This is a genomic window from Bacillus paranthracis, from assembly GCF_001883995.1.
Classification (GTDB): domain Bacteria; phylum Bacillota; class Bacilli; order Bacillales; family Bacillaceae_G; genus Bacillus_A; species Bacillus_A paranthracis.
Genome location: NZ_MACE01000032.1, coordinates 1 through 104,217 on the forward strand (window position 1 = coordinate 1; position 104,217 = coordinate 104,217).

At 35.8% G+C, this 104,217-nt stretch carries 95 protein-coding genes and 1 pseudogene; 32 read left to right on the plus strand and 64 right to left on the minus strand.

From position 1 onward, the window contains the following. Positions 1 to 321: 321 nt before the first annotated feature. A complete protein-coding gene (locus BAQ46_RS31375) occupies positions 322 to 453 on the minus strand; it encodes a hypothetical protein (RefSeq protein ID WP_282957202.1) in 132 nt (43 codons plus the stop codon). A 239-nt stretch (positions 454 to 692) separates the two neighbouring features. Here BAQ46_RS31375 and BAQ46_RS13545 point away from each other — a divergent pair, with 239 nt between their 5' ends. Then, complete coding sequence (locus BAQ46_RS13545; RefSeq protein WP_071742032.1) at positions 693 to 3,737, plus strand: efflux RND transporter permease subunit; 3,045 nt, start codon at positions 693 to 695, stop codon at positions 3,735 to 3,737. Positions 3,738 to 3,780: 43 nt separating this feature from the next. Here the strand turns inward: BAQ46_RS13545 and BAQ46_RS13550 are convergent, their stop codons facing one another. From BAQ46_RS13550 to BAQ46_RS13565, 4 genes are all read right to left on the minus strand, one after another. Continuing rightward, the gene (locus BAQ46_RS13550; RefSeq protein ID WP_000465770.1) at positions 3,781 to 4,305 is read right to left on the minus strand and encodes a P-loop nucleotide/nucleoside kinase family protein; all 525 of its coding nucleotides are present in this window, start codon (positions 4,303 to 4,305) and stop codon (positions 3,781 to 3,783) included. A 185-nt stretch (positions 4,306 to 4,490) separates the two neighbouring features. Continuing rightward, on the minus strand, positions 4,491 to 5,411 hold the full coding sequence (gene pstA, locus BAQ46_RS13555; RefSeq protein WP_000994142.1) for a phosphate ABC transporter permease PstA: 921 nt from the start codon (positions 5,409 to 5,411) through the stop codon (positions 4,491 to 4,493). Between the two features lie 2 nt (positions 5,412 to 5,413). After that, positions 5,414 to 6,304, minus strand: a complete 891-nt coding sequence (pstC, locus tag BAQ46_RS13560) for a phosphate ABC transporter permease subunit PstC (protein WP_000676680.1) — start codon at positions 6,302 to 6,304, stop codon at positions 5,414 to 5,416. A 70-nt stretch (positions 6,305 to 6,374) separates the two neighbouring features. Further along, positions 6,375 to 7,274, minus strand: coding sequence for a phosphate ABC transporter substrate-binding protein PstS (locus BAQ46_RS13565; RefSeq protein ID WP_000245122.1), 900 nt, complete (start codon positions 7,272 to 7,274; stop codon positions 6,375 to 6,377). Positions 7,275 to 7,786: 512 nt separating this feature from the next. Between BAQ46_RS13565 and BAQ46_RS13570 the strand changes: the two genes are divergently transcribed. From BAQ46_RS13570 to BAQ46_RS13580, 3 genes are read left to right on the plus strand one after another with little or no spacing between them, the layout of a single operon-like run. Then, a complete protein-coding gene (locus BAQ46_RS13570) occupies positions 7,787 to 8,044 on the plus strand; it encodes a FeoA family protein (protein ID WP_000252986.1) in 258 nt (85 codons plus the stop codon). After that, a complete protein-coding gene (locus BAQ46_RS13575; RefSeq protein ID WP_071742033.1) occupies positions 8,041 to 8,763 on the plus strand; it encodes a FeoB small GTPase domain-containing protein in 723 nt (240 codons plus the stop codon). Before BAQ46_RS13570 ends, BAQ46_RS13575 begins: the two co-directional genes overlap by 4 nt. Beyond that, positions 8,741 to 10,141: a nucleoside recognition domain-containing protein gene (locus BAQ46_RS13580; RefSeq protein ID WP_000443601.1), complete on the plus strand. Its 1,401-nt coding sequence runs from the start codon at positions 8,741 to 8,743 to the stop codon at positions 10,139 to 10,141. The genes BAQ46_RS13575 and BAQ46_RS13580 overlap by 23 nt, the downstream gene beginning before the upstream one ends. Before the next feature lie 61 nt (positions 10,142 to 10,202). Here the strand turns inward: BAQ46_RS13580 and BAQ46_RS30670 are convergent, their stop codons facing one another. From BAQ46_RS30670 to BAQ46_RS13620, 8 genes are all read right to left on the minus strand, one after another. After that, positions 10,203 to 10,340, minus strand: a complete 138-nt coding sequence (locus tag BAQ46_RS30670; protein WP_071742034.1) for a hypothetical protein — start codon at positions 10,338 to 10,340, stop codon at positions 10,203 to 10,205. Between the two features lie 11 nt (positions 10,341 to 10,351). Beyond that, a complete protein-coding gene (locus BAQ46_RS13590; protein ID WP_000681624.1) occupies positions 10,352 to 11,518 on the minus strand; it encodes a Ger(x)C family spore germination protein in 1,167 nt (388 codons plus the stop codon). Next, positions 11,502 to 12,626: a spore germination protein GerLB gene (gene gerLB, locus BAQ46_RS13595; RefSeq protein ID WP_000802025.1), complete on the minus strand. Its 1,125-nt coding sequence runs from the start codon at positions 12,624 to 12,626 to the stop codon at positions 11,502 to 11,504. Before gerLB ends, BAQ46_RS13590 begins: the two co-directional genes overlap by 17 nt. Then, positions 12,627 to 14,105, minus strand: coding sequence for a spore germination protein GerLA (gerLA, locus tag BAQ46_RS13600; RefSeq protein WP_001996708.1), 1,479 nt, complete (start codon positions 14,103 to 14,105; stop codon positions 12,627 to 12,629). A gap of 102 nt (positions 14,106 to 14,207) precedes the next feature. Beyond that, positions 14,208 to 15,680: a sodium:solute symporter family protein gene (locus BAQ46_RS13605; RefSeq protein WP_071742035.1), complete on the minus strand. Its 1,473-nt coding sequence runs from the start codon at positions 15,678 to 15,680 to the stop codon at positions 14,208 to 14,210. Further along, positions 15,677 to 15,874, minus strand: a complete 198-nt coding sequence (locus BAQ46_RS13610; RefSeq protein ID WP_000719858.1) for a DUF3311 domain-containing protein — start codon at positions 15,872 to 15,874, stop codon at positions 15,677 to 15,679. Before BAQ46_RS13610 ends, BAQ46_RS13605 begins: the two co-directional genes overlap by 4 nt. Position 15,875: 1 nt before the next feature. Then, entirely contained in the window at positions 15,876 to 17,051 is a 1,176-nt protein-coding gene (locus tag BAQ46_RS13615; RefSeq protein ID WP_071742036.1) for an amidohydrolase, read from the minus strand. Positions 17,052 to 17,183: 132 nt separating this feature from the next. Next, positions 17,184 to 17,894 carry a C39 family peptidase gene (locus BAQ46_RS13620; protein WP_000734470.1) on the minus strand — a complete coding sequence of 237 codons (711 nt, stop codon included), beginning with the start codon at positions 17,892 to 17,894 and terminating at the stop codon, positions 17,184 to 17,186. Positions 17,895 to 18,274: 380 nt separating this feature from the next. Here BAQ46_RS13620 and BAQ46_RS13625 point away from each other — a divergent pair, with 380 nt between their 5' ends. From BAQ46_RS13625 to BAQ46_RS13660, 8 genes are all read left to right on the plus strand, one after another. Next, entirely contained in the window at positions 18,275 to 19,690 is a 1,416-nt protein-coding gene (locus BAQ46_RS13625) for an amino acid permease (RefSeq protein ID WP_071742037.1), read from the plus strand. A 282-nt stretch (positions 19,691 to 19,972) separates the two neighbouring features. Further along, positions 19,973 to 20,848: a cytochrome aa3 quinol oxidase subunit II gene (locus BAQ46_RS13630; protein WP_001176167.1), complete on the plus strand. Its 876-nt coding sequence runs from the start codon at positions 19,973 to 19,975 to the stop codon at positions 20,846 to 20,848. 33 nt (positions 20,849 to 20,881) lie between these two features. Next, a complete protein-coding gene (gene qoxB, locus BAQ46_RS13635) occupies positions 20,882 to 22,816 on the plus strand; it encodes a cytochrome aa3 quinol oxidase subunit I (RefSeq protein WP_000762372.1) in 1,935 nt (644 codons plus the stop codon). 13 nt (positions 22,817 to 22,829) lie between these two features. Continuing rightward, complete coding sequence (gene qoxC / locus BAQ46_RS13640) at positions 22,830 to 23,432, plus strand: cytochrome aa3 quinol oxidase subunit III (protein ID WP_000729317.1); 603 nt, start codon at positions 22,830 to 22,832, stop codon at positions 23,430 to 23,432. Next, a complete protein-coding gene (gene qoxD, locus BAQ46_RS13645; protein ID WP_000531380.1) occupies positions 23,433 to 23,744 on the plus strand; it encodes a cytochrome aa3 quinol oxidase subunit IV in 312 nt (103 codons plus the stop codon). A 219-nt stretch (positions 23,745 to 23,963) separates the two neighbouring features. Further along, positions 23,964 to 25,793 (plus strand): monovalent cation:proton antiporter family protein, encoded by a 1,830-nt coding sequence (locus BAQ46_RS13650; RefSeq protein WP_000399992.1) that lies wholly within the window; start codon positions 23,964 to 23,966, stop codon positions 25,791 to 25,793. 53 nt (positions 25,794 to 25,846) lie between these two features. Further along, the gene (locus BAQ46_RS13655) at positions 25,847 to 26,104 is read left to right on the plus strand and encodes a DUF4022 family protein (RefSeq protein ID WP_001996702.1); all 258 of its coding nucleotides are present in this window, start codon (positions 25,847 to 25,849) and stop codon (positions 26,102 to 26,104) included. A gap of 14 nt (positions 26,105 to 26,118) precedes the next feature. After that, positions 26,119 to 26,556, plus strand: coding sequence for a GNAT family N-acetyltransferase (locus tag BAQ46_RS13660; RefSeq protein ID WP_071742038.1), 438 nt, complete (start codon positions 26,119 to 26,121; stop codon positions 26,554 to 26,556). 39 nt (positions 26,557 to 26,595) lie between these two features. Here BAQ46_RS13660 and BAQ46_RS13665 read toward each other — a convergent pair whose 3' ends face one another. The 3 genes from BAQ46_RS13665 to BAQ46_RS13675 form a co-directional block, all read right to left on the minus strand. Next, positions 26,596 to 27,024 carry a hypothetical protein gene (locus BAQ46_RS13665; protein ID WP_071742039.1) on the minus strand — a complete coding sequence of 143 codons (429 nt, stop codon included), beginning with the start codon at positions 27,022 to 27,024 and terminating at the stop codon, positions 26,596 to 26,598. A 4-nt stretch (positions 27,025 to 27,028) separates the two neighbouring features. Next, positions 27,029 to 27,229: a helix-turn-helix transcriptional regulator gene (locus tag BAQ46_RS13670; RefSeq protein WP_000301182.1), complete on the minus strand. Its 201-nt coding sequence runs from the start codon at positions 27,227 to 27,229 to the stop codon at positions 27,029 to 27,031. A 131-nt stretch (positions 27,230 to 27,360) separates the two neighbouring features. Next, positions 27,361 to 28,653, minus strand: a complete 1,293-nt coding sequence (locus BAQ46_RS13675; protein WP_071742040.1) for an NCS2 family permease — start codon at positions 28,651 to 28,653, stop codon at positions 27,361 to 27,363. A 280-nt stretch (positions 28,654 to 28,933) separates the two neighbouring features. Here BAQ46_RS13675 and BAQ46_RS13680 point away from each other — a divergent pair, with 280 nt between their 5' ends. Then, a complete protein-coding gene (locus BAQ46_RS13680; protein WP_001164906.1) occupies positions 28,934 to 30,325 on the plus strand; it encodes an amino acid permease in 1,392 nt (463 codons plus the stop codon). Positions 30,326 to 30,506: 181 nt separating this feature from the next. Beyond that, a complete protein-coding gene (locus BAQ46_RS13685; RefSeq protein WP_071742041.1) occupies positions 30,507 to 32,054 on the plus strand; it encodes a DNA-binding protein in 1,548 nt (515 codons plus the stop codon). 35 nt (positions 32,055 to 32,089) lie between these two features. On the opposite strand, the gene BAQ46_RS13690 is transcribed toward BAQ46_RS13685, so the two are convergent. Together BAQ46_RS13690 and brnQ1 are read right to left on the minus strand one after the other, a co-directional pair. After that, complete coding sequence (locus BAQ46_RS13690) at positions 32,090 to 33,811, minus strand: DUF2339 domain-containing protein (RefSeq protein WP_071742042.1); 1,722 nt, start codon at positions 33,809 to 33,811, stop codon at positions 32,090 to 32,092. Between the two features lie 130 nt (positions 33,812 to 33,941). After that, positions 33,942 to 35,231, minus strand: a complete 1,290-nt coding sequence (gene brnQ1 / locus BAQ46_RS13695; RefSeq protein WP_000771680.1) for a branched-chain amino acid transport system II carrier protein BrnQ1 — start codon at positions 35,229 to 35,231, stop codon at positions 33,942 to 33,944. A 252-nt stretch (positions 35,232 to 35,483) separates the two neighbouring features. Here brnQ1 and BAQ46_RS13700 point away from each other — a divergent pair, with 252 nt between their 5' ends. Further along, complete coding sequence (locus tag BAQ46_RS13700) at positions 35,484 to 36,869, plus strand: peptide MFS transporter (RefSeq protein WP_000443153.1); 1,386 nt, start codon at positions 35,484 to 35,486, stop codon at positions 36,867 to 36,869. A 29-nt stretch (positions 36,870 to 36,898) separates the two neighbouring features. Here BAQ46_RS13700 and BAQ46_RS13705 read toward each other — a convergent pair whose 3' ends face one another. The 5 genes from BAQ46_RS13705 to BAQ46_RS13725 form a co-directional block, all read right to left on the minus strand. Beyond that, a complete protein-coding gene (locus BAQ46_RS13705) occupies positions 36,899 to 38,020 on the minus strand; it encodes a YHYH domain-containing protein (RefSeq protein WP_000813415.1) in 1,122 nt (373 codons plus the stop codon). A gap of 139 nt (positions 38,021 to 38,159) precedes the next feature. Continuing rightward, positions 38,160 to 38,792: a class A sortase gene (locus BAQ46_RS13710; protein WP_001041721.1), complete on the minus strand. Its 633-nt coding sequence runs from the start codon at positions 38,790 to 38,792 to the stop codon at positions 38,160 to 38,162. A gap of 116 nt (positions 38,793 to 38,908) precedes the next feature. Then, complete coding sequence (locus BAQ46_RS13715; protein ID WP_001081111.1) at positions 38,909 to 39,382, minus strand: hypothetical protein; 474 nt, start codon at positions 39,380 to 39,382, stop codon at positions 38,909 to 38,911. Further along, positions 39,375 to 39,593: a helix-turn-helix transcriptional regulator gene (locus BAQ46_RS13720; protein ID WP_000154009.1), complete on the minus strand. Its 219-nt coding sequence runs from the start codon at positions 39,591 to 39,593 to the stop codon at positions 39,375 to 39,377. The genes BAQ46_RS13715 and BAQ46_RS13720 overlap by 8 nt, the downstream gene beginning before the upstream one ends. Before the next feature lie 112 nt (positions 39,594 to 39,705). Continuing rightward, a complete protein-coding gene (locus BAQ46_RS13725) occupies positions 39,706 to 40,989 on the minus strand; it encodes a 3D domain-containing protein (protein WP_071742043.1) in 1,284 nt (427 codons plus the stop codon). Positions 40,990 to 41,620: 631 nt separating this feature from the next. On the opposite strand from BAQ46_RS13725, the pseudogene BAQ46_RS31680 reads away from it, so the two are divergent. Both BAQ46_RS31680 and BAQ46_RS13735 read left to right on the plus strand, forming a co-directional pair. After that, a pseudogene (locus tag BAQ46_RS31680) lies at positions 41,621 to 42,154 on the plus strand (methyl-accepting chemotaxis protein); the annotation flags it as partial. A 132-nt stretch (positions 42,155 to 42,286) separates the two neighbouring features. Further along, positions 42,287 to 43,099 carry an undecaprenyl-diphosphate phosphatase gene (locus BAQ46_RS13735; protein WP_000434782.1) on the plus strand — a complete coding sequence of 271 codons (813 nt, stop codon included), beginning with the start codon at positions 42,287 to 42,289 and terminating at the stop codon, positions 43,097 to 43,099. A gap of 58 nt (positions 43,100 to 43,157) precedes the next feature. On the opposite strand, the gene BAQ46_RS13740 is transcribed toward BAQ46_RS13735, so the two are convergent. Beyond that, positions 43,158 to 43,361: a hypothetical protein gene (locus tag BAQ46_RS13740; RefSeq protein ID WP_001268337.1), complete on the minus strand. Its 204-nt coding sequence runs from the start codon at positions 43,359 to 43,361 to the stop codon at positions 43,158 to 43,160. Between the two features lie 172 nt (positions 43,362 to 43,533). Between BAQ46_RS13740 and BAQ46_RS13745 the strand changes: the two genes are divergently transcribed. After that, positions 43,534 to 44,685: a VanZ family protein gene (locus BAQ46_RS13745; protein ID WP_061131323.1), complete on the plus strand. Its 1,152-nt coding sequence runs from the start codon at positions 43,534 to 43,536 to the stop codon at positions 44,683 to 44,685. A 7-nt stretch (positions 44,686 to 44,692) separates the two neighbouring features. Here BAQ46_RS13745 and BAQ46_RS13750 read toward each other — a convergent pair whose 3' ends face one another. From BAQ46_RS13750 to bdhA, 7 genes are all read right to left on the minus strand, one after another. Further along, complete coding sequence (locus BAQ46_RS13750) at positions 44,693 to 46,006, minus strand: D-arabinono-1,4-lactone oxidase (RefSeq protein ID WP_071742044.1); 1,314 nt, start codon at positions 46,004 to 46,006, stop codon at positions 44,693 to 44,695. Continuing rightward, on the minus strand, positions 45,994 to 47,166 hold the full coding sequence (locus BAQ46_RS13755) for an amino acid deaminase/aldolase (protein WP_061131321.1): 1,173 nt from the start codon (positions 47,164 to 47,166) through the stop codon (positions 45,994 to 45,996). Before BAQ46_RS13755 ends, BAQ46_RS13750 begins: the two co-directional genes overlap by 13 nt. A 110-nt stretch (positions 47,167 to 47,276) precedes the next feature. After that, positions 47,277 to 48,293, minus strand: coding sequence for a sphingomyelinase C (gene sph / locus BAQ46_RS13760; RefSeq protein WP_001996694.1), 1,017 nt, complete (start codon positions 48,291 to 48,293; stop codon positions 47,277 to 47,279). 94 nt (positions 48,294 to 48,387) lie between these two features. Then, positions 48,388 to 49,506, minus strand: coding sequence for an IS200/IS605 family element RNA-guided endonuclease TnpB (tnpB, locus tag BAQ46_RS13765; RefSeq protein ID WP_071742045.1), 1,119 nt, complete (start codon positions 49,504 to 49,506; stop codon positions 48,388 to 48,390). Between the two features lie 269 nt (positions 49,507 to 49,775). Then, positions 49,776 to 50,627: a phospholipase CerA gene (gene cerA, locus BAQ46_RS13770; protein WP_000731014.1), complete on the minus strand. Its 852-nt coding sequence runs from the start codon at positions 50,625 to 50,627 to the stop codon at positions 49,776 to 49,778. Between the two features lie 253 nt (positions 50,628 to 50,880). Then, on the minus strand, positions 50,881 to 51,225 hold the full coding sequence (locus tag BAQ46_RS13775; protein ID WP_000948232.1) for a potassium channel family protein: 345 nt from the start codon (positions 51,223 to 51,225) through the stop codon (positions 50,881 to 50,883). Between the two features lie 118 nt (positions 51,226 to 51,343). After that, entirely contained in the window at positions 51,344 to 52,396 is a 1,053-nt protein-coding gene (gene bdhA / locus BAQ46_RS13780; RefSeq protein WP_000645822.1) for a (R,R)-butanediol dehydrogenase, read from the minus strand. A gap of 225 nt (positions 52,397 to 52,621) precedes the next feature. On the opposite strand from bdhA, the gene BAQ46_RS13785 reads away from it, so the two are divergent. Further along, positions 52,622 to 53,794, plus strand: coding sequence for an MFS transporter (locus BAQ46_RS13785; protein WP_000873241.1), 1,173 nt, complete (start codon positions 52,622 to 52,624; stop codon positions 53,792 to 53,794). Between the two features lie 36 nt (positions 53,795 to 53,830). On the opposite strand, the gene BAQ46_RS13790 is transcribed toward BAQ46_RS13785, so the two are convergent. From BAQ46_RS13790 to BAQ46_RS13840, 11 genes are all read right to left on the minus strand, one after another. Beyond that, a complete protein-coding gene (locus BAQ46_RS13790; protein WP_061131319.1) occupies positions 53,831 to 54,172 on the minus strand; it encodes a hypothetical protein in 342 nt (113 codons plus the stop codon). 319 nt (positions 54,173 to 54,491) lie between these two features. After that, positions 54,492 to 56,891, minus strand: coding sequence for a M6 family metalloprotease immune inhibitor InhA2 (gene inhA2, locus BAQ46_RS13795; RefSeq protein WP_071742046.1), 2,400 nt, complete (start codon positions 56,889 to 56,891; stop codon positions 54,492 to 54,494). A gap of 478 nt (positions 56,892 to 57,369) precedes the next feature. Next, positions 57,370 to 58,017, minus strand: coding sequence for a fructose-6-phosphate aldolase (fsa, locus tag BAQ46_RS13800; RefSeq protein WP_000667661.1), 648 nt, complete (start codon positions 58,015 to 58,017; stop codon positions 57,370 to 57,372). Between the two features lie 34 nt (positions 58,018 to 58,051). After that, the gene (rbsB, locus tag BAQ46_RS13805; protein WP_000758976.1) at positions 58,052 to 58,978 is read right to left on the minus strand and encodes a ribose ABC transporter substrate-binding protein RbsB; all 927 of its coding nucleotides are present in this window, start codon (positions 58,976 to 58,978) and stop codon (positions 58,052 to 58,054) included. Positions 58,979 to 58,992: 14 nt separating this feature from the next. Beyond that, complete coding sequence (locus BAQ46_RS13810; protein WP_001074633.1) at positions 58,993 to 59,928, minus strand: ABC transporter permease subunit; 936 nt, start codon at positions 59,926 to 59,928, stop codon at positions 58,993 to 58,995. A gap of 2 nt (positions 59,929 to 59,930) precedes the next feature. Continuing rightward, complete coding sequence (gene rbsA, locus BAQ46_RS13815; protein WP_001217681.1) at positions 59,931 to 61,415, minus strand: ribose ABC transporter ATP-binding protein RbsA; 1,485 nt, start codon at positions 61,413 to 61,415, stop codon at positions 59,931 to 59,933. An 18-nt stretch (positions 61,416 to 61,433) separates the two neighbouring features. Beyond that, complete coding sequence (gene rbsD, locus BAQ46_RS13820; RefSeq protein ID WP_000716155.1) at positions 61,434 to 61,829, minus strand: D-ribose pyranase; 396 nt, start codon at positions 61,827 to 61,829, stop codon at positions 61,434 to 61,436. After that, the gene (gene rbsK, locus BAQ46_RS13825; RefSeq protein WP_071742047.1) at positions 61,826 to 62,722 is read right to left on the minus strand and encodes a ribokinase; all 897 of its coding nucleotides are present in this window, start codon (positions 62,720 to 62,722) and stop codon (positions 61,826 to 61,828) included. The genes rbsD and rbsK overlap by 4 nt, the downstream gene beginning before the upstream one ends. A 13-nt stretch (positions 62,723 to 62,735) precedes the next feature. Then, complete coding sequence (rbsR, locus tag BAQ46_RS13830; RefSeq protein WP_071742048.1) at positions 62,736 to 63,707, minus strand: ribose operon transcriptional repressor RbsR; 972 nt, start codon at positions 63,705 to 63,707, stop codon at positions 62,736 to 62,738. A 137-nt stretch (positions 63,708 to 63,844) separates the two neighbouring features. Continuing rightward, positions 63,845 to 65,458 (minus strand): MDR family MFS transporter, encoded by a 1,614-nt coding sequence (locus BAQ46_RS13835; protein WP_000437635.1) that lies wholly within the window; start codon positions 65,456 to 65,458, stop codon positions 63,845 to 63,847. 19 nt (positions 65,459 to 65,477) lie between these two features. Beyond that, a complete protein-coding gene (locus BAQ46_RS13840; protein WP_001132356.1) occupies positions 65,478 to 65,936 on the minus strand; it encodes a MarR family winged helix-turn-helix transcriptional regulator in 459 nt (152 codons plus the stop codon). 271 nt (positions 65,937 to 66,207) lie between these two features. Here BAQ46_RS13840 and glpT point away from each other — a divergent pair, with 271 nt between their 5' ends. The 6 genes from glpT (at position 66,208) to opp4A (ending at position 73,476) form a co-directional block, all read left to right on the plus strand. Then, positions 66,208 to 67,557: a glycerol-3-phosphate transporter gene (gene glpT / locus BAQ46_RS13845; RefSeq protein WP_000466372.1), complete on the plus strand. Its 1,350-nt coding sequence runs from the start codon at positions 66,208 to 66,210 to the stop codon at positions 67,555 to 67,557. 283 nt (positions 67,558 to 67,840) lie between these two features. Further along, on the plus strand, positions 67,841 to 68,860 hold the full coding sequence (locus tag BAQ46_RS13850; RefSeq protein ID WP_061131316.1) for an ABC transporter ATP-binding protein: 1,020 nt from the start codon (positions 67,841 to 67,843) through the stop codon (positions 68,858 to 68,860). Continuing rightward, on the plus strand, positions 68,847 to 69,773 hold the full coding sequence (locus BAQ46_RS13855; RefSeq protein WP_001196379.1) for an ABC transporter ATP-binding protein: 927 nt from the start codon (positions 68,847 to 68,849) through the stop codon (positions 69,771 to 69,773). Before BAQ46_RS13850 ends, BAQ46_RS13855 begins: the two co-directional genes overlap by 14 nt. Before the next feature lie 14 nt (positions 69,774 to 69,787). Next, entirely contained in the window at positions 69,788 to 70,756 is a 969-nt protein-coding gene (opp4B, locus tag BAQ46_RS13860) for an oligopeptide ABC transporter permease (protein WP_000265445.1), read from the plus strand. An 18-nt stretch (positions 70,757 to 70,774) separates the two neighbouring features. Beyond that, a complete protein-coding gene (locus BAQ46_RS13865; protein ID WP_000880733.1) occupies positions 70,775 to 71,680 on the plus strand; it encodes an ABC transporter permease in 906 nt (301 codons plus the stop codon). 14 nt (positions 71,681 to 71,694) lie between these two features. Then, complete coding sequence (opp4A, locus tag BAQ46_RS13870; RefSeq protein WP_061131315.1) at positions 71,695 to 73,476, plus strand: oligopeptide ABC transporter substrate-binding protein; 1,782 nt, start codon at positions 71,695 to 71,697, stop codon at positions 73,474 to 73,476. A gap of 104 nt (positions 73,477 to 73,580) precedes the next feature. Here opp4A and BAQ46_RS13875 read toward each other — a convergent pair whose 3' ends face one another. The 4 genes from BAQ46_RS13875 to BAQ46_RS13890 all read right to left on the minus strand — a co-directional run bounded on the left by BAQ46_RS13875 (position 73,581) and on the right by BAQ46_RS13890 (position 77,402). After that, a complete protein-coding gene (locus tag BAQ46_RS13875) occupies positions 73,581 to 73,706 on the minus strand; it encodes a DUF4027 family protein (protein ID WP_000738299.1) in 126 nt (41 codons plus the stop codon). Positions 73,707 to 73,914: 208 nt separating this feature from the next. Next, complete coding sequence (locus tag BAQ46_RS13880) at positions 73,915 to 74,337, minus strand: universal stress protein (protein ID WP_048558052.1); 423 nt, start codon at positions 74,335 to 74,337, stop codon at positions 73,915 to 73,917. 65 nt (positions 74,338 to 74,402) lie between these two features. Next, the gene (locus BAQ46_RS13885; RefSeq protein WP_061131314.1) at positions 74,403 to 75,854 is read right to left on the minus strand and encodes a SulP family inorganic anion transporter; all 1,452 of its coding nucleotides are present in this window, start codon (positions 75,852 to 75,854) and stop codon (positions 74,403 to 74,405) included. A 300-nt stretch (positions 75,855 to 76,154) separates the two neighbouring features. Then, positions 76,155 to 77,402 carry a cell wall-binding repeat-containing protein gene (locus BAQ46_RS13890; protein WP_061131313.1) on the minus strand — a complete coding sequence of 416 codons (1,248 nt, stop codon included), beginning with the start codon at positions 77,400 to 77,402 and terminating at the stop codon, positions 76,155 to 76,157. 173 nt (positions 77,403 to 77,575) lie between these two features. Between BAQ46_RS13890 and BAQ46_RS13895 the strand changes: the two genes are divergently transcribed. Together BAQ46_RS13895 and BAQ46_RS13900 are read left to right on the plus strand one after the other, a co-directional pair. Further along, entirely contained in the window at positions 77,576 to 78,253 is a 678-nt protein-coding gene (locus tag BAQ46_RS13895) for a response regulator transcription factor (RefSeq protein ID WP_044791354.1), read from the plus strand. 11 nt (positions 78,254 to 78,264) lie between these two features. Further along, positions 78,265 to 79,656: a sensor histidine kinase gene (locus tag BAQ46_RS13900; protein ID WP_000822577.1), complete on the plus strand. Its 1,392-nt coding sequence runs from the start codon at positions 78,265 to 78,267 to the stop codon at positions 79,654 to 79,656. A 13-nt stretch (positions 79,657 to 79,669) separates the two neighbouring features. Here the strand turns inward: BAQ46_RS13900 and BAQ46_RS13905 are convergent, their stop codons facing one another. Then, entirely contained in the window at positions 79,670 to 80,191 is a 522-nt protein-coding gene (locus BAQ46_RS13905; protein ID WP_000085793.1) for a dihydrofolate reductase family protein, read from the minus strand. Positions 80,192 to 80,267: 76 nt separating this feature from the next. Here BAQ46_RS13905 and BAQ46_RS13910 point away from each other — a divergent pair, with 76 nt between their 5' ends. Continuing rightward, complete coding sequence (locus tag BAQ46_RS13910; protein ID WP_211275843.1) at positions 80,268 to 81,263, plus strand: helix-turn-helix transcriptional regulator; 996 nt, start codon at positions 80,268 to 80,270, stop codon at positions 81,261 to 81,263. A gap of 29 nt (positions 81,264 to 81,292) precedes the next feature. Here the strand turns inward: BAQ46_RS13910 and BAQ46_RS13915 are convergent, their stop codons facing one another. From BAQ46_RS13915 to BAQ46_RS13970, 12 genes are all read right to left on the minus strand, one after another. Continuing rightward, entirely contained in the window at positions 81,293 to 82,717 is a 1,425-nt protein-coding gene (locus BAQ46_RS13915; RefSeq protein WP_061131311.1) for a DUF4367 domain-containing protein, read from the minus strand. Beyond that, a complete protein-coding gene (locus tag BAQ46_RS13920) occupies positions 82,683 to 83,240 on the minus strand; it encodes an RNA polymerase sigma factor (protein ID WP_000869279.1) in 558 nt (185 codons plus the stop codon). The genes BAQ46_RS13915 and BAQ46_RS13920 overlap by 35 nt, the downstream gene beginning before the upstream one ends. 178 nt (positions 83,241 to 83,418) lie before the next feature. Next, a complete protein-coding gene (locus BAQ46_RS13925; RefSeq protein ID WP_000969618.1) occupies positions 83,419 to 83,856 on the minus strand; it encodes an HIT family protein in 438 nt (145 codons plus the stop codon). A gap of 59 nt (positions 83,857 to 83,915) precedes the next feature. Then, the gene (locus BAQ46_RS13930) at positions 83,916 to 84,293 is read right to left on the minus strand and encodes an OsmC family protein (RefSeq protein ID WP_000778858.1); all 378 of its coding nucleotides are present in this window, start codon (positions 84,291 to 84,293) and stop codon (positions 83,916 to 83,918) included. After that, complete coding sequence (locus BAQ46_RS13935; protein ID WP_001187115.1) at positions 84,268 to 85,689, minus strand: amino acid permease; 1,422 nt, start codon at positions 85,687 to 85,689, stop codon at positions 84,268 to 84,270. The genes BAQ46_RS13930 and BAQ46_RS13935 overlap by 26 nt, the downstream gene beginning before the upstream one ends. Before the next feature lie 204 nt (positions 85,690 to 85,893). Next, complete coding sequence (locus tag BAQ46_RS13940) at positions 85,894 to 86,538, minus strand: amino acid ABC transporter permease (protein ID WP_000345989.1); 645 nt, start codon at positions 86,536 to 86,538, stop codon at positions 85,894 to 85,896. Continuing rightward, positions 86,539 to 87,195 carry an amino acid ABC transporter permease gene (locus tag BAQ46_RS13945; protein ID WP_001112694.1) on the minus strand — a complete coding sequence of 219 codons (657 nt, stop codon included), beginning with the start codon at positions 87,193 to 87,195 and terminating at the stop codon, positions 86,539 to 86,541. Between the two features lie 70 nt (positions 87,196 to 87,265). Next, a complete protein-coding gene (glnH, locus tag BAQ46_RS13950) occupies positions 87,266 to 88,096 on the minus strand; it encodes a glutamine ABC transporter substrate-binding protein GlnH (RefSeq protein ID WP_000916479.1) in 831 nt (276 codons plus the stop codon). A gap of 12 nt (positions 88,097 to 88,108) precedes the next feature. Beyond that, on the minus strand, positions 88,109 to 88,837 hold the full coding sequence (locus tag BAQ46_RS13955) for an amino acid ABC transporter ATP-binding protein (RefSeq protein WP_074564835.1): 729 nt from the start codon (positions 88,835 to 88,837) through the stop codon (positions 88,109 to 88,111). A 136-nt stretch (positions 88,838 to 88,973) separates the two neighbouring features. Next, the gene (locus BAQ46_RS13960; protein ID WP_000387151.1) at positions 88,974 to 90,434 is read right to left on the minus strand and encodes an alanine/glycine:cation symporter family protein; all 1,461 of its coding nucleotides are present in this window, start codon (positions 90,432 to 90,434) and stop codon (positions 88,974 to 88,976) included. Between the two features lie 157 nt (positions 90,435 to 90,591). Then, the gene (locus BAQ46_RS13965) at positions 90,592 to 91,563 is read right to left on the minus strand and encodes a phosphotransferase enzyme family protein (protein ID WP_061131309.1); all 972 of its coding nucleotides are present in this window, start codon (positions 91,561 to 91,563) and stop codon (positions 90,592 to 90,594) included. Between the two features lie 23 nt (positions 91,564 to 91,586). After that, the gene (locus BAQ46_RS13970) at positions 91,587 to 92,273 is read right to left on the minus strand and encodes a CPBP family intramembrane glutamic endopeptidase (RefSeq protein ID WP_061131308.1); all 687 of its coding nucleotides are present in this window, start codon (positions 92,271 to 92,273) and stop codon (positions 91,587 to 91,589) included. A 149-nt stretch (positions 92,274 to 92,422) separates the two neighbouring features. Here BAQ46_RS13970 and gerKA point away from each other — a divergent pair, with 149 nt between their 5' ends. From gerKA to gerKC, 3 genes are read left to right on the plus strand one after another with little or no spacing between them, the layout of a single operon-like run. Then, positions 92,423 to 93,925, plus strand: coding sequence for a spore germination protein GerKA (gerKA, locus tag BAQ46_RS13975; RefSeq protein WP_071742049.1), 1,503 nt, complete (start codon positions 92,423 to 92,425; stop codon positions 93,923 to 93,925). Further along, positions 93,906 to 95,012, plus strand: coding sequence for a GerAB/ArcD/ProY family transporter (locus BAQ46_RS13980; protein ID WP_071742050.1), 1,107 nt, complete (start codon positions 93,906 to 93,908; stop codon positions 95,010 to 95,012). The genes gerKA and BAQ46_RS13980 overlap by 20 nt, the downstream gene beginning before the upstream one ends. After that, positions 94,993 to 96,117, plus strand: a complete 1,125-nt coding sequence (gene gerKC / locus BAQ46_RS13985) for a spore germination protein GerKC (RefSeq protein ID WP_000474039.1) — start codon at positions 94,993 to 94,995, stop codon at positions 96,115 to 96,117. Before BAQ46_RS13980 ends, gerKC begins: the two co-directional genes overlap by 20 nt. A gap of 31 nt (positions 96,118 to 96,148) precedes the next feature. On the opposite strand, the gene treC is transcribed toward gerKC, so the two are convergent. The 3 genes from treC to treR all read right to left on the minus strand — a co-directional run bounded on the left by treC (position 96,149) and on the right by treR (position 100,102). Beyond that, positions 96,149 to 97,810 carry an alpha,alpha-phosphotrehalase gene (gene treC / locus BAQ46_RS13990; protein ID WP_000656099.1) on the minus strand — a complete coding sequence of 554 codons (1,662 nt, stop codon included), beginning with the start codon at positions 97,808 to 97,810 and terminating at the stop codon, positions 96,149 to 96,151. Positions 97,811 to 97,823: 13 nt separating this feature from the next. After that, positions 97,824 to 99,251 carry a PTS system trehalose-specific EIIBC component gene (gene treP, locus BAQ46_RS13995; protein ID WP_000513946.1) on the minus strand — a complete coding sequence of 476 codons (1,428 nt, stop codon included), beginning with the start codon at positions 99,249 to 99,251 and terminating at the stop codon, positions 97,824 to 97,826. A gap of 140 nt (positions 99,252 to 99,391) precedes the next feature. Next, positions 99,392 to 100,102: a trehalose operon repressor gene (gene treR / locus BAQ46_RS14000; RefSeq protein ID WP_000987250.1), complete on the minus strand. Its 711-nt coding sequence runs from the start codon at positions 100,100 to 100,102 to the stop codon at positions 99,392 to 99,394. A gap of 450 nt (positions 100,103 to 100,552) precedes the next feature. Between treR and BAQ46_RS14005 the strand changes: the two genes are divergently transcribed. Then, positions 100,553 to 101,950: an amino acid permease gene (locus tag BAQ46_RS14005; RefSeq protein WP_071742051.1), complete on the plus strand. Its 1,398-nt coding sequence runs from the start codon at positions 100,553 to 100,555 to the stop codon at positions 101,948 to 101,950. A gap of 31 nt (positions 101,951 to 101,981) precedes the next feature. Here the strand turns inward: BAQ46_RS14005 and BAQ46_RS14010 are convergent, their stop codons facing one another. Together BAQ46_RS14010 and BAQ46_RS14015 are read right to left on the minus strand one after the other, a co-directional pair. Next, a complete protein-coding gene (locus tag BAQ46_RS14010) occupies positions 101,982 to 103,685 on the minus strand; it encodes a putative bifunctional diguanylate cyclase/phosphodiesterase (RefSeq protein WP_000893367.1) in 1,704 nt (567 codons plus the stop codon). 292 nt (positions 103,686 to 103,977) lie between these two features. Next, a partial coding sequence (locus tag BAQ46_RS14015; RefSeq protein WP_071742052.1) for a cobalt transporter occupies positions 103,978 to 104,217 on the minus strand: 240 nt, incomplete at its 5' end.

The window sequence follows — 104,217 nt, forward strand, 5'->3', positions numbered from 1 at the left end:
GTTTGTCTAGCATCTAAAATAAAAATTGACGTTTCACGTTGTTTGTTTCGTTCAGTTTTCAAAGAACTTGTCCATCGCTTCAGAAGCGACTTCATCATATTAACATCTTCATTTTTCGATGTCAACTAAGTTTTAAAATTTCTTTTTTGTCGTTTTCTACGTTTCCGCATCAGCGACGTTTATTAATATACCATCATGGTTTTTAAATAACAAGTGTTTTTTATAAAAAAACAAAAAAATTATCTATCCTCCTTTCTTCTATAGTAAAACCTTTTATTCTCTCTACTGAAAATAAGTATTTTGATTGTATACCAATACACTCTAATTAACCAAACTGCCTTCCATAATCCCTCCCACCTTTTCATTCTCTTCTACATTAGAGTCCACATTTAAAAAGAAAATAGCTTCGCCACTTCCTAATAATGCGCACATGTTGATTTTTTGTCCCTCCACACAAATCATTACTAATTGAAAGAACCGGTTGTTGGCAGATAGCTCCCCCCAACCGAATTCGAGGTGAGAATTTTATCGTCCGACCAACGGCGGGATAGATAACGAAATTCCAACGAAACATCAACTTAAGATTATTGTTAGAATTTTTTTACATTTAATTAATGAAAAATATCCATTTTTTGTTATATAGTAAGAAAGGACGTACTCAACTATAAATAACCCAATGGAGGAATTACTTTATGGATAGGTTAACAAAGTTTTCATTAAAAAACCGCGCCGCTGTTATCATCATGGTTTTTCTCATTTCCATACTCGGTGTTTATTCCGGCTCTAAATTACCTATGGAATTTTTACCTAGCATCGATAATCCCGCAGTCACCGTCACAACCTTATCTCCAGGACTCGACGCCGAAGCAATGACAAAAGAAGTAACCGATCCCCTTGAAAAACAATTTCGCAACTTAGAACACATCGACAACATCACCTCTTCTACTCACGAAGGATTATCACGCATCGATATCGCGTATGCATCCAAAGCAAATATGAAAGATGCCACACGTGAAGTTGAAAAGGCCATTAATACAATTAAATTACCTAAAGATGCAACGAAACCGATAGTTAGCCAATTAAATACTTCTATGATTCCACTCGCTCAAATTGCAATCCAAAAGCAAAACGGATTTTCAAAAGCAGATGAAAAACAAATCGAAAAGGAAATCGTACCACAACTCGAAAGCATTGATGGCGTTGCCAACGTTATGTTTTTTGGAAAATCAACTTCCGAATTATCTATTATACTAGACCCAAACCAATTAAAAGATAAAAACGTAACAACGGAACAAATATTAAAGGTTTTACAAGGAAAAGAAACTTCCACTCCAGCTGGAGCTGTTACCGTTAATAAAGAAGAATATAACCTTCGTGTCATCGGGGATATAAAAAATGTAGATGACATTAAAAACATCACTGTTGCACCTCAAGTTAAATTACAAGATGTTGCTCAAATTGAACTAAAACAACACTATGACACAATCTCACATATAAATGGCGAAGAAGGCACTGGATTAATCATCATGAAAGAGCCAAGTAAAAACGCAGTTGCAATTGGAAAAGAAATCGATAAAAAAATTAAAGATATAAGTAAACAATATAAAGATCAGTTTTCTATTAAACTTTTAGCATCAACTCATGAACAAGTTGAAAATGCTGTTACTAGCATGGGAAAAGAAGTAATCCTTGGAGCAATTGCTGCAACTCTAATTATCTTAATCTTTTTACGCAATTTCCGAACGACACTCATCGCTGTTGTCAGTATTCCATTATCTATTTTATTAACACTCTTTTTACTACACCAATCTAACATCACACTTAACACTCTAACACTTGGTGGTTTAGCCGTTGCAGTTGGACGTCTCGTCGATGATAGCATCGTTGTCATTGAGAATATTTTCCGCCGGTTACAAAAGGAATCTTTCTCTAAAGATATTATTCTCGATGCAACGAAAGAGGTCGCCGTCGCAATTACTTCTTCCACCTTAACAACGGTTGCTGTTTTTCTACCTATCGGCCTCGTATCAGGAGTAATCGGAAAATTAATGTTACCTATGGTATTAGCGGTCGTATATTCTATACTATCGTCCTTAATCGTTGCACTAACAGTTGTTCCACTTATGGCTTTTTTACTACTCAAAAAAACAAAACACAAAAAGCCAAGTTCTTCACCACGATATACGGCTACATTAAAGTGGGCTCTTTCGCATAAATTCATTATTCTACTTACTTCTTTTTTATTATTCGCAGGATCGATTGCTGCATATGTATTACTACCGAAAGCGAATATAAAATCTGAAGACGACACAATGTTATCTATTAATATGACTTTCCCAGCTGATTACGCTCCTGAAACACAAAAACAAAAAGCCTTTGATTTCGAAAAGAAGCTACTTTCCAATTCAGATGTAACGGATGTTATTTTACGAATGGGATCTAGCGCAGAAGATGCACAATGGGGGCAAACGACGAAAAATAATCTTGCCAGTATATTTGTAGTCTTCAAGAAAGGCTCTGATATTGATCAATATATTAAAGAGTTAAAAAAAGAACATAACGCTTTTGAACCCGCTGAACTTGATTATATAAAAACGAGTTATTCAAGCTCTGGCGGCGGCAATAATTTGCAATTCAACGTAACAGCCACTAACGAAACGAATTTAAAAAAGGCTGCTACTATCGTCGAAACAAAACTAAAAGATATGGATGATCTTTCTAAAGTAAAAACGAATTTAGAAGACTCTAAGAAAGAATGGCAAATCCATGTTGATCAAACAAAGGCCGAACAACTAGGATTAACACCAGAATTAGCAGCTCAACAAGTAGCATTCCTTATGAAGAAATCACCTATTGGTGAAGTTTCAATCAATAACGAAAAAACTACTATTATGATAGAACATAAAAAAGAAAGCATTACGAAACAAGAAGACATTTTAAACACAAACATACTATCACCTATTAATGGACCAATTCCTTTAAAAGACATTGCAACTATTTCAGAAAAGCAACTTCAAACAGAAATCTTCCATAAAGATGGAAAAGAAACCATTCAAATTACCGCAGAAGCTTCAAATGAAGATTTAAGTAAGGTAAGCGCAGAAGTGAACAAAGCGATAGCCGACTTAGATTTACCTAGCGGAGCCAAAGTAAATATCGCAGGCGCCACTGAATCTATGCAAGAGAACTTCACAGATTTATTCAAGATTATGGGGATTGCAATCGGGATTGTATATTTAATTATGGTTATTACCTTTGGACAGGCGCGTGCTCCTTTTGCAATCTTGTTCTCCTTGCCATTAGCTGCTGTCGGCGGTATTTTAGGATTAATCATTTCAGGAACACCAGTTGATGTAAATTCCTTGATCGGCGCATTAATGTTAATCGGGATTGTCGTTACAAACGCTATCGTATTAATAGAAAGAGTACAACAAAACCGAGAACACGGTATGGAAACGAGAGAGGCCTTACTTGAAGCAGGTTCCACTAGATTACGCCCAATTATTATGACAGCTATTACAACAATCGTCGCTATGCTACCACTCCTATTTGGTCAATCACAAGCAGGAAGTATGGTATCGAAAAGTTTGGCAGTCGTTGTCATCGGCGGTTTAGCAGTCTCAACTGTCCTTACATTAGTAGTCGTTCCTGTAATGTATGAACTATTAGATAAAATCGGGAGAAAAAGACGCTCTCGTAGAAAAATAAATACTTCTACAGAAACACCTGATATTTAAACGAAAAAGCGTTATCTTCACGAATGAAGATAACGCTTTTTCTCTACCTACTCATATAATCCATCATTTTTTCTGCATACCGCTCTAGAGGTTCACTAGAATTCACAATAAGATATTCACTATTTAGAGGTCTTTTACTACCATTTAACCACTTTTTAAAAGCTACTTCCGACTCTACCTTTTCAATTTGACTGACCAGACGCTTACGTGTTTGTAGTCTCATATTAATCTCTTCCATATCATTCAGATAACACTCAATATATTTATATTTCACACCATGTTTATTAGACAGCTTAATTCCTTTTTCAACCATCCCTTTATATAGACATGGACTATCCAATATCACACTATGTCCTTGTTCTAAATATGAATCAATCAATGCCCATTCAGCATCATACGCAAGTCCACCAATAATCGTTGATTCAATACCTTTCACTTCTAGCGATCTTAACAATGCTGATTTCAAAACGTCATGATCTACAATTATAGCACCTGTTAACTCCCCTATATACTTAGAAACTGTAGATTTTCCCGATCCTGGAAAACCTGACATTTGCAGAAAAAACAAATTAAACCCACTCCCTCATTTTCATCTTTTTATCCCACTATTTGTGAGCAGTAAAACCCCACTGTTTAAAATTTCACTTTATCTATATAACGAATTACAAATTCAACAATCGCTATACCTTTTCCTTCTATATTAAAACGCAAAAAGAACTCCCTACTTATAAATAGAGAGTTCTTCTTTATAACTTATGCCGCTTTTACCTTCTTCGTCGTTTTACTTTTTCTTTTCGCTCCTGTAAAACGTTTGTGCAATATAGATGCTACTAAGCGTGAAATAACATTGAATAGCAATACCATAATAATTAATACAGCTGCAGACTTTGTCGCAATTAACTTCGCATCCGGAATAATTCCTTCAGAATTTAACTTCCAAATGTGAACCGCTAACGTTTCAGCTGGTCTAAATGGGTTTAAAGGATGAGCAGGACTTGAGAAGTCCGCTGCTGAATTTAAAATTGGAGATGTTAAACCCGCTGTATAAATTAATGCCGCCGCTTCACCAAATATACGACCTGCCGCTAAAATAACACCTGTAATAATTTGTGGTAGTGACGACGGAATAATAATACGAGTGATCGTTTGCCACTTTGTTGCACCTAATCCAAGACTCGCCTCTTTCACATTAGAAGGAACCTCTGAAATCGCATTTTCACAAACACGAGTTAAACCTGGCAAGTTTAAAATTGTTAAAGCAAGGGCACCACCCATTACTGTGTATCCCCATCCTGTCATTGTAACGAACACTAACAAACCGAATAAACCAACAACAATAGAAGGTAAAGATGCCATTGTCTCAATACATAAACGGACAAAGTTTAAAAAACGTCCTTGTTTTGCATACTCTGCTAAATATATTCCAGCGCCTAATCCGAGAGGAATAGATATAATAAGCGTTATAACAAGCATATAGAAAGAATTGAATAACTGCGGACCAATCCCACCACCAGCTCTTGTATTACTTGGTTCTCCAAACAAGAAATTAGGATCCCAAAAACCCCATCCCTTTTGTAAAATCTCAAACACTAAGAACACTAGTAAAGCTACAACTAAAGCCGCAACCGCATAAAAGATACCTGTCCAAACTTTATTTACCGTTCTTGCATTCATTATTATCGCTCACCTCTTTGCCCAATTGCTCGAATTACTAAAATAAACAGGAATGAAATAACAAGTAAAATCATTGCTAAAGTCCATAGCGCATTGTTCCAAGCAGTTCCGTTTAATGTATTTGTCATGTCCATTGTCAAAATACCAGTTAACGTTGCTGTCGGGCTATATATTCCTTCTGGTAATTTAACCGTATTCCCAATTACCATTTGAACCGCTAATGCTTCACCAAAAGCACGCGCTAAACCTAAAACAATACCTGTTAAAATCCCCTTTTTCGCAGCAGGAACAATCACTCGGCTAATCGCTTGCCATTTCGTTGATCCTAAACCATAAGAAGCTTCTAAATAATCAAATGGAACAGAGCGTATTGCATCAGAAGCGATACTAGCAATAGTAGGCAAAATCATTATACTTAATACAACAATACCTGCAATTAAACTAAAGCCCACTCCTCCAAACGAATCACGTAATAGCGGTACTAAGATTGTAACCCCTAATAATCCGTATACAACCGAAGGAATACCAACTAATAATTCTAAAACAGGCTTCAATACTTTATTTCCAAACTTCGGCGAAATTAAATTCATGAATATAGCAAGAGCTATAGCAATTGGCGCACTAATAATAACCGCACCTAACGAAACCACCGTTGAACCTACAATAAAAATTACAGCCCCGAAAGTTCCCTCATCAGCATTTGGACTCCATTTTGTCGATGTTAACATTTCAGTAAACGAGATACCACTTTGCGTAAATGATTGAATTCCTTTACCGCAAATAAATGCAATAATAGCTAATGTAACTAAAACAATAAAAATACCACAAAACGTAACAAGTGATCTTCCTATATATTCACTTTTCACGTAATTAATTTGTTTTTTCCCCTTCATCACAGGACAGACCCCACTTCATAAATTGAAATGAACAGGACTGGCCTTGCAGCCAGCCCCATAAATTTTATTACTTATTTAATTTAGACATTGGAATATAACCCATATCTTCTACTTGCTTTTCAAAATCTTTACCTTTTACATAGTCAATGTAAGCTTTTGTTGCTTCTTTTGCCTCACCTTTCGTTACCATGTACTCGTAAGACCAGAATGGATATTTACCAGACGCAATGTTTTCAACTTTTGGTTCAGCACCATCAATTTTCACTGTTTGTAGCGCACCTTTTTTCTCGCCAACCATGTAAGACATTGCTAAATAACTTACTGAACCTGGAGTAGAGTTAATCGCTTGTTCTACTGCACCGTTAGAATCTTGTGTAGTACCAGTTCCATCATTAATTTTCGCGTCTTTCATAATTGTTTTTTCAAATGTAGCACGTGTACCAGAAGAAGCTGGACGGTTAATTACGTTAATTTTTTCATCTTTCCCGCCTACCTCTTTCCAGTTTGTTACTTTTCCAGTGAAGATATCTTGTACTTGTTGTACTGTTAAATTATCAACTTTTACATCTTTATTTACGACAAGTGCGAATGCAATACCCGCTACCTTGTTATCTACTAATTCTTTCGCCTTATCAGCATCTTTTATTTTATCTGCAGATGGAACATCTGAGTTACCAATTTGGACCGCACCAGAAGCTACTTGGTTAATTCCAGTTCCACTACCGCCACCTTGCACTTGAATAGAAACGTTTGAATTTTTCTCCATAAATTTCTTTCCAGCTTCCTCTGCAAGAGGTTGAAGTGCTGTAGAGCCTGCAGCTGCTATCGTACCTGACAATTCTTGTTTTGCATTATCGCTTCCTTTAGCCTCTTTACCTGATGTCTCTTCTGCTTTTCCACATCCCACTAATGAACCCGCTACCACTAAAGCTGCTAAAGAAAATTTAATACCCTTTTTCATGACCATGTCTTGTACCCCCATTTGGATTATCACTTTTCACATTTATCTACTTCTTTCGAACACAAATTCATTGTAGGACAATAATATTATGTGAGTGTTAAGCAATTTTTAATTTTAAGTAAATGACGATAATACCCCTTAAAAACTAGAAATCCCAACATTTATAGTTGAAGAACCCAACAAAATCCACACTAATTAAGCTGTAATGTAAATTTACTCTTAACAATGTAAATTAAATGTAAATGTTTTTCGCTCTTTTTCCCTTTTAGTTAAAGTTACATTTACAATTCCGTTGTATTTTGTTACTTTTACGCGCCTAATTTATGTACATTACACAGAATTTCAGTAATATTTTTTAGTACAACTAAATAAATTGGAACAATTCTAAAAATAAATGAATATTTTTAAAGTACCAATTGACAGCATCATCCAATGTAGTCTACTATATTACTAACAAAAAGTTTACCTAAGGAAACTTTTTAAACTTAAACTAACAATATAGAGATGAGGTAACTTTTATGGTATCGGCTAATAAAAAACCACTTTCCGAATTTAAGACTGGAGAGTTTGTACAAATTGAGAAGATACAATTAGAAGGAACTATGAAACGACGTTTATTAGATTTAGGATTTATCCCCGGCGCAACAATTAAAGTATTACAACGCAGCCCACTTGGAGATCCGGTCGCTTATCAAGTAAGCAACACAACTATCGCACTACGCAAGGAAGAAAGTTCCCTTATTTTCGGGGTATTAATAGGAGATGATTTCAGATGAGCAAATATCGCATTGCTTTAGCTGGCAACCCAAATACCGGGAAAAGTACATTATTTAATACTTTAACAGGTTTAAAACAACATACTGGAAACTGGACGGGAAAAACTGTTTTAAAAGCTGAAGGAGAATATGAACATAACGGTAGTAAATATACATTAATAGATTTACCTGGGACTTACTCACTATATTCAAATTCTGCGGATGAAGAAGTAGCAAGGGATTATATTATATTTGAAAAACCAGAAGTAACTGTAGTTGTTGTAGATGCAACAGCAATGGAAAGAAATTTAAATTTAGCACTTCAAGTGATGGAAATGACGAGTAACGTAGTCATTTGTATTAACTTAATTGATGAAGCTGAGAAAAAAGGCATCGTTATCGATGAAAAAAAATTAGCAAAATCACTTGGTGTACCTGTAGTTAAGATTTCCGCTCGTAACCGAGTAGGCATCGGTCATTTACTAAATGTCATTGCTAAAGTAGCAAATAAAAAGCTAATTCCAGCACCAATTAAAGTTACTTATAGTGAAAAAATCGAAAATATGATTCGAGAATTAGAACCACAAATTTATAAAGCATTCGGTGATACGTATCCAGCACGTTGGATTGCATTACGTATATTAGATGGAGATAAAAATTTCTTAACTGCACTTGAAAAACATCATAACGAACCACTTGTAAGGGAGGTCGTAATCAATGGAATCTCACTCAGCCAGTAAAGCTCTTCCATTAGACTATATTATTCAACACGCTCAAACACTTTCAAAAGAAGATATACGAGATGATATTGTCGGAGATATTTATCGAACATCTGCAAGCATCTGTAAAGAATCTGTTCAATATACAAATACGGATAAATTATATCGTTCTGAAAAACTAGATAAAATTTTCACATCTCCAATATGGGGATTCCCAATTATGCTCGGTATTTTATCTATCATTTTTTATCTTACAATCGCTGGTGCTAACGTACCATCTGATATGATTGCTGAGTTTTTCGGATGGGCCGAAGGATATTTAACTTCTTGGTTCCAAGCAGCACACGCACCTGAATGGTTACATGGCATTTTAATACTTGGTTTATTCCGTGGTATCGGCGCTGTTATTAGCGTTATGTTACCACCTATGGCCATCTTTTTCCCTATGTTCGCACTATTAGAAAACTATGGATACTTACCACGCGTTGCGTTTAATATGGACCGATTATTCAAACGCTCTGGTGCACACGGTAAACAATCTTTAACAATGGCAATGGGATTCGGTTGTAACGCTGCAGCTATTATGTCAACACGTATTATTGAATCACCACGTGAACGTATGCTTGCAATCTTAACAAATAACTTCGTACCTTGTAACGGTCGCTGGCCTATGTTAATTTTAATGGCCTCATTATTTATGGCTGCTGGTTATACAGGTAGTATGCAAACACTTGTTACTGCCGGCGTTGTAGTTGGAATGGTTGTAATTGGTATCGTTATGACATTAACTGTTTCTTGGGTACTATCAAAAACAGCTTTAAAAGGCGTTCCAACCCACTACACACTTGAGTTACCGCCGTACCGTAAGCCAAAGGTTTGGAATACAATTGTACGCGCAACACTCGATAAATCAGTTTATGTTTTAAAACGAGCTGTTGTTGTAGCTGCCCCTGCGGCTGCATTAACTTGGTTACTAGCTAATATTTTCATCGGTGACACAAGCTTACTTATGTATTTTGTAAATTTTCTAGATCCATTTGCTAAAATGTTAGGACTTGACGGCTTTATTCTAGCTGCGTTTATTCTTGGACTACCAGCGAATGAAATTGTTATCCCGATTTTATTAATGTCTTACTTATCAACCGGGGCTTTAACTGAAATAGATGATTTTAATCAAATTAAAAATTTATTCTTAGAAAATGGTTGGACTTGGTTAACAGCGTTAAACACAATGTTGTTCTCACTTCTTCATTTCCCATGCGGAACGACACTGGTTAACATATATAAAGAAACAAAAAGTGCAAAATGGACATTCTTATCGTTTGCAATCCCTACCGTTATCGCCATCGTTGTGACATTCCTCTCTACACAATTGGTACATTGGTTAGGGCTTGTATAAAGCAAAGCATACATAGAAGGTATCCCCCTTCACATATGCTTTGCACGAAAGAAACCTGAAATCATTCAGGTTTCTTTTTTTGCACATCAGCATTCCAAGGCTGCGCTCCATACGTTGTGAGTTTCTTATGAATAAAGTATATAGCGCCTGGAAGAATCGCCATTAATATTGTGCAACTAATTCCTAATCCAGTAAACAACTTCCATCACCTTACTTTACTCTTTTTGGTAAAGCTGAACCCGTATGTTCAATTGTTGGATGAACATGAACAGTAACCTCAGCATCACTAAAGTAATTTTCACCTTGATCCCAATTCTTACTTATTTTTTTCCACTCTTTATAATTATGCCGCTTATACACTTCCCCTAATTCTAATACATCTACCTTATATTTTTTTTGAACAAGCTGAACGGATTTTCGGATGCGCGTCTCCATTTCCTTCGAAATATCCTTCTCTAAACGTTTTTCATTCAAGACCTTTTTATGATCACTAAAGTGTAACTCAGCTATTGTACCTTCCAAAAATAAGTGAATATTAAACTTTGGTTTTGTAACATTTGTTGTAGATACTTTAATTTTCCGACGCAACTTATGAATTTCATATGTAATAAGTTGATTCTTTTTGCGGATAGTAAAAAAACCTCCAATTTTTTTACCTACTATATAATTCATTCCTAATGTTTCTTCCCCATTCAAACTACCTACACACTTATTATCCTTCCCACGAAACAACGCTGCCCCGTTCATTTGTACACCTTGCTTTGTTAATTCAAGAATAGGTAATACGAAGCTTCGGCTCGCAATCATCTTTTCCTGAACCTCACCAATTCTTGCAGCCTCAATCATTTGGGCATTTTTCGGAGGATGTTCAGCTAACATATCAATATACTGTGCCGGTAAATTTTCAGGTTTTGCACTCTGTTTTAAAATAGATTCGGCATTCTTCTTCGAAACAAACAAACGAATATTTCTCCTCATTTCATGATCGCGAATATATACATCTAACGTATTTTGCAAAACATACGGATTCGCCAGTAATTCTTCCGAAAAAATAATGACTTGTATATGCGGAAAAAATAATGTTCGACTAATCTTTTTAGCAATAATTCGGATTTGCTCAAAGACACTATCTGCTTTCGCACTCACATTAATATAATTTTCACTATCTCCACCACCTTGTCCCCCTTGTTGCGCTAGCTTACTGGGAAGCACCATCTGATACGTCCCTTTCATAATCGGATTTGATTTCTTTTTTTTCACGATATCATAGGCTGCACCTACTACAAATCCTCTTTCTTCTATTTCTTCTAGCTCAGAACACCCACTGATAGATCCAACTAAAACCATAAGCATTATAATTTTAAGAAGGTGTTTCATTTCTACCATTCCTTCTTCTTATTTTATATACAATAAAAACTAACAAAGGTGCTAACACGACAAACCCCATATCTATCCAAGCTAAATAAGTTCCATAATTTGATAAAGCATTTAAACTACTAGGCATCATATTCACCATAAAAATAATCGGGGCACTTACAAAAATGAAAATATGTTTCTTCACTTTGGGAAACATAGCGCAAAATAATAATGATGCGACATCATAATACATGGCCGTAGTGTTATAAATAGTAATAATCCAAGTTGTAAAAAAAATTGCATCAAATCTTTCTAAAAACCCTCCACCAATTTCAATTTCTTTCCCTAATTCAATTGTTGGGTACGTCAATCCACGAGTTGTCATATACGTAAAAACACTAATACAAGTTACATAAATTAAAATGTACGACAACACATTTACCATTACCGCTTTCGCAACTGCCATTGGTGCTTTTTTTGCCGCCTTATCATTCAGCAACACAGCATAAAACAGAGCTACTTCAAATCCAATAAACGTAAAAATAGAATTTTTAACTCCAACAGCATATTGACTCACTTCCGTTTGAAAGGCTGGTAGTAAATTATTTATTTCCATTAAATTTATATTCAATAAAGAAAGAAGCACTATCGCAATTAAAACAATAGGTAAAAATAGAACATTTAACCTTAATAAAGCTGCTCTAGATCCTGCTATTCCATAAATAACAACTAATAAGAAGAAGAAAGACAGTAGTTGTATTGGTGTATCACTAAACAAATACGTTTGGGAAATAATTGAAATCATTCGCGATTCATATGCTGTCAACGCAGCAAACGTTAATACTAAAACGCTGCTAATCGTGTATGCAACAGGCTTTGTCAAATGCGCACTCGTATATTGAACAAAGTTTTGTTTCGGGAATAAAATAGCTACCCTCGTTACAAACCAACCTAAAACTGCACACACCAATCCACCCAAAAGCAAAATAATCCAACCGTCCGAAAATAAAGTTTGGTTAGCGATATCTCTTGGCATAGACAATGCTCCTATACCAATAATGGTCGAAGATACCGCAAACCCAATTTCCCGAGATCCAATCTCTTCATCGCCATACTCAAATGGTTTCAATTATTCTCGCTCCTTTGGACGTATTGTAGAATCCTTCGTTTGTAAATATTCCGGTCTCTCTTTCAACATTGATTTCGGCAAACGAATAAGCTCTTCTTTCCAATCTTTATAGAATGCGGGAGCAATTGGAGTTGTATACGGCACACCAACACTTGTTAAATTTGTAATATGAACAGCAAGCGCAATAAGAGCTAGAATGATTCCATACAACCCAAAAGCCGTTGCTGCTAATACAAAGACGAAAAGTAAAATTCGAAACGTAATTGTGATGCTATACACCGGAAGTGAAAATGTAGCAATAGCTGTAACCGCAATAATGATAACTAAAAATGGATTTACAATTCCTGCATTCACCGCTGCCTCTCCAATTACAAGACCACCTACAATCCCAATTGTTTGTCCCATCGGTTTCGGCAACCTAATTCCTGCTTCTCGTATTAACTCCATCGTTAATGCCATCATTAACGTTTCAATATAGGCAGGAAAAGGAACACCTTCTCTTGCTCCAGCAATCGAATAAGCCAATTTAGAAGGAATAAGTCCTTGGTGATACGAGACGAGCGCTACATACATCGCTGGCATTAAAATTGCAACTATACCAGAACCCATCCGCAAAATTCTTAATAAAGTCCCTATTACCCAACGCTCATAATGATCTTCCACAGATTGAAAAATATCAACAAACACTAGCGGAGCTATAAGGGCAAAGGGAGATCCATCCACCAAAATAGCTGCCTTTCCTTTCGTTAATGAGGCCACAATATTATCAGGCCTTTCCGTATTCAAAAACTGCGGAAACGGCGACAAATTATTATCTTGAATTAATTGCTCAATTGTACCCGTCTCAAAAACGACATCTGTCACTATGGATTGAAGACGCCGATCTAGCTCTTTTACAATGTAAGGATTAATAATGTCTTCTATATATACTAAAGTCACTTCTTTTTGGGATCTCTTTCCCATAATATAAGATTGAAATCTCAGCTTTGGGTCACGTAAACTACGGCGAATTAATACTTTATTCACGTTAATATCTTCATTTAATCCAATTCTCGGTCCACGTATTAAATCTTCTGTTACTGGCGGTTCTAAACTTCTTTTTTCCCAAGCCCTACTATTAATTACGATAGCGGTTTGAATATTATCAATTAATATAACTGTATCTCCCGCTAAAATCGCATTTATAATATCCGGCAACGTTGTCTTCTTACCAACTTCTGCAATAGAAATAAAGCGATCCAATAATGTTTGAACAACAGCTTCGTCTTTTTGTATTTCTTCATATTGAAGTGTACGAACTACATATTTATAAACATTATCCTTATCTGTTAACCCACATAAAAAGACAACAGCACAGCGTGTAAAACTACCGGCAAGGGCAACTTCCCTAATTGTTAAATCATTCGGCGAACCTAACTCATCTCTAATTTCTTTCATAACTTCAAATAAGTTACCTTTTAGCTCTAACAAGTCCCCCACCTAACTTCCTTTTCAACAAGTTTTTAGTTAGATTCCGCTAATAGAAGAAAATATATACAAAAAAAGAGCTATCTCTTTTCAAAGATAGCTCTAGCATATGAATTACTTTTCTACTATTATATTGTCTGCTTTTATAGACACATTTTTCGTGAATCCGCTAACGATAAACATCACAATCATATTTATTAATAACGCAACTATACCTACATTTAAATCTTTTATATATTGAGGGAAACCCGGAAACATCGTAGCTATAGTTGAACCAGATAAAGTAATATACGCAACCACTAACAACCCAATCCCCATCCCTGCAATTGCTCCTTGCTTCGTAATAACCTGACGTGGAAACAAACTACATACAAGTGCCGGGAAAAGTTGTGTCACTATACTATATCCCATTAAAAGAAGTGCCCCTATCGTTTCTCCACCTTTAAAAGTAAACAAAACAGCTACAAGCGTTACTACAGGAACAAATAATTTCGCTACTTTTGCCACTTGTCGATCCGAGACAGATGGGACCATTGTTCGGTAAATATTTTTCGCTAATAATGTAGAAGCGGCCATGACAAGCATAGAACCTGGAACTAATGCCGTTAAAACTCCAGCACTACCAATAACCCCAATAAACCAAGGATCAAAAGTTTGAAGAGCCAGACGGAATAACGAAAGGTCTACATCCCCTCCCTTTAATCCAGGAACTTGCAAGATAGCTGCGAACCCTGCAAAGAACACGAAAAGTAAAACTAAAGAGTACAGTGGCATAATGGCCGCATTTTTACGAAATACTTTTTCATTTTTTGCAGAGAAAGCAGAGGCAAATGTATGGGGCCACATATAGAAACCGAGAGCTGTTAATACAATAGTAGAAACAAACCAAGAAATGCTCATTCCTTCATCAGGTAAAGATAAAAATCCTGGTTTTGCTGCTTCTACAGCTTCAAACATCGGCTGAAATCCTCCGTAATAATGGTACGGTAAATATATACCTAAAAACATAACGATAAACAGGATCATAATATCCTTCAAAGCGGCCGTCCAAGCAGAGCCGTGTATACCTGAAACCATTACATATATTGTTATAACAATTGCGCCAATCCACACTGCGATAACTGGTGATACCCTTCCGTAAGACGCTTCCGAAACGATAATTCCTAATCCTTTTAACTGTAAAACAAGGTATGGGATAATCGAAATAACCCCAATGATAGAAACGATAAGGCCAAGTGCCTGACTCTTATATTTCTTCACAAAAAAATCTGGCTGCGAAACTAGATTATGCTCTTTTGCATACTTCCAAACTGGTGGTAATAAAAAATAAGATAAAATATAAGCTAACGCACCATAACCTAAAATATAAAAAGTAGGTGCTCCTTTACTATACGCCCATCCACTTCCACCTAAAAATGTGAATGTCGTATAAATTTCACCTGCCATAAGAAGAAAAACAAAAATAGTACCAAAGCCTCTTCCTCCAACTGACCATTGCTCTAAATTCATATCTTTTCCATGTTGCGCCCGAATTCCCAAAAATAGTGCGAGAAACAAAAATAAAATAATGATAAGTAATGCGGTCATTTTACATCCCCCTTATTAGCAGGATCAAATACGTACACAATCCCCATACAAAGAGATGTAATAAGCACTGATAATAATATCCAAAATAATAAAAATGGCATCCCTAATATGTAAGGAGTAACTGAATTAGCAAATACGGGGCCAACAACTAAACAAAAAACTGGAATAAGCGCTAATACGTGTATTTTCTTCATCTCATTCTCCTTTACTTATGAAATTCATAATCGATGATACAAAGACTTGCACGCCAATTGGTAATGCATCTTCATCAATCGTAAAACGAGGGTGATGGTGAGGATATATAATTCCTTTCTCTTTATTTCCTGCTCCGATAAAAAAGAATGTCCCTGGTGCTTTTTGTAAAAACGCTGAAAAATCTTCTCCAGCCATCGTCGGCTGTAAACGAGTAACTCGTTCCCTTCCATAAAGCTGTAATGCTGTTTGCTCAATAATCTCTGTCACTTCATAATCATTTACTACTGGACGGTATCCATATTCATAAGAAAACGTATATTTCGCTCCATAAGCTTCCGTCACATGCTTTACAATCTGTTCAATCCTTTTCTCTGTTTCTTCTCGTAACTCATGTCTTAAACTCCGCACTGTCCCTTCAATCTCCGCTTGTTCTGGAATCACATTATGAGTTGTCCCAGCGTGAAACTGCGTAACAGATACTACAAGAGAATCTAACGGATTCGTGAGGCGAGATACAATTTGCTGAAGTTGGGAAATCACTTGTGTACCAATTGCAATACTATCAACTGTTTCATGAGGGATTCCAGCATGTCCACCTTTTCCTTCTATTATAATTTTAAAAACATCTGGAGCAGCCATTGCGGGACCATAAATTACACCTACTTTTCCAACCTCTAACGATGCCCAAAGGTGAGCACCAATAATATAATCGACCCCTTCCATTACACCCGCTGCAACCATTTCCTCTGCACCACCAGGAAAGTTTTCTTCAGCATGTTGGAATAGAAAACGAATCTCCCCTTTAATTTTCTCTCTTGCTTCTACTAACTTATGTACAACTCCAAGTAATATCGCTATATGTCCATCATGGCCACATGCATGCATTACACCCGGATATGTAGAAATAAAGTCAAACTCATTTTCTTCATGAATAGGAAGAGCATCCATGTCAGCACGAACCGCAATAGTTTTACCAGGCTGCTTACCAATTAATCTTGCCATTACACTATATTTAGTAGGTCTTGATACTTCTAAACATGGAATTTCTCGAAGTATATCGAACACAAACTGCGATGTTTTCTCTTCTTGAAAAGATAACTCTGGATACTTATGAAAATGTCTTCTCCACTCAATCAATTGATTTTTCGATACAACTAGTTTCTTCGCTACATCCATTTCTCTTCTCCCCTTCTTCACCAAGTTAAATGTTATTATAACGTGAATTGTTAACTTTTAAAAGAATCTTCTGAATTTTCTATTATAATTATTTAAAAATAAAAAGCCATCGAAATGATGACTTTTTCATTATTATAAAATAGTAATCGCTTGTTTCCCCATTTGCTCCCACGCTTTCTCAAACTCTGCTCGTGGAACAGCAAAACGCGGATTATTTTTTAGAGGATCATTTACATATACAAAGTTTTGATCGTATCCAACTACTACTACACTATGCTCAAAATATGTAATTTTCACTTCACCAGAGCTTGTATTCCATGTTTCAAAACTGCTTTCAGCTAGCGGCTTAAACGTCGTATTAATAATAACCCATACTGGAGAACCAGAACTAATTACCTTATATAGATCTTTCACATCTCTATCTGTTAAATTAATTACTTTTTCAGAAACATATTTTTCTGCTAAATTAAAGATTGGTTTATTGTATACACCATATCCTGGTTCCGCTTTCGTATAAATATTTCCAACAAATCCCTCATACGGATTTCCACGCAAACCATTTTGTTCAAATGGAACTCGATGAATTTCACTAGCAAGTTGCATCTTATCTACTTGCACACCTTTATATTGTAGCAACATAGCTAAGCTTGTCACCTCACATCCACGAGGTAATTCTGGTAACTGCTTTATAAACGGAACATTTTCAATCATAGCCGCTTCTTTCATTTCAGATAGAAAATCTAAGCGTAGCACTTGTGCCTTTTGTATAATCTTATCTTTCCCTATAAAAAACGCTGCAGCAAATATAATTCCAAAAACAAAAAGATATTTTAACTTTTTCATTTTAAACAAAACTCCATCAATTATTATTTTACAGACATACCTCTTACCATTGTACCTTTCTTCTTGCTAGTTTGCTAGAAAGATTCTGTGAATTATTGTTCATAACTACATCGTTATAAAATTCTAATTATTTTTAATAAAAAGAAAAAACAATATACTTTTTAGCAACATTTTGCTAAAATCAAAATTATTAACATGGTGAAGATATCACCTTGTTAATAAACACATTCTTAGAGTATTTAGTCATAGTTCGTTTTTTTACATACTCCATTCATTTCATAGCAAATAAACTGAGTATGTGTCACATCCCCCACTAATGATTAAAAACTCAGAATGAAAACCAGTTAACACATATAAGAAAATAACGGGGTGAGGGGCATATGAATCAACAAGTAGAACAAACAGATTTAAAACGTACAATGAAAAGTAGACACCTATTTATGATTGCACTTGGTGGTGTTATCGGAACTGGCCTATTTATGGGATCTGGTCAAATCGTCCATAACGCCGGCCCTGGTGGTGCTATCCTTGCATTTTTAGTCGGTGGATTTGTTATGTATTTAACGATGTTATGTCTTGGTGAATTATCCGTAGCTATGCCAGAAGCAGGTTCATTCCAAAGCTATGCAAGCAAATTTATTTCACCTGGTTTTGGTTTTGTTGTCGGTTGGATGTATTGGTTAAATTGGGCTGTTACAGTTGGAGTAGAGTTAACAACTGTAAGTATTTTAATGAAACGATGGTTTCCATACGTTTCTTCGTGGATTTGGTGTGTTACATTTGCGGCAGCACTCTTTCTTGTAAACGCTTTATCAGCAAAAGCATATGCAGAAGCAGAATTTTGGTTCGCAAGTGTAAAAGTCGCAACTATTGTTGTTTTCATCGTACTCGGTGGTGCAGTTATGTTCGGTCTACTAGACTTTAACGGAAAACCAGCTCCAATGCTTCACAATTTCACTGAAAATGGCGGCCTATTTCCAAATGGTGCATTAGCTGTTCTTCTTACAATGATTACAGTAAATTACTCCTTCCAAGGAACAGAATTAATCGGAATTGCTTCAGGGGAAAGTGAAAATCCTGAAAAAACAATTCCTAAAGCAATCAAAAATACCATTTGGCGCACACTATTCTTCTTCGTCCTAGCAATATCAGTTGTTGTAGGTTTACTCCCGTGGCAAGAGGCTAATCTAGTCGAAAGTCCATTTGTACTTGTATTTGATGTAGCTGGTGTTCCATATGCAGCAGACATTATGAACTTTGTTATTATTACAGCTGTATTATCCGTAGCCAATTCTGGTCTATACGCAAATTCGCGTATGCTTTGGGCGATGGCAAAACAAGGAATGGCAAGTCCAGCATTTACGAAATTAACTAAAAAAGGTGTACCACTAAACGCATTGATTTTCAGTCTAATCTTTGCAAGTCTATCCCTATTAACAAGTGTATTTGCAGCAGATACTGTCTTTTTAGTTTTAACATCTATCGCAGCAATGGCTGCTGTTGTCGTTTGGATGTCAATTGCGGCTTCACAGTTTTTCTTCCGTAGAAACTTCGTGAAAAACGGTGGTGACATAAATGATTTAAAATATCGCACACCACTTTATCCGCTCGTTCCAATCGTAGCGTTCTCACTCAATTTTATTACATTTGTTAGTTTAGCTTTCATTCCAGATCAGAGAATCGCTCTTTATTGCGGCATTCCATTTATGGTCATTTGTTACATTTTATATCAAGTGAAATATAAAAAAATTGTCACATTTGAACAACAACAGACTATTTCACAAGAAATAAACTAAATATACGAAATATTCAGCTATCTTTCTTATGATAAGATAGCTTTTTTCTATTTCTTGGGTATCCTGGTATAACTTTATTTATCTTAAAATTTTCACAATCGCATTTTTCTCTGGAAAATAGTTTACAATGTAATCAAGTTACAAATGATATTCACCTTAAAAAGTGTGCATTTGTGTCTATTTTTTAACAATATCTCAAAAACTATTGCCTTCTATAAATTAATAGGTTTATATTGTTTTATTGGCATAGTTTCAATCCAAGGAGAAAGGAGATTTTCAATCGTGCAACTAAAGAAAGCGTTTTGGAAGTTGGCTTCGCTTCTTCCGTTATCATTACTTCTGTTCCTCGGTGGCTGTGATAAAAAACTCGCAGTATTAAATCCGCAAGGACCTGTTGCAAAAGCACAGTATGATTTAATTGTTTGGTCATTCTTGCTTATGTCATTAATTATCGCAATTGTATTCATCTTGTTTACAGTCATCTTGATTCGTTATCGTGAAAAACCAGAGAATATGGACTATGAGCCACCTGAACAACACGGTAACACATTATTAGAAATCATTTGGACGCTTGTTCCTGTTATTATCGTTATCGCATTATCGATTCCAACAGTAAAAGCAACTTATGCTTCGGAAGAGGTTCCGAAAGAGTCCAAACATATTAAACCAGTGGAGATTTATGTTACATCTGCAAACTGGAAATGGTTATTCAGTTACCCAGAGGAAAAAATTGAAACCGTTAACTATTTAAACATCCCAGCTGGTGTACCAATTCAATTCAAACTGACTTCTGTCGGCCCAATGAATGCTTTCTGGGTACCAGAACTTGGTGGTATGAAGTACACAATGGATGGCATGATTATGGACCTTTATTTACAAGCTGACAAACCAGGTTCTTACCTAGGTCGTAGCGCGAACTTCTCTGGTGAAGGATTTACTCACATGGAGTTCGAAGTTGAAGCAAAAACTAAAGAGAAATATGACAAGTGGGTTAAAGAAGTACAACAAACTGCTCCTAAACTAACAGAAGATAAGTACAACGAAATTGTTAAACCTGGTGTAGTTGGTCGTATGACATTCTCTAGCCATCACTTAAGTTATGTAGATCCAAAATCACTTGAATATTGTGATTACAACTACTACAAAAACAAAAAATAATAGCTATAATTCCAACAGATTGGAGTGAACACAGTGAAGCTTGATGAATTCTTTGTCACAGGTGACCCGATTATTTACGGTGCAGACGCTTCTATCGTTCTTGTGACATTAGCAATCATTTTCGTACTAACTAAGTATAAAAAATGGAAATGGCTTTGGGACGAATGGTTAACAACTGTTGACCATAAAAAGATTGGGGCCATGTATATTATCTCTGCGGTTATTATGTTATTCCGTGGTGGTATGGACGGTTTAATGATCCGTGCACAGTTAACATTCCCTGAAACAACTTATTTAAACGCTGAACACTATAACGGAATCTTCACAACACATGGTACAGTTATGATTCTTTTCATGGCGATGCCATTCGTTATGGGATTAATGAACCTTGTAGTACCATTACAAATTGGTGCTCGTGACGTTGCATATCCGTTCTTAAATGCTTTAAGTTTCTGGTTATTCTTTGTCGGAGCAATGTTATTCAACATCGCTTTCGTAATCGGTGGTTCTCCAGACGCTGGGTGGACTTCTTACTTCCCAATGGCAGGTACAGAGTTTACTTCTGGTGTAGGAAATAACTACTACGCAATTGCATTACAGATTTCAGGTCTCGGTACGTTAATGACAGGTATTAACTTCCTTGTTACTATCTTAAAAATGCGTACACCTGGTATGACTTTAATGAGAATGCCAATGTTTACTTGGTCAATCTTAATTACAACGATTATCATTATTTTCGCTTTCCCAGTATTAACAGTTGCTCTTGCATTAATGACATTTGACCGTCTATTCGATGCTCACTTCTTTACGATGGCGAGCGGCGGTATGCCAATGTTATGGGCCAACCTATTCTGGGTATGGGGTCACCCTGAAGTATATATCGTTATTTTACCGGCATTCGGTATTTTCTCTGAAATCATTAGTACATTCTCACGTAAACGTCTATTCGGTTACAGTGCGATGGTATACTCAATGGTTGCAATTTCTTTACTAAGTTTCGTCGTATGGCTTCACCACTTCTTCACGATGGGTGCAGGTCCAGCGGTTAACTCATTCTTCTCGATTTCGACAATGGCGATTTCGATTCCAACCGGGGTTAAGATCTTTAACTGGTTGTTTACACTGTATAAAGGACGTATTCGTTTTACAGTTCCAATGCTTTGGTCATTGGCATTTATTCCAAACTTCGTAGTCGGTGGGGTTACAGGGGTTATGCTTGGTATGGCAGCAGCTGATTATCAGTACCATAACAGCTACTTCCTAATCGCTCACTTCCACTACGTATTAATCGCAGGTACAGTATTCGCTATGCTTGCTGGATTCACATTCTGGTATCCAAAAATGACTGGTCATATGTTAAATGAACGCCTAGGTAAATGGACATTCTGGATCTTTATGAGCGGATTCAACATCTGTTTCTTCCCAATGTACTTCTTAGGTTTAGACGGTATGACTCGTCGTATGTACACTTACTCTGAAAGTCTTGGATGGGGATGGCTAAACCAAATCGCATCTGTTGGTGCGGTAATGATGGGTATCGGCTTCCTACTTCTTTGCTACAACGTAATTTGGAGTGCTCGTCACGGTGAACGTGACACAACTGGAGATCCATGGGACGGCCGTACACTTGAATGGGCAACTCAATCTCCTGTACAACATTACAACTTCGCGAAACTTCCTGAAATCAAAGAAGCTGATGCTTTCTGGTACATGAAAAAACGCGGAGAAACAGTTACACCAGCAGCAGAAGACATCAAACCAATTCACATGCCAAGTAACTCTGGTGTGCCTATTATTGCGTCTGGATTCTTCGGTCTTGCAGGTTTCGCATTAGTATTTAGCTGGTTCTGGCTTGCAGCAATCGGCGGCATTGGTATTTTAGCTTGCTTAATCTATCGTTCATTCGATTACGATGAAGGTTACTATATTAGTGTTGATGAAATTAAAAAATCAGAACATGTAGCATGAGAGGTGAAATGATATGGCGGCTTTAGATAAAAGCTTACCTTTGGAATATCAATCCGAACAAAGCAGATTGAATATCCTAGGATTCTGGATTTTTCTTGGGGCTGAAATTATGCTGTTCGCAACACTTTTCGCCTCTTATCTAGTACTTGCTGGTCGTACGGCAGATGGCCCAACACCAGCACAACTGTTTGAACTTAAAACGCTTTTAATTCAAACATTACTACTTTTAACAAGTAGTTTCACATGTGGTATCGTGATTCACGAAATGCGTAAGCACAACCAAAAAGCAATGCTTGGATGGTTCGTCCTTACATTACTTTTAGGTGCAGGCTTCCTATTCTTCGAGATTGAAGAGTTCATTATGTATATTGGTGAAGGCGCAACAATTCAAACAAGTGCTTTCCTATCTGGATTCTTCGTTCTTCTTGGAACGCACGGAGCCCACGTAACAGGCGGTATCATTTGGGCAATTTGTGTTATTATCCAAATTTTAAAACGAGGTTTAACACCAGTTACAGCTCGTAAAGTATTCATTATCAGCTTATACTGGCATTTCCTTGATTTAGTTTGGGTCTTTATTTACACACTAGTTTACTTGAACGGGATGGTGGCGTAAATGGGTCAAAATAACAACCAAGCAAACGGGCATGCGCATAGCGGATTCCCTTGGTCACACGTTTTCGGATTTATTTTATCGCTTGCACTAACGTTTTTAGCGTTATACGTGGCACTTTATACAAACCTGCCACTATCAACGATCTTAACTACCATTATCATAATGGCTGTTGCGCAAGCGTTGTTACAATTAATTATGTTCATGCATTTAAAAGAAGGAGAAGGAAGAGTTCAAGTTCTTACTATGATTTACAGTTTCTTCGTTGCAACTGCAACAGTTGGTTTAACTGTATGGATCTTCTTCTCAATGTAATGTACATGAAAAGACTGCTGAGAAATCTCAGCAGTCTTTTTTTATTCCCTCCCCTATTACATCCACATTACGGAATTAACAACAGAATCATGAAAAATATACTTATTATGACAAATGTTAAGAAAACTCTTTCTTTATGAAATCGAATCCATATACGTTGCTTTTCTACCTATTATATGGCTAAATAAGTACTATATTTATTTGAAGGGAGAGAACGCAATGGAACATCACACTTCTGTTCTATCACTTATGGTTGTCGTTGCAATCGCGTTTTTCGTTCCCCTTTTGTTACAACGCTTTAAATTAAAAGCACTTCCTGTCGTCGTTGCAGAAATCATCGCAGGAATCTTTGTAGGTAAAAGTGGGTTTAATATTATTGAGCCAGATATGTGGCTTCAAGTCTTATCGACACTAGGATTTATCTTTCTTATGTTTTTAAGCGGTTTAGAAATTGATTTTTCTATCTTTAAACAAAAAGGGAAAAAGAATACGACAAACGAACCAAACACATTCCAAGCAGCAAGTGTTATCTTCTTATTTATTTTCATCTTATCTTATGCCCTATCATTACTATTCGTATGGTTAGGATTTGTAGATAATGCAATGTTTATGACTTTAATTATTTCAACAATCTCTTTAGGTGTTGTCGTACCAACATTAAAAGAGAATAACCTAGGAAAAACAGCAATTGGACAAATCATTTTATTGGTCGCTGTTATTGCGGATTTAGTTACAATGATTTTACTTGCTGTATTCGTCGGATTAAATTCCGAAAGCGGCCAAAGCATGTGGCTCCTTCTTCTTCTATTCGGCGCTGGTATTATTATTTACTTCGTTGCAAAACGTTTTAAAAACATTCCATACTTAGATAGCTTAAAAGCTGGTAGTGTACAAATTGATACAAGAGCTGTTTTTGCACTCATCTTAATATTAGTTGGGTTATCTGAATCCGTTGGAGCCGAAAATATTTTAGGTGCCTTCTTAGCAGGTGTACTCGTATCATTATTATCACCAAATGAAGATATGGTTGAAAAACTGGATTCTATCGGATACGGTTTCTTCATTCCTATTTTCTTCGTAATGGTTGGTGTAAATTTAGAGGTCTGGTCTATTTTCAAAGAACCTTCTAGCATGCTCATGATCCCAATTTTAATTGTAGGACTCTTTATTTCAAAACTGATACCATCACTCGTTTTACGAAAATGGTATCCACGTAATATCGTACTAGGAAGTGCCATCTTATTAACATCGACACTTTCTTTAGTTATTGCAGCTGCACAAATTGGTGAAAAACTAGGAATCATTAGTCCAAGTTTATCTGCCTCCCTTATTTTAAGCGCAGTTATTACTTGTATTTTCGCACCTATATTATTTAAAAAGATGTTCCCAAAAGTGGAAACACCAAAACCAAAAGTTTCAATTATTGGTGCGAGCAGAATTACCCTTCCGTTATCACTTGATTTAAAACGAGAAGATTATGACGTAACACTATATATGATGCGTCAAAATAAAATAAATGATGAGGAAGCGAAATCGCACGACTTCCCTATTGTGAAATTAGATGACATCACAATTGCATCATTAACCGAACAAACAGCATTTCATGCAGACCGCGTTGTTGTTGCAACAAGTGATGATGAACAAAACTTACTATTAGCAGAACATGCAAAAGAACTAGGTGTTGAACATGTTATTGCAAGTGTAGAAGATCCGCTTCTACAGGAAAAAGCAACACAAGAACATATCGCCGTATTCTCAACCATTAACTCTACACGTATTCTATTACGTGCATTAATTGATAAACCGAGTCTCGTTCGCTTAATTACAACAGCAAACGAAACAGTCCGTGAAGTTGAACTACGAAGCAATAAATATAACGGCGTTGCACTTCGTCGCCTTCCGTTTTTAGGTGATGTACTAGTCATTCAAATTTATCGTGGGAATAAAGCATTAATCCCTCATGGTGATACAAGACTACAACACGGTGACACATTACTTGTAACAGGCTCAAAGGAACATATCGATACACTAAAAAGCATATTAGAATAGAAAAATGCCCCTTACATAATTAAGGGGCATTTTTTTTCATTCCATATGGTAAAATGTTACTATCACATATTATGAGGATGGATTACATTATGTCTATTATAACTTTAGCTCTCTTATTATTAGCAGAAATACTCGTTGCCATTATTCTCATCGGTGTTAGTATTGAAATTTGTAGTTACGGATGGAAAAGATCAAATGGAATAAAATACTCTTGCCTCTTACTTTCACTCCTTCTCGGAACCGCTAGTATACTCGGACTTTTCGCCGCACCTGCCTATTTCTTTATACAATTAACAGAAAAAGCCTTATAAGAAAGGATGTTAATATGATTACCGTGAAAAATATTGATGGATCTGAAACTTACGTATTACGTCAAAAAATTTTGCGCCCGAATCAAACATTAGCAGATTGTAAATACCCTTCTGACTATGAAACAGATACCTTTCACTTAGGCGCATTTATAAACGATCAACTTATTAGTATCGCTTCTTTCTCAAAGGAAATGCATCCCGACTTACAGGCAGGTATGCATTATCGTCTACGAGGAATGGCCACATTGCCTGAGTTTCGAAACAACCACGCTGGAAGCTCCTTAATTCAGAAAGCAAAACAAATCTTACAAGAGCGTCAAGCAAATATGCTATGGTGTAATGGCCGAATTACTGTAGCTGACTATTACAAGCGCTTAGGCTTCCAAGAACATGGTGAAATCTTTGAAATTGAACCAATTGGCCTTCATAAAGTACTGTATAAAAGAATATAAGAAAAGCTTTCCGCAATACGGGAAAGCTTTTCTTATATTTCAATCTTCACTTTTTATCTTTTTCATATATATGTATATAAACAAACTAGGAACTAAAAAACAAGCAAACATAATAAGTCCTGTCATACTAATTTCCTTTATCGAAATATCTGGTGTTACAACGATACAAATAGCTAAAATCCCAATAACAATACTTACAGGAATTAATAATAGTTTCATGAAATAGCTACGTGATACTCCCCCTGTATGCTCATACACTTCCACTGAATTTTTCAGATTTAAAAAGTTAATAACTACAATCCCACCCATAAATACCATTAATAAATCCGAAATACTTTCATATCCTGCATCTTGCAAAACGTAGCGATAAAAAACAATACCTAGTATGAAAATATTTTGTAAGATGAAAACTAATCTAATATGTTTTAACCCCTCAATCATTAAACGTTCATCTTTCACAATTTTCATCGAATCACTCCTTTTCCTCCCAAAACAAATCATTCAAAGTTTTATCTACTGCATAACAAATTTTCAAACATAAATCTAAAGACGGATTGTATTTGCCCTTCTCAATTAAACTAATCGTTTGCCTTGTAACGCCTACTTTTTCTGCTAATTGTTGCTGTGTTAAATCTAACTGAACACGCGCGACTTTTATTTTACTTACAGCCATTCATGTTCCCCCTCCATCCATATTGTAATATATATATTCCATTAAGTAATTTATATTTTGCGTGACTGATTATAGTTTCACTTTATTATACACAAAAAAGGAGCCCCTCATAAGAAGCCCCCTCTCCTATATTATAAGAATAAATGACATCCAAATAAAATTGTAAATAAGTAGAGTAACGGATGTACCTCCATCCCTTTCCCTTTCACAATTTTTAAGACTGGATACACTAAAAATCCAATTGCAATTCCATTCGCAATACTAGACGTTAACGGAATACCAACGAAAATTAAAAATGCTGGTAATGCATCTTCAAATTCATTCCAATTAATATCACGAATACTTTGTGCCATTAAACTACCTACAATAATTAATGAAGGAGCTGTAATAGCGGCTACACTTGATAAAGAAGCAATAACAGGGCTAAAGAATGCCGTTATAATCGTTAGGCCGACTACTACAATACCTGTTAATCCCGTTTTACCACCTGCAGCAATACCAGCTGAAGATTCAATCGTCGCTGCTGTTGGGCTTGTCCCAAAGATAGAGCCTGTAGTACCGCCAATTGCATCCGCAATAAATGCTTTACCAAAACGTTTCTCTGTATTATCTGTAATTAAACCTGCTTGTTTAATTAAACCGAGTAATGCTCCTGTTGTATCAAATAACAGTACAAGTAAAAATGAAAATACAACGCCATATAATCCGTATTCAATTACATCTGAAAAGGCGTTAATTGGATTTGAAACGATAATCCCCTCTGGTAAATGAGGCATCGCAACAATTTTATCCGTAAACTTCAGCTGCCCTGTAAAGAAGGCGATAATTCCTGTCACAATCATACTAATAAATAATGCACCGCTCACACGCAATGTCATTAATACCGCCGCTAAAATCAAACCAATTAAAGTTAAAATAACGACTGGAGAATGGAAATCACCAATCGTAACTAAGTTAGATGGATGATCAACGATAATTCCAGATAGACGTAATCCAATAAAAGCAATAAATAACCCAATTCCACCTGCAATTGCATGTTTTAAACTATCAGGAATTGCGACAATAAGCTTTTGCCTAAATGAAGTGAAAGATAATAAAAGAAAAATGATACCTGTTACAAATACTGCTGAAAACGCAATGACATATGTAATCCCCTCTGCCTGTTGAACGACAGAATAAGCAAAATACGCATTCATTCCCATAGCTGGAGCAATAACAATTGGATAGTTAGCTAAAAACGCCATACATAGCGTCCCTACAACAGTCGCAATAATAGTTGCCGTAAAAGCTTGATCAAATGGTACACCTGCATCAGATAATATTTTCGGATTGATGACAAGAATATACGCAAATGTAAAAAAAGTTGTGATGCCAGCTAAAAGCTCTTGCTTCACAGAAGTGTTATATTTTTGTAATTGAAACATGGTTATGTACCCTTCCTACATCTGAATTATTATCACACATTCTTTTCTTACTAGTATGTGAGAAAATATAATACTTAATCTTAACAATCAATAAAAAGAAGAGTCAATATATTCGCTAATAGTTCGAATTTTAAGTTTAAGTCTGACAAGTACAGATGTAGTACAGTTAATAATGATTATTTTTGTAGCATAACAGATAGAAATGTTTTATAATTTGAAATAGTTAAATATTTAGTAAACGCATTCAAATATCGTTCACTCTACAAGGGGGATTCTTCTTATGCAGCACACAAACAAATCTGGAACTTTAAACCGAGGTTTAAAAGAACGACATATTACTTTAATGTCACTCGGTTCAGCTATTGGCGTTGGACTATTTTTAGGATCTGCTTCTGCTATTAAACTAGCTGGTCCTTCTATTTTACTAGGCTATATGATTGCTGGACTCGTTATTTTTTTCATTATGCGAGCACTCGGAGAAATGGCAATTGAACAACCTGTTGCTGGCTCTTTTAGTAAATATGCATATGATTATCTTGGACCACTAGCTGGCTATATTACCGGTTGGAACTACTGGTTCTTATGGGTTGTTACTTGCATGGCTGAAATTACGGCTGCTGGCATTTACATGCAGTACTGGTTCCCAGATATTCCGCGCTGGACTTGGGCTTTACTCGCTCTATTATTAATGAGTGCTTTCAACTTTTTATCTGTAAAAGTATTTGGAGAACTTGAATTTTGGTTTGCTCTCATTAAAATTGTCACAATTATCTGTATGATAGTAGTTGGGGCTGGTATTATTTTATTTGGCTTCGGAAACGGTGGTATCGCTACTGGCATTTCAAACCTTTGGTCACATGGTGGCTGGTTCCCAAATGGTTTTTCTGGGTTACTCCTCTCCATGCAAATGGTGCTATTCGCTTATTTAGGCGTTGAATTAATCGGCGTTACAGCGGGTGAAGCGCAAAACCCGAAAAAAACACTCGCAAAAGCAATCGATAACGTATTTTGGAGAATCTTACTGTTCTACGTTGGGGCTCTATTCGTTATGATGGCAATTTATCCATGGAACGAACTTGGTGAGAAAGGAAGTCCATTTGTATTAACATTCCAGCAAATCGGTATCGCAAAAGCAGCAGGGATTATTAACTTTGTCGTATTAACAGCAGCTCTTTCTTCTTGTAATGGTGGTTTATTTAGTACAGGCCGCATGCTGTATACATTAGCTCAACAGAAAAAAGCTCCGGAAAGATTCGGTCGTTTAAATAAAAATGGCATTCCAAGTCAAGGAATTGTAGCAACAGCAATCGTTTTACTCGTTGGTGTTATATTAAACTATCTTGTGCCCGCAAAAGTATTTACATGGCTCACTAGTATTTCAACTTTCGGGGCAATTTGGACTTGGGGTATTATATTAGTCGCTCAAATTAAGTTCCGTAAAAGTTTGCCGACGCAAAACAAACAAAAGTTATCGTATAAAATGCCTTTATACCCATTAAGTTCATATTTCTCACTTGCTTTCCTTGCACTCGTATTATGTATAATGGCGTATTCAGAAGATACAAGGATTGCATTAATTGTTGGACCAATTTGGCTTATCGGTTTAGCTGTCGTGTATTACATGAAAGGTTTTCATAAAATTGATGAAACACCTAATTCAAAAATTAGTTAAGCAAAACATCCCTTCCTTATTACTTGGAAGGGATATTTTTATGCCTATATAAATATTTCTCAACAAATTTCACGGTATTTTTACAAATTTTTAATATTTTTTATGTTTTCCGTCTTTATTTTTACAGAAAAATAAATTACATTATTAAAGCACATATATTTATTATTAGGGGGATTCTTCTATGAAGAATAAAAAATGGATTACATTTTCTTTAGCAACAGCAATTACACTAAGCATAGGGGCTTCGTTCATACCATCTACTTATGCCGAAAGCTCTGTAGACCCAGCTCCTGAAATTGCTGCAAAAGTTGTAAATCAAAACAATGGGAAAAAAGTATTATTCGATAATACACACGGTCAAACTGCCGGGACTGCTGACTGGGTTATCGATGGTGGCTTTTCTGATTTCGGAAACGGCATTGCCCAAAACGGCTATCATGTAAAAGAACTACGTAAATCAACACCGATTACATACGAAGATTTAAAAGACTACAATGTGTTTATCGTTCCAGAAGCAAATATTCCTTACAAAAAATCTGAACAAGATGCTATGTTACAATACGTGAAAAATGGCGGTAGTATCTTCTTCATTGCCGATCATTATAATGCAGATCGTAATAAAAATCGTTGGGACTCTTCTGAAGTATTTAACGGATATAGACGCGGTGCTTGGGATAATCCAGCAAAAGGAATGTCTAACGAAGAAGCCAATTCACAAGCTATGCAAGGAGTAGAAAGCTCTGATTGGCTATCTGACAACTTCGGTATTCGCTTCCGCTATAATGCAATCGGTGATGTTTCCGCTAAAAATATTGTATCACCTGAACAATCATTCGGAATTACAGAAGGGGTTTCATCTGTAGCAATGCATGCTGGTTCTACTTTAGCAATTACAAATCCAAAACTAGCAAAAGGACTTGTTTATCTTCCAGAAAACCCAGCAAAATGGAATAACGCTGTTGATAGCGGTGTGTATAACGGCGGTGGTGTTGCAGAAGGTCCTTATGCTGCTATCGCAAAAGTAGGGCTTGGAAAAGCTGCCTTTATTGGAGACTCTTCTCCTGTTGAAGATGCTACACCAAAATACGTTCGTGAAGACTCTGGCCAAACAAAGAAAACTTACGATGGATATAAAGAAGAAAACGATGCGATTTTACTAGAAAATATCGTAAATTGGCTATCGAATAAAGAAACATTTACAAGTTTAGACCAAGTAAATGGTTTACAACTTGATTTACCTACCACTTTACAAACATTTGAACAACCAAGCTTATCAACTGAGCCACAACCTGAACCTTGGAGTGCGCCAAATGCAGGTTATCAATGGTTTAATACAAATACTTTTAAACCTGGTTCATATGGCTATAACGGTGCAGTAACAGCAAATGACTACGTAGTTACACACCCTAGCACTCTACCAAACAATGAAGTGTTCCAAATCAAAATTCAAGTAAATAACTTATTACCAAACACAACATACAATAATTATTCTTTAGGTATATTCACTACTGGCGGTACACAAGTAGCAAAAGTTCAAAATACAAACGGCACTTGGCCATCTACTTTCGGATATAGTAGTGCATTTTCTTTCACAACAAACAGCTTAGGTTCTACTGAAAAAATTGTGAACGTACAAATCGATCCAAATACGACTGGACAAGCAACACTTCGTCTACGCCAAAATACGACAGCGAAATATAGTGAGACTGTAACGATTAATAAGAAATAATGAAAAAGGCAATCCGGATATGGATTGCCTTCTTCTCATTTCTCTTCTTTTGAGAAAAACATTCTTGAAATAACGATGCCTATACTTCCTACGATTAAGAATAACACTGCCCTAATCATCATTGAAACTTCTGGTAAGTCTAGAAGAAATAGCTTTCCTATCGTTACGACTAACACGACTAAGCCGGCATATAATATTTCATTCATATTTTTATTCCGGCCAAGCCAAACTGCAAATAATGCATACACCATCCATAATAACGATACAGATACACTTATTATGCTTCCATCTGTGGACAAAACTTCACCGATTCTAGTAATTGTAATAAATACAATCACCATAAACCAATAGAGTGCTATAGAATACATATACTTGCCAAAGCTCGCTAATACTTCTTTCGCTTGTCTCATGCAATAATAGAACGTTCCTATTAAAATAAGATGAGCAACAAAGCCTGCCGAAATAAATTGATCAAACGGGCTAAAAATCGTCTGTATCATTCCAATTGCGTAAACCGTCGCACTAACATACAATTTTATCTGTTGTTTTCCTTTAATAGAAGTAAACATACCGAGGAAGCCTTGTAATAATAGTACAATCGCTGCATTCACTAAACTATACTCATATAAAATCGCTAAACTAAAGGCCCCCATTGCGAAACCAAATAAAAGATTTGTAAATGTAGAATGTCTATTCTTCCTATATTCAAACACGAACATAATAGCGTGCACGAGTGCACTTATCATTAATCCCCATGTTGTAAATTCATGTATTTTTGAAATGGCTAATATAAAGAAGACTGCATTCGCACTAAATATCGCCAAGCGTGGCTCTACTATAAAACTTCTCTCCGTAAACATATGCCAAAATAATAGTAAGTGAATTAAACCATAAACTACTGTTAACTGGACTTGCAAATCCTCTACTAACATTGACATAACAGCAAAGAAGACAAAAAGAACAATAGCAGCAACAACATAAGAAATCATATATAAATACTGATAACGATTTTTCAACGCATACCATAATAAGCTGAGCGTTAGTATCGTCTCATATCCAAAGAAAATATACAGATTAGGAGTTGTACTATTTAATAAGAACGGCACGAAGAAAGCTCCTACCGCTACAAAGATAGTAAGATATTCCGATTGATACCTCTTCGCTATATAAATACCTAAAATGACCCATGCGATATTACATAGAAACGCGACACTCGCTGGAATAAATCCATATAAATAATGTGCCGCAAATGTCGTTAAAACTATACCCGTAATACTTCCTCCTGCTAATACTAACCCTAACGCTTGCCGCTCGCGTTTAATTTGAATATCCCCTATATAATAAAAACCGATTGATAGGACAATACCAAACACAATTCGTATTGCTGGTGTTAATAATCCCGCATCTACCCCTGCTTTAAATAACCAAATTACTCCAAGCAACATAATACCGACAAATATGCGCGGTAACCAGGTTTGGCAAAACTTAATAATATTAAATGGTTCTCGTTTAAAAGCAGATATATCCACTTGTTTTACCTCACGTTCTTGCACAGGTTCTTTTATTGTAACTACTTCTTCTTTTTGTTTTTCTTCCGTCACCGTTTCAATATATTCTTTCTTTTCCTTACTAACATGTTGCTTAGCATTTTCTGCTTCTATTTCTCTTTGTTTGGCTTTCAATTCAAAAAGTGCTTCTTGAATCGTTTCAATTGCCGTTTCGAGTGCTTCTATTTTCTTATTCAAATCCTCCTTCATACGCTCCCCCCTTATCCGTTCAAAACCTATATATTACCAATTACCTTTATCATACTCTTAGTCTATTCATTTTCAATACTATTTTTCCAAAAAAGAAAGGTGTTTTCCGAAATTGGAAAACACCTTTCTTTTATTTCTTCTTATTTAATACAACACCAATACAAGCACCTATAATAGCTGGAACAATCCACCCAACACCTTCCATATAAAACGGAATGTATTTCAATACTGATGTCCACTGATTCATCATCACATTTTTATTGAAAATATCAACTGCACTAAACACCGCTACAATTCCAACAGTTACTGTATATACGTATGCATACTTCTCAATATACTTATGGAATAGCCCTAAAATAATAAGCGTTAATGCAACTGGATAAATAAATCCAAGAATCGGTACTGATACTTTTAAAATTTGTGTTAATCCTAAATTAGCTAAAATCATACTAACCAAACTTAATATAAATGCCCAAACTTTATAAGCTACTTTCGGAAATGCACTTGCGAAAAATTGACTACAAGATGTAACAAGTCCGATTGACACACATAAACACGCGATCGTAAAAATAAGACCTAATAAAACGACCCCGCCTTGCCCAAATAATGTAGTCATCACTTGCGCTAACACTTGCGCGCCATTATCAAATGTCCCCAATGAACCACTCATTGAACCGACATATCCAAGTATGACATAAATAATAGATAATAATAGTCCTGCACCAATTCCAGCAATACTCATATATTTCGCTAAACCTTTATCATCTTCAATACCTTTTGCACGAAGAGCATTTGCAATCACAATCCCAAAAATTAAAGCTGCTAATGCATCCATCGTTAAATATCCATCTAAAAACCCTTGGAACATAGGCGCTTGTCCATAATTTCCAGCAGCCTCTTTCACACTACCTACTGATGTAAACATGCTTTTTATAAAGATAAGAGCAATCATACCTAATAATAACGGTGTTAAAACTTTTCCGAACAACCCCATTAATTTAGACGGTGATAAACTTAACCAGTACACAATACTAAAGAAAATAACTGTGTAACATAATAAGACTACGCTACCCGCTTCCGGAAATAGCTGACCCGGTCCCATTTCAAAAGCTAGACTTCCTGCACGCGGAATACCAAGGCCTGGTCCAATAAATACATACACGATACATGGAAAAATAATGGCGAATGAAGAATGAACTCTACCCGCTAGCGTTTGAAAACTTCCTGCTTTTGCAATCGCAATAACTCCCAATATCGGAAGACCTGTTGCTGATATAATAAACCCTACTAATGAAATCCACACATGTTCTCCTGCTTCATACCCAAGAAAAGGTGGAAATATAAGATTCCCCGCTCCAAAGAACATCGAGAATAACATAAGACTAATAAGTAAAATTTCTTTTTTCTGTAACAATTTCATTTCTTTCTCCTTCTTTAATTTCATCTTTTATGAAATCAATTTCACATATAAAAAAGTGCAATAAACCGCTTCTTTACAAAGAAAACATAGTCCATAGTCTAACATAAAAGAAACACTCATTCTATAGCTATATCCCTTTTCCAATTTCTTCTGAAAAATCAACCTTTATTGACTTATAATAGTTAATAAAGTAAAATATTAAATGTACAAAATTATTAACTTTGTTTTTGTTTGTGTCAGGAGGAAAATAACATGGAATCAGCGATACAACTAGAAAGAGAACAACAAAGAAAAAAGAAACATCCTCCAGGTTTATACTTACTCTTCTTTACAGAAATGTGGGAAAGATTTAGTTACTATGGATTACGAGGATTATTAACATTATATTTAACGACAGCTTTAGTAAGCGGTGGTCTTGGGTTTAGTCCTGGATGGGCACTCTCTATTTACGGATTTTACACTGGAGCCTGTTATTTCACACCGATGATTGGTGGATACTTAACGGACCGTTTTCTAGGTAGACGAAAAGCGATCACAATTGGTGGTATAACAATGGCAATCGGTAACCTTACACTATTTGCCTTACAAAACCAAGTCGGCCTATACCTCGGATTAGCGCTTATTATTATCGGTAATGGATTCTTCAAACCGAACATCTCTACACTGGTTGGGGAATTATACGAAGAGAACGATCCAAAACGTGATAGTGCATTTACCATTTTCTATATGGGTATTAATGTCGGATCATTTTTAGCTCCACTCGTTTGCGGATTTTTATCAGAAAATTTATTCAAAACAACGGTTGATGGCGTTGTACATTACGGATTCCGTTACGGATTCTTAGCCGCTTCAATCGGAATGATCATTGGACAAATTTTATTTACAACACTATCCAATCGCTTCCTTGGTGATATCGGTAAAAAACCAACTCGCGATTTACAAACAACAGATGGACAACCATCAGTAGGAGATACACCTTTAACAAAAAAAGAAAAACAACGTACTGCAGTTATCGTCATTTTAACATGCTTCGTTGTCTTCTTCTGGGCTGGCTTTGAACAAGCTGGTAGTTCATTAACATTATATACAAACAAATTTGTAGACCGCTCTGTGTTCGGATGGGAAGTTCCAACATCTTGGTTCCAATCGGTCAATCCATTATTTATTATTTTACTTGCTCCAGTTATTTCGGCATTATGGGCAAAACTTGCAACTCGCAAGCGCGGGGATTTAAAAATCCCAACTAAAATGGGACTTGGTATGATCTTGCTCGGTATCGGTTATATCATTCTCGTTATTGCTACATTAAAAACAGGTAGTGATGAACATAACATTACAGAAAAAGCAAACTTACTATTTATCGTCTTTACGTATCTTTTCCATACGTTAGGTGAGCTATTCTTATCACCTGTTGGACTATCAATGGTTAGTGCGCTTGCCCCAGTAAAACTTGCTTCTTTATTAATGGGAGTATGGTTAGCAAGCTCAGGAATCGCTAACATTTTAGGTGGACAACTTGCAAGCTTCACAACTTCACTTGGATATGCTGAAGTATTTACAGTAATTGGCGCTGTAGCAATTGTATTAGGCTGCGTTTTATTACTAATTTCTAAGAAGTTAGTGAAATGGATGGATTAAAAAAGATGAGGGGAAATCCCTCATCTTTTTTATGCATTCTTACCTTTTTCTATCGCTTGTTCGTACAGATTTTTATGTTCTTTATATTCACTTGGCACAAAATTCTTATAGAAGAATGCAAGCCAACTGTCTCCTTTTTTATATCCTTCTTCTCTAATTTCTGCTGCTTTTTTATTTGATTTAAATCCTTCAATAAACCATTTCTTTAACGATTCATTTTTTTCATATTTAGCAGGAACTTTCAAATCATAGTTTTCAAATGCATACTTATAGCCAGCCTTTTCTACTGCTTTTTTTGTAGATTTATAACCCTTTTCATAAGCTGTTTCATACGCCTTCACGTACACATCTTTCTCTCTATTTCCGGGGTTCTTTCCGGCTAATTCCTTACCTGCCTTTTCCCCTAGTTCAGCTTGCTCTTTTTCAATTTTTTCTGTTCTTTCTTTATTCCCTACTTGGAAACCTTCTGCAAAATTCGGCTTAAACTCTGGAGCAATTTGACTATCTTCCATCGTCTCTTGTGCTAAACCTTGCTCTTTTCCTTTTTCAAAATTCGTTTTCTTCTGCTCTTCTAAAGACCAAGATGCAGCATAAGCAATTTTGAATGCTTCTTTATATGTATCTGATTTTCCAGCTAAATGTGATTCTGCATCATTTTTCCCTGCTTTAAAATCAATCTCTCCATTTTTTTGTCCCTCAAGCTGTCCTTTTTCCATATCAGCTTGACGTTGTGCTTCCTCTCGCTTACGTGCTTCTTCCGCTTTTCTTTGTTCTTCAGCTACACGTTGTCTCTCTGCCTCTGCTTTTCTTTGTTCCTCCGCTACACGTTGTCTCTCTTCTTCAGCTTTACGCTGCGCCTCTGCAGCACGTTGTTTTTCAGCCTCAGCATTGCGCTGTGCTTCTGCTTGTCTTTCAGCTTCTACAGCACCATTATTATTTTGACTAGGAGCTGGACTTGTTGCACCACTACTAGAAGCTGGCTTATTGTGATAATGATATTCCCCGTACTGCAATCCCCATTTTTCACAATTTGTACGACACGTATGTCCCCCATTAGCATCTGTACGTCCTGGATGCGCATAGGCTGAAATTGGAGCTACCAATAACGCTACACTTGTTGTTAAAAGAAGTTTCTTCACCTGTTGTTTCACTCTTGTTCCTCCCAAAATCCTGAATTCTAACTTTATTATATATAAATAGAAAAATACTTAAATACCAACTAAAATATTCTATTATTTCTCAACATTAGTAAAAAAGAAGGTCAACTCTTTAGAGAGTTGACCTTCTTTTTTATTTCTTCGCCTTCGTTCCTACTAAATCACCAGCAACAACATAACGTTTAGAATTATCTTTTACAGATACACATGTAATAAGTGTTATCTCATCTTTCCCATGATCTTCAACAACCTCCCATTTATCAGGAGTTACTTCAGATACACCAGTAACCGCATATTCATATTCGTTTTCATTATCATACAAATAAATTTTATCGCCTTTTTTTAGAGACGCTATATCACTAAATAAAACACCTTTTTTAGACATGTTATGTCCTGCTAATGCATAATTCCCTTTTCCCATTACTTGATTTTCTTTTACTGTTGCTGCACCTGATAATAGGTTTTTCTCAGTAGAAGACTTTAAAACAGGAAGTTCTAATGAAACACTCGGAATCGAAATACGACCAATTACTTGTTTCTTATCTAAAGATGCGTTCGCTACTTCTGCCAAGTCTGGTTGATTAATTTTCGAAGCATCTACAAATTCTGTCTCATGTTTTTCATAATCCATTTTTTGAACAGCCTGTACATTTTCAGTCTGTTTCTTTTCAGCTTGATATCCATCATAAAATGGTTTGCCGATTAATACACCACCTACAACAAATAGGAGGATTGCTACTATACTATAAATTCTTTGCTTATTCATATACAATTCCTTTCCGTTACAAAATCTTACTCTATTTAAAATGATAAGATAATATTGCTATATGTACAAGTGTAAGCTGAAAAGAAACCTTCTTGCTGATGCAAGAAGGTTTCTTTTTAAGCGATTTTATTTCGATATAAAGATACGTGGAAAATTGTCATTTGAATAAAGAAAATACTAAATGCAATATATATTGGATATGCAGGAACATATAGATTAGCAATTGGAGAAAGCGTTAAAAAACCAACCGCACAAGGCAACACGTACCATAGTGACATAAATGTAGTACGACAAGCCTTTTCTGTAATCGCCTTTTCCCGCTCGTCTTCTTGAGGAAATAACAGTGGAAACATCCAATATGATAGCTCTTTATATTTTTTCTTTTGAATTTTATAAAGAACAGTCGATACAATACCAAATATTAAAAGCAATCCTATTGGCATTAAACTCACCGAAACTTCAAATGGTACCCTCTTCGTTTGAATAAAATTAGCAACTTCGATAGTAAAATAATACAACTCAATAAATGCCCAACCTGCTAATACCATTAAAAGTACATTCAACATATAGGAAAATACAAGTCTATTCATCCTCTTCCCCCTCCTTATTTAAAACAAACACATCTTCCATCTTGAGCTCGAACACATCGCAAATCGTAAGCGCTAATAACAATGACGGAACATAATCCCCTTTTTCAATTGCCGCGATTGTTTGTCTCGTCACTCCAACCTTTTCTGCTAATACACTTTGCGAAAAATTAAACCGAGCTCTTAATTCCTTCACTCTATTTAAAATGGTCAAATTTACCACCTCTCACCATCATTGTATGCTACCCTTAACAAAATGTAAACTCAACTTAACATTGTTTTTATAAAAAAATCCAACTCTACGTATTGTAAAGTTGGATTACGTGTTAGTTTAAAATTGTAACTTTAACGATTTTTCTTCCCCATTGACTAGAAGACCCTTTATCAGGCATTAACACATCAATTCTGTTACCTTTAATCGCTCCACCAGTATCTGCTGCAATTGCGACTCCATAACCTTCAACATTTACAGTTTTACCTAATGGAATAACATTTGGATCTACAGCAATTAATTTCATTCCTGGGTTTGCAGTTAGATTATAACCTTTACCACCTGGTCCCCATGCAGAGAATACTTGTTGACCTGGTGCATAACCATTTTCCCCTGGATCAGCTGTATAAGCTGTAGCTTCTACATAAATTTCTTTCCCACCAGCAGTTGGCTTAGGAGATGGTTTAGGTTGTGGAGGTTCTACCTTCGAATTATTATTAGCAACTGGTTCAGCTGGTTTACTAGCTTTTTCCTGCTTTTGCTTTTCAGCAATTTCCGCTTGCGCTTTTGCTAAAGCTTCTTGTTCAGCCTTTGCAGCTGCCTCCGCTTTTGCACGCTCTTCTGCTGCAATTCTTGCTGCTTCTTGCTCACGAGCAATCGTTTCTTGTACTGCCTTCATGTTTGATTCGATTTTAGCCTTTTCTTCTGCAGCTAAATTAAGTTGGCTTGCAACCTGATTATATTTAGCTTGAACTGTTTGTAAGTTAGCTTGACGCTTTTTCAAGTTATCTTGCAAATCAGCTTGTGCTTTTGCTAATTTTTGTTTGTCTACTACTAAAGATGCTTCTTTTTCGTCAATTGTTTTCTTGTCTGCTTCAATTTGACGAAGATCTTGTTCCTGTAGACGTAAAATTTCTTTATCAGCTTCTAAAATAGTAGAAACTGCGTTCATACGTTGTAAGAAATCTGCAAAGTTTTTTGACTCTACTACAACTTCTACTACTAAACTTGTATTTGAACTGTTTTGAACAGAAACCATACGTTTTCTCATAATATCTTTACGAGCAAGGACTTTATCCTCTAAAACGACAATTTCTTCCTTTTTTTGCTCAATCTGCTTATGTGTTTCATCAATTTTACGTTGAATAGCAGCTTGATCCTCTTTATTTTTTGCAATTGTATTATTTAAATTATGTAGTTCGTTTTCGATACCTTGAATTTCTTTACTAACAGCTTGCTTCTCTTGCTCTTTCTTTTGCATTTCTGCATCGTTTTGCTGCAATTGCTGTTGCATGTTGTTAAGTTTCTCGTCGTTTGACTCTGCTTTAACAGCGACTGTACTAGAAAGACTTATAATTCCTGCTAATACTAGACTACTGATTCGCTTAAAATAGTTCATAATCCGACTCCCTTCTTATACAGTTATACATGATTTATTTTACAGTTTGTTTACAATACCATTAAATACAGTTTATTTTTCATGACGAAAAAAAGGGAATTATGCATAAAATGTAATAGATTCTTAAATATTTAACAATTCCTATATTTAAAAATTATAAAAGATGCTAAAATCCAAATATAGAGAAAATATAACTTCTAAAGGCGGTTGAAATAAATATATGTTTACTCAAAAGAAATCACTCCAACATAAAATTGATCAATTAGAAAGTCGTATACAAGAACTAGAAGCAGAATTAAAACAAAAGGATATCGAACAACAAGAGACTATTTCTTCTATCCACGATCGTGTACAAAGCGTTGTTCAAGAGCATCAACTTGTAAATAACCAGCACAATACACTTCAAAATTTAGTTCAACAATTAAGCTCATGTTTCGAAAATGTTTCAACACGCACGACACATTCCAATGAATTAAATAATGAAATGTTACAAAAAGAACAAAGCTTAATTCAATCTATTGAAGAAATCATTGACTGCTCTAATGAAGGAAAAGAATCTGTTCACCGTTTACTTATTGTAATTAACAAATTAGGCGAACAATCTCAACGTACGTCTAATAGTATGAATCATTTAAGTGAACGCTCAAAAGAAATCGAGCAAATTGTAGAAGTCATTCAAAACATTGCAGCACAAACAAATTTACTTGCTTTAAATGCAAGCATTGAAGCTGCACGTGCTGGTGAACACGGTAAAGGATTCGCTGTCGTTGCCAATGAAGTAAGAAAATTAGCTGAAAGTACAGCTGAAAGTACAAAAAACATTGGCAACTTAACGAAAAAAATTCAAGAAGAAATTGAAAAAGCATACGATAATACAAAAGATAATTTGCATTTAGTCGATGAAGGTGTAGAAATGAGTGCCGATACAAACGCTAGAATTGAAAATATTTTAATTATGATTCAAACGTTACAAAACGGTGCTACTAATGTTATTAAAGCTATTGAAAACCAAAAGTCTTGTAATGATGATATATTACGAGAATTCGCTACTACACAACAAATGTTCCAAAAGTTAAATACTACTATTATGAATCACATTCATGATGCTGAGAAAGTCGATGTTCAATTAACGAAAAGTCTTGAAGAAACAGCAGTTTCTCATTAATAATAAAAATCCCTTATACTGCTATAAGGGATTTTTATTATATTTTGAATATTTATTTCTTCTCAATATTCATCCGTATCTTTGTTATAATGGACAAGTTGTTTCTTTCGACTATTAAACAAGGAGGTTATTATGGAACAATTTTACTACATTTTAAAATATTTAATTCTTGGTCTGTTCCAAGGACTAACAGAACCGATTCCGATTTCTTCAAGTGGTCACCTCGTTTTAGCACAGCATTTGCTAGGACTAAAAATCGAAGGGTTTAGCTTTGAACTACTTGTTAATTCAGCTTCATTATTAGCTGTATTACTTATTTATAGAAATGATTTAATTCGTCTAACGAAGAATGGTCTATCTTATATATTTACAAGAGCAGAAGATGCAAAATCAGATTTCTTCTTTATTATTTACCTTGTTATTGCGACCATTCCAGCAGGTGTTATTGGTGTTTTATTTAAAGATTACATCGATCAATACTTAAAAGGTGTGAAAATGGTTGGGATTTCCCTTCTTATTACCGCTGTCGGTCTTTGGATTATTAGAAACTTGCGTGGACGTAAAAATGATGGCGACCTTTCTATGAAAGATGCAATCATTGTTGGCCTAGCACAAGCTTGCGCACTAATTCCTGGGATAAGCCGATCAGGTGCAACAATCGTAGCAGCGATGTTACTTGGTATGAAGCAGGAAACGGCTCTTCGTTTCTCATTCTTACTATATATCCCTGTTAGCTTAGGTGGTTTATTATTAAGTATTACAGACATTGCAAAAGATCCAAATCTAGATACACTATTCGTACCATATATCGTTGCATTTATCGCAACATTTATCATGACGTATATTTCATTAAAATGGTTTATGAACATTATGGCGAAAGGAAATTTAAAATATTTCTCTTTCTATTGCATTATCGTAGGTGTACTTACTCTTATTTTCTTATAAGGTGAAACTTACAAATCAAAAAGCGAGTCATTCTATTACACTAGAACGACTCGTTTTTTTATGCATATACTTTCTTTTCTTGACAATACAAACGAATAACATGTTTATTTTGTTGAAATACATCATGCGTTAGGCGGATAATAATAAAATTTCGTTTTATTTGATCATCATGAACAAAAATCTGTTCTCCCTCTTGAAAACGCCACGCACTTTCAAAAGTTGTAATATGATTCCCACTTACAGAAAAAAGCTCATATCGCATATCTTGTTCCCTCTTTCAACTTATAATAATCATAATATCCTTATATTAAATTTAGTATAACTTAATTCTATTAAAATTTATAATTTTTTCTATTTCAAAATATTTTAATTTTGTTTTAAGGTTCTTTTAACGTTATAATGGTAAACGAATTTTCATTGAAAGGAGCTTCATTTTGACTGCATATTTATTCCCTGTAAAAACAGCATTTATTTTATTTCCTTTTTTAGCAATGTTTCTATTAATCCCTTTTTTAATATTTAATTATCGAAAGTATGGTTATTTAAATAAATGGCGTTCATTTATTTTATACTCATTATTGCTTTACTTATTAAATGCCTATTTTCTTGTGATTTTGCCGTTGCCACAAACATATGATACTTGTAGCCTACAACCGGCTAATACGCAGCACATGCAACTATCACCATTTTATTTCATACAAGAAATTAGTAATCGTACTTCGGCAATTTTAACGAAACCAGCTACTTATTTCTACCTATTAAAAGAATCTGCTTTTTTACAAGTAGCATTTAACGTTCTATTAACCGTTCCATTCGGTATTTACTTACGGTATTATTTCCGACGTAGTTTCTTACAAACAATTTGTATTTCTTTTTGTCTTTCACTCTTTTTCGAGCTAACACAAGTGACTGGACTATACGGTATATACAATTGTGCGTACCGCTTATTTGATATAGATGATCTGTTTTTAAATACATTAGGCGGCGTAATCGGCTTTATCATTGCACCAATTTTTACGTACTTCCTTCCGAAAGCAAGCGAATTAGATAGTCATATTGATTTGGAAACGAAACCAGTCGGATTCGTTCGTCGCTTTATCGCGATGCAAATTGATTGGATTTTCTTATCCATCGTTGTACCTGTCATTAAAAACAAAGGAAATTCTTTCTTTGTTTCTAATATTCAATCTTACACGAACATATACGAACTCATTTTCATAACGTGTTCGATCTTTATTTACTTTATTATCATTCCATACTTTACGAATGGAAAGACAATCGGTAAAGCATTGCTTCGTATCTACGTGAAAGGACAATCAGATCGTATTACGTTGAAGGAACTATTCATCCGTTATGGTATATTCTATTTCGTTTTAGGTGGAATCAATTATATTCTTTCTAGTAGCTCTATCTTAAATCTTAAAGAGCCTTTAGTATTAGTAGTTATATTATTATTCCAACTCGTAATTAACGGTCTATTTATTATTCATGTTTTATTACATGTATTTAGTCGTGATAAGTTACTATTTTACGAGCGAATTAGTCAAACAAGAAATGCGATCGTACTAAAAAAAGCTGACAAGTAATACTTTGTCAGCTTTTTTTCATAATCGTAAATAACTTTTCTGTGTAAGGATTTGAAAACATTTCTGCTTCATCTAATAATTTCCTCACCTTTAGAAACGAATGTAATTCTGGATATATATTTTGTAATTTTTCGTACGTTAACGTATGCATTTTTCCCCAATGCGGGCGTCCTTCATACTTTAGAAAAATTTTCTCCACCTCACCAAAATAAGCAGCATACTTCATACCTTTATACATATGAACAGCTATATACGCAGAATCTCTTCCATACGCCGGACTGAGCCATATATCATCCCTTTTCACATAACGGCATTCAATTGGGAAGTGCACTTTATACTTTTTCTTTTCAATAAGGTTTGAAATTTCTTCTACAACGGCCTGCATATACTTTGAAGGAACACTATACTCCATTTCATAAAATGGAACTGCACGCGATGTAGCAAATACTTCATAACTCGGACCAATTATTTTTGTATTCGGTACAGCTTTAGCTGATAATCGACTTACTCCTTTACTTATAGAAGGAAACCATTTGCATCCTTTAGATAACAAAGAGAACATCTTATTTTCAAGTAACTCTATCTTTAGTTTATGCCATTTCAAATCACTTTTTTTACCCGTTGTTTCGTTTGTAATTTTCACTTGCACTTCATCTGAATAAGGAAAAACAAAAAATTCAAAATGGCGATTCTTCTTATATTCTTCTAGCTTGTTCATTACAGTAGATAATGACTGTTTTTCACTTTTATAAACGAGTGAATAGGCTGGAATAACCTTCAGTTTTATTTTTACAATGATACCTAACATTCCAAGCGACAACTGAAAAGCTCTCCAATATTGTACATTCTCCGTTTCCGAACAAACTATACTCTCACCTGTAGATAAAACTGCGGTAATCTCTATAACTTGTGTTGATAAACTTCCAAAGGTAATACCCGTTCCATGCGTCCCCGTACTAATTGCTCCTGCGATAGATTGCGAATCAATATCCCCTAAATTTTCTTGCGCATAACCTTTTTCCTCAAGTAACTTCCCTAGCTCATGTAACTTTGTTCCTGCCCATATTTCGGCAACCATTTCTTCCTTATCAATATTCACAATTCCCTTCAATTCATCTAAAGAAACTAAAATTTCTTCCGTTTTCACAAGAGGTGTAAACGAGTGTCCTGAACCGACAACGCGAATTTTCTTCCCTTCTTTTCGTGCAAGCTCTACAACTTCTACTACATCTTGTATACTTTCTGGATACATCGTATAATGCGGTGTTCCTTCTACATTCCCTGTCCAATTTCTCCATTTTTGTCCCTTTATAGAAAGCATTGGCCATCCCCCCGATATGTTGAATACTTCCCAATAATCTCTCCTTCTTTCACACGATATAAAAACGGAAACCGCTCACATAACTCTCCAGCTTTACTATGGCGAAACAAAATACAATCTCCTATTTCTACTCGTTCCTCACCGTTATAGAAAATCGGTGTTTGCACTTCACCAGCACCTTCTAAAGCTAATAGTTTGGCACCATCTGGCCTCCAAATCTCAGGTTCTTTATCTTTCCCAATTGCTCCTGAGGCCATATATCCACCACCTAAACAAGTGTAAATTGTTGGTGCTGGTTTACGCACAACTGGTAAAGCAAATCCGACAGCTGGATGAAATTGCACCTCTTTATAATAATCAAACAGCTTCGGGGCATAAAAAGCCGAACCTATTGTAATCTCTGAAACTGAATGATCTTGCTCAGTTGTTTTTATACTTCCTGTGCCTCCCCCATTTACAAACCTTAGTTCAATACCTAGATTTTGTATTTCTTTTACGATATGTCCTCTTCTTTCTTTAACTTCTAACACTGATTTCTTCTTTAAATATGAAATCACTTTACTTTTCGCTCGTTGATTCGGTATGTGATCTCCTACCCCAGCAATTTGGGCTTCATATCCCATTACACCATCTAGTATTAAAAATGATGATTCTTTCAACCTTTTTACTATTTTCAAAGCACCTTGCACATCTTTTACCGGTGATCTTTTGACCCCAAAATGGAACTTAAAAAAACGACTACTCATATCAATATCTAAGCAAACACGAAAACATCCTTTAGACTTCTCGGCAATTTTTTCTAAATAAACAATATGATCTTCACAATCCACCATACAAGTTATAATGAGCCCTTGCTTTGTTAGCAAACTTATTTCATGTAACGCTCTTTCATCATAAGCAGGATATCCGAGCAATAAATCATTGAATCCTTGTTCAATTAAAAACAAAGCTTCCCTAGGTGAAAAACACATAATACCTTGAAATCGATCACTTGCAGCCAAAATCCTTTGCATAACCGGAACAGAACGTAACGATTTACTCGCTATACGAATCTTCTTATTTCCACTTAATTCTATAATCGATTGAATATTTCTATCTAAAGCCACTTCATCCAAAAATGCACAAGGTAATGGAACTTCTTTAAAAATTCCTCGATCCACATTTTTTCTCTCCTCTTCTCTATATGTCTTATACATATTGGAAAGAAAGTTGGAATCTCCTCTACAAAATAAAAAAGTTTCTTCCTATTTAAGAAGAAACTTTTTTAGGACTACTTCATAGAAATAGTTGCTGCTACTGGATAATGATCAGAATAATCATCATACGTATATTTTTTGAGCCATGATGTAACAGTCCACTGTGGAGATTTCGGTTGTAACACTTTATTCTCTACAAATGACGGATTCGCATGGTCCTTACTTGCAATAATATAATCTAAATACTCGGCAGGGCTATCAGGGAAATTATATTTTGCAATACTGTTTGTCGTTGCATCCCAAGTTGCTGTATGTCCTGTATAAGATGGAATAGAAGCGTGCAATGTTTTGAACATTGATGCGTATTCTGAGTCACTATTGTTCTCAGCATTTATTTTATTCACATTCATATCACCACCAAATAGGACGTACTCGTCATTTGGTATATTTTTATTTTTAATAAAATCTTGAATTTCTTTTAACTGGTTTGTACGTACAGATGCAGGTGAAGTTTTTCCGCACATACTATCTTCAGCCTGCAAATGCGTCCCAATTACATGAACGAAACGATCATTTTTCTTAATCTTCGTGTATACAAATCCTTTATTCGATAAATTATCCGGCCCGCATCCATTTGCAAATACATATTGAACCTTTTCAACGATCGGCCATTTGCTAACGATTGCAACGCCTCCATCTTCAGGAGTTGCAGATGAATAGCTACCTAACGTTTTATCCCATTCATTTCCGTTGCTACGACCTAATACAGCTGTTTGATTTGGGTATTCTTTCTTCAAATTTCCTAAAAGGCGATCTGAAGCACTATTATCAAACACTTCATTTAATATAACAACGTCTTGATTCTTAATATAATCTGCCGCCCCAATTAAATCAGCACGCTCACTTTGTCCCCAATTCGGATATAAGTTAGTTGATAGCATGTACACGTTATGCGTCATCACTTTCAAAGTATTGTTTTGATCTGTAGACGTATCTGCTTGAGCTGAGGATCCTCCGTATAAAACTCCTAAACCAATCCCAAAGCTAAGTACACCTTTTAGCAATTTACCTTTCACGTTCCATACCTCCATGTGTATAGTATTGAACTACTCACCACTTAACGTCCTTACGGACTGTTTGAAGTGGGAGATTCCTAAGTACAGAAGCCTAATGGCTTCTAATTCATTAGGCTATCCCCGTAGTTCCTACGGTTAGAAGCCTTAAAGCTTCATTTTTAAGATTGATACTTGCGTTAATATCTCTGTCGTGATGACTATTGCACTCAGGACAATCCCATTCACGAAGATTTAGATTCTTAACGTCTTTATTTTGATACCCACAACAAGAACATAATTGGCTTGAAGCAAATGTTTTGGATACCAGAATGACTTGTTTTCCATACCATTTTGCCTTGTATTCTAGCAACGTTCTAAATTGTGACCAAGATACTTCACTAATCGCTTTTGCTAACTTATGATTTTTTAACATATTCGATACTTGCAAATCTTCTATACCGATAACATCGTGGTTTTTGATGATTTCAGTTGAGATTTTGTCCAAGTAATCTTTTCTAGCATTAGCTATGTATTCATGAATTCTAGCTACCCTTACTCGTTGTTTATTCCAGCGAGAAGATCCTTTCATTCTTCTAGAAAGAACGCGCTGTGCTTTTGCCAACTTCTCTTCCAATGAGCGAAAAAATTTAGGGTTTTTATAGGTTGTTCCATCTGACAAAATGGCGAAATCTTTTAATCCTACATCCATTCCAATATAAGAATGTGTTTTCGGAAGTTCTTGCACTTCTGTTTCAACTAACAATGACACAAAGTATCTGCCAGAAGGGTTCCGTCTAACCGTAGCATTTAAAATACGTCCCTTTACTTCACGACTTTTGGCAAATCGAACAAGACCTAGTTTCGGCAATTTCATTTTGTTTCCGACAACAGCAATGTTTTCATTTGTTTGTTTTGTGGTATAAGATTGTACGTTGTTCTTTTTAGATTTGAAACGCGGGGCACTGTTTTGTTTTTTAAAAAAGCGTGTATAAGCATCCACAAGGTTGCGAACAGACGATTGAATAGCAATACTATCCACTTCTTTTAGCCAAACAAACTCTTTCTTCATGGCAGGAAGTTTGGCAGAGCATGTACCATATGTCAAACCTTTTCCTGTTTCTTTGTATGCATTATCCCATAGAGATAGGAAGTGATTGAATACAAAACGAGAACAACCAATCGTTTTATTGATCAGGATCGCTTGTGCTTTATTTGGATAGATATGAAATTTATACGCTTTATTGATCATCCTTCATTTCACCTCCATTTCGATATATTTCCATTATATACCAAACGCACATTCGATAGTTAGTTAAGTGATTATGACAAATTATCCGGTAACACTTTACATATGTCGAACAATTAAGATGACTTCCTGCCATCTCTTGTTCGAAGCCAATTCATCTCCCACCTACTCGCTGGGCTACGCCCTTCACGCTCCTTGAGGAAGGAGTCTTCTTGGCTAAATTGATAAAAAGGTCAAATACTCTATTGTGAGATTTGACCTTTTTTAAATACTTAACGATCTCCGTACGTATCAAACCAAAGCTGAATGTATCCAGCAGTAACACGTTGTGCATCCATTAATCGCTTACCTGTCATTGGCGTAACTTCAGCGCGCCATTTATCTGCATATTCTTGTGACACAGCTGCTTTTACGAACCAATCTTTCGTATTATCATTTACAATTCCAGAGTAATCTTGTTTCGCTACTACTGCCGCTCCATGAATCCACTCTTCTGGATTTGTACCTTTCCAGTTCCAATATCCATTTCCATCCGTCACTTTATAATTATCTTTTATCGTATCTACAAAGTTTTCATATTTAGAATGGAATCCTTGTGGATACGAAAGATTTGTAAAGTTTGCTGCATGCATCGGTTGGTTTACATCTCCTAAATAATGAAGAGATAATCCTAAATAGAAGAATGCTTGTTTCATATCTTTATTTTTGTATGATTCACCAGCTAATTTAAAATATTTAGCGCCAGTTTCTTTTGCCTGCTTTGCAAATGGAATATATGTTTTTCCATTGTCTGGATCATAGAAATGTGAAGCAAATGTGCTATTATCATAATAAGGATTTTCATAGTCAGCAGCATAAATACCGTTCTCTAACTCCGTACGCCATTCATTTAATTGTGCAACTCGATCTTGTTTTACAAGTGTTGTATTGCGAGACATAATATCAATCGCACGGTTTACAATCCATAAATGAGAATTTACGCCTTCTTTATGTTTATCTTCAGCAGACCAGCGGTGAACTATTTTTATTTTACTTCCCCCATCGTTTTCATGAGCAAATGCAACGCTTTGTAAAGGAGCTACTACTGTAATAGCTGCTGCTAAAGCAAGTACTTTCTTTTTCATCTGAAATCCTCCATTTTATAATCGAATTATTGTAAACTTTTTGTTAGGATCCTATAATGTCATCCGGTTAACCTATGACTAGAATATCCCACCTTTCATGAAATTTCTATTACTAAATCAAAATATGTAAATGTTCATATCATTATAACTTTATACACAGTGAATATAATGAATGAATACACTTTCATTTTAATAAACTATTATTAAGGCTTATCTAAACTAATGTAAAAAAAGAGTAAAGCACCCACATGCTTTACTCTTTTTTTCTATTCGATAATATACTCGGCAGTTGTACATTAACTGCCAACTTATGAATAAATCCAAATACTAATCCAATCCCAATAAATATGTATAAGATTGTAAATATCTTCCCAAAATCAGTTTGCGGGCTAAAATTCGCATCACCGACAGTCGTCAGCGTCACAACGCTAAAATACAAAGCGTCAAGAGGACGTAATTCTTCAACTGTACTATAAAAAATCGTACCAGATGTTAATGTTAAAAATGTTAATACGAATAATACTTGAAATTCTTTATCTTTCCACGCTCGTAAACAAGCTTTTAGCATTCGTTTCAATGTCAACATAAATGAAAGCATGAGACTTCCCCTTCCAAACAAAATACCTGTAGTTACAGGAAAGTCTATCACCTTTCTGTACAGAAAAAAAGTAGCCCTCTTCTATTTCTAGAAAAGAGCTACTTTTTACTATTCTATATTATTTAGGTGAAACAAGAATTTTCACTTGTGTTTTATCTTTTACAAGTGCTTCAAATCCTTCTTCAACAACTTGATCTACTGTGATTTTTTTCGTAATTAATTTCTCTGCTTGAATTTGACCAGAGCTAATTAATTTAATAACAGCTGGGAAGATATGACGGTATCCTAAAATACCAACCACTTCTTTTTCTTTTAGTACAAGATTGTTTGGAGTAATTGTTGCGTCTTTTTCCCATACACTAACAATTACAGTTTGTCCTTCGAAACTTGTACTTTCAATTGCTTGACGAAGTACTACTTCAACACCAGTTACTTCAAAGCTTACATTTACACCTAAACCATTTGTTAAGTTGCGAATTTCAGCTAATACATCTTGAGTCGCTGGATTCAATACGTAATCCGCACCTGCTAATTTTGCTAACTCTTGACGTTCTTTAGAAAGTTCAACTGCAATAACAGGAGTTGCTCCTGCTGCTTTAGCTGCTTGGATAACAAGAAGTCCAATTGGACCACAACCAAAGACTGCTACTGCTTCCCCTTCTTTTAATTTACTTTGACGTACTGCATGAACCGCTACTGCTGCTGGTTCTACAAGAGCACCTTGTTCATACGTCATTTCATCTGGAATATGGTGAACCATATCTTCTGGTACTACTGTATATTCAGAGAAACCGCCACCTTCTCCGCCAAGACCGTGGAAAACAAGTTGTTCACAAACATTGTAATGTCCATGTTTACAAGCTTCACATTTACCACAAGAATAAATTGGTTCTACAACGACGCGGTCTCCCACTTTATGAGATGTAACGCCTTCACCGATTTCAACTACCTCACCGCTAAACTCATGACCTAAAATAACCGGTGCTTTTACATGTGTTAATGGATGCTCTTCTGTCGGAATAAAAATAGGTCCTGCTAAATATTCATGCAAGTCTGTCCCGCAGATACCACACCATTTCACTTTAATCTTAACTGCTCCTGGTTTTACAGTTGGTTCTGGTACTTCTTCTACTCTTACATCACGTTGATTATGCCAAAGTAATGCTTTCATTTTATACATCCCTCTCTATGTATATACTTAACCTGGTGAAGTTTACAAATCTATTATAATACTTCTATCCATATATTTCAAAAAAACAATCTCATTTCCACTAAATTTTAACAAATAACGTTCAATATTTTGTCACTTTGTACTTTTTTCCACATCTGTTAATTCAATTTCATTGCGGTTGAAATTCGCATTATGCCATAATAGCATAGGAGAGGTGAATATCGCTTGAAATATTTTATTTACTTTATTGTTATCGTAGCGTTTCTAGATACGTTTTCACAATTACCTATTATGAGTACGTTCGCTCAAAGTCTTGGAGGATCCCCTCTTATTATTGGGCTAGTTGTCGGCATGTACTCATTCGCTAATATGATCGGTAATATTATTGCTGGCGCTGCTGTCGATAAATTTGGTGCAAAAAAAATACTTTATATAAGCATGGGACTTACGAGTTTCATAGTCTTGTTATACACTGTTGTTCAAAGTGGTGAACAACTATTAGTTGTGCGCTTTATGCATGGCTTTAGTGATGGATTTTTAATTCCTGCTGCCTTTACGTTTTTATCAAAACAAACAAATGCAGCAAGGCAAGGTAAGGCAATGGCTCTATCTGGGGCTGCAGTTGGAACAGCGGCAATTGTAGGACCTGCTTTTAGCGGAATTATGAAAGCAACTGCCGGTATAGAGTGGGTGTTCATTACCATTTCTATTTTAATGGTTCTTGGTACAATTGTATCTCTCTTCTTCTTACCAAATAACGTATCAAGAAAAGATACTTCAAGAACACAAATGATGAACAAAGAAGATATGTTTGAACTATTGAAATCAGAACCGTTATTACAGGCATATATTGGTGCTTTCACACTCATGTTTTCACAAGGAATTGTCACTTATATGTTACCAGTAAAGGTTGAAGCATTAGCCCTTAAAGCATCTACAACAGGCATGATGTTAAGTGTATTCGGCATTACCGCTATCCTCTTCTTCTTACTGCCAACAAATCGTATTTACGATCGATTTAATCGTTCAAAACTAATGTTAATTGGTATTGCAGTAATGGCATTAGCATTATCTTTACTTGGATTATTCGCAACAAAAGGCATGCTCTTTATCGTTATGATGATTTATGGCATTGGATTCGCTATCCTTTTCCCATCGATAAACGCATTACTTGTTGAAAATACGACAGATGATAAACGCGGAAAAGCATTCGGATTGTTTTATGCTTTCTTCTCGTTAGGCGTTGTTGCTGGATCCTTTACAGTTGGAGCAATCGGGGCATCCCCTAGCGTCAGCTTCGTTATTGGAACTGCCTTCTTATTAACATTTGCCGGTATGATTTATGTAAGAAGCAAAGTAAAAGGCAGAGACAAAGTAAAAAAGACAATGATAGGATAATTCCATCATTGTCTTTTTTTAATGATAAACTTCTATTCAACTTTTAACTTTCAATAAGCCGTATTTAATAAACAATATGGCATTATATTTTTCATAGAGATAATACAATGGATAACAAAATAAGAAGAAAATAAGTACAGTTGGTACATCGTCTATAATAGAAAAATACTTTACTAATAATTCCTTAATACTCTCTCCAATTATAATAAACAGTGGGATTATACAAATTGCTGCTAATATTAAGCACGGTGTGATCCTCATTTCTTTTAGCCTCACTTTACAATGTGGACACCTGAATGAAAAAGGATGCGGGAGATCCATAATATGTTGCGCAGTAATATTCCCTTCACACTGTGGACATTCAATTACTTCTTTCATTTTACTCACTCCTTTCTATTCATAAAAAAGAGCACTATCCAAGTAGCGCTCTTTTATTGCCGAATATATTACTTTTGTGTATAGCCAAGTAACAATGTAAATAAATTAAACTGTAATGGCAATACTACAGTTCTTCTTTTACAAAAAAAGTGTATCAATACCAACGATACTTCGACAATTTCCTCGGAAATATTTCCTTTCCCTACATAATTTGATACACTACATATAAACAGACACTTGTATTACATCAGCTAAAATAATAACTTACTGTACAATTTAAAAAGCACACTCTCCATATGAAGAATGTGCTTTTCTGTTATTAACGTTTAATCCAAACAGCGCCTGCTGATTTATCATCTGCCTGTCCAACAACTTGGAATTTAAGTCCAAGATTCGGAACTTTTCTTCCTGCGTCTGCAATTTGGTTGTTACTATATACTTTTGAATCATCAAAAGTTGTAACGCCTTGTAATCCAGAATAGTTAAACTGTCCACGTGTGAATGAATTTACACTCCATGCTGGTGTTTGATCAAATGAAAATGCAGCGTCTGCAATTTGCATACCTGTATTACCGTAAGTTGGTTTTCCGTTTAAATTGCCAACAAGTGCCTCTGGATGCGAATCTACAACACCAAGGAATCCTTCACCTGGATGCACCCCAACCCAGTTATCTTTAAAGCTATCATCTGCATACCAAACGACAAGACCTGTATTATACACTGGACCTTTTCCGGCTTTTAATCCATTATCTGATCCCGCATAGTTTCTCCACTCTAAGTAGTAATAATGAGCTTTTTTCTCTGTTCCATCAGAAACAACGAATCCATTTAACTGCATTTTTGATGTTCCTTCTGCATCATCAGAAAACACTACTTGTCCATCAACTGTTACATTTACATTATCCATCGCGAAACCTTTATACGTTACTGCTGGATCTGTAATATAATCGAATTGCAGTTTTACCTTTTTCCCTTTAAATTGACTTAAATCGTATGACTTATCAATCCATTTCCCATCTGTTGTATCTTTATCTCCTTGGACTACTTTTTCTCCAAGTCTATCAATTAATGTTTTCGTTCCATCTTCTGTTACTGCATGCACTTCAACAAAATCGCACTCTGCTTCTAACTCATAATTTGCTTTATAATCAAACTTTGCATTTGTTCCTTTTGTTAAATCAAAGAACGGTGTTTCTAATGTTGTATGCATATCATCGCCTCTTGTACTATAATATGCATGCTTTCCAAACTCCGGTTTAATTGTTTCAACACTTTTGCCTGGTAAGTTAACACGTACAACACCTGGACGATTTGATTTCGTAACACTTTGATCAATATATGTAGGAACTCCTACACCACGCTTAATTTTATCGTAATCTACTTCTAAAATTTTTGCCCAGTTGCCACCCATATTCTTTTGTAAGAAATCTTTATTTTGTGGTGAAAAACTAGTTGGCTCTGTTCCTGCAATTTTCCCTGTCCAACTTCCCCCACTCATTAATGACCAAGCTTCGACAGGTGAACCGGTTCCAGTATATTTCGTATCATATTCATCTGGTAAGCCAAGGTCATGTCCAAATTCATGCGCAAATACACCTACTGCTCCATCTTCTGGTTCAATTGTGTAATCATGTGCTGCTACTTTTCCACCAAAGTAATCTACCTTTGATTTTGTTCCTTCAATTGCTACTGGATCTACTGCTAATTTTGAACGATGTGACCAAATGGCATCATCGCCTAATTTACCTCCACCAGCTTCTTGACCAACACCAGCATGGATTACCATTAAATGATCAATTACACCGTCAGGCTCATTTTGATTCCCGTCACCATTTGTATCATATCTATCAAACTGATCAAATTGAGATAAATCTAATCCTTTCTCAGCAGCTGCATGTAAAGCTTCTTTCACTAAATCACGTGCACCTTTCGGACCTTTATTATCGTGACCACTGCTACCATCAGCACCGTAGTCAGATGCTTTTCCTGGAACTGTTAGCCACTCCGTTACATATCCATCTGTCGTATAACTACCACCAGACTGCTCTTCGTAATATTGTTTAAATGTTTTTACTTTTGAACCATCAAATAACGTGTACGGCTCATTACCAAATAACATCTTTTGATAATGCTCTCTACTAAAGTCATTCGAATACATATACCCTGGTGTTTGATCAATATTATTATGTTTATAATCACTAAATTCAACGAGTAACACTAATACCTTATCCGTTCGAACAGATCCCTTATACAGCGCTTGCTTTGCTTTAGATGTTGGAACTTGCCCATTTAATTGCTTTTTATTTGGTTCTGGCTTTTGCTCAGGGCTAACGTTTTTTTCAGGTTTCTTTACCTTTTCCTTTTCTTCCATTTTTTTCTCTTTTACTTTTTTCACAAAATCAGATGCCTCTTTAGCAGTATCAGCTGGAAGAATTTCTTTATTTGCCTGATCCCCTTGTTTCTTTTCAATATATTTCTCTACAGCCTTTTTCGTCTCTTCTTTAGAAGATGCTGGATTAATTTCTCCTCTTTCTTTCAGCGCTTCCGCTAGACGATCTTCTTGAATTAAATTGTAATCAATTGGTGTTGTAGACACATTTTCTTTCTCTTTTGCTGGCGTTTCTGCGTATGCTAATGGAGCACTCATTACAGATGTGCATCCGATAATTGCCGCAATTGCTAATGACGATAACACTTTAAATGGCGCTTTTCTTCTCATTTCATTTCTCTCCTTTTATAAAACTTAAAATTCAGATAAAGTGGGATAAATAAGTGCATTTAAATCAAAAGCTCTACTTTCTGACCTCCCTATATAAAGTGAAACTTTAATCAGTGGGGAGTTTGTTCATCCCCACTGATTATTAGTTGAACCAATCGGGCATTTACGGGCAGTTGATTTCCCACCTAACTTCTTTGCCCCAGCTGAATTTTGAGGTGGGAGTCTTACTGACCGTTAATGCGGGATAAAAAGGCATAATTCTATAAACATTAAGCTTTCTGTTATAGAATCATGCCCTCCAGTTTTCTGGTCAGACTCTCTATCTGTCTATATCAAAATATGAAAAATAAAGAGTGATTTGTATATATTAAATAGTTTATATAACAAATTTAAAAGACAATATGCAAAATTGCATGAAAATTCTTTTAAATACAAAAAAAGAATCCTAGTCACTTAAACTAGGATTCTTGATTTTCTATTATTTCTCTTGTGTTTTTTCCCAATCAGCTAAGAATTTCTCAATTCCTTGATCTGTTAGTGGATGCTTCACTAATGAAGCAATTACGTTTGCTGGGATTGTTGCAATATGTGCACCATTTAATGCTGCGTCAGTTACGTGAACACTGTGACGTACAGATGCTGCGATGATTTCTGTTTCGATGCCGTGAATTGCAAAGATTTCTGCGATTTGGCGAATTAAGTCCATACCGTTATGACCGATATCATCTAAGCGACCTAAGAATGGTGAAACGTATGTTGCACCAGCACGAGCTGCAAGTAATGCTTGAACTGCTGAGAACACTAATGTAACGTTTGTACGAATTCCTAAGTCAGAGAACGCTTTTACTGCTTTTAAACCTTCTGTTGTCATTGGAACTTTTACAACAACGTTTGGAGCAATTTTCGCTAACTCTTTTCCTTCTTCGATCATTTTATCTGCTTCTAAGCTAATTACTTCTGCACTTACAGGTCCTTCTACAACGTTGCAAATTTCACGAATGCGCTCGTGGAAGTCTACGCCTTCTTTTGCTACAAGTGATGGATTTGTCGTTACTCCAGCTAATACGCCTAATGCATTTGCCTCTTTAATTTCGTTAATGTTTGCTGTATCAATAAAGAATTTCATTTGTTATTCTTCCTTCCTAATTTTCATTTTATATTTATTTATTTTTCTTAATAAGCTCTAATTCAATCGGAATAGATTTGTCCACTTTTTTACCTTGCGTGATCTCTTTTGCTGTTTGCATCGCCTTCTCTCCGATTAATTCCGGTTTTTGAGCAACTGTTGCAGCCATACGCCCATCGTTAACCGCTTTCACAGCATCTTCTGTTGCATCAAATCCAACAACGACTACATCCGTTTTTCCAGCAGACTTCAATGCTTCAAGTGCCCCTAATGCCATTTCGTCGTTGTGCGCAAACACGGCTTTAATGTCGCTATTCGCTTGCAAAATGTTTTCCATAACAGATAATCCTTTTGCTCTATCAAAATCAGCCGCTTGTTTAGCAACTACTTTTAAAGATTTATCCGCTACGTTATGGAATCCTTTCCCACGTTCACGAGCAGCAGACGATCCAGGGATTCCTTCTAACTCAGCAACGTTTGCTCCTTCGCCGACTAATTCACGAATGTAATCACTAGCCATTTGACCACCTTCGATATTATTAGATGCAATGTGAGAAACAACCTTACCTGAATTCGCAACGCGGTCTACTGTAATAACAGGAACATTCGCTGCGTTTGCTGCACTTACCGCTGAAGCAACAGCATCTGAATCGGTCGGATTAATAACAACTACATCGACACCCTTTTGAATTAAATCTTCAACATCGTTCGTTTGCTTTGCTGCATCATTTTGCGCATCAACAGCAATCAATTCGATGCCACTATCTTTCGCTTTCTTTTCTGCCCCCTTTTTCAAAGTTACAAAGAAGGGGTTATTTAAAGTTGAAACAGAGAATCCAACTTTAATAGTTTTATTTCGACCTTTATCGCTAGAATCCTTTGCCCATTCTGGCGGTTCCATTGAACAACCAGCAGTAATGACCATAATACATGCAACGAGTATAAGTAACCATTTCTTCATGAACTGTCCCTCCATTACGCTTCTTTTCTACGATCAATTAATACAGCTAATAAGATTACAAGTCCTTTTACAACTTGTTGGAAGAAAGAAGATACACCTAATAAATTTAAACCGTTATTTAGTACACCGATAATAAGTACACCGATGAATGTACCAACAATCCATCCTCTTCCCCCAGAAAGACTTGTTCCACCTAATACAACTGCTGCAATTGCATCTAATTCGTAAGAAGTACCTGCAGTCGGCTGTGCAGAATCTAGTCGTGATGTTAAGACAATACCTGCAAGCGCTGCCAAAATTCCGGAAAGACCGTAAATCATTACTTTAATTCTCGTAACATTAATACCTGATAATGCTGCTGCTTCTTCATTTCCACCAATTGCAAATGTACGGCGACCAAATGTCGTTTTCTTCAAAATGAAGTACAGCACTGCGAAAGCAATCATCATTGTAACAGCTGGTACTGGAATACCAAGAAAATAACCGCGGCCAAACATTTGGAACATTAAATGATCACCAAGACCAGTGATCGGACGTCCGTCCATATAAACAAGCGTCAACCCGCGAAAAATAGTCATTGTTGCTAAAGTCGCAATAAATGGAGCTACTTTTCCCTTCGCTATGATGATACCGTTTACAATTCCCATTACAAGACCAGCTAATAATCCAACTGCCATCGCAAGGAACGGGTCCATGCCACTTGCCATCATTCCAGCAACAAGTGCACTTGATAATGCTAAAATAGAACCTACCGATAAGTCAATACCCCCTGTTAAAATTACAAAGGTCATTCCGAATGCAATAAGCGCATTAATCGATACTTGACGCAGTATATTAAATAAATTTGGAATTTCAATAAACGCTGGATTTAAAGCCGTAATTACTACAATAATTAGCGCTAGTCCAATTAAAGACCCAAGTTGTTGTAATACATTCCCCTTCTTAGCCATCCTTACTCTCCCCCTGTAGCTAGTGCCATAATAGACTCTTGTGATGCCTCATCTTTCTCTAAAATGCCGCCGACTTTTCCTTCATGAATAACAAGAACGCGATCACTCATCCCTAAAACTTCTGGAAGCTCAGATGATACCATAATAACGGCATCTCCTTCTTCGGTAAGCTTATTCATAATAGAGTAAATTTCTTTTTTTGCTCCAACATCAACACCCCTTGTTGGCTCATCTAAAATGAGTAACTGCGGGTGGATACCTAGCCATTTTGCAATTACAACCTTTTGCTGATTTCCACCAGAAAGAGATTTTACCGCTTGCTCTCCACTAGATGCTTTCACATTAAGAAGCTTCATCATGTCCGCCGTAAACTGTTGTTCTAGTTCGTTACTTACGACACTCCCCTTTGAAAGACTTTCTAAATTCGTTAAAGCCAAATTTTCCCGAATTGAGAAATCTAACACTAATCCTTCAGATTTTCTATCCTCTGTAATGAAAGCGATTCTTTGTCTAATCGCATCTATCGGACTATCAATCTTTACTTCTTGTCCATTTATAAAAATTTGGCCAGAATCTAAAGGTTCGTATCCAAATATCGCTTTCATAATATCTGTACGGCCAGCTCCCATCAAACCAGCAACACCAAGGATTTCACCTTTTCTCACCTGAAACGATACATTTTCAAACTTCCCTTTTTTCGTTCCATTACGCATCTCAAAAATCACATCGCCAATTTGACTATTTCGTTCTGGGTAACGTTCACCAATGCTGCGCCCCACCATCATACTCACTACTTCATCAAATGATGTTTCTGGAATTAATCTCTTTCCCACGTATTCTCCATCACGCAAAATCGTAATAGCATCACATATTGAGAAAATCTCTTCCATACGATGCGAAATGTACACGAATGAAACACCTTCTTTACGTAACTTATTGATTACTGTAAAGAGCGTTTCGATTTCACGATCCGTCAGTGCCGCAGTAGGCTCATCCATAATAATAACGCTTGCATTTGTCATTAGTGCTTTCGCAATTTCGATAATTTGCTGTTGTCCAACCGATAACTCTCCTGCCAACATAGCTCCTTTTACATGTAATCCTAACTCTGCTAGTTGCTGCTGCGCAATCGCGTTCATTTGGCGCGTACGTAAAATACCTGTCTTCCCATACATTAACTCTTTACCGAGAAACATATTTTCAGCTACTGTTAAATTCGGTAATATGTTCAATTCTTGATGTATAAATGCAATACCGTACTCTTCAGCTTCTTTCGCATTTTTAAAAGTTCGTTCTTGTCCATCAATCGTGATCGTTCCACCATCTCTTTTGTATACACCTGTTAAAATCTTCATGAGCGTTGATTTACCCGCTCCATTTTCCCCCATCAATGCATGGACTTCTCCTGTTTCAATCATAAATTGTGCATTCTTCAAAACAGGATTTCCATTGAACGCCTTTGAAATATTTTTCATTTCAATACGCATTCCCATCACTTCCCTTTATTAAAAAATCACGCCTGCATGTAAAATTACATTGGCATAAGGCGTAGCCTCGCCTGTACGAATAATGGCCTTCGCTTTCTTTGTATGCTCCTTAAATTGTTCATGAGATACATATTCAAACGCTGGCTCTACTAATTTCAGCTCAATCTCTTTATTTATTTCCGCATTATTGTTAATAACCTCTTCTGCTAACGTCACTTTTTCAATTGCCATATCATCAGCTACCACTTGCAATACATCTAAAAAGCTAGGTTTTCCTATTTCAACAGCTAAATCAATTCTTTTTACTCCGTCAGGAATTGGTAAACCGCAATCAGCAATTACAATCGTATCCGTATGCCCAAGTGAAGCAAGGATTGATGCAATCTCACTATTTAATACGCCGTGCTTCTTCATCCGACAATCACCTGCACTTCACGTACTTTATCTCTCGTTGGCATACCGCCTTGCGCCCCAAGTTTCGTTACAGAAAGACCACCAGCAATATTCGCAAAACGAATTGCTTTTTGAAGTATTTCTCCTTCAGAAAGCGCAACTGCTAATGCACCATTAAATGTATCACCAGCTCCAGTCGTATCTACTACATCAACAGCAATGCTAGGAACATGTACAATCTCCGTACCATTATGGAAACGTACACCGTTAGAACCTTCTGTCATCAATAGTTTGTTTGGATATTTAGCCAGTAACTCTTCAATTGGTGATGTGAAATCATCTAATACGATGCGACACTCATGTTCATTTGGCGTAATATAAGTTGCCTTTTCTAAAATATCTTCTGATAACACTTGTGCTGGCGCTGGGTTTAACATAACCGGGATTTTGTGTTCCTCACAAATAGCTAATACATATTTTACTGTTTCAAGCGGAATCTCTAGTTGAAGCACAACCATATCAGCTTTTATAAGAAGATCTTTTGAACGATTTACAACCGACTCATTGACAAGAGCATTCGCTCCTTGCACGACAACAATACTGTTATCCTCTTCTGCTAAAACGATATGAGCAATTCCTGTCGCCGCATCTGTAACCGGTACCACATAGTCGATAAAAACGCGTTCGTTCTCTAAATTTTTTCTAACTACAGTTCCATAATTATCGTCTCCTACCGCTCCAACCATCGCTACATTTGCGCCTAATCTAGCTGCAGCAACCGCCTGGTTAGCTCCTTTCCCTCCTGGAATTGTATGAAATGCTTCACCAATTACTGTTTCCCCTGCTTTCGGACGTTTTTTTGAAACGGCCACTAAGTCCATTGAAATACTACCTACTACTGCAATATTTGGCATCTATTTCATCTCCTTACTTCGTTGTATTTCGTTCTATAATTTCAATCGGTAAACGATAATGTTTCTCTTCTAATACGTTTCCTTCCATCTGCTCTAACAACAGTTCTGTTGCAACTTTCCCCATTTCATAAATTGGCTGTGCAACAGTTGTAATAGATGGATACATCATCTCTGTTAAAGAAATTCCATCGAATCCGATAATTTGTAAATCATCCGGAATAGAAATCCCCTTTTGAAGCGCAGCCTTTACGATACCTATTGCAATTAAATCATTCCCAGCAACAATTCCATCAATATGCGGGTATTCTTCTAATAGTTCCACCGCTACACGCTCACTATTAGCTGGATCAAATGTACTCTCTGCAATCATATAAGAAAGATTATTTTGCGTAATAACGTCTACAAAGCCTTCAAAACGTTCATTAGCTGTACTTACGTCACGCGGTCCACGAATATGTGCAATATGTTTACAGCCCTTATCTATTAATAACTTTGTCGCTACCTGACTTCCCGCATAGTTATCTGCATACACAGCAGGTATACGCTCATTAAACATACGGTCAATTGCAACGACTGGTACTGACAAGTTCATGTAATTCACACTATTTTGTGGATTTGTCGCTACAATAAATCCATCTACATTATTTTGCCTAAGTACATCAATATATTGCTTTTCTTTCTCTAAACTTTCATCAGAGTTACAAAGTACAACTGTATACCCTTGCTTATGCGCTACATCTTCTACGGCACGTGCAACTTCTGGAAAGAATGGATTCACGATATTTGGAACAACTAAGCCAATTAAACGAGATTTTTTATTATACAGTGAACGCGCTACTGTACTAGGCTTATAGTCTAGCATCTCAATCGCTCGTTCTACTTTCTTTAAAGTATCTTCATGAACATATCCATTTTTATTTAACACTCTGGAAACGGTCGCAACAGATACTCCCGCTAATTTTGCAACGTCTTTAATCGTACTCATTTTCTTTCCTCTCCATTTCATGTAACCGTTTACAGAAAATAATATAACGTATTTCTAGAAATACGTCAATCATTTCTCACGAAAAAGCTTTTAAGGTTATACTCAAAAAAGCACCGCCATAAGGCGATGCTTTTTCATTACGAATAGGATACAGTTTGTTCTTTTTCCTCTGTAGCTGGCTCTTCAGCATCTTTTTTACGATCTGACAGTTTAATCTTCTGTAAGAAAATCGTAAAGATAGCGCCTACTACGATAAATACTAATCCTGTTAAGAATACAGTATGAAGTGAGTCTACTAAAGAGTTTTTCAAAATTGGTACAATGCTATTAGCGAATGCTTCTGGCATTTGTTTTAATGCCTCTGGACTAAATAACATTGAATATAAGCCTTGCGGATCTGTATGAATCATATCTTTAAATTTCGTTACCATTTGTCCCGCTTCTTTTGGGAATGTATCTAATACAGGTACTAAATTTTTTGTTAACGTTGTACCTGAAGTGTTATTCATGATTGATCCTAAAATTGTAATACCAAATGTTCCGCCGATTTGACGGAAGAACTGACTTGATGATGTTACGACACCAAGATCCTTTTTCGGGAAGCTTTCTTGTAACGCTAATGTTAATGTCGGCATTACAAGGCCCATTCCTAAACCGATAACCATCATATAAGAAGTAGCAGTCAATTTAGTTGTGTGCATATCCATCGTTGTTAATAACCAGAACCCTCCAGCCATTATAAGCATTCCTGTAATAATTTGTGGTTTTACACCAACTTTTAATACAAGTTGCCCGCCAATAATACTCATCACAATCATTGTAATCATCATTGGCGTCATAATTGTTCCTGATTCAGCAGCACTTACTCCTACAATTCCTTGCATGAAGAATGGTACGAACATAATCGCACCGAACATTCCAATACTCATAAAGAATCCAATCGCATTTAGTAATGTAAATGTACGATTTTTAAAGAAATGCATCGGTAAAATTGGTTCTTCCGCTTTCGTTTCAACGATAACAAAGCTAACGATACCAATTAAAGCTAATGCAAATAACCCGATAATTTGCCAAGAATCCCATGCGTAATCTTTTCCACCAAACGTTAATGCAAGTAATAAACTTACAACACCGAGAATCATCGTAAAGATCCCAGCGATATCAATTTTAATTGGTCCTGTTTGTTTATGTGATTTTAATCCCATTGCAATAAAGATTGTTGCTAAAATACCAACTGGCAAGTTAATGTAGAATACCCATCTCCAGTTCACTGCATCTACAATCCAACCACCCACTTGTGGTCCAATTACAGAAGCAAGACCGTATAACGCACCAAAAATACCTTGCCATTTCGCACGTTCTTTCCCCGTGAACATATCTCCGATAATAATCATAGCCATTGGCATCATAATACCGCCACCAAGACCTTGAATACCACGGAAAATAATTAATTCTGTCATACCATTTGCCATACCACATAATGCTGAGCCAACCATAAAGATAACTAGCCCTGTTATATATACGTTACGACGGCCAAGTAAATCCGCTAATTTACCTGCGATTGGTACAACTGTCGTTGATGTTAACATATAAGCTGTTGTTAACCACGTCATTAAGCTTAATCCGCCTAGTTCACCGACGATACGCGGCATTGCTGTACCAACGATTGTTCCATCTAAGGCAGCAAATAGCATCGCAATGATTAAACCGATTAACAACAACTTTCTATTTATATTTTCTTGTTGCTCCATGTAATCTCCTCAATTCCTCTTAGTTATTCTCTTTTTTCTCTTGTGTCCCGCAAATAATTGTTTCTAACTTCTCAAAGAGGCGTAACAAATCTTCTCTTTCTTGTAATTCTAAATGTGAGAAATATTTTGCAATGTGCTCATTACGAGCGGTCATTGCCTCTTCTACTCTAGCTTTCCCCTTTTTGGTTAACTCAATGACGACAACACGACGGTCCTCTTTGTCGTGATAACGCTCTACAAGCTCTTGGTCAATTAAGCGATCGATCATCACTGTAATTGCACTAGGCTTTACATACATCTTTTTTGCTAATTTTGTCGCCCTTGAAGCTCCATAATGATCTAAAATCTTTAAAATATAAAACTGCGGTGGTGTAAGTCCTGTTGCTTGCATTTGTTCTAATAACTCCGTCTGCATTTTCTTTCCAATTGAAAAGGCAAGAGCTTGAATTTTATCGATATGCATCATATCATTTGGCATGTTATCCACCTCTTATTTAAACAATAAAATATTTAATGTATTTAAATATTAATCCGACGAATAAAATCCGTCAACGTTTTTATTTATAAAAACGTTTACATTTTTGTCACAAAGTTGTATAATTTTCGACGAAGTTAATATTGACAGTCACGGAGAATCGGAGTACACGGCTATGAATCATAAAAAAGGAAACTTTTTTATATTTCATGGCCTTTTTATATTCTCTCTGACTTACGACACTTCGAATTAATTTGGGGAGGATTTTCATTTTATGTTTTTTACACAATTCTTTAAACCTGCGCCCCACGCGGAACGCTTACCAGCTGACCGCGTTGATAGTGAATACCGTAAACTACGTTTACAAGTATTTTTAGGTATCTTCATCGGCTATGCAGGTTATTACTTTGTTCGAAAAAACTTTTCACTAGCAATGCCATACTTAATTGAACAAGGCTTTAGTAAAGGGGAACTTGGGGTTATCCTTTCAGCAGTTTCTATCGCTTACGGATTAAGTAAATTTCTTATGGGTATCGTATCCGATCGTTGTAATCCTCGCTACTTTTTAGCAGCTGGACTATTTTTATCAGGTATCATTAATATTATTTTCGGCTCATTTTCTTTCATTACAACGAGCATTATACTTATGTTTGTACTTCAGTTTTTAAATGGATGGGTGCAAGGGATGGGATGGCCTCCTTGTGGTCGTACAATGGTTCACTGGTTCTCTATTAGTGAACGTGGTACAAAAATGTCTATTTGGAACGTCGCTCATAATGTCGGTGGCGCACTTATGCCTTCCCTTGTAACATTAGGGTTATATTTCTTTGCAAATGACTGGAAGAGTATATTTTACTTCCCAGGTATTCTTTCAATTTTAGTTGGTATTTATGTATTAATTACGATGAGAGATACACCTCAATCTTGCGGATTACCTTCTATTGAAGAACATACTGGAGAATATCCACCAGATGAGAAAGTACAAGATCGCGAACGCGAACTTTCGGTAAAAGAAATTTTATTTACATACGTACTAAACAATAAATTTTTATGGTACATCGCTATTGCGAACGTTTTTGTTTATTTCGTACGTTACGGTGTTGTAGACTGGGCTCCTACTTATTTAGTAGAAGAAAAAAGCTTTACTCATAGTAGTTCACGTACAGCCTATGCTCTATATGAATGGGCTGGTATTCCAGGTACACTTCTTTGCGGCTGGATGAGTGATAAACTATTTAAAGGACGCCGCGCACCTGCTGGTATTTTATTTATGGTTGGTGTATTTATCGCCGTTCTTGTGTACTGGCTAAACCCTCCTGGTAACCCAATGGTTGATAGTATTGCACTTGTTGCAATTGGATTTTTAATTTACGGACCTGTTATGTTAATTGGTCTACACGCTCTTGACTTAGCACCAAAGAAAGCGGCTGGAACTGCAGCTGGATTAACTGGCTTCTTCGGTTACTTAGGCGGAGCAGCTTTCGCTAGTGCCGCTATGGGCTTTATCGTCGATGCATTCGGATGGGATGGCGGATTCATCTTATTACTTGTATCTTGTGTACTTGCAATGTTCTTCCTTGCTCTTACTTTAAAGACAGGATCTCCAAAACAAAAGCAAGCTTAAGCACTAATATTATTCTTATCAAAAAAAGAGAGGCTGTTCTTTCCAGAACGCCTCTCTTTTTTCTACATATAATACTTTTTTCTTACAAAAGATTTATTTCCCTCTCTTATATATGTTAGCGTTTTCAAAGTACTTCAACTACTTATATACATGCATCCAATCTCTATATAAAAAGATTTTTGAATATTTTCTCAACTTATGCTTGTCAAACATTGTCAATTTATATTAAAATAACAACAACATGCAAAATATTTAGTCTTTTCAGAAAGATGGAGGGATAGCCATGAAGAATCCACTTCTTCGCATTGAAAACTTACAGACTTCCTTTCGCATACAAGATCAATATCATGCCGCAGTTGATGATGTTTCGTTAACTGTCCATGAAAATGAAATTGTCGCGATAGTCGGTGAATCAGGTTGCGGAAAAAGTGCACTTGCCCTTTCCATTATGCGACTGCATAATGAAGCAAATACAAAATTACAAGGGCAGCTTAACTATAGAGATAAGGATTTACTATCTATGTCAGCCGCAGAGATGAATAAAGTACGCGGATCAAACATCGGCATGATTTTCCAAGAACCTCTTACAGCACTCGACCCTCTTATGACAGTTGGAAAACAAATCGAAGAAAATTTAGACTACCACACAAGCCTTTCAAAAGTTGAAAAGAAAGAACGCACCTTAGAACTACTTCATCAAGTTGGTATTCCAAAACCAGAACTTACATATAAACAATACCCACACGAATTATCTGGCGGAATGAGACAAAGAATTGTTATCGCAATTGCAATTGCTTGCAACCCAGCACTTATTATTGCAGATGAGCCAACAACGGCTCTTGACGTAACCATCCAAGCACAAATTTTAGACTTACTAAAATCTATTCAAGAACAAACGAAAATGGGCATTATTTTAATTACTCACGATTTAAGTGTTGTCGCAGAAACAGCTGATCGTATCGTCGTTATGTACGCTGGACAAGTTGTAGAAACAGGAAAAGTTGAAGAAATTTTTAATAACCCTCTTCACCCATATACTCGTTCTCTATTAAACTCTATTCCATCTGCGTATGCTGAAAAGGAAAAATTACATGTTATTCAAGGTGTTGTACCGACATTAGCTAAGTTACCTCGCACAGGTTGTCGATTCCAAGCACGAATTCCGTGGATTAGACCTGATCAACATGAAGAAAATCCCGTTTTACATGAAGTAAAACCAGACCATTGGGTACGTTGCACTTGCTACAAACATTTTAACTTCCAAGATAAGAAAGGAGATGACGTAACTCATGGCACTGCTTAAAGTAGAAGATTTAAAAGTACACTTTCCAATTAAAGGTGGTGTTTTCGGTCGTACATTAGATTACGTTCGTGCTGTTGATGGCGTAAGCTTCGAACTACAACCTGGCGAAACGTACGGAATCGTTGGGGAATCTGGGAGCGGAAAATCAACAACTGGAAAAGCAATTATGCACTTAACAAAAGCAACAGGCGGTAGCATTCATTTTAATAATAGAGATTTAACAAAATTAAGTCGCTCAGAACTAAGAGAGCAACGAAAAGATATTCAGATGATTTTTCAAGATCCTTATTCATCCTTAAACCCGAAGAAACGTGTTATGGATATTATAGCTGAACCACTTCGGAATTTTGAGAAACTCTCACCTGATGAAGAGCGTAGAGCTGTTCAAGATTATCTTGATAAAGTTGGCTTAAATCCAGAGTCTATTTATAAATACCCACATGAATTTTCCGGTGGACAAAGACAGCGGATTGGTATTGCACGCGCACTTACACTAAAACCGAAGCTTATTATCGCAGATGAACCTGTATCTGCACTTGACGTGTCAGTACAAGCGCAAGTTTTAAACTTCTTACAAGATTTACAATCCGAACTCGGACTAACATACTTATTTATTAGTCATGATTTAGGTGTAATTCGCCATATGTGTGACCGTATAGGTGTTATGTATCGCGGACGCATTGTGGAAGAAGCAACTAGTGCTGAAATTTATAATAATCCACAGCACATCTATACGAAGCGCCTAATATCAGCTATTCCTGACATTCGTCCAGAAAACCGCGAACAACAGCGTAAATTGCGCCGTGAAGTAAGCGCCGAGTACGAAAAATCATACGAAAATTATTTCAATGAAAATGGACGTGCTTACGATTTAAAACCAATCTCGCCAACTCACCGGGTGGCATTACCATAAGGGAGTGATAAAACATGTGGAAATTTATATTACGCCGGATTTTAGTTATGATACCGCAATTATTCGTATTAAGCGTACTCGTCTTTACACTTGCTAAAGCAATGCCAGGTGATGCATTAAGTGGCGCTGAACTAGCAAACCCAAAAGCCGATCCAAAAGTAATTGAAGAACAACGTGAGAAACTTGGGTTAAATGATCCTATTCCCACACAATATGTAAGGTGGATTTCAAACGCCGTACAAGGAGATTTCGGTATTTCTTACGCACATAAAATACAAGTAACAGATATTATTGGGGAACGCCTTGGTAATACAGTGCTGTTAGCTCTTCTAATTCTTATTCTTACTTATTTAATCGCCATTCCACTTGGCGTTATAAGTGGGCGTTGGAATGATACGTGGGCTGACCGACTCATTACACTCTATAACTTTTTAGGATTTGGTACACCCCTATTTATTTTCGGATTAGTAATGTTATTCTTATTCGGCTTTTTATACCCGATCTTCCCTACAAGTGGTAGCGTTGATCCACAAGTGGCAGCCGGATCATTTGATTACTATTTAAGTAAATTAAATCATATGATTTTACCAGCTTTATCTGGGGCATTAATTGGCACTGTAGGAACTGTACAATATTTACGAAGTGAAATTATTGATACGAAACATAAAGATTTTGTACGCACAGTAAAAGCAAAAGGTGTACCAGAATCTAAAGTATATTCCAGACATATTTTACGAAATTCATTTTTACCAATTGCAGCATTTTTAGGATATGAAATTACAGGTTTAGTTGGTGGCTCTATTATTCTAGAAAATATTTTCGGCTACCCAGGAATTGGACAACTATTTTTCCAATCTATCACTCAACGTGATTTCAGTGTCGTAACTGCTCTTGTATTATTTACTGGATTCGCAACGCTACTCGGGACTCTTCTTTCCGATATTATTCTAAGCATCGTTGATCCACGTATTCGTATTGATTAATGGAGGTGAAGAAACGTTATGTTAGCAAATCCTGAAAAACAAACTGAGGTCATTCATTACGAAAAGAGCCCTTCTGGTTTCTCCATTATGTGGCGAGAATTTCGTAAAGATAAACTAGCAATGTTTTCCCTATTCTTTTTAGCTTTAATATTAATAGCCGTTTATACAACTTCATTTATTATGAAACAAGAAGATATCGTTCGAGTCGATCTGTTCGCCATTTATGATCCTCCTTCTGCTGAACATTGGCTAGGAACTGATTATGGAGGCCGTGATATTTTCGGACAATTAATTATTGGTACACGTAATTCCTTTACAGTGGGTTTAGCCATCACTCTTTTATCAACTCTTATCGGTCTTACAATGGGACTAATTGCTGGCTATTTTGGAGGAGTTGTCGATAACATCATCATGCGTTTTATCGACTTTATGATGATTTTACCATTCTTAATGATTGTTATCGTATTTATCTCACTCGTTCCAACTTTCAATATTACTACATTTATTCTCATAATGACCGCTTTCTTATGGGTCGGAAAAGCAAGACTTATACGCTCTAAAGTATTAACTGAGAAAGAACTTGATTACGTATCTGCATCTAAAACATTAGGAACACCAAATTGGAAGATTATCTTCCAGCAAATATTACCTAATTTGAGCTCTATTATTATCGTAAATATTACATTAAATCTTGCTGGTAACATCGGGATTGAATCTAGTTTGACTTACTTAGGCTTCGGTCTACCAGAAAGCACACCGAGTCTTGGTACACTTGTAAGTTATGCAACAAACCCAGATGTATTGCAAGAAAAATGGTGGATTTGGTTACCCGCATCAATCATGATTTTAGTGTTGATGCTGTGTATAAATTTTATTGGTCAAGCGTTAAAACGTGCGGCTGATGCAAGACAAAGAAAAGGTTAAGGGGTGGAGAAGTTATGAACAAACCAAAACTGTACAAAGTATTAAGTACACTTGCTGCTTCAACATTATTACTGTCTGCATGTGGGGGTGCTGATAGCGGTAGTAAAAAGACAAATACCAAAAAAGTAGAAACAAATAAATTTAGTGCTGCTGTAAAAAATGATGCTAAAGAGATTAAAGACGGATCATTAACATATGGACTCGTTTCAAATTCACCTTTTGCTGGTGTTTTAAGTAGAGTACTATATGAAGTTGCTCCAGATTCAGAAATTATGGATTTCTTTGATGAACAATTATTAGCTACAGATAAAAACTGGGAAATTACAAATGACGGTGCTGCAACGTATACAATTTCTGAAGATAAAAAAACAATTACTATTAAGGTTAAAGATAATGTAAAATGGCACGACGGTAATCCTGTAACAGCTGAGGATTTGGAATATTCTTACTTAATTATTGGTAATAGTAAATATACAGGTATCCGTTACGATACACAAATGCAAATGATTGAAGGTATGGAAGAATATCATACTGGAAAAGCTGACAAAATTTCTGGTATTAAAGTAGTCGATCCAAAAACAATTTCCATTACTTATAAAGAAGTAAACCCTTCACTGAAAACTGGTATTTGGACATATCCTACACCTAAAAAATATTTAGGCGATGTACCAATTGAAAAACTAGCTGAATCTGATAAGATCCGTCAAAATCCAATTGGATTCGGACCATTTAAAGTGAAGAAAATCGTTCCTGGTGAATCAGTTGAGTATGAGCGCTTCGATGATTATTGGGCTGGTAAACCAAAGTTAAAAAATGTAACGTTAAAAGTTGTAAATCCATCTATTGTTAGTGCATCTCTGAAAAAAGGTGATATTGATATTGCAGCAATTACTGCTGATCAATATCCGAACGTAAGTAAATTAAAAAATACACAACTAATTGGTAAAACTGACCTTGCTTACACTTATATCGGATTTAAATTTGGACATATGGACAAAGCAAAGAACGAAGCTGTAATGGATAAAGATAAATTCAAAGACGTTCGTTTACGTCAAGCGATGGCACATGCAATTGATAGAGAAAAATTGGCAGAGAAAGTATATCACGGCCTTCGCGTTCCAGCTAACTCTCCAATTCCACCATCTATGCCAAAGTACCATAATAACGATGTTGGTTCATATAACTTAGATGTAGATAAAGCGAAAAAACTATTAGATGAAGCTGGCTATAAAGATAAAAATGGTGATGGATTCCGTGAAGATCCAAAAGGTAATGAATTTAAAATTAACTTCCTAGCTAGTAACGGTAGTGAGACAAGTGAACCACTGGCAAAATTCTATATTCAATCTTGGAAAGATATCGGCTTAAAAGTAGAACTTCTTGATGGACGCTTACACGAATTTAATGCTATGCGTGATATGATTAAAAAAGATGATCCTAAGGTTGATATTTTCTCTGGTGCTTGGGGAACAGGTTCTGATCCTGATCTTTCTGGTCTATGGGGCAAAAATGCTGGATTTAACTATCAGCGCTGGGTAAATGATGAAAATACTAAATTATTAGAAGCTGGATTATCAGAAAAAGCTACTGATGAAAAATATCGTAAAGAAGTATACGATAAATGGCAAAAATTAATTCATGACGAAGCACCGATGATTCCAATTCATTACACATTCGATTTAACAGGTGTTAATAAGCGCGTGAAAGGTTTCAATGTCAACACTGAAGTGAATCAAATAACTTCACATTGGAAAGACGTTACTGTAACAAGTGAGAAGCCAGAAGTAGAAAAATAATCATAAAAATAGCTCTTAGCATCTATATACATGCCAGGAGCTATTTTTTATTTACAACCTTTTTAGTGCTATTAATAACAACCAATTCCTTCCCCACTCTAAAATTAAAAGATTTGATGAATCATCTTTATTACAACAGCTAATGTAACAGATGCAGCAAATCCCCCTAAACAAATAAGACCGACACCTTGGCTATATGATAAATTTTGAAGTGCTTTCATCTTTTTCATCCTCCCTATCTCCCCTTCGTTATTTTTATTTTACCAATGGAATAATTTTCATAACATCGATTTTTCTGACAAAAAACTTACAAATTTGTAAGTTAATATTTTCTAAAACTTATGTATCTATTATGTCCACACTCGCCCCTTTTATACGTCAAAAAAGACCTCGAATTATATCAAGGTCTTGCTTACACTACAAAATATTTCACTCAATTTATTTAATAATCATCACCGGACATTTCACACGCTTTGCTATTTTATGACTGACACTACCAAGCACCATTTCTTGCAGTGTATTTAGCCCTCTACTCCCAGCAATAACAAGATCTATATCTCCTGTATTCACATATTGAACAATCGTATCTCCTGGATCACCATGTAATATCGTAATTTTATAAGAAATGTTCTCTTTCTTTAATAACCCTTCAATCTCTTTCAATTTATCTTTTCGACTAGCCGATATTGTTTCTAAATCCGTTTGACCTTGTATAATATCTGATTTTGCTGTTCTATTATCTACTACGTACACAACTTCAACATTTGCTTCTTCGCTACATTTCGCAATATATGTTGCATGTTCCGCCGCTCGAAGTGCATGTTCAGAACCGTCACATGCTAATATAATTTGTTTATACATATGCTGAATCCCCTTTTCGTTATCCTACTCGTATTATATAATAAAGCCCCCTAAAAAGGAGGCTTCTAACTAGCAATTCTTTTATTATAAGTAGCTAAATTTTTAACAAGTTTTGCACTACGTTCATTTAATCCCGTTATACTTACTTTCACGCCACTTTGTTCATACTTCATGATAACTTTATCAATTGATGCCACTGCTGAATCATCCCATACGTGTGCGTGAGAAAAATTCAACTCAATTTCTTTTACATCTTCCTCAAATGAAAAATTATTTATGAACTCTGCCGTAGATGCAAAGAAAAGTTGACCGTGAATTTCGTATATTTTCTTATTTTCAATATATAAATGTTTCACGTGAATCTTTGCCATATTGAATGCAAATAAAACCGCACTAATTACTGTTCCGATAATTACACCTAATGCTAAATTATGTGTAATTAAGACAATCACAACTGTTACGATCATAACAAATGCATTTCCTTTTGGTACTTTATGAATTGTTGTTACAGAGTTCCAATCAAATGTTCCGATTGAAACCATAATCATAACCGCAACTAAAGCTGCCATCGGAATATGAACAACATAGTCCCCTAAAATGAATAGTAATACGATCAAAAATCCGCCCGCTACAAACGTCGATAATCGTCCACGTCCACCTGATTTAATATTAATAACAGATTGTCCAATCATTGCACATCCTGCCATTCCTCCGAAGAAACCAGCAACAATGTTTGCAATACCTTGCCCACGTGCTTCTTTATGTTTATTACTTTCCGTATGCGTCATATCATCTAAAACTGAAGCTGTTAATAAAGACTCTAGTAAACCGATAATTGCAAGCATAACTGCGTACGGTAAAATAATCCCTAATGTCTCAAGTGTAAAAGGCACGTCTGGAATACTAAAGAACGGTAATTCTTTCGGCAAACTTCCCATATCCCCTACTGTTTTTAACTGTAATCCGCTCATAATTGCAATACTTGTCACAATAATAATGGAAATAAGTGTAGACGGTACAGCCGTCGTAATACGTGGAAATACATATATAATTACAAGTCCTAATGCGACAAGCGCGTACATTTGCCAAGTTGCATTTTTAAAATGTGGCAATTGTGCTGTAAAAACTAAAATTCCAAGTGAATTTAAAAAACCACTCATAACAGATTTCGGAACAAACTTCATAAATGAGCTCAGTTTGAACACGCCAAAAATAATTTGGACAATACCTGTTACTATTGTTGTAGCAAATAAATATTGCAAACCATGATCTTTAACAAGCGTTACCATTAACAATGCCATTGCACCTGTTGCAGCTGAAATCATTCCAGTTCGTCCACCAACAAATGAAATGGTAACGGCAATACAAAAGGCTGCGTACAACCCAACGGTCGGATCCACGCCTGCAATAACAGAGAAAGCAATTGCTTCAGGGATTAACGCTAAAGCAACAACTATTCCTGATAGCACATCCCCTTTCACGTTGGAGAACCAATCATTTTTTATCGTCTGAAACAAAATACCACTCCTCTACTCTTTTACCCCGCTATTTGCCGGGCAGTAAGACCCTACCTCAAAATTCAGTGACAGCAAAGAAGTGAGGTGGGGATCAACTGCCCATAAAAGCCCGATTGGTGAAGGCTAATAATCATTGGGGGATGCCCCCCAATGATTAAAGTTTCACTTTATCATTCGATTTTCTCCATAAGAAAATCTAGCCGACTGCACGAAGGCTATTATATAACGAGTAGAGGATTTTGCGCTATGTAAAAGTTTCCTAAAAAAGACGCTACCTTCATAGCGTCTTCTCTCATTTCATTAATGTCCACCGTGCCCTTGACCACTTTCCTGAACAATTTCTAACCTCTCATCTAGTATTCCTTGCGTTTCAAATGAAATATTTTCAGTATTCCCTAATAAGAATCCATGATTGTACGGGCCAAGTGTTGGGTCATCTTTAAACTTCGGTTGAATAGTAGCAAGGAAATCATACACTGGTTGTGAAGCTTTTCCTTCCTCTAATAAGATAACGGGGGCATGTTTACCCATATGTGAAAATGGTGCTCCTGCAACTGCTAAGTCTGGTGTTTTGCTTGAAACAAATGATACACCGTGACCTGGTTTTGTGAACCCCCATCCAAATTTTGTTTTTTCATCTTTAAACTTTGCAAATGCAATAGAATTCTCTACTGGAGTCTCTCCACTAATACGCGTTACTTTCCCGTATTTGCTTAACTCTTTTTCTACTTCTTTTGAAATGATTTTTTCTGGTCCTAGTACATATATATTTGCTTTATCTTTTCGCGTCTTTAATGCCTCTATCGTCGCTTCTGGCACTTTATTCTTTTCTATATAAAGTAGTGGTTCTGGCATATGAGAAATCCAGTTTACAGCTGGTGTTGTATATAAACGCCCTTCCTCTTCGGATGAGCCGATAATAACACTATTCGGATAACTACCTGTTATATCGGCATATTCTTTATCCACATCTTTAGCAAATGTAGCTGGATCCGTTTCTTTTATTTGCTTTACTTTATACTCTTTTAATTGCTCAAGGATAGATGCATCGACATCCCCCATCACCATAATTTGTGTTCCATCTTTCGTTCCGAGCGGATTTAATCGTTTTATTTCTTTTAATGTCATTTCGGGTACCTTTTCTTTTTCTATAAATAGAATCGGTCCGTTATTCGGATGATGAATAAGGTCTGCACTTGCAATACCTAATTGCCAGTCTTTTACTGGTACTAAAATAACAGCGCCTGGCTGATTCTCTTTATGTGTTGCTGGCCATATCGTCTGCGAAGTTAATACTGCCATTTGAAGAGGATCATTTGTGTTTAATCTCGTTACATTTTTTAAACTTATCGTTAATAAATCATTTGATGCCCCTTTGTTCATTTCTTTCGGCGCAGTTACCTCCTGATTCATTTTCATTTCCTTCTGCTCTGTTTTCTTCGCTTCTTTAGATTCATGATTTTTATGATCTGCATTTGTTTGTCCACACGCCGCAAGACCAACTGCTGTAATTATTGTTATCCCAAAAACTCGGGTCATTTTTTTCACTATACCGCCTCCGTATAAATCATTTTCGAGCCAATATGATTACCTAAAATGGAATTTCAACTTTACAATAACAAGCAATTCTGAAGAAATTATGCAGACGCATTACAATCTGCACCATTTCTTCATGATTTTGCATTACAATTTAAGTAAAGATTATATATGGAGGGCTCTCTATGATTGATATACTGCTCGTAGACGATGAACCGAGAATGCTTGAATTATTAACGCTTTATCTTACTCCAATTGGATATAACTGCATATGTGCACGATCCGGAGAAGAAGCGATTTCACATATAGAAAATCAAAACTTTAAATTTATTTTACTGGATATTATGATGCCAAAGATGGACGGATGGGAAACGTGTAAAAAAATCCGCTCATTTAGTAACGTTCCTATCATTATGGTAACAGCTCGTGATCAAACGGTAGATGTCGTCCAAGGATTAAAAATCGGAGCAGATGATTACGTAACGAAACCTTTCCATGAAGAAGAGCTTTTCGCGAGAATTGAAGCTGTTTTAAGGCGAACGAATCAACGGACGCAAATCCAATATCACGGCATTTTATGGGATGAGGCAAAGCATTTCGTTTCTGTCTATAACGAAGAACTTCTTCTTACACCAATTGAATTCTCTTTACTCGGATTATTTTTACGTCATGTGAACTACGTATTAAGCCGCGATCAGCTCATTGAACGAATTTGGGGATTAAATACAAATACAGAAGATAGAACTGTCGATTCACATATTCGTAATTTGCGTGATAAATTACGAAAAGTAAATTTCCCTATTGACGATCATTTAAAAACTGTGTACGGAGTTGGCTATCGATGGGTTGATACTTTAGATTAAGGAGCAAAGCAATGAAGCGAATTTCTATTCAGCTCGGATTTTATTTTTTGATTGTTACACTTTTAATCGAAAGTGTTCTATTTGTCTCGCTTTATTATAGTCTTGTCAACAATAGAGTAAATGAAGAAATGACAGCTTTATTAAAGCGCGGAAATAGTCACAGAGATGTCCTTGAAAAGTATTTTGATAAGCAAACAATCTCTCATGTTGCACTAATGGAATCCGAAGCCGAAACCACTGTTGTTATTACAAATGCAAATAAGGAAGTACTAGCTAAATCCAATGAAATAAATACTACTATAAAAAAGCATATTGAAAAGATGCAAACACGGACAGATCATGACGGAGCAATTATAGAGAATCACTGGAAAACATCTAATTATATATGTACGGTTAGTCCCATCATAGTAGCTGGAAAACATGAGGGGTATGTGTATATGTTTCTTGGGACAGAATCCATTGAAAAGTTGGTGAATGGATTAACAAAACAATTCATTATCGCTGGTGCCATCACGTTTCTACTCACAGTCATTACCATTTTTCTTTTATCTCGGTTATTAACAAAACCATTGTTACACATGAAACATGCCACTGAAAAAATGAGTAAAGGAGATTTATCAGTTTCATTAACGACTACTCGAAATGATGAAATTGGTGAACTAGCATCATCTATTCAAACACTCGCAAATGATTTACATTATATGAAAACAGAGCGAAGTGAATTTCTGGCAAGTGTTGCTCATGAATTACGAACACCATTAACATACGTAAGAGGTTATGCTGACATTGCTTCAAAAGAAGCAACATCTCCTGAGCAACGTTTGCGGTATTTATCTATTATAAAAGATGAGTCTGATTACATCACAAACTTAGTTCAAGATTTGTTCTCCCTTGCACAAATGGAACAACATAACTTTTCTATTCAAGTAAAGGAAGTGCATTTACACACCTTCCTTACGCGTATATGTGAAAAAGTAAACGCCATGTATAAAGAAAGGTACATTACAGTTTCTTTCTCTTGTCCTCCTACACTGCTAGTAAACTTAGATGAACAACGATTCGAACAAGTTGTGGTGAATATTTTAAATAACGCTTATAGACATTCAAAAGAGCATTCTCATATAAACATTTCTGTTACAGAAGAACATAAAAGTATTTCCATTGCAATTGAAGATGAAGGCGAAGGTATTCCGCTTGAAGACCTCCCTCACATTTTCGACCGCTTTTATCGAGTTGATAAAGCGAGATCACGAGCTACAGGCGGAACTGGTTTAGGATTATCTATCGTGAAAGAAATTGTAGAGCTGCACGGTGGGAATATTACTGTAACGAGCGAAGTTGATCACGGATCTTGCTTTATTATTTCATTGCCATCTATACAAAAACACGACTACCATCAGTAGTCGTGTTTCTTTATCATTTTACTTTATAATATAAGTTTACAAATTGCCCAAAACGTTTCGTATCCGTTAAAGTTAAATGAATTTCTGGGTTCTTGTCTTGAAATAACGGAACTCCAGAACCTAATATATGCGGTGTAATCGTAACAACATATTCATCAATTAGATTATTCTTAAAGAACTCTCTCAGTAGACTCCCTCCACCGACCATCCATATTTTAGATCCTTCTTGCTCTTTCAACCTTTTTGTAAACTCCACTACATCTTCATTTACAAACTCCACGTGTTCGTTCGAACCTTTTTCTGAGTTAGAGAAAACATAACATTTTTTATCTACATACGGGAATGTTTCCATATGCTCTACTACATAATCGTACGTTCTTTTTCCCATGATTATCGTATCAATTGTTTCATACATTTCTGTATAACCGTTATCTCCCTCTCCTTCTGTTTCCATTAACCACTCTAAATCATCATTTTCTTTCGCAATATATCCATCTAAGCTCGCCGCAATAAATAAAACTATTTCACGTGACATATCTTTTCCTCCTTGCATCTCATCTTGATAATCATCTTGATAACATATGATGTAAACAATATACTAACAATAAAACATGACAATTTATGTCATGTTAAAAAGAAAAAAGGTGATACATTTGTCAAAAGCTAAACGCTTATTAGATATTCTTATATTTGCTTCTGCCAAAAAGACATTTACAGCGCAAGAAATAGCTGATGAATTTAATATCTCCGTTCGTACTGTCCATAGATACATTTTAGATTTAAGTGATATGGGGTTGCCCATTTACGCAGAACAAGGTCGTAACGGCGGCTATAAAGTATTAACGAATAGAGTCATTCCACCTATCTTATTTACGGAAGAAGAAGCAGTCTCCATCTTTTTTGCTTTTCAATCTTTAAGTTACTATCGAGACTTGCCTTTTAACACAGAAATCAATTCCGTTACACATAAACTGTATAGCTCCCTACAACATGATGCGAAAGTGAAAGTTGATAAAATACGTTCTTACATCGCCTTTTGGAATCCGAAGCGTACAATTGATACACCTCTTTTAAACGAAGTACTAACTGCGGCTATTGAAAATAAAAATTTACAATTTCAATATGAATCTAAATCGGGGATAAAAACAAAACATGTTCATCCTATCGGTGTATATGCTCATGACGGACTATGGTACTTACCATCCTATGACTTCAGTAGAAAAAAAGTATTACTGTATCGCGTTGATCGTATTCTTTCTATATTATCAACGGAAAAAAATGAAAGTACATTCATGAATTTAGCAAAATGGTTTGACTCTAGCTCTAACGTCGTACACATTCCTACGCAGTTACATGTTTTACTGACAAAAGAAGGTGTGCGCCAATGTAAAAGCGTGCCTTACCTTGAAGAATTCGTTGTAGTAAACGAGGACGGGACAGGATATATACATTCAACAATTGATAAAGGTGAAATAAACTTTATTATCCCTTTATTTTATAGACTTGGAAAAGATGCAAAAGTGTTAGAACCGAAAGAATTAATAGATGGTTTACGTATACGTGCGAAAGAAATTTTACATATGTATGAAGACGAAAAAAGCTGCTAGATGTAAGCAGCTTTTTAGTCTCTTTGTTACTATTGACGAATATCAATCCACCAACGATATTCCGCATTCATATTTTCAGTGCCACCATTCCCTCTGTAATGGAAAGCATCAAGGAAGATTGAATCTAGTTTATCCTCATCTACAAAATAACCTAAGTTAACTTTCATGGTTTGTCCTGGTCGGATACTGCCAATATTGTAAAAACTTTTTCCATCTCCGTGAGGTTCTAAATAATCAACTTCACCTGTCATAATACGCGTTGCGTCCATTCCCTCTTCTTTAGCGTATTTCCATGCATTCCCTTCAAATTTAAGCTGTTTTATGGATGGATGCATATAGATTTCTTCTGTCGACTTTTTACCAATATTTTTCACTGTTGTTGTTAAGTAGACAAATTTAACATTAACTAATTTCGAATCTACTAATGTATCAATTGAATCTTTACCATTCCCTAATTTATATTCATCTCGTCTGTACGATAGTAATTTTCCCGTCTGATCTAAAGCCTTATTCTTGCTTAATATCTCTAGGCCAAGTTCATTAAAGTTCTCTTGTTTAAAATCTTTGATTGAATCAAAAACTTCAACTTTTTCTATCACATATTCAATTTGGCTGTTATCCATAGATATCGTTACTGGAACCTTTTGTCCTATATGAAATAGTCGTTTACTATCTTTTTTCAAAGGAATCACCTTATTTTCTTTCGGTTCAGCTGCTTTGGTAAAGCGATTCTCATCATAATCTGCTATATATGATGCCTTTTCTTTTGACGTAGGCTCAAGTGAAATACTCCCTAACACATCCATCATTTGTTCTTCATTTACATCGGATCCAATATAACTTTCTAACATAATCCCTTCTTTCTCAAAAAAGAGAAAGACCTTTCTGTCAAACATTACGTTGTTGTTCCCAGTTTCTTTATGGACAATTACTGCTTTCCTGCCATTTATCTCTTTTTCTTCATAACTTTTTGAATATAAAGTTTGAAAATCCGCATTTTCTCCCACTCTCGAAAGAACGAATGAAAACCCGCCCATTGCGTCGTTATCTTTAAATGAATATTTCATAGCACTATCATCGATTGCTTCCATATTTTCTGGCAATTTACCTATTTTCAGCTTATACCACTTATCAGCCTTTTTCGAGTCCTTATTTGTTACCGAAACATTTACTTCATAATTTTGTTTTTGAACAATCATATTATAGACTTTCACTGCACCAAAAACGGTTGTCGGCATACCAATCAATAAGCAAGCAGCAGCGATTAACATACGATGTTTTTTACGCTTTTTCTGTGGTTGTCCATTTTTCAGCTTCATTTCCTCCATAAACAATTTCTTTTTACGTGTATATGTATGTGAAAATTCATGTTGTTCTTCGAGTTTATCAAAATCATCTAAAGCAATTTTTTCAGCAAGTTCATATATTTCTTTGGAGTTCTTTGAATTCGTCATGTTGTATACCTCCTATCATATTTTGGACTCTTTTTCGAGCACGCTCAAACTGCTTTCGGACATTAGCCTCCGTTATCCCCATGACGCTTGAAATTTCTTGATACGTTAAGTTATAGAAGACTTTATACTTAAACACCTGTTTGTTAGATTCATTTAACTCTTTTAACAATGCATCAATTTGAACCTCGGACATTACACGTTTTTCCCACTCTTCAATATTTTCATCTACTGCTTCTGCTGATTCTCTTTCATATTCTTCTAAAAATGTTTCATGTCGTCTATTTTTCCGGTAGCTATCAATCGCCTTGTTTTTCGCAACCCTCAAAATGTATCGTTTAAGCTCTTCAGTACTCAAGCTATGGAGCTTTTCCAAGTTCTTATAAAGAGTAATAAACGTCTCTTGAACTGCATCTTCTGCCTGCTGAATATTATTTAAAATAGAATAAGCTACATAATAAATCTTTTGTTCATACAACTCATATAGCTCTTCCATCTTTTCATAATCGTTGTTTGTAACTTTCATATAATTCCTCCTCTCACTCTATATAACGAATGAGCACCATACTTTGTGACACTGCAAAATCTTTTTATAGATAAAATTTAATAATAGAATAAACAAAAGCCCAATTTCTCTATTTTAACTGAGAAATTGGGCTTTTGTTTATTAGAATTTTCCTGAAAACTTCTTTAAAACATCCCTCTTACACTTTTTCATTAAGCAGTATTTGCTCTATCGCCCCTTTTAATAAGCGCTTAGTCTCTTCAAAATTATGATTCTGCTTTTCTCCCGATTGTACCGTATAAAATTCAGCAAACGAGCGCTCTTTATATCTTGGTACGACATGCATATGGTAATGTGTTAACTCGTTAAATACTCCACCATTTTGACAAACTGTAACTCCATCTGGTTTATATAATGCCTTAATCGCTTTTGCAATAAGCTTAGAAGCATCCATAATGGATTTTGCTACAACATCATCTAATTCATCTACTTCTACAACATGCTGTTTTGGCACAATTAAAGTATGTCCTGGATAGAAAGGTGCATGATCTAAAAAACATGTTACATACTCATCTTCGTATACTCTGTAAATTTTCTCCTCTTCGTTTGCTAATTTACATCCTAAACATTCCATCATACTTCCCCCCCTCTCTAAAACAGAAAAACGTGAGAGCCGTATTCTCACGTTTTTCTGTTTTACTTTATTAGCTCAATTGTTTCCGTAACTTTTATACTATCCTTTACAGATTGAACAATTGTGCAATTTTTCACTGCAAGCTGCAACGCCTTGTCCAACTGCTCTTCTGTAATGTTTTGTGCTTTAATTTTATAATGCAAATGAACACTTTCAACTGGTTTTGATAAAGCATCACTTCTACCAATTTCCGTTTCAATTGTAAACGTATCGTATGGAATACGTTTCTTTTCTAAAATTGTTCGAAAGACAATTGCACTACATCCTGCGATTGAAGAAATAAGTAATTGTAACGGTGAATACCCGTTTTCTTTTCCAATCGCTAATTGACCATACGATAAATCTGCCTCAATATCATCTTGTTTGATGGTTAGTTTCATTTGTTGTCTCCACCTTCATCGGTTTCTGCCGTTTCTTATTTATATAATAATATATGTAGCAGAAAATGATAAATGGAATACCACAATATAACGCCATTCTTTGTTCTGGAATAAACGCTAAACTAATAACAACGATACTATTTGTAATTAAAGCTAAAATAGGAACAATTGGATATAACGGTGTTTTATATTTTAAGTCCTCTAACTTTCCTCCGCCTTTTATATACTGACTTCTAAAGCGCAATTGCGACAGGGCAATAATGATCCAACTTGAAACAGCTGATAAACCAGCTATAGATAATAAGTACATGTATACTGTATCTTCTGCAAGGAAACTTGTTAATAAAGATAAAGCAGCTACAGCAATTGTTACGACTAGCGCTGTAATTGGAATACCACGCTTATTTACTTTCTGGAAAGACTTTGGTGCCATTCCTTCATTTGCAAGTGACCATAGTATACGAGTTGCCGCATATAATCCTGAATTCGCTACAGATAGTAACGCTGTAATAATAACGAAGTTCATAATATCAGCTGCATATGGAATACCGATTTTATCAAATACAACTACGAACGGACTTTCAATTACGCCAGCTTCTTTCCAAGAAATTAATCCTACTAAAATCGTCATTGTTAAAATGAAGAATAACATAATGCGCCATACTGTATTACGGATTGCACGTGGAATTGTTTTTTCTGGATTTTCACTTTCTCCCGCTGCAATCCCGATTAACTCTGTTCCTTGGAACGAGAAGTTAACTGTAATCATCGTAAGTAATACGGCAGCTAGTCCATTCGGGAATAATCCACCTTCGCTTACAAAGTTAGAGAAAAGAGGTGCTGCTTCTTTTCCGTCATATGATATAAACCCTAGTAACGCACTACCACCAAGAACAACAAAGGCAAGAATGGTAACTACTTTAATACTAGAGAACCAAAATTCTAATTCAGCATAACTTTTCGCCGAAATTGCGTTTGAAGCATATAAAATAACACCGAATACAAGACACCATACCCAAACATCAACATTCGGAAACCATCTTTTCATCATTAAACCGATTGACGTTAATTCTAATCCTACTGTTACTGCCCAGCCAAGCCAATATAGCCAGCCGATCATAAAGCCCGTTCCTGGTCCAATAAACTTCGTCGCATACTTTTGGAAAGAACCTGAAACTGGCATCGCTACCGTTAACTCTCCAAGACAAAGCATTGTTAAATACATAATAAATCCGCCTACTAAATATGAAAGGATGGCTCCCCCTGGTCCAGCCTGATTAATGGTGTAACCTGAACCTAAGAAAAAACCAGTTCCGATTACACCACCTAGTGCGATCATAAATAAATGTCTACTCTTCATCGTACGATGTAATTTCTCATTCGTTGGTTGCTGCATCTAAATCCTCCCCCTACCAATACCCCTATATCTTGTTAAAATTTTCTGATAATAAAAATATACACGAAAGCGATTACATTTTCTATATAAAATTAAAACTTTTCTGATAAAATAATATAAAAAATTGAATTATTGCAAGATTTAGATTCTATTTAGAGGAAAATAAGGAGAAACAAGGAAAAACCCTTACATATATTGTAAGGGTTAACGAAGTTCTAACCTTCTCGATAAAATTGATAAACTATAGTTTACAATAAAGTACATACAAGCTACTACTATAAACGTTGGAATCATATAATTTACATTTTGTCCGCTAATAATTTGAGCATTATGCATAAGCTCTGGGAGTGATATAACGACTGCTAGCGCTGTATCTTTCAGCAATGAAATAAACTGACTGACAAGTGGCGGGACCATTCTTCTTAATGCTTGTGGTAAAATAATGTGCCAAAGTGCTTGCACATACGTTAATCCTGAAGATCTTGCAGCCTCAATCTGTCCTTTTTCAATAGATAATAGGCCACTTCGAACAATTTCAGATATCATTGCAGCTTCAAATATTGTTAAAGCGACAATTACGGCTGTTATAATTTCTAATTTCAAGCCTGCTTCTGGAAGTGCAAAATATGTGAAAAATATAATTAAAAGTAGTGGTAAGTTTCGAATTACTTCAACGATAACTCCTAATATTTGTGAGAAGACGGGTATTTTTGTGTACCGTACAATCCCTATTACACTACCGATAATAAAGCTAAGTACAATTGCTACGAGCGCTACCTCTAATGTGATGAGTAATCCTTTTAATAAAAAGAGAATATGATCTCCTGTAATTGCTCCCTTAAAATCCATTTACACCGCCTCCTTTGCTAAGCGTTTTTCTAAATAACGCACTAGCATACTGAGCGGAATTGTTAATATTAAATAAAACATCCCGACAAATATATACACATCGAACGTAACAAACGTCTTCGTTGAAATTAAATCTCCTTGATACATTAAATCAGCACCAGCAATAATTCCGAGTATAGAAGAGTTTTTTACTAAATTGAGAAATTGATTTCCTAAAGGAGGGATTACGATTTTCATCGCCTGGGGCAAAACAATATAATACATTCCCTGTACATACGTCAATCCTGAGGAACGTGCTGCCTCCATTTGGCCTTTCGCGACTGATAAAATACCAGCTCGAATGACTTCCGCAATAAACGCTGCAGTATATACGGTAAGCGTAACTGTTCCTGCTACAAAACCATTTAAAGTAATTCCTACTACAGGTAAAGCGAAATAGAATATAAATGCAATTAATACGAGCGGAATATTTCTTACAAATTCTACAATAGCAGCTCCCAACCAATTTAAAATGCGAATTGGTGCAATACGCATTACCGCCAAAATTACTCCTAAAATAAAGCTTCCTATCAATGCAAGTACACTAGACATAACTGTATACTTAAAGCCTTCTAAATACATATCAATGTTATTCGTTAATATAGAAAAATCAGGCACATATTCTCCCCTCTTTCTTTACAAGAAGAGGATGAGTACTCTCATCCTCTCACTTTTACTATTTATCACTTTACTTCTCTGGTTTCTGCCCAATCCATTTCTCATATAATTTGTCATACTCTCCGCTTGCTTTCATGTCTTTAATTAAATTATTAATCTCTTTCGTTAAATCATCTGCACCTTTTTGCACTGCGATTCCGTACGGTTCATCCGTAAAAATTTTCCCTACCACTTCATAATTTGAATCTTGTTTTGCCATACCGTAAAGAATTGCATTATCTGTCGTTAAAACATCACCTTTTCCTGCTTTTAACGCTGTAAATGCCTCACTGTAATTTTCAAATTCTAATACAGTCGCTTCTGGTGATTTTTGGCGAATGTTATTTGTCGATGTTGAGCCTTTTACTGCTAACACTTTTACGCCCTTTTTCACATCATCAATACTTTTAATATCGCTTCCTTTTTTCACGAGTAACGATTGCCCTGCTTTAAAATATACATCTGAAAAATCGACCTCTTTTTTACGTTCTTCTGTAATTGTCATTGTTGCAATAATTGCATCAATGTCACCATTTTTCAGGAGTGGAATACGCGTTTTAGATGTTACCTCTTTCAACTCTAGTTTCTTTTCATCCCCAAGAATCTTTTTCGCAAGCGCCTTTGCAACATCAACATCAAATCCTTCTACCTGCCCTGTCGAAGGATTTTTCAATCCAAATAAGTTCGTATCATTCTTCACCCCAACTACTAACTTCCCTCGCTTCTTAATTTGTTCAACAGCACCGCCTTGCTTCGTGTTCGTTTCTTTTGCCTCATCTTTTTTACTTCCGCATCCAGCAACGACAAGTACGAATAGACATGAAAATACGATTAACGTAAACAACTTTTTCATTTTAAGCATAAAACTCCTCCTTTAATGGTTTAACACTCGGCTTAAAAATAGACGCGCTCTTTCTTGTTCAGGACTCGCAAAAAATTGCGCCGGTGTTGTATCCTCAATAATCTTGCCATCATCCATAAATAAAATCCGATCGGCTACCTCCCTTGCAAATCCCATTTCATGCGTGACAACGACCATCGTCATCCCTTCTTTAGCTAGCGTTTTCATAACATCAAGTACTTCCCCGATCATCTCTGGATCAAGAGCAGACGTAGGCTCATCGAATAGCATAATTTCCGGCTGCATCGCAAGTCCTCTAGCAATTGCCACCCTTTGCTGTTGTCCACCAGATAATTGATGTGGATATACACTGGCCTTCTCCGGAATTCCTACTTTCTCTAAATAAAACATCGCCGTTTTCTCTGCTTCCTCTTTTGAAATTTTATTTACTTTAATAGGTGCTAGTGTAATATTTTGAAGAACCGTTTTATGTGGATATAAATAAAAATGTTGAAAGACCATTCCGATATTTCGGCGTAATTCATTCATATCTGTTTTCGCATTGTGTACCTCCGTATTTTGTACAATTAACTCTCCATCTGTAATTGACTCTAACTGGTTTATACACCGAAGCAACGTGCTTTTTCCTGATCCTGAAGGCCCAACAACTACTACCACTTCACCTTTTTTCACTTGTACATTAATATCTTTTAAAACTTGAAAGTTACCATAATATTTATTTACATTACGAAACTCTATCAACATACTCCCCCCTTCCCCTAACAAAGCATGTACATTCTTTTTATATTCAAAAATAAGCAAAAAAATAACTTTGATCCTCATTTCACCCATAAAAAAAGCAAAGGGGTTTCCCCTTTGCTTTTTCATCTCTATTCCATTACGATACTTCTTCTTTCTTATCTTTTCCGTATTCATGCTCCCAGAAATCAGCATTTTTAATTCCTAATGGCCCTGGATCGAATACTGGATCTTTTCCTTCTTTTTTCTGCTTTTCATAATCCTTTAATGCAACTAATGCAGGTTTTTGTAATAGTAAAATCGCAATGATATTTACCCATGCCATAATTCCTACACCGATATCGCCTAAAGCCCAAGCCGTTGCTGCTGTTTTGATACAACCGTAGAATACAGCTCCTAAAAAGACAAACTTTAGTACCATAGACAGCCAAGGGCGGTCTTTATCACGGTTTAAGTACGCGATATTCGTTTCTGCAATGTAGTAATACGCCATAATTGTTGTAAATGCAAAGAATAGTAACGAGATTGCAACGAAACCGTTTCCAAATCCAGGGAAAACAGATTCTACTGCTGCCTGTGTATATCCCGGTCCTGGCTGTGCACCATTTAATTTATTTACGATAAAGTTTTTTCCGCTTGCATCAAATACGTTATACATGCCTGTAATAATCATCATAAATGCTGTTGCTGAACAAACAAATAATGTATCAATGTAAACGGAAAATGCTTGCACTAAGCCTTGCTTAGCTGGATGTGATACTTCTGCTGCTGCCGCTGCATGTGGCCCAGTTCCTTGCCCTGCTTCATTAGAATAAATACCACGTTTTACCCCCCAAGAAATTGCTAAACCGATAATACCACCAAATGCTGCTTCTAATGCAAACGCACTTCTTATAATTAACATAAATGCTTCTGGCAGTTTTTCAATATTCATAGCGACAATAACACAAGCTACTAAAATATACCCAACTGCCATAAACGGTACGACAACTTGCGCTACGTTAACAATACGCTTTACTCCACCGAAAATGATAAGAGCTAATACAACAACTAATAAAGCCCCTGATAATGTAGTGTTAATTCCAAAAGCTGTCTCTAAACTTACAGCAATACTATTTGCTTGCACGCCCGGTAATAAAAGCCCAGTTGCAAGAATTGTCGCTGCAACGAATACTAAAGCATACCATTTCACACCTAGACCTTTTTCGATGTAATAAGCAGGTCCACCACGAAACTGTCCTTGATGCTTTGTCTTATAGATTTGCGCGAGTGTTGATTCTACATAAGCTGATCCTGCTCCTAAAAAGGCTACTGCCCACATCCAAAATACAGCCCCTGGTCCACCGAAGGCAACCGCTGTAGCTACCCCAGCGATATTCCCTGTCCCAACGCGCCCTGATAACGAAAGTGCTAACGCTTGGAATGAAGAAACACCAGCCTCTGATTTTTCTCCTTTAAATGTCAGCTTCACCATTTCTCCTACGTGCCTTACTTGTAAAAACCTCGTTCGAATAGAAAAATATAAACCTGCTCCTAAACATAAATAAACAAGTGCTGGACTCCAAACAATATTATTTAACCAATTTACGAAAGCTTCCAATATTCCCCCTCCTTTTTATCAAGAATATTCAGAATATATAAAAATTATAAGTGTATACCGAATCTATGACAATATTATTTTAATAAAACAAACATATTTTTGTATAAAAAAACAAAGTATATATTTGTTTTATATACTTTGTTTTGAACAGAATGTATTATATATTCACAATTGCTTCTTTTTTTATAATTCTTTCGTATAGCTCTTCTGATAACTTTCGGAAATTATCTGGCATATCTTTCCCTTTAAATTTCTTTTGGAGCGTACCGTATAGACCTATGTCACGCAAACGTAAAAATAGTGGTAATGATTCATACCAGCTATCCGCCAGTCTGTGCTCATACTCATAGCCTTTCCGTAACACTTGTAACTGTTTACGAGCAAAGTCTGTCTTCTCTTCCGCTGTCCACGTTGTAAATAGAACAGAGTAATAAAGAACCATTGCTAAATCGTGTATAAAGTAATTATAAGCCGCATCATCAAAATCAAAGATTGTTAGCTCTTTTCCATCATAATGAAAATTACCTGGATGAATATCCCCATGCATAAGGCCGAATGTTTCTCTTTCAATTGGAAGAGCCTTTATCTCATCCATTAATACCGCAGCGATCTTTTTCACTTGATCATCTTCTAATCCATTAACAATCCCACTCTCATCTTCTTCCCACGTATCACGGTAGTCTGTTTTAGGATAATCCATTGTAAGGCGATGCAGTTGTCCAATCGCTTTTCCCCATGCTTCAAAGTAAGCGTCTCCCCAATAAGGCGATTCCGCTCCTTTTACTTGCTCACCTTTTGCATATGTAAATAAAGAAGCGAAAAAGAAAGTTTCATCCTCTGCTCTGATGTCTTCTACAAGATTTTGAGATGCTGAATAAAGGGGGCCTGCTACCTTTGCCCCATTCTCCGCAACATATCGTAAAAAATCTAGTTCAGCCTCTACCTCTTGTTTAGAGCGATGAGAAGAATGTGTTAAACGTAATACGTAATCTTCATCATTATCACCCTTCGCCTTAAAAATATAATTCTCAAAATCTCCAAGCGGCTTTTCGTCCACTGTTACATGAAACAAACTCGCTGCTCTTTTTAAAATCTCTTTCGTAAAAATACGTTCTACAGCTATTTCCATATGTATCCCTCCTATATATCTTCTTAATTCGACATAAATGTGAGAAGTACTGCTATGAAATTGAATAATGCGTGGGCAATCATAGCCGATAAAATAGAATTTGTTTTCTCATATAACCAAGCAAATACTACCCCACTTAAAAAATTCACCGGTAATGTGTTATATGTTGGAATATGGACAACAGTAAATATTATGGAACTGATAAACATACCGCCCCGCATGCCATATCTATTACGAAAAAATGTATAAAAAACACCTCGATATAAAATCTCTTCATAAATTGGTGATATAATTGCTGCTCCAATTACCGCGATACAGAACGAATATATTGATTTATCATTTTGGACCGTCTCCGTTTTACTATTTTCAAAAGAAATACCCATTTTCTCCATTATCATTAATACAGCAATACTAACTACAATTAAGGTAATCAATGCTATAACTGTCCATAAAAAATCTTTCCATGAAAGTTTTCGAATTCCAATATCTTTCCACGAGAGTTTATATCTTTTGATACAAAAAAGATAAACTACAGTAGTAAATATCACTGCCATTATAAAGCCCATTAATACTCCAGCATATAGTGAGTTACCTATTACTTCTAAAATATATTTATAAAAAAGGGATTCGACAGTTACTGGAACAATAACAAATACAAACATAAATAAATATAAAACTTCTTTCCATCCCCACATATACCTCAAAGTCATTTATATCATCCCCTATATCCTATTTTCTATAGTATAAAAGATGACGTAACGTAACTTTCAAGCTACTTTGTCAAAAATAATCCAAGCATAAATTTCTCACAAAAAGCAAAAATTAACAGAAGTAACTTTATCTAAAAGAGGTGGAAATTATGACAGAGCAAAAAGAACAACAAAAGAGTACGGATCAAAAGCATATGTTTCCATCACTTCCGGAAAATATTAATTACATTGAAAATAAGCTATGTCACTCAGATGATATAAAAAAATTAGATGTCCCATTCCAAAACTGCAAAGGAACAATCTTATATATCGAATCTTTAGCAGATTTAAATTTAATTCACCAATTAGCTCTTGAGCCTTTATTAACTCGGTCGGATTTGTCTTTAGATAAAGCTTTTGCCACATTAAGTATGAAGAAAGAAACAAATTTAAATTACGGTGTGCAACTTTTATTACAAGGCAAATCATTATATTTTCATGAACAAGTCGACAGTTTTTGTATTTTCGAAACAGCTTTATCTTTAAAGAGAGATATAGCAGAGCCTGATAATGAAGGCATTGTACGTGGACCACATACTGGTTTTGTAGAAGATTTAGCAACCAATTTAGCTTCCATTCGTAAACTCATAAAAAGTCCAAATATCGTCGTTAAATATTTCACACTTGGTGAAGAAATGCATACGAAAGTGGCAATTGCTTATATGCAAAACATAGCGAATGACGATTTAGTTACAGAAGTAAAAAGAAGGTTAGAAACGATTAAGACAGATGCACTTATGCCTCCGGGATATATACAAGAATTTATAGAGGATACGTCTTTCTCACCATTTCCGCAGCAATTAAATACAGAGCGTCCAGATAGAGTCGCAGCAAATTTAATGGAAGGACGAGTGGCTATTTTATCTGATGGAGATCCAACAGCGCTTATCGTTCCTGTTACGTTATTTGCTTTCTATCAATCACCAGATGATTACAATAACCGCTGGATTGTCGGTTCCTTCGTCCGAATGATTCGCTTAGTGAGTTTCTTGATTGCTTTTCTCTTACCAGCTATCTATATCGCAACCGTAGCCTTTCACCCTGATGTATTGCCGCTTGAACTTGTGTATACAATTAAAGCTTCATTAGAGAAAGTACCACTTCCTCCTATTTTTGAAGCTCTCTTAATGGAGCTAATTTTCGAGTTATTACGGGAAGCTGGTATTCGTTTGCCGAGCAGAGTTGGACAAACAATCGGTATTGTAGGTGGTTTAGTAATTGGTGATGCAATTGTAAAAGCTGGACTTGTTTCTTATACGATGATCATCGTCGTAGCTTTAACTGCCATCTCATCTTTTCTCGTTCCATCAAACGATATGAGTTCAGCTGTTCGAATTCTTCGTTTTCCATTAATGCTCCTTGCTGCGATATTTGGATATGTAGGAATATCATTGGGTCTAATTATAACTTTCGTTCACCTATGTCAGCTTCATTCTTTTCATACACCATATCTTTCTCCTGTTGCACCAATGCGGATCAAAGATATGAAAGATTCTTTTGTCAGACTACCAATTTGGTCATTTTGGGAACGACCACATGATCCAAAACCGAAAAAAATGCAGCGCCAACATGTAACGAGAGAGGATGAGGACGGTGACAAACACGCAAAGTAAAATTTCGCTCGTTCAATTTACCTTTTTCGTTATCCAATGCCAAATTGGAGTGGGGATACTTTCCCTGCCTAACCGTCTTCACCCAATAGCAAAAGGTGGTGGATGGATTTCCGCGCTCATCGCCGGGCTTGCGATTCAGCTTATTATTTTACTTATGTGGCTTTTCTTAAAACGATTTCCTGATGCAGATATGTATGAAAGTGTTTGTATGCTATTTGGTAACAAGTTTGGAAAACTATTAGGCTTTGCTTATGTTTTTTATTTTACCCTTATCGGTATGACAGTTATGTTAAATGCTTGTAATGTCATTAAAGTTTGGATATTACAAGCTACTCCTTGGTCTGCCATTCTCATGCTATTTACAATAGCTTGTTGTTATGTAGCTTATAACACCTTTAAAGTCATCATACGATTTTATGTCATGGCCTCTATCCTCATTATTCCAATGGCCCTTTTAATTGCCCTAGGGCTTTCCAGAGCTGATTTTTCTTATATTTTTCCTATTACAGAAGCCGGCTGGTGGAATATAATTCAAGCATCCAAGGAAACAATTACAGCCATGTATGGTTTTGAAATTATTCTTATCGCTTTCCCAAAAGTAAACGGGAGTTCTGTAGCAAAACTAAAGGCAATTTCTATCGCGAATGGATTTGTAACCTTTTTTTATACTTTTACTGTTTGGATTTGCTTTATCGTATTTAGTCCAAAACAAATTGAGCTTATTCCAGAACCAGTTGCTTACTTATTACGATCCTTGCATATCGGGATTATAGACCGAACTGATTTACTATTCATACCAATTTGGATGATAACAGTTGTAGCTTCTATCGCTAGTTATTACTGCGCTGCTTCTATAGGGATTGGACATATATTCAATCTTGCTAATCATAAAAAAGCTGTCCCAATCGTTGGTATTATTGCCTTTAGTGTAGCCTTATTTATAGATACACCTGAAGAATTAAAAGTAATCTCAACTTTCACTGATAAGTTCACGTATATTTTCATAGTTGTCCTCCCTCTTTTATTTCTACTTTATTCAGTAATAAGAAATAAGAAAGGAGAACAGTATGTTCAAAAAAAGAGTTAAATTACTTTTTGTATTATGTACTAGTGCATTCCTTGCTGGCTGTTGGGATCAAGAACCATTAAGGGAAGCAAGGTTAGCTTATAGTATCGGATCTGATATTACGGAAGAGAATCAACTCCAGCAAACAATTGAGCTCGTAAAAAGTTCAAGCGGCGAACAATCTTCATTCGAGAATGAAATACACTCAGCAACCGGGCATAACATAAGAGATACAAGCGATGCACTGAAAAAAAATGTGACTGGAAATATTCGTTATTTTAAATATGGTGTTCAATTACTAGGAACCAAAATTTTAAAAAAAGGTATACTCCCCTATTTAGATGTCAGCTTTCGGGACCCAACAAACCCAACTGCTTTAGTAAAACTTATTGCAGTAGATGGTGAAACATCCGAGATACTAGAAAAAAAGAAAGTAGGAAATTTACTAATTGGAGATTTTCTAAAGAAAAAAGTGAAAAGCTTAGAAGATATGAGTGTATTTCCAAAAGAAACTTTAGAAACAGCTGCTACAAAAATGTTAGATCCCGGTAAAGACTTTACCCTTCCTTCTATAAAAATAAAAGGAAAAGAAGTAATTACAAACGGATTAGCTTTATTTAACAATGATAAATTGACCGGGCATTTACCTTTAAAACAATCTGTTTTATTCGTATTATTAACTGGAAAAATGGGAACAAGTGCCCGTATAACCCAAAAACTTACTAGCGATGAATCCGAGAAGACATCTGACTATTTAACAATGGAAGTGAGCAATCGGAAATTAAAACGAGACTTAAAAATAACAACAGATAAAAAAGGAAATGTTTATGCTCACATTAAGCTTCAATTAAAAGTTATAGCCCTTGAAGCTCCGAGAGATAATCTTTACAAAATGGATGAAAGAAAAAAACTAAATAAGGAACTATCCAAACAGCTCACGAAAGAAGCGAAAAAAATAACGAAAAAGTTACAAAAGGCAAATTGTGATGCTTTCGGAATTGGTAGACATCTTATCGCTTATCATCCTGACCTATGGAAGAAAAAAAATTGGAATAAAGATTATGCAAAAGTAAAATTTAAGCCTGAGGTAGAAGTAAGCATTTTGTATAGTGGTGTCTTAAAATAAAAGGTTGTATGCCACGCAGGCATACAACCTTTTATTTCGTATATCGATATACAATTGATTCATATGGTCTTAAGTCAAGGTTTGTAATATCCTTGCTGGAATCTTTATAATTCGACAGTAATACTTCTTGTTGCATTCCATCTAATTGAACGTGCGCTGGTACAGAGTACGTTATTTCCTCTCCATAGAAGTTATTGATAACAAGTAGCACTTCACTTTCTGTAGTACGAGTATATGCCCAAATTTTAGGATCATTTTCATCCAAAATAGCATATTCTCCTTCTGTAATTACATCATACGTTTTTCTAAGTTCTATTAACTCTTTATAATGATAAAATACAGACTCTTTATCTTCTAATGCCTTCTCTACGTTTATTTCTTTAAAGTTTTCAGCCACTGAAATCCAAGGTGTACTTGTTGTAAAGCCACTGTTCATCTCTTCATTCCACTGCATTGGAGTACGGGAGTTGTCACGAGATTTTTGTTTTAAAATCCCAATAATCTCTTCTTTTGATAATCCTTCTTCCAACTTTATATCATATATATTTAACGATTCCACATCACGATATTGTTCAATAGACTCAAAATTAGGATTCGTCATACCGATTTCTTCGCCTTGATAAATATAAGGCGTTCCTTGCAACATATGCATAGCCGTTGCTAACATTTTTGCAGATTCATTTCTATACTTCTCATCATTACCGAAACGTGACACAATACGAGGCTGGTCATGATTACACCAGAATAACGCATTCCATCCCCCGCCCTTTTGCATTTCAATTTGCCAATTAGACATAATCTCTTTTAATTTAATAAAATCAAAATCAGCCTTCGTCCACTTATCACCATTCGGATAATCAACTTTTAAATGATGGAAACTAAACGTCATACTTAATTCATTACGCTCAGGGTTTGAATATTTAATACAATTATCAATTGTCGTAGATGACATTTCTCCAACTGTAATTACATCTTTCCCTTCAAAAACATTTCGGTTCATTTCTTGTAAATATTCATGAACACGTGGGCCATCTGTATAATATTTACGGCCATCGCTTGTCGCCGTACTTCCATTATCATTTAAGAACTGTTGATCTTTTGAAATTAAATTAATAACATCTAATCGGAATCCAGTTACCCCTTTATCAAGCCAAAAGCGCATCATATCATATACTTCTTCACGAAGTTTTTCATTTTCCCAGTTTAAATCTGCTTGTGTCTCATCAAATAGATGTAAATAATATTGCTCTGTCTTCTCATCATATTTCCAAGCAGACCCACCAAACTTAGATTGCCAATTATTTTTTTCATCACGCCAAATATAGTAATTACGATATGGACTATTTTTATCTTCCTTCGCTTCTTTAAACCACTTATGCTCCGTCGAACTATGATTTACAACGATATCAAGCATAATTTCAATGTTACGTGCTTTTGCTTCTTCTAAAAGCTCTTCAAATTCTTCCATCGTTCCGTAAGATGGATCAATATTGTAGTAATCACTTACATCGTATCCATTATCATTTTGTGGCGATTGGTATATCGGTGTTAACCAAATATAATCTACTCCGAGTTCTTTTAAGTAATCTAGTTTTTCTGTAACCCCTTTTATATCACCGGTTTCTTTATTGTAATAGCTATTAAAGCTCTTCGGATAAATTTGATAAACTACACTTTTATGCCAATCCTTCATGTTTAACTTCCTCCTACTTCTGTTTTACTCGTTTTGCAAATAACCACGTTAACGTAAATGGAATTACAATTGCGATAACCATTCCGACAATAAACATTGGAATCGATTTCGGAATGATAGAAATAAATGCTGGTAATCCACCAATTCCGATAGCAGGTGCTAATACACCATTTAATGTAATGAATATCGCCGCCACAGCCGATCCGATAATCGCTGCATAGAACGGGAATTTATTTCGTAAGTTTACACCAAACATAGCTGGCTCTGTAATACCGAAATATGCCGAGATTGCTGATGTCGATGCCATACTTTTATCATTTTGATTTTTAGAAATCCAGAACATCGCAAGTGCCGCACTACCTTGCGCAATGTTAGAAAGAGCAATCATCGGCCAAATGAATGTACCACCGTGTTGTGCAATTAATTGTAAATCGATAGCAATAAACATATGATGCATACCTGTAATTACAAGTGGTGCATACAATGCTCCAAATAATACTGCTCCAACTACTGGTACTGTTTCATATACACCTACTAATCCTACTGTTAATAAATCTCCAATATGACGTGTAACCGGACCAATAATCCCTAATGCTAATACACCTGTCACAACGATTGTTGTAATTGGTACAACTAATAATTGAATTGCATTTGGTACATGTTTCTTTAAAAAGATTTCTACTTTACTTAATACAAATGCTGCTACTAAAACCGGCAAGATTTGTCCTTGATATCCTACCTTCTCAATTTGGAACAGCCCTAAAATATTGAAGTACTCAATCTTTTGACCATCTAAACCAGTCGCTGCTTTTCCATAGTCCCAGGCATTTAATAAGGCCGGATGCACAAGCATTAATCCCATAACAATCCCTAGTATTGGACTACCACCAAAACGTTTTGTTGCTGACCACCCGACAAGTGCCGGTAAGAATACGAATGCTGTATTGGCCATCATATTAATTAAATCCCAAAGCCCGCCTAAGTTTGGATACACATCTAATAAATTTTTTCCATCAAAAAATAAGTCCTTTGCGCCTAATAGATTGTTAATACCCATTAATAAACCAGCTGTTACGATTGCTGGTAATATCGGCATAAATACATCTGAAAATACTTTTACAAACTTTTGAGCTGGATTTAACTTTTGGTTTCCAGAATCTTTTACATCAGCTACTGTCGCTTCCTTCATACCTGCAAGCGTTATCAATTCAGCATATACTCGATCAACATCTCCTGGACCGATTACAATTTGAAATACCCCAGCGTTATGAAACGCTCCCTTCACTAATGAAACAGACTGCAATTTATCGTTATCTATTTTACTTTCATCCTTTAAAGCGATACGGAGTCTCGTTACACAGTGCGCAGCTTGTTCAATATTGTCTTTCCCGCCAATATACTGCAACACTTCCTCTGCTGTTTTACGATAGTCTTTCCCCATATTCCCGTCCCTCTTTTCTTTTTTTGATACCGTTTACAATTACATATTAACTCGTATATATAAGTTAGTCAACACTCATATATACGAGTTTGTCATTTTTTTATAAAAAAAGAGATGAAACGTTATTACGTTCCATCTCCTTATTTTCTCCGCGCCACATCCGAAAAATGAAAAATATCTAAGCGGTGGCGGGATTCTGTATATTCGAACTGACTTCCATCATACAAATGCGTAAAGTTTTTCACGACAACAACATAATCTGTTCCATTTAAATCTAAATACTTTCTATCGTCCTCTGTACATGGTTGCACTTCAATTACTCTCTGTGAGTAACTAATATGAAGACCTAGTTCTTTCTCAATATATTTATAAATGGACCCCGCTGCAATCTCACTCGTTAATCCAGGAATATATTCCGATACAAAATGATTAATATCCAAAATTACTTTTTCTCCATCAATATTTCGTACGCGTTTAATATGATCTATGTCTGTTTTCTCTTTCACATTTAATAGCTTTGCAACCTCTTTTGTCGCTTTTACTTTCTCCATTTCCACGACTTCTGTAATACAATGGCGTCCTAAACGTTCATTTTCTTCTTGGAAACTTACAATACCACCAAAGTTGAATTCAATGTTTTTTCGCTTTAAAACAAAAACACCTTTTCCGTGTATTTTTTGAACATATCCACGTTCTTGTAATAAATCTACAGCTTTTCTTACAGTACCGCGGCTCGCTTCATATTGCTTCATTAATTCAGTTTCTGATGGGATTTTGCATCCCTCTTTTAATTGCCTATTATCAATAGAATTACTGATTTCTGTATAAATTTGTTCATACTTACTCATCATCTACAATAGCCCCTTGTCACCTTCTAGTTCTATATGTATTATACCATGCTACACTCTTCTGCCAATCTCTCACTTATTTTCCAGTATAGGAAAAATAAAGGTAAATATTTAATCTCTAAAACGTATTTTTATAAAAATTTTTATATTTTTCTTTTCATTCAAAAAAACATGTAGTATACTAACTTCAAAATCAGAGGAGAAAGGGAGCAAAGAACTATGCTTACTTATACAACAATTGTAGTTACATTTGCACAAAAACATCATCATCATACGTAACCCTTGAAACCTAGCGGAAAAATTACGCGTAGGTACAAGGGTTATTCCCGTTGTACCTACGCTTTGGCGAAGAGCCATGTAGGTATTTTTTATCTACATGGCTCTTTTTTTATTGCCAAAAAGCTAGTAAAAAATGATGTTTAAGCAAATATTACTACAAAGGAGTTAACCAAAATGGAAACGAAAAAATGGGGATTATGGGTTTTAACAGCTTTTGTTATCGGGAATATGGTTGGCGGTGGCGTATTTATGCTCCCAGCAAATTTAGCACAAGTATCAGGTCCAATGGGTTCTACACTTGCATGGAGTATTACAGGACTTGGCGTATTTATGATTGCACTCGTATTTGGAAATTTAGCAATCCGAAAACCAGAATTAAAAGCGGGACCACAAAGCTATGCTCAAGCGATGTTCCCTTCAAAAAAAGCGGGTAAAGTTGCAGGCTATAGTATGGCATGGGGATATTGGGCTGCGAACTGGGCTGCAACAGCATCTGTTATTATTTCCTTTGCTGGATATTTATCAACATTCTTTCCAGTTTTACAAAGTAAGCAAATTCTCTTTTCAACGAACGGATTTTCACTAGAACTTGGAAAAGGATTAACGTTCCTCGTATGTAGCCTTATGTTATGGGGAATTCAATATATTCTTTCTCAAAATATTGATCGTGCTGGAAATATGAATCTTCTTGCTACTATTGCAAAAATTATCGGATTTACAATGTTTATTGTAATCACATTATTCATTTTCAATGCCTCTAATTTCGGAGACGGGCAAACATTTATGAATGAAGCAGGACAATCCATTTCGTTAGGTGGACAAATCAATTCAGCTGCTATTGCAACACTTTGGGCATTTATCGGTATTGAATCGGCTGTCATGCTTTCTAATCGTGCAAAATCTCAGCGTGATGTTAAAAAAGCGACTATTTTCGGATTAATTATCGCTCTTCTTATTTACATGTCAATTACGCTACTTACAATGGGAGCTCTCCCGCAAGATGCTTTAAAAGACTCTCAAAAACCATTAGTAGACGCATTAAATTTAGCAATTGGCAATAAAGGCGCATATATAATGGCTTTACTTGCACTTGTATCTTTATTTGGATCTACAGTTGGCTGGATCGTTGTTAGTTCAGAGGTTCCTTATCAGGCAGCAAAAAATGGGCTTTTCCCTAAATTTTTTGCGAAAACAAATAAAAAAGGTAGTCCTTCAAAATCATTATTTATTACAAATGTGATGACGCAAATTTTCTTATTCTCAACGATTTCTGGTACCGTATCAGAAGCTTATAATTTCGCTATCGTTGTAGCAACATTAGCTTATTTAATTCCATACCTTGTTTCTACGCTGTACCAATTCAAATTAGTTATTACAGGAGAAACGTATGATATAATGCCTGGCTCTCGAATAAAGGACGGCATCATTACTACATTAGCATTCATATATTCTATTTGGGTTATCAAAACGGGAACTGCTGATTTAAAAACGTTCTTCTTAGGAATCGGATTGTTCGTATTAGGTCTTATTCTTTATCCTGTACTAATGAAAGACTCACAAAAAATGAATTAAAAAAGGAGAAGCTTCTGGCTTCTCTTTTTTATTAGAAGTCTATAATTAACTTTTCCTTTAACTCTGCTACAGATAAAGGTTTTGCATAATAAAATCCTTGTACATAATCACAGCCCATCGATTTTAATAAGCTTTCTTGCTCTACTGTCTCTACCCCTTCAGCAACTACTGCTAAATGTAAGCTATGGGCAATTTCAATAACAGATTTTACAATCGTTCGCTCTGGCTGTGCATGATCATAATGAAATTCACGAATAAAATTACGATCAATTTTTACTATATCCAGCGGTAGTTGTTTTAAATAATATAAGGAAGAATAACCCGTTCCGAAATCATCTAAAGCAATTAAAATACCCATATTTCTTAATTCTTGTAATGTAGCAATAATATAATCAAAATGACGAACAGCAATGCTTTCCGTTATTTCTAAAATTAAACGATTTGCAGGAAATCCAGTTCTCCTTAAAATGCTACGTACAGATAAAATAAAACGCTTTTGCATTAATTGTTGTATGGATAAATTCACAGATAACTTTAGTCCTTCTTCATACTCTGGCAATGTTTTAAACAAGCGACATGACTTTTCTAATACCCAGTCTCCTAATTTTATAATAAGTCCAGATTCTTCAGCTACTGGGATAAATTCGCTTGGTGAAATAGGTCCTTCTTCTGTCGAACAACGCGCTAAAGCTTCAATACCAGTATATTTCTTCGTTTTCAAATCAATAATAGGCTGCAGTGCCACATCTAACTCTTCATCACGAATTGCCTTTTGCAAAGCAAATTCAATTTTCATTCTACGATTTATTTTCGCACGTAACTCATCTGTAAAGAAACACGCTGCATTTCTTCCCTGTTCTTTCGCACTATACATAGCTAAATCTGAATTCTTCAATAGAGTTTCTACATCTTGTCCATCTTGCGGATATGAGCACAGTCCTAGACTAGCTGAAATGTATACTTCGTGACCTTCAAGTATAAATGGCGCCTGAAAGCATGACAACACAGATGTCGCTAGCTGCCTCATCTCATCTTGTGTATGATTTTTTGTTAACAACACAAATTCGTCGCCACCCAGCCTAGCCAGAACATCTTTCTCTCCTAGCACATAATGCAACCGTGAAGCAACTTCGCTTAAAAGTAAATCTCCTATCATATGACCTAGCGTATCGTTTACTAATTTAAAACGATCCAAATCAAAATAAATCATACCAAACTCTCTTTTATCTGCAATCAATTCGTTAACAGTCGTTATTAATTGTAAACGGTTCGGTAAACTCGTTAAAGCATCATGATACGCAAGCTCCCTATAACGACTTTCGCTTAACCGTAACCTCTGTTCTGCTTCTTTCCTACTACTAATATCATTTCGGATCGCAATAAATTGATATGGCTCTCCTTTTTCATTTAAAAATGGAACAATTGTTGTTTTAACCCAATAATATGTACCATCTTTTGCTTGATTTCGAATCTCCCCTCTCCATACTTTTCCGCTCAAAATACGCTTCCATAGCATTTGAAAAAATGTTTTCGGATGATGTCCTGAATTTAAAATACGATGATCTTTCCCTATTAACTCTTCTCGTGTATATTTGGAGATTTCACAAAACTTATCATTTACATATGTAATAAGACCCTTTCGGTCTGTAATCGCAACAATTGAAGACTCATCTAATGCTAACTTTAAATCTCGCAATGAAGATTCATATAATGCATGACCTCTTTGTTCTAGCATGCGCATCTCTCCTTGCTTCCTATCTGACTAAAACATAACTTGTTTCTTTTCATAGAAATAGAGATATTTCATTTCCTAATAATCGTTCTTTACATACATCACGTTTTGAAATATGTCGATTAAAATAACATAATATTATTTGTAATAAAAAGCAATATAATACCGTTTCGATTATAAATAGTAGTTTTTGAATTATAATAACAAAATATTAACATATTTTTACCTTGATTTTGGAAGAATTTTATAAATAAATACTGTATTAAACAAAAAAGAGGATATCCTCTTTTTTTGTTTAATACGGATATGGTGTTGGATATGGCGCTGAATAAATTACTGGGTACGGTGCTGGATATGGCGCTGGATAAGTTACTGGGTATGGTGCTGGATAGTAGCCTCCACCTGCTGCACCCGTTAATGCGCCAGCTGTAAGCCCACCTAACACACCTCCAGCAAAACTTCCAGGGAAAAATCCACCGCCCCATGAGCCGCCACCCCAGCCCCATCCACCTCCGTGATGGTGATGATGATCATG

Excerpts from the sequence above, each read along its gene's own strand:
- BAQ46_RS13925 (WP_000969618.1), bottom strand. The coding sequence starts at position 83,856 with ATGATGGAATGTTTAGGATGTAAATTAGCAAACGAAGAGGAGAAAATT.
- BAQ46_RS13545 (WP_071742032.1), top strand. The coding sequence starts at position 693 with ATGGATAGGTTAACAAAGTTTTCATTAAAAAACCGCGCCGCTGTTATC.
- glnH (WP_000916479.1), bottom strand. The coding sequence starts at position 88,096 with ATGCTTAAAATGAAAAAGTTGTTTACGTTAATCGTATTTTCATGTCTA.
- BAQ46_RS13660 (WP_071742038.1), top strand. The coding sequence starts at position 26,119 with ATGATTACCGTGAAAAATATTGATGGATCTGAAACTTACGTATTACGT.
- BAQ46_RS13900 (WP_000822577.1), top strand. The coding sequence starts at position 78,265 with ATGAAGCGAATTTCTATTCAGCTCGGATTTTATTTTTTGATTGTTACA.
- BAQ46_RS13920 (WP_000869279.1), bottom strand. The coding sequence starts at position 83,240 with ATGAAAGTTACAAACAACGATTATGAAAAGATGGAAGAGCTATATGAG.
- rbsK (WP_071742047.1), bottom strand. The coding sequence starts at position 62,722 with ATGCCAAATATTGCAGTAGTAGGTAGTATTTCAATGGACTTAGTGGCC.
- bdhA (WP_000645822.1), bottom strand. The coding sequence starts at position 52,396 with ATGAAAGCATTACTTTGGCATAATCAACGTGATGTAAGAGTAGAAGAA.
- BAQ46_RS13625 (WP_071742037.1), top strand. The coding sequence starts at position 18,275 with ATGAATCAACAAGTAGAACAAACAGATTTAAAACGTACAATGAAAAGT.
- brnQ1 (WP_000771680.1), bottom strand. The coding sequence starts at position 35,231 with ATGAAATTGTTACAGAAAAAAGAAATTTTACTTATTAGTCTTATGTTA.
- BAQ46_RS13850 (WP_061131316.1), top strand. The coding sequence starts at position 67,841 with ATGAAGAATCCACTTCTTCGCATTGAAAACTTACAGACTTCCTTTCGC.
- tnpB (WP_071742045.1), bottom strand. The coding sequence starts at position 49,506 with ATGATCAATAAAGCGTATAAATTTCATATCTATCCAAATAAAGCACAA.
- BAQ46_RS13710 (WP_001041721.1), bottom strand. The coding sequence starts at position 38,792 with ATGAATAAGCAAAGAATTTATAGTATAGTAGCAATCCTCCTATTTGTT.
- qoxC (WP_000729317.1), top strand. The coding sequence starts at position 22,830 with ATGGCGGCTTTAGATAAAAGCTTACCTTTGGAATATCAATCCGAACAA.
- BAQ46_RS13675 (WP_071742040.1), bottom strand. The coding sequence starts at position 28,653 with ATGTTTCAATTACAAAAATATAACACTTCTGTGAAGCAAGAGCTTTTA.
- BAQ46_RS13670 (WP_000301182.1), bottom strand. The coding sequence starts at position 27,229 with ATGGCTGTAAGTAAAATAAAAGTCGCGCGTGTTCAGTTAGATTTAACA.
- BAQ46_RS13620 (WP_000734470.1), bottom strand. The coding sequence starts at position 17,894 with ATGAAAAAGTTAAAATATCTTTTTGTTTTTGGAATTATATTTGCTGCA.
- BAQ46_RS13875 (WP_000738299.1), bottom strand. The coding sequence starts at position 73,706 with ATGAAAAAGATGAAAGCACTTCAAAATTTATCATATAGCCAAGGTGTC.
- inhA2 (WP_071742046.1), bottom strand. The coding sequence starts at position 56,891 with ATGAGAAGAAAAGCGCCATTTAAAGTGTTATCGTCATTAGCAATTGCG.
- rbsR (WP_071742048.1), bottom strand. The coding sequence starts at position 63,707 with ATGAGTACGATTAAAGACGTTGCAAAATTAGCGGGAGTATCTGTTGCG.
- pstC (WP_000676680.1), bottom strand. The coding sequence starts at position 6,304 with ATGAAGGGGAAAAAACAAATTAATTACGTGAAAAGTGAATATATAGGA.
- BAQ46_RS13930 (WP_000778858.1), bottom strand. The coding sequence starts at position 84,293 with ATGAAACTAACCATCAAACAAGATGATATTGAGGCAGATTTATCGTAT.
- treR (WP_000987250.1), bottom strand. The coding sequence starts at position 100,102 with ATGATGAGTAAGTATGAACAAATTTATACAGAAATCAGTAATTCTATT.
- BAQ46_RS13905 (WP_000085793.1), bottom strand. The coding sequence starts at position 80,191 with ATGTCACGTGAAATAGTTTTATTTATTGCGGCGAGCTTAGATGGATAT.
- BAQ46_RS13570 (WP_000252986.1), top strand. The coding sequence starts at position 7,787 with ATGGTATCGGCTAATAAAAAACCACTTTCCGAATTTAAGACTGGAGAG.
- gerKC (WP_000474039.1), top strand. The coding sequence starts at position 94,993 with ATGTTCAAAAAAAGAGTTAAATTACTTTTTGTATTATGTACTAGTGCA.
- BAQ46_RS13970 (WP_061131308.1), bottom strand. The coding sequence starts at position 92,273 with ATGACTTTGAGGTATATGTGGGGATGGAAAGAAGTTTTATATTTATTT.
- BAQ46_RS13700 (WP_000443153.1), top strand. The coding sequence starts at position 35,484 with ATGGAATCAGCGATACAACTAGAAAGAGAACAACAAAGAAAAAAGAAA.
- pstA (WP_000994142.1), bottom strand. The coding sequence starts at position 5,411 with ATGAATGCAAGAACGGTAAATAAAGTTTGGACAGGTATCTTTTATGCG.
- BAQ46_RS13740 (WP_001268337.1), bottom strand. The coding sequence starts at position 43,361 with ATGCGATATGAGCTTTTTTCTGTAAGTGGGAATCATATTACAACTTTT.
- BAQ46_RS13750 (WP_071742044.1), bottom strand. The coding sequence starts at position 46,006 with ATGCTTTCTATAAAGGGACAAAAATGGAGAAATTGGACAGGGAATGTA.
- BAQ46_RS13735 (WP_000434782.1), top strand. The coding sequence starts at position 42,287 with ATGGAACAATTTTACTACATTTTAAAATATTTAATTCTTGGTCTGTTC.
- BAQ46_RS13575 (WP_071742033.1), top strand. The coding sequence starts at position 8,041 with ATGAGCAAATATCGCATTGCTTTAGCTGGCAACCCAAATACCGGGAAA.
- fsa (WP_000667661.1), bottom strand. The coding sequence starts at position 58,017 with ATGAAATTCTTTATTGATACAGCAAACATTAACGAAATTAAAGAGGCA.
- BAQ46_RS13895 (WP_044791354.1), top strand. The coding sequence starts at position 77,576 with ATGATTGATATACTGCTCGTAGACGATGAACCGAGAATGCTTGAATTA.
- treP (WP_000513946.1), bottom strand. The coding sequence starts at position 99,251 with ATGGGGAAAGACTATCGTAAAACAGCAGAGGAAGTGTTGCAGTATATT.
- BAQ46_RS13690 (WP_071742042.1), bottom strand. The coding sequence starts at position 33,811 with ATGAAGGAGGATTTGAATAAGAAAATAGAAGCACTCGAAACGGCAATT.
- BAQ46_RS13610 (WP_000719858.1), bottom strand. The coding sequence starts at position 15,874 with ATGAAGAAAATACACGTATTAGCGCTTATTCCAGTTTTTTGTTTAGTT.
- BAQ46_RS13685 (WP_071742041.1), top strand. The coding sequence starts at position 30,507 with ATGAAGAATAAAAAATGGATTACATTTTCTTTAGCAACAGCAATTACA.
- BAQ46_RS13855 (WP_001196379.1), top strand. The coding sequence starts at position 68,847 with ATGGCACTGCTTAAAGTAGAAGATTTAAAAGTACACTTTCCAATTAAA.
- cerA (WP_000731014.1), bottom strand. The coding sequence starts at position 50,627 with ATGAAAAAGAAAGTACTTGCTTTAGCAGCAGCTATTACAGTAGTAGCT.
- glpT (WP_000466372.1), top strand. The coding sequence starts at position 66,208 with ATGTTTTTTACACAATTCTTTAAACCTGCGCCCCACGCGGAACGCTTA.
- BAQ46_RS13865 (WP_000880733.1), top strand. The coding sequence starts at position 70,775 with ATGTTAGCAAATCCTGAAAAACAAACTGAGGTCATTCATTACGAAAAG.
- BAQ46_RS13810 (WP_001074633.1), bottom strand. The coding sequence starts at position 59,928 with ATGGCTAAGAAGGGGAATGTATTACAACAACTTGGGTCTTTAATTGGA.
- BAQ46_RS13725 (WP_071742043.1), bottom strand. The coding sequence starts at position 40,989 with ATGAACTATTTTAAGCGAATCAGTAGTCTAGTATTAGCAGGAATTATA.
- rbsB (WP_000758976.1), bottom strand. The coding sequence starts at position 58,978 with ATGAAGAAATGGTTACTTATACTCGTTGCATGTATTATGGTCATTACT.
- sph (WP_001996694.1), bottom strand. The coding sequence starts at position 48,293 with ATGGAGGTATGGAACGTGAAAGGTAAATTGCTAAAAGGTGTACTTAGC.
- BAQ46_RS13615 (WP_071742036.1), bottom strand. The coding sequence starts at position 17,051 with ATGGATGTAGCGAAGAAACTAGTTGTATCGAAAAATCAATTGATTGAG.
- BAQ46_RS13715 (WP_001081111.1), bottom strand. The coding sequence starts at position 39,382 with ATGAATAGACTTGTATTTTCCTATATGTTGAATGTACTTTTAATGGTA.
- BAQ46_RS13790 (WP_061131319.1), bottom strand. The coding sequence starts at position 54,172 with ATGAAAGAAGTAATTGAATGTCCACAGTGTGAAGGGAATATTACTGCG.
- BAQ46_RS14005 (WP_071742051.1), top strand. The coding sequence starts at position 100,553 with ATGGAAACGAAAAAATGGGGATTATGGGTTTTAACAGCTTTTGTTATC.
- BAQ46_RS13910 (WP_211275843.1), top strand. The coding sequence starts at position 80,268 with ATGACAATTTATGTCATGTTAAAAAGAAAAAAGGTGATACATTTGTCA.
- BAQ46_RS13840 (WP_001132356.1), bottom strand. The coding sequence starts at position 65,936 with ATGCCAAATGATATGATGCATATCGATAAAATTCAAGCTCTTGCCTTT.
- opp4A (WP_061131315.1), top strand. The coding sequence starts at position 71,695 with ATGAACAAACCAAAACTGTACAAAGTATTAAGTACACTTGCTGCTTCA.
- BAQ46_RS13590 (WP_000681624.1), bottom strand. The coding sequence starts at position 11,518 with ATGAAACACCTTCTTAAAATTATAATGCTTATGGTTTTAGTTGGATCT.
- BAQ46_RS13965 (WP_061131309.1), bottom strand. The coding sequence starts at position 91,563 with ATGGAAATAGCTGTAGAACGTATTTTTACGAAAGAGATTTTAAAAAGA.
- opp4B (WP_000265445.1), top strand. The coding sequence starts at position 69,788 with ATGTGGAAATTTATATTACGCCGGATTTTAGTTATGATACCGCAATTA.
- BAQ46_RS13835 (WP_000437635.1), bottom strand. The coding sequence starts at position 65,458 with ATGGAGCAACAAGAAAATATAAATAGAAAGTTGTTGTTAATCGGTTTA.
- BAQ46_RS13655 (WP_001996702.1), top strand. The coding sequence starts at position 25,847 with ATGTTACTATCACATATTATGAGGATGGATTACATTATGTCTATTATA.
- BAQ46_RS13880 (WP_048558052.1), bottom strand. The coding sequence starts at position 74,337 with ATGTATAAACAAATTATATTAGCATGTGACGGTTCTGAACATGCACTT.
- BAQ46_RS13650 (WP_000399992.1), top strand. The coding sequence starts at position 23,964 with ATGGAACATCACACTTCTGTTCTATCACTTATGGTTGTCGTTGCAATC.
- qoxD (WP_000531380.1), top strand. The coding sequence starts at position 23,433 with ATGGGTCAAAATAACAACCAAGCAAACGGGCATGCGCATAGCGGATTC.
- BAQ46_RS13935 (WP_001187115.1), bottom strand. The coding sequence starts at position 85,689 with ATGCAGCAACCAACGAATGAGAAATTACATCGTACGATGAAGAGTAGA.
- treC (WP_000656099.1), bottom strand. The coding sequence starts at position 97,810 with ATGAAGGATTGGCATAAAAGTGTAGTTTATCAAATTTATCCGAAGAGC.
- BAQ46_RS13680 (WP_001164906.1), top strand. The coding sequence starts at position 28,934 with ATGCAGCACACAAACAAATCTGGAACTTTAAACCGAGGTTTAAAAGAA.
- BAQ46_RS13665 (WP_071742039.1), bottom strand. The coding sequence starts at position 27,024 with ATGAAAATTGTGAAAGATGAACGTTTAATGATTGAGGGGTTAAAACAT.
- BAQ46_RS14010 (WP_000893367.1), bottom strand. The coding sequence starts at position 103,685 with ATGCTAGAACAAAGAGGTCATGCATTATATGAATCTTCATTGCGAGAT.
- gerKA (WP_071742049.1), top strand. The coding sequence starts at position 92,423 with ATGACAGAGCAAAAAGAACAACAAAAGAGTACGGATCAAAAGCATATG.
- BAQ46_RS13580 (WP_000443601.1), top strand. The coding sequence starts at position 8,741 with ATGGAATCTCACTCAGCCAGTAAAGCTCTTCCATTAGACTATATTATT.
- rbsD (WP_000716155.1), bottom strand. The coding sequence starts at position 61,829 with ATGAAGAAGCACGGCGTATTAAATAGTGAGATTGCATCAATCCTTGCT.
- BAQ46_RS13565 (WP_000245122.1), bottom strand. The coding sequence starts at position 7,274 with ATGGTCATGAAAAAGGGTATTAAATTTTCTTTAGCAGCTTTAGTGGTA.
- BAQ46_RS13915 (WP_061131311.1), bottom strand. The coding sequence starts at position 82,717 with ATGACGAATTCAAAGAACTCCAAAGAAATATATGAACTTGCTGAAAAA.
- BAQ46_RS13775 (WP_000948232.1), bottom strand. The coding sequence starts at position 51,225 with ATGCTTTCATTTATGTTGACATTGAAACGAATGCTAAAAGCTTGTTTA.
- BAQ46_RS13940 (WP_000345989.1), bottom strand. The coding sequence starts at position 86,538 with ATGGATTTTAAGGGAGCAATTACAGGAGATCATATTCTCTTTTTATTA.
- BAQ46_RS13605 (WP_071742035.1), bottom strand. The coding sequence starts at position 15,680 with ATGACCGCATTACTTATCATTATTTTATTTTTGTTTCTCGCACTATTT.
- rbsA (WP_001217681.1), bottom strand. The coding sequence starts at position 61,415 with ATGCGTATTGAAATGAAAAATATTTCAAAGGCGTTCAATGGAAATCCT.